Genomic DNA, 113,941 nt, shown 5'->3' with positions numbered 1-113,941 from the left:
CTGTTTTTCTCCGGCGGCTTTGAGCTTACCCCGGGCACGATTCCGCCCCTGCTCTACGTCGCCATCTTCCCGGGCATCCTGGCTTACGCCTTCTGGAATAACGGCGTGCATCGGATCGGGCCCGCCAAAGCGGCGGTTTTCATGTACCTGACGCCGGTATACGGTTCCGTGCTTGCCGGCCTGTTCCTGGGTGAGCGCCTCAGCCTGTTCCACCTGGCCGGCGGCGCGCTTATCCTCATTGGTCTGCTGATGACCACCCGACCGGCGTCTGCCGGTAAGGCAGTGATCTCCTAGACACCGTGGGCCAGGGCGTGTCGGCGTACCAGTTCGGTGATGCGCTCGGGTCGTTCCCGCTGGGCCCAGTGGTTGGCATCGACAGGTATGCGTACCAGATCACGGACGTACTTCTCAAGGCCATCGAATACCTGAGGCCGGACAAAGGCATCCCGTTCCAGCACCAGCAGCTGGCTGGGCCGTTCATTTAACGGATCCATTGGCTATAACGACCCGTAAATGTGCGTGACACCAGAGACCGGAACAAGCGCCGCAGGTGCCAATAACAGCGCATCAGGGGCCAGGTTGTTATGGCCCACAGCTTTGTGCCATGTTGCCGGGACCCTATCCATCATCAAGTATCGAGGAAAACACATGACCACCATTACCCGAAGAGGCGCTGAACTTCATACCACAGGCACACTCCCGGCCCCTGGCCAGACTGCGCCGCAGGCCCGGTTCACCCGGTCTGACCTGAGCGAGCTGTCGCTTGCGGACCTCAAGGTCAGCAATGTGATCCTCAATATCTTCCCCAGCATTGATACCCCCACCTGCGCGAAATCCGTACGCCGTTTCAACGAACTGGCGTCCTCGCTGGACAACACCCAGGTACTCTGTGTGTCTGCGGACCTGCCTTTCGCCCAGGCCAGATTCTGCGGCGCCGAGGGGCTGGACCGGGTGATCAATGTTTCAACTTTCCGTAATCCTGAATTCGGCCAAGACTACGGCGTAGCCATGATCGACGGGCCGCTCAAGGGGCTCTTGTCCCGGGCTGTGGTGGTCATCAACAGCGAGGGCCGAGTCATTCACAGCGAGCAGGTACCGGAAATCGGTCAGGAACCGGACTACGACCAGGCCCTTGCCAGCCTCTGAGGCCGCCATAGGCCCTGGACCCCTAGCTTCCCCCCACTCGCCTGCCTCCTCTGCCGCTCGCTGCCAGACCCGTGTTTATCGGGTCTGGCCGAACGTCTAGTCATCGTCGGCTTGACAGTATGAGCAACCACCGACTTAACTGAAGCCGGCGACAGGTGATTTGTGCACCCTTGTCTCCGAATAACAATAAAAGGCCGAGACGCGTAGAAGCGCAGTGCCCAAACAGACCGGAGTGTCTTTTTGTGAATGACCAGAGTCCGTCGAATGACCCGAGTCAGAACGCCCGTACCATTCTGGAAACCCGGGGCTTAACCAAGGATTTCAAGGGATTTACCGCGATCAAGGACATCAACCTGGCGGTCAAGCAAGGCAGCATTCATGCCCTGATCGGTCCCAATGGCGCAGGCAAGACCACCTTCTTCAATCTGTTGACCAAGTTCCTGACCCCAACTTCAGGGTCCATCATTTTTGAAGACCAGGACATAACCCATCGCAAGCCGGCGGATATTGCCCAGAACGGCATCATCCGATCGTTCCAGATTTCTTCGGTATTTCCCCACTTAAGCGCCCGCAACAATGTGCGTATTGCGTTGCAACGCAAGCTCGGGGTGTCCTACCACTTCTGGCGCCCCCTGAAGATTCTGACCCAGCTCGACGACCAGGCCCAGGCTTTGCTGGAACAGGTGGGGCTGGCTGAATTCGGCGACACGCCTGCCGTTGAACTGGCCTATGGCCGGAAACGCGCCCTCGAAATTGCCACCACCGTTGCCCTGGAACCCAGACTGATGCTGCTGGACGAGCCGACCCAGGGCATGAGTGCCGAGGACGTTGGGACGGTAACGGAACTGATCAAACGGGTGGTGGAAGGCCGGACCATCATCATGGTCGAACACAACCTGAGCGTGGTGGCCTCAGTAGCGGACACCATCACGGTGCTTAACCGTGGCGAGATCCTGGCGGAAGGGGATTACCAGACCGTATCCAACAATCCATTGGTGATGGAAGCATACATGGGGACCGTCGATGCCGAATGAGGAATTACTGCGTATCGAGAACCTGCACGCATGGTATGGCGAGTCTCACATCCTTCATGGCATGGAGCTGACGGTCAGGGAGGGGGAAGTGATTACCCTGCTGGGCCGTAACGGTTCCGGCCGTACCACCACCCTCAAGGCCATTCTGGGGCTGGTAGGCCGACGCACTGGATCAATACGCCTGCATGGCACCGAAGTGATCGACATGCCAACCCACCGCATCGCCCACGTGGGGCGTCTGGGTTATTGCCCGGAAGAGCGGGGAATCTTCGCCAGCCTCAACGTAGACGAGAATCTTGAGCTGCCGCCGGTGCTCGCCAAGGGTGGTATGTCTGTCGACGAGATCTACCGGATGTTTCCCAACCTCAAGGAGCGTCGCGCCAGCCAGGGCTCGAAGCTGTCGGGGGGCGAGCAGCAGATGCTGGCCATCGCCCGCATATTGAGAACCGGGGCTACCCTGCTGTTGCTGGATGAGATCACCGAAGGGCTGGCCCCCGTTATCCTGAAATCCCTGGGCAAGGTGATCCATGACCTCAGGGAACAGGGTTTTACCATCGTGCTGGTGGAGCAGAACTTTCGTTTTGCGGCGCCGCTAGCCGACCGGCATTACGTGATCGAGCACGGCCGTGTTGTGGAGTGCATAGAAGCGGCAGAACTCGAAGCCAAGCAAGAGCAGTTAAACAGACACCTGAGTGTCTGACCGGACTCGAAACCAATAACAACAGAGGTAAGGATTATGCTTAACAAATGGACGAAGGGGATCGCAGGCGCTGTCGGGCTGGCCAGTCTGGCATTGCCGTTGACCTCAGCTGCCGAGTTGTCTGACGACAAGGTCAAGATTGGTGTACTGAGCGATATGTCGGGGGTCTACAAGTCACTGGAAGGCCCGGGTGCTGTCATTGCCGCTGAAATGGCGATCGAGGATTTTGGCGGCACGGTGCTCGGCAAGGAAATCGAAATCATCTCCGCCGATCACCAGAACAAGCCGGACATAGGCGCGAGCACGGCCCGGGAATGGATTGACGCCGAAGACGTGGACATGATCACGGCGCTGGACAACTCGTCCGTCGCGCTGGCGGTACAGGGCCTGGCGAACGACAAGAAAATCATCACCATGAATACCGGGGCGGGCACCACAGCCCTGACAGAAGAGCAGTGCACGCCTTACGGTATCCACTATGTCTACGATACCCATGCCCTGCCTGTGGGCACCGCAACTGCCATAGTGCAGAACGGCGGCAAGAAGTGGTTCTTCATTACCGCGGATTATGCCTTTGGCCACTCACTGACAGATAACACCTCCGAGGTGGTCAAAAACCTCGGTGGCGAAGTGGTCGGCAACGTCAACGCGCCGCTGGGCACCAACGATTTCTCCTCCTATCTGATTCAGGCCCAGTCGTCGGGAGCAGATGTTATCGGCCTGTCGAACGCGGGTCAGGACACCGTGAACGCCATCAAGCAGGCGAACCAGTTCCGGATCGTACAGAGCGGTCAGAAGCTGGCCGGCATGCTCGTGTTTATCACAGACATCCAGAGCATGGGCCTGGAAACCGCCCAGGGGCTTCAGTTCACCAGTGCCTTCGTGTGGAACCAGGACGAAGAAGCCGAAGCCTGGTCCCGCAAGTTTTATGACCGCCACGGCGCCATGCCCACCATGGTCCACGCCGGTGTCTATTCGGCCGTCACCCACTACCTCGAAGCGGTCAAGGCCGTAGAGAGCGACGACAGTGACAAGGTGCGCGAGAAGCTGGGTGAAATGACCCTCAACGACTTTTTCGTAAAAGACGGCACCATCGCCCCTAACGGTTCCATGCTGCACGACATGTACCTGGTGGAAGTGAAAAAGCCGGACGAATCCACCGAAGAGTGGGACCTGCTGAAAGTGGTATCAACGATTCCCGCAGAAGAAGCCTACATCACCATGGAAGAGACCAAGTGCGCGCTGGTTAACTGAGGACCGGCTGTTTAGATCAGCAAGCTGACTACCCGGGGACCCGGCTCACGCCGGGCCCCGGCAACAACCTTCTGAACTGCCACCAATCCGGTGAGGAGTCATTCACGTGTCAATGACGGTCGTGCTCTCCCAGGCTCTGCTGGGTCTGAATGTCGGGGTGTTCTATGCCATGTTGAGCCTGGGCCTGGCCGTTATCTTCGGCCTGCTCAACATCATCAACTTCGCCCATGGCGCCATGTATATGCTGGGTGCCTTTATTGCTCTGATCGGTTACTCGTTCATCGAACGCTGGTTCGGCATCAGTATGGAAATCGGTTTCTGGCCGTCGCTGATCCTGGCGCCCCTTCTTGTGGGCGCCCTTGGTATTCTGATCGAACGAACCATGCTCCAACGCCTGTACAAGCTGGACCATATTTATGGGCTGTTGCTGACGTTCGGCATCACCCTGATTCTCCAGGGCCTGTTCGCCAACTATTTCAATGTTTCCGGTACCCCCTACCCCGGCCAGCCTGAAAGCCTGAGTGGCGTGGTCAACCTGGGCTTCATGTATTTCCCCACCTACCGGCTGTTCGCCATCGTGTTCTCGCTGGTGGTGTGCTTTGCCACCTGGTACTTCATCGAGCACACCAAGCTCGGGTCCCGCCTGCGGGCCGGAGTCGAGAACCCGGAACTGACCCAGGCCTTCGGGCTCAACGTACCGCTGATGATCACCCTCACCTTCGGGTTTGGCTGTGGTCTGGCGGGCCTTGCCGGGGTTCTGGCAGCGCCCATCTACTCGGTCAGCCCGCTTATGGGTGCCGACCTGATCATCGTTGTGTTCGCGGTGGTGGTGATTGGCGGCATGGGCTCCATCATGGGCGCCATCCTGTCGGGCCTTGCCCTGGGCCTTGTGGAAGGCCTGACCAAGGTAATCTACCCACCGGCCGCCAGCACGGTCATTTTTTTCCTGATGGTCCTGGTGCTTCTGTTCCGCCCCGCCGGCCTGTTTGGCAAGGAGAAGTGAGCCAGCCATGATGAACCGTATCCTTTTCGCCCTTATGCTGATCGCAGGCCTCACTGCGCCTTTCTATGCCTATCCCGTCTTTGTCATGGACCTGCTGTGCTTTGCCCTGTTTGCCTGTGCCTTCAACCTGCTGCTGGGTTATGTTGGTCTGCTGTCGTTCGGCCACGCGGCCTTCTTTGGCGGCGGCGCCTATATTGCGGGCTACGCCATCAAGGCCTGGGGCTTTCCGCCCCTGGTGGGCATTCTGACCGGCACCGGTTTCGCCCTGATACTGGGCATCGGCTTCGGCTACCTGGCCATCCGCCGCCAGGGCATCTACTTCGCCATGGTCACCCTGGCCCTGGCCCAGATCATCTATTTCATGGCGCTCCAGCTGCCGTTCACCGGCGGTGAGAACGGCCTCCAGGGCGTACCCCGGGGCATGCTGTTCGGCTTTATTGATCTGAACAGCTCGCTGGCCATGTACTATTTCGTCTTCACCATCTTCCTGGTGGGCTTCGGCATTATCTACCGCACCATTCATTCGCCCTTCGGCGAAGTGCTCCAGGCCATTCGTGAGAATGAGGACCGGGCCCTGTCCCTGGGTTACGACGTCAATCGGTTCAAACTCTTCGCCTTTGTCATCTCAGCCACCCTCGCGGGGCTTGCCGGGGCCACCAAAGCCGTGGTGTTCCAGTTTGCGTCACTGACCAGTGCCCACTGGCAAACCTCCGGCGAGGTCATCCTGATGACCCTGGTTGGCGGCCTGGGTACCGTCTTCGGGCCTGTACTCGGGGCACTGACCGTCGGTGCGCTCAGTCACGAACTGAGTTCGTACGGTTCCTGGGTGCAGGTGATTCTTGGCACTATTTTCGTCATCTGCGTAATGGTATTCCGCCGGGGCATTATCGGAGAGCTGGAGCGCCAGTTCCAAAAACGCAGATAGTTGCCCGACCAACAAAACGGGAGCCTGTTCATGCAAGTCATCTCAGCCCGGGAAGTGGCCGAATCCCTGCCCTGGCAGGCGTTGATCGAGCGTCTCGCCGAGACCTTTCGCCAGGGCGTGGAAGCTCCGCCCCGCCATCACCACGCCATGCACCGGCCGGACGGCGAAGCGACCCTGCTGTTAATGCCGGCCTGGGAAAAAGCCGGTTACATCGGCATGAAAATGGTCAACGTTTTCCCCCAGAATGCCGACCATGGACTGCCCGCAATTTCAGGCGTGTATCTGCTCTGCGAAGGCCAGCACGGTCGGCCCCTGGCCTGCATCGATGGCAGCGAGCTCACCCGGCGACGGACCGCAGCCGCCTCCGCTCTGGCAGCCCGCGAGCTTGCCCGGCAAGACGCCAGCTCCCTGCTGGTGGTGGGCACCGGCAAACTGGCCCCCATGCTGGTGGAGGCCCATGCTGCCGTGCGACCCATAACCCGCCTGCGCATCTGGGGTCGCAACCCGGGCAAGGCTGCCGAGCTGGCGCGCACCTTTGCTGACCGTTTCGACTCGGCAGCCGTCGGGGATCTGGATGAAGCCGTGTCCGAAGCGGACATCATCAGCTGTGCCACCCTTTCAACCGAAGCCCTGGTGCACGGCCGGGCGCTGAAACCCGGGAGCCATCTGGACCTGGTGGGTGCCTTTCGACCGACCATGCGCGAAAGCGACAGTGACTGTTTTGCCAACGCTGAGGTGTACGTAGATACCTACGCCGGCGCCCTGGGCGAAGGCGGCGACATACTCCAGGCAATCCAGGAAGGCGTTTTCAGGGAGCAGGACATCCGGGCGGAACTGGCTGAGTTGCTACGGGGTGAGGGTAAAGGCCGGACCGATGATAACGCCATTACCCTGTTCAAGTCCGTCGGCGCATCCCTGGAAGACCTGGCCGCCGCCATTGAGGTCTGGGAACGGGTAGGAGTGGCCAGCACCTGACCAGAATGCGATGATCTGACACGATCATCCGCTGCCCCAGGTCCGGACTTCCTATGACCACTGATACCACTGGCGAGCGCAAACAGACGCTGGCCATGATCCTGCATTTCCTCAGTCCCTACCGCCGGTATGTGGTGGGCGCCCTGCTGGCCCTGGTCTTCACTGCCGGCATCACCCTGTCGTTGGGTCAGGGAATCCGGCTGCTGGTGGACCAGGGCTTCGTTACCCGGTCGCCGGAACTGCTGAACCAGTCGGTCATGCTTTTTTTCGTGCTGATTCTAGGGCTGGCTATCGGCACCTTCGCCCGCTTCTACCTGGTGTCCTGGATCGGTGAGCGGGTCGTGGCAGACATCCGCAAGCAGGTATTCAACCATCTGATCGAACTGCATCCCGGCTTTTTCGAAACCAATCGTGGCATCGAGATCCAGTCCCGGCTGACCACTGACACCACGGTCCTGCAGTCGGTCATCGGCTCAACCGTGTCCGTGGCCCTGCGCAACATCGTCATGCTGGTGGGTGGCATTGTTCTGCTGTTCATCACCAACGTCAAACTCACCATGATTGTGCTGCTGGCGGTTCCCCTGGTGGTGGCACCGATCCTGATTTTCGGCCGCCGCGTGCGGCGTCTGTCCCGGCTGAGCCAGGACCGCATTGCCGATGTGGGCAGCTATGTGGGCGAGATCCTCGGTCAGATCAAGACCGTGCAGGCCTATAACCACCAGCCCGAGGATGAGGCCCGTTTCTCCGGCGTGGTGGAGCAGGCCTTCGGGGTGGCACGGCAGCGCATCCGCCAGCGGGCCTGGCTGATTGCCGTGGTGATCCTGCTGATCCTGGGCGCGGTGGGGGTGATGCTCTGGGTGGGCGGACTGGACGTGATCGCCGGTCGGATTACCGGGGGCGAACTGGCCGCCTTCGTGTTCTACAGCCTGATTGTGGGTTCATCCGTGGGTTCGCTGAGCGAGGTTATCGGCGAACTCCAGCGGGCCGCAGGAGCCGCCGCCCGGATTGTCGAGCTGCTCCGTACCGAGAGCGAAATCCGGGCACCCAAGGAGGGCCTGCAACATCTGCCAGCCAAGGTGAAAGGTGCGATCAGCTTCGACAAGGTGCGGTTCACCTACCCCGGCCGTCCGGACGTGACCGTGATTCATGACTTCAGTCTTGAGGTAAACGCGGGGGAAAGCCTGGCCCTGGTGGGCCCTTCAGGGGCGGGCAAGTCCACCCTGTTTGATCTTCTGTTGCGGTTTTTCGATCCGCAACAAGGCACGCTTCGAATTGATGGTATCGACATCCGGCAGCTCGATCCGGCGGAACTGAGGCGTTGCTTCGCGTTCGTGTCCCAGGAGCCGGCCCTGTTCTACGGCACCATCGCTGACAACATCCGCTACGGCAGGCTGGACGCCAGTCAGGCCCAGATTGAAGAGGCGGCCCGGGTAGCCCATGCCGACGAGTTCATTCGTCAGATGCCGGACGGCTACCAGACCCGCCTGGGCGACGCCGGCCAGGGCCTGTCAGGAGGCCAGAAACAGCGCCTGGCGATTGCCCGGGCCCTGCTGGTGGATGCACCGATCCTGCTATTGGACGAGGCCACCAGTGCCCTGGATGCCCAGAGTGAGCACCTGATACAGGAAGCCATGCCCCGGCTGATGGCCGGCCGCACAACCCTGGTGATCGCCCACCGGCTGGCAACGGTGAAACATGCGGATCGCATCGCGGTCATTGATCAGGGGCGGCTACAGGGCCTCGGCCCCCACAACGAACTGGTGAAGACCGACGCCCTCTATGCCCGACTGGCAGACCTGCAGTTCCGAACGCCGGCCGAGGCCTGAGGCTCTTCTGGAAGTGCTCGAGAAACCAGTCCGACGCAAGTTCGGACACTGTCTCCAGTTTGCCCGGCTCCTCGAACAGGTGGGTGGCGCCAGGGACAACCTCGGTCCTGACCTGGCACTGCATCTGGGAGGCCGCGTCCCGGTTCATACCGATCACTGGCGTATCGTTACCGCCCACAATCAGCAGGGTCGGCGCCCGGACCCGGACCAGGGCTTCCCCGGCCAGATCAGGACGTCCGCCACGGGACACAACAGCCGCCACCCTGGCCGGCCTTTCCGCGGCTGCAATCAGGGCTGCACCTGCGCCAGTGCTGGCGCCGAAGAGCCCGGCAGGGAGGCCGGCCAGTTCGCCATTCTCCGCCATCCAGTCCAGGGCCCCCACGAGCCGGCCTGCAAGCATGGGAATGTCAAAGCGAAACTCGCGGGTAACCACGTCTTCCCGCTCTTCCTCTTCGGTAAGCAAATCCAGCATCAGGGTTGCCATGCCCCGGCTGACCAGGGAACTGGCCACCTGCCGGTTACGGCTGCTGAAGCGACTGCTGCCGCTGCCGTGGGCGAACAGGACAAGGCCCTGGGGATCACCTTCTGGCAGGGTGAGGTCGGCGTTCAGCTGGTTGCTGCCTTCGCCGATAACCACTGGGCGGGCATCATTCATACGTCCGGCTTTGCTGGTCATAAGGCACCTCGCTTCGTCCATGAGTTGTGAGCGCTGAACCTTCAGCGCCCCTGTCCCACAGCAAAAGAGACGTGCCTTACAACTAACATGATGAATCAGCCAACTTCAATCGGCGGCGGGCTGTGTTGGTGGGCAGTCGCCGCTGGTATCCGGAAACCTTCTAGAGGTAACCCTGACTGCGCAGGTAATCGTCGTAGCTACCGCTGAAATCGATAACGCCATCCGGTCGCATTTCCACGATGCGGGTGGCCAGGGAGGACACAAATTCCCGGTCGTGGCTGACGAAAATCAGGGTACCGGGGTAGTTCTCCAGCGCCAGGTTCAGGGACTCTATGGATTCCATGTCCAGGTGGTTGGTGGGCTCATCCATCAGCAGCACGTTGGGCTTCTGCAGGATGAGCTTGCCGAACAGCATACGCCCCTGTTCGCCACCGGAAATCACCCGCACCGACTTGGCGATGTCATCTCCCGAGAACAGCATGCGTCCGAGGGTGCCGCGGATGAGCTGCTCGCCGCCCTGGGTCCACTGGGCCATCCAGTCGCTGAGATTATCGTCCTGGGCAAAGTCTTCCGTATGATCCTGGGCGAAGTAGCCCACCTCGGCGCTGTCGGTCCATTTCACCTCGCCCTTCTCCGGCGTCAGCTTGCCCGCCATACACTGCAGCAGGGTGGTCTTGCCGATACCGTTGGGGCCGATGATGGCAATACGTTCGCCCGCCTCCACCTGAAGGTCGAAGCCACAGAGCACCTGCTCGTCACCAAAGCCCTTATGCAGATTCTTCAGGGTCACTGCCTGGCGATGGATCTTCTTGTTCTGCTCGAAGCGGATAAACGGGCTCACCCGGCTGGAGGGTTTCACCTCGTCCAGCTGGATCTTGTCGATCTGGCGGGCCCGGGAGGTCGCCTGCTTGGCCTTTGAGGCGTTGGCAGAGAAGCGGCTGACAAACTGCTGAAGCTCGGCAATCTGGGCCTTTTTCTTGGCATTCTCCGACAACATGCGCTCGCGGGCCTGGGTGGCGGCGGTCATGTACTCATCATAGTTGCCGGGGAACAGCCGCAGCTCTCCGTAGTCCAGGTCGGCCATGTGGGTGCAGACGCTGTTGAGGAAGTGGCGGTCGTGGGAAATGATCACCATGGTGCTGTTACGGGCAATGAGGATGTTTTCCAGCCAGCGGATGGTGTTGATGTCCAGGTGGTTGGTGGGCTCGTCCAGCAGCAAAACGTCCGGGTCCGAAAACAGGGCCTGGGCCAGCAGGACGCGGAGCTTCCAGCCCGGCGCCAAGGCGCTCATGGGGCCTTCGTGCTGCTCCAGCGGAATTTCCAGTCCCAGCAACAGCTCGCCGGCCCGGGATTCAGCGGTGTAGCCGTCCATTTCAGCGAACTGGACCTCCAGGTCTGCCACCGCCATGCCGTCTTCTTCAGACATCTCGGCCAGGGAGTAGATACGGTCCCGCTCGGCTTTTACCCGGGCCAGCTCTTCGTGGCCCATGATAACGGTATCAATGACGCTGTGGCTTTCGAACGCGAACTGGTCCTGGCGCAACTTGCCCAGACGGATGTTGGGCTCCAGCATTACGTGGCCACTGGACGGCTCCAGATCACTCCCGAGGATTTTCATGAAGGTGGACTTGCCGCAACCGTTGGCGCCGATCAGACCGTAACGGTTGCCATTGCCGAACTTGACGGAAACGTTTTCAAACAGGGGCTTGGCCCCGAACTGCATGGTGATATTGGCTGTGGAGATCAAAGATAAACCTGTAGACGTCGGGCGCCGGCGTGGTACCGGCGCGGAAAAGACGCAATTGTACAGATTTCCGACAGTCAGTGTCAGTCCGGCAACAAGAATCCGGATAGGGAAAAACCGTGCTGTCCTAGCGGCGGCGCACGGTGGTTCCTGCCTCACCGACCAGAATACGGGCGGCGTCCTCCAGCCGGCCGATGCCCGCCATACCGCCGGTGCGGCTGGCGAAGTCGCAGGCTGAGGTCACCTTGGGGCCCATGGAACCGGCGGCAAAATCCATGGTGGCAAGCTGATCCGGGTCGGCATGGGAAATAGCGTGCTGGTCCGGGCCGCCCCAGTCGGCGAAGACTGCCTCCACATCCGTCAGCATCAGGAAGGCATCCGCTTTCAGGTTTTCTGCCAACAGACCGGCGGCCCGGTCCTTGTCGATCACCGCTTCAACGCCTTCAAACTGGCCGTCGGCCCTGCGTATGACCGGAATGCCCCCGCCGCCGGCGCACACAACCACGACGCCCGCCTCAACCAGCTGCTGTAACACATCAAGCTGAAGAATGGCACGGGGCAAGGGCGATGGAACGGTCCTGCGCCACTGGCCAGCTGCCTCTTCCACAAAGCTCCAGCCTCGCTCGTCTCCAAGCCGACTCCTGGCCTCTTCGCCATACACCGGACCGATCGGCTTGCTGGGGCTGGCAAAGGCCGGATCATTGCCATCCACCTGAATCTGGGTCAGCAGAGTCGCGCAACGCGCGCCTTCAGGCAGTGCATTCATCAGCTCCTGCTCAATCACATAGCCGATCATGCCTTCAGTTTCAGCGCCCAGGATATCCAGCGGGTACGCAGCGACTTCAGTGTAGGCCAGGGCCTGCAGCGCCAGCAGGCCCACCTGGGGACCATTGCCATGGGTGACAATGATCTGATGATCTACGGCCAGCTCTGCCAGCGCCTTTGCCGCGACTCGGACATTCCGGCGCTGGTTTTCCGCGCTCAGGGGCTCACCCCGGCGCAACAGGGCATTACCCCCTAGTGCCACGACAATACGCATGTGTCAGCCTCCCAGGGTGGCGACCAGAACGGCCTTGATGGTGTGCATGCGGTTTTCAGCCTGATCGAATACCACCGACGCCGGCGACTCGAAGACTTCCTCTGTCACTTCCATGCACTCCAATCCGAACTGCTCATAGATTCGCTGCCCGACCTTGGTGTCGCGGTTATGGAAGGCCGGCAGGCAGTGCATGAACTTGGTGTGGGGATTGCCGGTGGCGGCCATGACTTCCGAAGTCACCCGATAGGGCTCAAGCAGTTTGATACGACTGGCCCAGACCTCGTCCGGTTCACCCATGGACACCCAGACATCGGTATAAATGAAGTCGCAGCCCTGAACCGCATCCGCAACGCTTTCGGTCAGGGTTATCCGCCTGCCTGTACGAGCAGCAATGGCGCGGCAGGTGTCCACCAGCTCAGGGTCCGGCCAGCACGCCTTTGGGGCGCAGAGTCGGATATCCATACCGATCAGCGCGGCGCCGGTCATCAGGGAGTCGCCCATATTGTTCCTTGCGTCGCCCATGAAGCAGAAGCGGATCTCCGACAGGTGCTTGTGGGTGAACTCCCGCATGGTCATGAAGTCGGCCAGGATCTGGGTGGGGTGAAACTTGTCGGTCAGGCCGTTGTATACCGGCACTCCGGCGTAGCTGGCCAGTTCCTCGACTTTTTCATGCTCGAAGCCCCGGTACTCGATGCCATCGTAGAGACGGCCCAGAACCCGGGCGGTGTCTTTCATGGTTTCCTTGGAGCCGAGCTGGCTGCCGGAAGGGCCCAGGTAGGTGACGTGGGCGCCCTGGTCATGAGCCGCCACCTCAAAGGCGGCGCGGGTCCGGGTAGAGTCTTTTTCAAAGATCAGGGCAATGTTCTTGCCCTTGAGTCGGGGCTCCTCAAAGCCGCCGTACTTGGCAGTCTTGAGAGAGGCAGCCAGCTTGAGCAGGAAGCGAATCTCCAGAGGCGTGAAATCGAGCAGTTTGAGCAGGCTACGGCCGTGAATATTGACAGGCATGACAGACCTCAGAATTAGGAAGTTGAATCAGAGCCGGTAGCAGCTCAGACCGGATCACGTACCAGTGGGCAAGTCATGCAATGACCACCGCCCCGGCCCCGGCCCAGTTCCGAGCCCGGTATGGTAATCACCTCGACACCGGCTTTGCGCAGCATGGTATTAGTGTGGGTATTGCGGTCGTAGGCCACTACCACCCCGGGCTCGAGGGCAATCACGTTATTGCCGTCGTCCCATTGTTCCCGCTGGCTTTCATAGGCATCGCCACCGGTAGGAATGACCCTCAGCTGTTTAACGCCGATAGCCTCAGCGACCACCTCCAGGAAGTGTCGTGACTCTGCAGTACACTCGAGACTGTCGGGCCGGTCGCCGGGGCGGATGGAATAGGCTTCTATCCGGTTGACCACCTCTGAGAAGACCGTCACCAGGTCCCGGTCACAGAAAGTGAACACCGTATCCAGGTGCATGTAGGAACGCTCCCGGGGCAGCTTGCAGGCGATCACGCGCTCGGCAGCGCCCTGGGCGAACAGGGCCCGGGCGATCTGGCTCACGGCCTGGGGTGTGGTCCGCTCCCCCATGCCGATCAGCACCACACCATTACCCACGGGCATGACATCACCACCCTCACAGTACGCAAGGCCATGGTCGGCATCCGGATCGCCCCACCATTCAGTAAAACCGGCGTCCCGGAAGTCCGGATGGAAGCGGTAGATGGCCGTGACGTTCAGGGTTTCCAGTCGCCGGGCATTCCAGCGCATGGGATTAAGCAGCACGCCACCGAAGACCCAGCAGCTGGTGTCACGGGTGAACAGGTGGTTGGGCAGAGGTGACAGCACGAAATCCTCTGGCAATAGCGACGGGGCAAATACCCCCGTGGCCGCCACTGGCAGCTCAGCCCGGCTCATACCACCCACCAGAATGGACGACAGCGGCTTGGCGTCCATTTCCATCAGGCAGGCATGAAGGTCGTCTGACAGCCCCACACCGACGGTATTGTCGGAGATCCGGCGATCCAGTAACCAGCGCTTGGCCTCCTGATCGTTCAGTGTCTGCTCCAGCAGTTCCCGCAGGTAAACCACCTCGGCACCCCGGTAGCGCATGGCATCAGTAAACGCCATATGCTCGATACGCGCCTGCTTGACCCAGACCAGGTCGTCGAACAGCAAGTCCTGGTGGTTGGCCGGGGTCAGGCGGGTAAGTGCAAGCCCGGGTCTGTGTACCAGCACCCGGCGCAGCTTGCCGATTTCCGAATGAACTCCATACTGTATAGTCACATTTCGCTCCTTGATCAGGCCAACAGGGCCGCGACGCTGAGGCAGACCGAGATGATCACCGTCAGTATCAGCAACAGGGGCCCCATGAATTTAAGCCAGCGCTCATAGGGAATGCGCCCGATGGCAAGCGCTCCCATGACCACTGCAAAGGTGGGGTTGATCAGATTGACCAGGCCATTGGCCGACTGATAGGCGGTCACTACCAGTTCCCGGCCGACACCGGCGAAGTCTGCCATGGGTGCCATGATCGGCATGGTCAGAACCGCAAGGCCGGAAGACGATGGCACGAAAAAGGACAGCATGACCTGGAGCCAGTACATCACATTGATAAAGACCACGGTGGAGAAGCCGGTCACCATCTCTTCCGACCAGTGCAGGATAGTATCGGTGATCATCCCCGCATCCATGATGACCACGATGCCACGGGCAAGGCCAATGATCAGGGCCACCCCCAGAAGGTCCCGTGCGCCGTCCACGAAGCTTGTCACCAGCCGGCTTTCACCCAGCCGCGCCACAAGCCCCACCACAATACTGGCGGCCAGGAACAGGGCGGTCATCTCGCCCATCCACCAGCCCCCCATCAGCACACCCCAAACCATTACGGCAAACGTCAGGCCGAAAAGCACAAGCACCAGCTTGTGGATACCGGTGAAAGTCTCGACTTCCTCCAGGGGGCGGGAGGTGGCGAACTTCTGCTTGTCCTCTTCCCGATGGTCGTACACGATTGATTTTGAAGGATCCTTGCGAACCTTCTCTGCGTAACGCATGACATAGGCGACGCAGGCAATAAAACAGAGCACAAGAATGACCAGCCGCAGCACCATACCTTCGGTAAACGGGATGCCCGCAGCGTCCGAAGCAATAACCGTGGCAAAGGCGTTGACTGTGGAGCCCAGCACCCCGACACCGGCACCGAGGAGTATGATCGCCACTGCGGTCACGGCGTCATACCCAGCGGCGATAATGATCGGAATGAGCAGCATGTAGAACGCCAGCGTCTCCTCGGCCATGCCATAGGTGGTGCCGCCGAGCGCAAACAGACCCATCAAGATGGGAATCATCCATTTCTCGTGGCCGGTCATGCGTTTCATGGCCCGGGTAATGCCCGCGTCAATGGCCCCGGTGGCGGTTACAACACCGATAAACCCCCCGATAACCAGCACAAATAGGGCAATATCAATGGCATTGGCTTCGTAGGTGTCCGGGCTGTACAGACCGGCAATAGGTGCCATCAGCACATCAAACAGACCCTGGGGATTCGCTTCGACTTCCTGGTAGGTGCCCGGCACCGGCACATCCCGACCAAGCTCATCGCTTGCCACGCGCTCGTATTGACCGGCAGGCACAATCCACGTCATGGCAGCGACCACGACAATCAGCAAGAAAAGAATGGTAAAGGCCGACGGAAAGCGGAATCGGCTCGGTTTTTCTTCAGAGGACGTGGCCATGACGGGTTCCTTGACGGCAATGGCAGGGTGGAGCTCACGCTATCACTGCCCGCAGAGGCACCGGTTGATGCAGGTCAATCACATAACCGTGATCAGGGAAACTGCCTATGATCACTGCGGTGAATATTTAACACTTGTTTAAAGTTGAAGTGTTCCAATACTGGCGTGGCTCAACGTGGCCAGTGTGGCCATGTATTTGGTTGCCAACCATGCACTTGGCCGAGGCCCCAACCGGGTAGATGTGGATGAAACACTCATGCCAGCAGCCCCGGCCCTGTAACCCTCCCGGGCACTACCTCAGGACTGGAATGTCGTTGGCAGCACCCGGCCGAGCTTATCGCGGCCCAGGCGCTCGTCGAACCGGTCGCCGGTCCAGACCGGCTGGCCCGCAATCATGACCAGAGGCACAACGCCGTCGGACCGGTTCACCAGTTGCTCATGCTGGAACTCGTCCCGATAGATGCGTCGGGCACTGGTGTCGGGGTCGAAGCGCTGGAGCTGTTCCGGGTCCACCAGAATGATGTCGGCCACATCGCCTGTTTCAATGGTGCCGCCCTTGACTCCGAATACCTCGGCCGGGTCTCGGGTCAGCCGCCGAACCATATAGGCCACATCCGCATCTCCGCCTTCGGAAGCTAACCGCAGGGCCCGGAGATTGCCGTCATAAAATGCCATATTGGTCAGGTGTGCCCCGCTGTCATTGAACCCGGGCAAAAGCTGGGGGTCCATCAGCAGGCGGCGGGTCATCTGCGGGTTGCGATTGGCGGAGACCGTGTACCACTTTACGTCAAGATCAAAGGCCCGCAACATGGCCAGAACGAAGTCTGCCTCGTCCTTTACGTCGCTGAAGTAGTCCTGAACGATCTGTTTCTCGTGTTCATCCTTGAAGGTGGCGCCGCCTGAGTTCAGGGCCTTCACCCGATCAAAGATCGCGGCGAAGGTCCAGCCCTGCCAGAGCTCCAGCGGACAGACCTCGACGGTCATGTCTTCCATTGTCCGGTTGAAGGCGTAGTCCTCCAGCCTGAGCAGGCGCTTAAGGCGCGCCATGCCATAGCCCTGCTTGCCGGTCATCCACATGGCCTTGAACTGGGCAATGTAGACCGGGTCATCCAGCAGGGCGCGGCGCCCGTCCCGGTCTTCGAGTTCTTTTTCGTTGAGGGCGCGCAACTCGGCTATTTCTTCCGCCAGAGGTGTGATCGCCCCGTCCGACCAGGTCTTGAACGGCGCCGCCAGGGCCTGAAGATGGAAATTGCCCTGCAGTGCCCGGGAGTTCAGCACCCGGGCCAACAGGCGGGCAAGCCGGACGATCTTGCGGTTACTGTGCACATCCAGCGCTGCCACCACGGTGGTTTTCAGGGGCTTACCATGCAGGCGGCCACTGGTGAGCAGGAAGGTGCGAATGGTACCGATCGTGCTGTCCTTGGGCGGCGTTGCCTGCCAGGTGGCACCTTTGCGCCGGACCACCTCGGTCAGGCGACGGATTTCCTGATAGCCGGCAAACTGGGTGGGAATGGTCTTGCCGGTGTTGGGCTGGTTGGCCAGGTAATGGAACGGCAGGGCATCGGTGGAAAACCCGGCATAGCCCTCATCCAGGGCATCGGCGAGCATGGACTCCATTGCCGCCAACTCCGCTTCGGTGGGGTCCCGGGAAATGCTCTCTTCAAACCCCATGACTTCAATGCGCAACATGGAGTGGGGCACCAGAGTAACAAGGTTGGGCCCCAAGGTCAGGCGATTGAGGTGTTCGATGTACTGCCGGGGCGTTTCCCAATCGACTTTGTCGGCTGTAGCCCTGAGCACCGACTTTGGAATGTTCTCGACTCGGGCGTAGCAGTCCACGATAGGATCCGCCCCGGCTTTACGCTGGGACCCGAACGCCAGCCCGAGACTGCAGTTGGCGATCACCACCGTCGTGGTGCCATGGCGCACAGACTCCGGCAGGCCCGGGGCTACTTCCAGTTCGAGGTCATAGTGGGTATGAATGTCAAACAGGCCCGGCATTGCCCAACGGTTTTGGCCATCAATGACTTTTTTGGCCTTGCTGGCATCCAGGAGCCTGCCGCGGGCGGCAATTTTGCCATCGGCAATCGCGATGTCTTCAACAGCGGCGTTGGCGTTACCGGAGCCGTCAAATACCTTGGCGCCCTGAATCAGAAAGTCCCACTGATGATCACTCATTGCCTATCTTCTCCTGGCCGGAACTCGACCTTACTCTTTGGGTTGGTGCTGCCAGCTTCAGGAAGCTGGCAGACTACCGTCAATTGATATTCCAGGGATCGCTCCTAGACTTGAAGCCGAGTTCACAGTTTAGCTCACAATCTCACAATCGCTGACTTACCGGTAACGCCTCCCACAAAGGAGCTTTTATGACTCCCGATCAATGGTTCAGTAAAGGTCAGCTACACGATGTCGAGCAATATCGACTGTTTGTCATTGATGACGGCGAACCCGGGCAGGAAACCGTCCTGCTTATTCATGGTTTCCCAACCTCGAGTTGGGACTGGCACGGGATCTGGCCGGCCCTCCGGGCGCACTACCGGGTGGTGGCAATGGACATGCTGGGGTTCGGATTTTCCGATAAACCGACCAGACACCGTTATTCCATCCACGAGCAGGCGGATCTGGTCGAGGCTGTGGTTCGCAGGCTGGGCCTGGAGCGCTTTCATGTACTGGCCCACGACTACGGTGACACCGTCGCCCAGGAATTGCTGGCGAGACAGAACAGAAACATGGGTGCCGGTGACTGGGCAACGGTGGCCTTCCTGAACGGCGGCCTGTTTCCGGAAACCCATCGGGCCCTGCTGACCCAGAAGTTGCTGCTAAGCCCACTGGGGCCTCTATTCAACCGGCTTTCGAACAGGAAGAAGTTCGACAGCGCCATGAGCCGGGTATTCGGCCCCAACACCAAACCGGATACCCAGACCCTGGCGTATTTCTGGCAACTGGTGTGCCATAACAACGGCCGCCATATCTTCCATAACCTGATCACCTACATGAACGATCGCAAGAAGCACCGCGAGCGCTGGGTCGACGCCATCCGCCAGGCGCGGGTGCCGGTCTGCCTGATCAATGGCTCGGCCGACCCGGTATCCGGTGCCCATATGGTGGCACGCTTCCAGGAGCTGGCTCTGCCTCTGGACTATCTGGCGGAACTGTCAGGAATCGGTCACTACCCACAGGTAGAAGCGCCCGGGTCCGTTACCCGGCACTATCTCCAGTTTTTACGGCAAGCCCCGGACTCCTGAACCCGGGACTGCGATTCCTTTCCATGAGGTGACGATTTTTTAATGACAGTTGTCCACTACAACCTGGGGAAAAACAGCTATATGTAGGACTAAGGGTATTTTTTTGCGGTCCTATCGACGGTTCAGCCCGGGTATACCTGAGCAGGAGTTCATCTCCGCAGTCATCGGGTTGTTATAGTTCTGCGTAAGCCCGACGACGTGTTCAGGCTTTGAGTCCTGTTTTTCGTTGCCAGCCGGACGCTGGTAAGAACTCGGAGATTCATTTTCGGGTTGAACGGTCCCTGAACCAGACCACCATAAAAAGGAGTCTATTTATGAAGCCACATCAATACTTGGGACGCACCGCCATAGTCCTGGGTCTTTCCGCAACGATCGCGGCCTGTGCCGGGCCGGGCCCCAAACCTGATAGTGAGCTCCAGGCTGCCCAGTCCGCTGTAGACCGCGCGGAAGCGTCGGATGCCAGAGAGTACAACCCGGTTCTTCTCAACGACGCCCGCAACAAGGTGGCCGATGCCGAGGAGTTGATGGAGGACGAGGAATATAAGGAAGCCCGACGCCTGCTGGAACAGGCCGAGCTTGATGCCCGCCTGGCAGGCGCCCGGTCCGAGACCGATAAGGCCAGGCAGGCAGTGGAAGAGGTAAACGACAGCATTAATAAGCTGCGCCAGCGCCTCAACTCTGAGCAACAGTAAAGCCCGGGATAAGGAGAGCATTATGTTTAATCGGAAACCGCTTATAGGGATCTCAGTGGGGCTGTCTGTTTTGATGGTAGGTTGCGCAGGTACCCCGGAAGATAACGAACGGCTTGTGGAGGCCCGCTCACTCTACGGTCAGATAGAAAACGATACCAACGTTGTCCGCAGCGGCCCCGCTCAGCTGCGGAGTGCCAAGACGCGTATCAATGAAGCGGAAGAACTCCAGGAAGAAGACGCCACCGACGACAAGATCGAGCATGTTTCTTACCTTGCCCTTCGTCACACCCAGATTGCTCACGAGCAGGGCAAGCAGGCCAAACTGCAGGAAGAGATAAACTCCGCAGAGCAGCGTCGCGAGGAAATGATGCTGCAGATGCGCACTGACGAAGCCCAGCAGGCCCGTCAGGAAGCCCAGCAGCTGCGTCGGGAAATGGAACGTCTCCAGGCCGAGCAGACTGATCGCGGCATGGTACTGACGTTGGGCGACGTATTGTTTGGTGTTAACGAAGCATCACTCAAGCAATCCGGCGAGCAGACCGTCCAGCGCCTGGCTGAATTCATGAGAGAGTATGAGGACCGCCGTGTCCGTGTTGAAGGCTATACCGACAGCACCGGCGATGCGGCCTATAACCAGGAGCTCTCCGAGCGCCGCGCATGGTCAGTCAAGGAAGAACTGACAGAACGGGGCATCGACGGTGATCGCATTGAGGTCCAGGGCTTCGGCGAAGCGCATCCGGTCGCCAGCAACGACACCGCTTCGGGTCGTCAACAGAATCGCCGGGTTGAGATTGTCATCTCCGATCAGGACGGCAACATCCAGTCCCGTTAACCGCAGTCGGGCACACCCTGGCGCAGGCTATAGTCGTGCGCCACACTTTGTCTCACCTGGGCCAGTCTGACTGGCCCTTTTTTGTTCCAGCTCAACTGCGGCCCGACCAATCAGCTTGCATCTGTGCCGGGATTGATTGATGGTTAATTTTGATTTTTGTCTCAATTTGAAAGGGAGGTCATTCAATGAGCGTACTCTTGCTGTTGCTGAGTGCACTGGTTCTGCTCTACCTGGGAAAGGGCGGCCTGGTTGCCGCGGTTGTGCTGACCCTGGCTACTGTTCTGGGGTTCTGGATTGATGGCTGGCATCCGGTCAGCATTATATTTGGCGGCGCACTGCTGATTGTCAGTCTGCTACTGATCTTCCCAAGCAAAATCCGCCGGGATAGGTTAAGCACGCCCTTGCTGGGCTGGGTCCGCAGCCGCTTGCCGACGCTGTCCGATACCGAGCAGGAGGCCCTGAACTCCGGCAGCGTGGATTGGGATGGCGAGCTTTTTTCCGGCCAGCCCGACTGGTCCACTCTGTTGGGCTACAGGCCGGCAAGACTGACCGACGAGGAACAGGCGTTCATTGATGGCCCTGTGGACACTCTCTGTAGCATGCTGGACGACTGGTCAATCACCCATGAGCAGTTCGACCTGCCCGAAGAAGTCTGGGCCTACATCAAGGAACAGGGCTTTTTCGGCATGGTGATCCCCAAGGAGCACGGGGGCAAGGGCTTCACCGCCACCGCCCACTCCGAGATCGTCATGAAGGTTTCCACCCGGAGTGTCTCGGCCGCGGTTACGGTCATGGTGCCCAACTCCCTCGGCCCGGGGGAGCTGCTGATGCATTACGGCACCGAAAAGCAGAAATCCTGGTACCTGCCGCGCCTGAGCAAAGGCGAGGAGATTCCCTGTTTCGCCCTTACCTCGCCCGTTGCCGGTTCTGACGCGGGCGCCATACCTGACCGGGGCATCGTCTGTGAAGGCGAATGGAACGGCGAGAAGGTGCTTGGCCTGAAAGTTACCTGGAACAAGCGCTACATTACCCTCGCCCCTGTGGCCACCCTGATCGGCCTGGCTATCAAGGTTTACGATCCGGATCATCTGATCGGCGACGCCGACAACGTGGGCGTTACCTGCGTCCTGGTGCCCCACGATACCGAAGGGGCCAACGCCGGGCCACGTCACCTGCCCATGAATACCGTCTTCATGAACGGGCCGACCTGGGGCGAAGATGTGTTTATCCCCATGGACCAGGTCATCGGCGGCCAGGCCATGGTCGGTAATGGCTGGAAGATGCTGCTGGAATGCCTGTCCATCGGGCGCTCGATCTCACTGCCCGCCCTGGGTACCGGCGCCGGCAAGCTGGCCTGCCTCACCACTGGCTCCTATGCCATGGTCCGGGAACAGTTCGGCCGTTCCATCAGCAATTTCGAAGGCGTCCAGGAAGCCCTTGAGCCCATTGCCGGCTACACCTACATGATGGACGCCGCCCGCAAGCTGACCTCCGGCATGCTGGACCGTGGCGTTCGGCCGTCGGTGCCTTCGGCGCTGCTCAAGTACCGTAACACCGACATCATGCGCAACGTGATCAACCACGCCATGGATGTGGTTGCCGGTCGCGGGGTTATCACCGGGCCACGGAACTTCCTGGCCAGGGCCTACCAGGCAGTGCCTATTGCGATCACCGTGGAAGGGGCCAACATCCTGACCCGCAGTCTCATGGTCTTCGGCCAGGGTGCCATCCGCTGCCATCCCTTTATTGTGGATGAGATCCAGGCCGCCAACATGGACGACAAGAAGAAGGCGACCCGGCAGTTCGACGGCGTCTTCTACCGGCACATCGCCCATACCACCCGAAACGGCCTCAAGACCTTTGTGCTGGGCCTTACCAATGGCCTGGTGGAGCCGGTGCCGGACAAGGGCAACATCAAGCCCTACTATCGTCAGCTTGCCCGTTTCTCGGCCGCCTTTGCCCTGATGACAGACGTCACCCTGCTGACCGTGGGCGGCGGCCTGAAAGCCCGCCAGCGTCTGTCCGGTCGCATGGCCGATTGTCTGGTTCACCTCTATTACGCTAGCGCTGTCATCAAGCAGTGGCATGACGAGGGCTACCCGGACGATCAGCGTTTATTGGTGGAATGGTGCCTGCAGATTTCCCTGTTTGACTTTCAGACCCAGATGAAACGGGCCATCGAGAACTTCCCCGTTCCCGCGCTACGCATACCCATGAAAATGCTGGTTTTCCCGTTGGGTAGCGGCCGGCTGAAGGCACCGGATGATCGCCTGGGGGCCAAAGTCGCCAACCTGATCGTCAAGGACGAGCCGATCCGCCAGCGTATCTCAAGGGGCGTGTACTTCAATGAGAGCCCGGATGATGCGGTGGGCCGGGTGCTGAACGCCTACCGACTTGCCAATGAGACCAATGACGCCCGCCAGCGCCTGCAGGATGCCATCCGCAAGCGCGACCCGGAAGAGCTGGGCCGCATCGACATGCTCATGGGCCATGAGCGCAAGCAGCTGGTTGACTGGGCAGTGGAGCAGGATATCGTCAAGGAAAGCGAGAGCGAACACCTGCTGGAAGCCATGACAGCCCTTTACGATGTGATCCGTGTGGATGCCTTCGACGCCGAGGGGATCAAGGAGTTGTCTAAGTGTGCCACCGGCAAGCGTCGGCTGGTGGAACGGGAAACACCCCTGGCAGATGGAGGCTGACCTCCATCAGAACCGGTTGAGCAAGACTCTCCGGTAAAACCACCCTGAGCCCCGCCGCTGCCCGTCAGCGCCGGGGCTTTTTCCTGTAGCGGGCAAGGGTGCTCCTGACGGACCCCAGATAGCCGCCGCCAAACAGATTGAGATGGTTGAGCAGGTGGTAGAGATTGTAAATATCCGCCCGGGACGCCCACTCGGGATCACACTGGCTGGCTCCCTTATACGACTCGTAGAAAGCCTGGGGAAAACCGCCAAACAGCAAGGTCATGGCCAGCTCGGCTTCATGCCAGCCGAAGTGTGCTGCCGGGTCAACCAGCACCGGTTCCCCACGGGGACCACAGTGGGCGTTACCACTCCAGAGATCGCCATGAAGCAGGCTCGCCGGCTGGGCCGGAACCCAGTCCTCAAGGTGATCCGCAACATAGGCCAGCGCTTCAAAATCGTGCTGATCCAGCAGTCCTGCTGCCAGTGCCAGCCGGCCCTGATACAGCAGGCGGGCCTCCCGGAAGTACCGGAAGCCATCCGCAACCTGGGGGTTGGGCTGGGGCGTCAGACCACAGTAGTTGTCACCGGCAAAACCGAAGGCCTCAGCGGTATGCCGGTGTAAACCTGCAAGCTGCTCCCCGAACCTGGGCCAGTAATCCCTCGCCCTGGCACCATCAAGCCATTCCATCGCCAGGTAGTTCGATGCCACTGCCAGAGGCTGCGGCGTCCTGATTGCCCCTGTCCTGGCCAGAGCACTGAGGCCCTGGGCCTCGGCCTCGAAGAAGCCCGGCGGGGGCGAGCCGTGACTTTTAACAAACACTTTGCGGCCATCCGCGAAATTCAGCTGCCAGGCCTCACTGATACTGCCGCCGGCCACTGGGGAGACACTGTCTGGCTGACCGTAATCAATTGCCACGAGGGCATCGGATATAGAGGTGGGAAGGACCATCGGTGGTTTTCCTCCTGTCCGGGTCAGAGCAAGGCCCTGATAACCGAGCCCACGCTGATAACCATGACCAGCAGGGCAACCATTCCGATCACGCCGTCCCTGGCGATGATAGCCAGGCCAAAGGTCACGAACGCCAGGCCCGCGCCGTTGGCACTGAAGGGAATCAGCTCGAAGGCCGGCATTGCCAGGGCAATGATGATGCAGCATGTCACCATGACGTAGAGCCCGGGCCCGGTCACCAGGTAGGTCAGCCGTGGCCGGGCGAGCCGGTCGATAAAGCGGGCTGGCTTGCGCAGCCATTCCGTACCCCGTACCAGCTTGTCCCGGGACATGTGACGCCGGGCCAGCCAGGATGGCAGCCAGATGTGATCACGCTGCACCGCTATCTGGCCCACAGTAAGCAGCACCAGCAGGGCTATCAGCGTCGGCACCCCGGGTATGTCCCCGATCAGCGGGGCCAGAACAATCAGTCCGGCCAGGATCAGGATCGGGCCAAAAGACCGGGGTCCCACCGATTCCATGACCCCTTCCACTGTTACAGTCACGTCATCCCTGGATCTGTCCCGGATCCGGTCAAGCAGCTGTTCAAGGGTGGTTGGGTCTTCCGATGTGGTCATCCTGAATCTTCCTCCTGTCGCAGTCCTGTGCGAATGGCCTCCTCAATCAACCAGCGTCGCAATAGCTGGATGCCGGGCTCCTTCCGGCGGCTGGTTTTAAAGGCGAAATAGAATATATCGCCGGTCACCAGAGAATGACAGGGCACCCGGACAAAATCATCCGAGTCGCTGCGGTTGCTGAGCATGTAGTCGTTTGTCAGGGCGATACCCTGGTGGAAGCGCGCGGCTTCCAGGGCCAGCAGCATATGGCTGAAGTGCTGGATCCGGGTCGACGCCGGTATGGGCTCGCCCACCGCCTTGAACCATTCCTGCCAGTCGCCGGCGTGGCGGCCGTATATGCTATGGGTGGAAAGCAGAGGGTACCGGGAAATCTCACCCGGGGTAAGGCTCGCCCTGCCCTCCTCTGCCTGACGCTCCGGCAGAGCCAGTTCCCGGCTCAGGGTCTGCCAGTACTGCTGGCTGCAGACCGGAAACAGCTGCTCCCGATAGAGCAGGTCGTAGCTGAACGCCGGGGACCGGGTATGAATGGTGATGAAGCAGTCCGCCACCCGATCAGACAGGGCCGGGGATTCACTGGTCATCTCCAGCACCAGATCCAGTTGCGAGTGCCGGCGCTGCAGGTCCGGCAGGCGGGGCACCAGCCACCGGACAGCAAAGGAACTGAACGCCGACAGTCTCAGGCGTGCCTCTTCATGCCCCAGCAATTGCAGGGTGGAACGCTCGATCTGCATCAATGCCGAACTGACGGTTTCCAGGTACTGGCCGCCTTCAGGGGTCAGGGTCAGATAACGACCGGTGCGAACAAAGAGTTTCTCCCCCAGCCAGGTTTCCAGACTCTTGATCTGATGACTGACTGCGCTCTGGCTGACATTCAGCTCCTGCGCCGCCCGGGAGAAACTGTTGAGCCGGGCAACGGCCTCGAAAACCGGCAGGGCATTCAGCGGGGGCAGTTTCATTATCTATTTTTCTCATGCCAGAAGCGTAAATATCATTTTATCGGATAGTTATTGTTTTCTAAACTCCCGCCATTGAACCACGCAGCAATCAATCAACAACCAGCAGAAGGGAGGCCACATGTCAGGAAAAACCGTCAACAGCGCGATTCTATTACTTGTCCTTGGCAACGCCCTGGCGCTGGTCTCTGATGTGTTCATCAAGTTGCTGGAGCCGGGGGCGCCGATTTTCCAGTTTGCTTTTGTGCGCAGCCTGCTGACCCTGGTTCTTCTTCTGCCCCTGTGGCACATGGTCGACACCAGCCGCCTGTTCCAGGGCTTCGGTGTGCACCTGCTGAGGGCCCATATCCACCTGGTGGGGATCATCTGCATGGTGGTCGCCCTGATTACCCTGCCTTTGGCAACGGCCAATGCTCTATTTTATGCCGCGCCGATTCTGGTCATGGTATTTTCCGTAGTGTTTTTCCGGGAACGGCTGACACCGCTGAGCATATTGGCGGTTGTGAGCGGATTTGCCGGCATTATCGTGATCCTGCGGCCGGTGGAGTTGGGCTGGGGCGCCCTGAGTGCTCTGGCGGCGGCTGCCACCCTGGCCCTGAATGCGGTGCTGGTGCGCAAATTGCCCCGCACCCAATCCACGGTCCACAAACTGATTCTCAATTACTTGCTGATTCTTCCAGCGGGCCTTGCCCTGATGCTCTGGGAAGGCGCTGCCTGGGATGGCGAAATCCTTTTCAGCGCAGCCGGCTCCGCCCTGTTCATTCTGGGCTACAACGTCACGGTTTTGCTGGCCTACCAGCAGGTCGAAGCTAACCAGGTCACCAGCGCCGAATATACCGGGCTGATCTGGGCGGTCTTCTTTGGCTGGATAGGATTCGGTGAAATGCCCGACCTGTGGTTCCTGGTAGGCAGTACCATGATTGTGGTGCCATTGGTTCTGTTGGGCCTGCGCCGGCGCAAGTCCGTGCCAGCGCGGCCGTTCAGCGCGATCCCTGCCACGGAAACGCCCTGATGGGGCCCGTCAGGAGCCTAACCGGTCCGGACACTAGCTGCCCAGGCCGGTACTGCGGATAAAGCCCGCAATACCGGTCAGCATGATCTCAGCCGCCATGGCGGAGAGGATCAGGCCGCTGATCTTGGACATGATGTTGAGGCCGGTCTTGCCCATGACCCGCTCCAGATAGCCTGACAGGTATAACAACCACGCCATCATTGCCAATCCGGTCACCAGTCCCAGCAGCCCCCCCGTCACCTCGGAAAAGCTTTTGAGTTCAGCGCCGTAGACCAGTATGGCACCAATGGTGGCCGGGCCGATCATGACCGGAATCGCCAGCGGCACCACGGCGATGTCATCCCTGTCTTCATCCGGCAGGCCGGTGGCATGGCTGCGGGTGCCGCTGGTGACCAGGCTGATAGCGGTCAGAAACAGCAGGGCACCGGCACCGATCCGGAACGAATCCAGGGTAATGCCGATAGCGTTGAACAGGATGGGCCCTGCGAAGAACAGCACCACTCCCAGGATCAGGGCAGAAATACAGGCCCGCTTGATAATGGCCGCTTTTTCCATAGCCGACTGGCCACGGGTGAGCGCCAGGAACATGGTGACCACGAAAAACGGTGCCAGCAGGAACAGAAAGCGGATGGTACTGCTCAGATAGGTACTGAAGAAGACTGAAAGCATGTCAGGTCCGGAATCAGAAAGGTTGAGCCGCCCATCATAGCCACCCATTCTGATCTGCGTTATGGTCAGTTACCGATACGGATATCCGGAAATGAACCTGTACAAGGAGCCAGTCATGCACCTAAGTGAACCCCTTTCCCTCCAGACCAAACGCGGCCTGTTCACCTACCGTGAAGGCGGCGACCCCGCCGGCATACCCCTAGTCATGATCCACGGCTGGCCGGAAAGCTCCTATTGCTGGGAGCAGGTCGCCCATCACCTGGCGCCAGGGCTTCGCATTATCGCACCGGACCTCAGGGGCCTGGGCGACAGCGAACGCACGCCGGATCTGGGGCACTATCACAAACATGAGCTGGCCCAGGATGTCATCGCACTGCTGGATGGCCTGAAGATCAACCAGTTCAATCTGGTCGGCCACGACTGGGGCGGCGTTGTGGCCCAGGAAATGGCGCTGGCTGAACCCGGACGGGTCGAGCGCCTGGTGATCATGAACATTGCCGTGATCAATAATCTCAAGGGCAACCAGGAAGTCATCGAAAAAGTTCGCAGTAGCAGCGGTAACCCCTACTGGTACCAGCATTTCCTGCAGACGCCCGACTTACCGGAAGCCATGATCCCCGGTGCCGAAGAAGCCTGGCTCGGGCACTTCCTCAAGACCTGGAATGGCGAACCCTTCCCACAGGATGCCCTGGATGAGTACGTGCGTACCTTCCTGACCCCGGGCACTCCAGGCACAAGTGCCAACTACTACCGCACCTTTGGCGCCGATGCCAAGCGCTGGGCCACCCTGGCAAGCCACGTATGGCCCATGCCCTCACTGTACCTATACGGCAACAAAGACCGCATCATTATTCCTGAATACCTGAACCACATCGACGACTGCTTCGAAGACCTGCGGATAGAGCAGATCGAGGCCGGGCATTTTCTGCAGGAGGAGCAGCCGGCTCTGGTGGCAGACTATCTTAACGACTTTCTGGATGTCAGCTAAGGCCTGATTGCCGCGGCCTCAGCGCTGGCGACGATAGACCCAGTTGGTGGCGATATCATCGCAGACGATGAGGCCCCTGCCCGCCTCCGCACAGGCATTCAGGTCCTGGGGCAGCTTATCGGTGTAATGATCCTGCACCCCAAGGGTCTGCTTGTCTTTCTTAAGCAGTTGAAAGGTCTCTTCCATACGGCCGGCAAAATCCACCCGCTCTTCCTGCATCCGGTAAAACGCACGATGGAAGCGGGTAAAACTCATGGTATTGGCACCCAGGCCAATACTGAGCATGCCGGCGATATAACGGTCATAGGCCCCGGAAAGATAGGCCCGCACTTCGGCATCGTCGCCCGGACCACCCTCGAAACCCGGCAGGTCCAGTCTGTTGGCGAGGGCCAGGGCACCGTCCGCAAGTTCTCGGTTCTGCTGGTTTGCCACAAGTTTGTAAGTCTTGCCATGGCAGGAGATGGTGGCGCCTTTGAGCTGGCACCGGGCCAGGGGATCGCCCCCACTTGTGCCCGAGCCGACAGAGCGGTCCCGATCATGGGAGGGCAACGGCCGGGTGGCTTCGGCAGTTGGCCCAGAAGGGGGTTTCGGGGACTCTGACTGGTCTGCCAACACAATACCCAGGGCCGCTGCCGGCCTTTTAAGCAATAACAACTGGACCTGGGGATCATTGCGACGGAAATCCACCAGCGAAGGCAGGCTCTGGCCAGCACCCTGGCTCACCACCTGACAATATACCCGCTCGTTCGGGGACTGTGCCGATGCAAGGCAGGATTCGTCTTCGCTAGCCTGGCCGGGAGGCGTACTAAGCAGAACCAGCAACAGGGCTGACCAGTAACCTGTGGCCGGCGCCTGGTGTAGTAAGGGAAACCTTTTATCAGACATGCAGAACCCCGACACAGGACAACCTGACAATGTGTGGTAGAACAGTATGGTGAAACAGTTTGGTAAAACAGTGTTCGGAAACGTGTGCTCTGAAAACGAACGGGGGCAGTGGAACGCTTAGTGACAGTCCCGTCGAAACAGGCACTATGCTGCCACACACGGGGGCCCGATGAACAATACCGAGTTCTAATAAAAGCAGGTACAGCCGGCCCGGCCTCCGGTCAGGTCAGGTCAGGTTCAAATAGAGTGTCAGCGGGGCCACGACCGTTACGGCCCAGCCAAACAGGGCCAGCACGCCGTCCCGTGAAATGATGGCCAGCCCAAAGGCCATCAGTGCAACCCCGGCGATACTGGAACTGAAAGGCACCACTTCCGTGGCCGGCATGAATATGGCGATGACCATACACACCACAGCGGTGACATAGAGCCCGGGCCCTTTTACCAGCAGGGTTGCACGGGGCCGCAGAAGACGGTCGATCCGGCGCGCCGTCGGCCGCAGTAATTCCAGACCACGCACAAGCTTGTCCCTTGGCACCTCGCGCCTGACCAGCAGGGCGGGCAGCCAGAAGTGCTTCCGACCAGCCAGAATCTGGCCCAGAGTCAGAAGCACCAGCAGACCCATCAGCGTTGGCATGCCGGGCATGCCACTGAGCGGCGTGACCAGGATAAGCCCCACCAGTAGCAGCACCGGCCCGAAAGAGCGCCGACCCACCGCGTCCAGCATCTCGCCAATGGAAATATGTTTGTCGCCAGGTGCCTTGCTTTCAATGCGATCCAGCATCTGTTCAAGGTTGGCAGGTTCGTATTTTTCAACCACGGCGCCGGTTCCTTCGGGGCTCAGGTTTGGAGTCTGCTTCCAGTCAACCACAATCCTTCTCCGCCTAGAAGTGCGGGGCATGAAATCCCCTTCATCTCTGGCCCAGAACCACCCGTGCCATCAGGTCTTCAATGCGACGGATAGCCTCTTCGTCACCTTTCTTGCCGGTGAGCACCACCTGTGAGCCGATGGTTGCGACATACAGCAGCAGGGACAGATCCCGTACCCGCTCCGGATCTTTGGTCAGACGCTCGAACAGGGTGCAGTTCTGGTTGATCCGGGCAGCGTCCACCTCCGTCACCAGCTCGGCGGCGTAGTCATTGCGACGGGCATAATCCCGCACTGCCAGTTCCACCTGCAGACGTCGGATATTCCTTGAGGCGTCGGTCAGCAGCAGCTCAAGAATCTGGCGCAGCTCGGCCTCAACCTCGCCACCGCGGGGCTTCCAGTACTGGAGCTCATGAAGACGCCGGTCCCGCCAGCGATTGAGAAAACTCACCACCAGGTCTTCATGATCCTTGAAGTGCCAATAGAAACTGCCCCGGGTCACGCCCAGCTTCTTTGCCAGGGTCAGTACCCGAAGCTGGCCAAAGCCCCCTGCCGCCACTTCCCCTGCTGCGGCGTCCAGCCAGTCATCCCGGGTGAGCTGGGGCTTGTCCGATACAGTTCGGCTGCGTCGGGCAGGAGCTTGGGGATCAGTCATATACAGCTTCCTGGGGTCTCGGAGTAGACGATGTTGAATGATCATACTGAGCGGGGCCGGATTCTACCTGAAGCGTTGACCAGCCTGACAACATACATTAGTGTATGGGCACACAATACACCAGTGTATGGGAACAGTCACCCACGGATTCCCGGCACAGAGTCTGAGACCAGGCGGGGCCGAAGCCATCCGGCTTGCCACCTCCGCCCTGCCCACAAGGAGCTGCACATGAGTACCGCGCATTACGACGTCAACGGTGATATCGCCGTTATCCGACTCGACAACCCGCCGGTCAACGGCCTGGGCCTTGCCCTGCGCCAGGGTATCGTTAATGGCCTCAAGAAAGCCGAAGACGATAACGCCATCAAGGCCGTGGTTATCATCGGTTCCGATCGTGCTTTCTCCGGCGGCGCCGACATCAGCGAATTCGGCACCTCAAAGATGCTGGCCGAGCCTATCCTGACAACCGTTATCCACTACCTGGAAACCTCCAGCAAGCCGGTTATTGCCGCGATCAGTGGGGCCTGCATGGGCGGCGGGCTTGAACTGGCCCTCGGTTGCCATTACCGGGTTGCCAAGCCGGACGCCCAGATTTCCCTGCCGGAAGTGAAGCTGGGCCTCCTGCCCGGCGCCGGCGGCACCCAGCGGCTGCCCCGGCTGATCGGTGCTGAGCATGCCCTCAACATGATTGTCTCCGGTGCTGCCATGCCAGCCAAACAGTTCCAGGGCAGCCCTTTGTTCGACGAGATTGTCGAAGGGGACCTGATGGAGGGCGCAACGGCCCTGGCCCGCAAGATTATCGACGACAACCTGCCCCTCAAGCGGGTGCGGGACCTGAAAGCAAAGCACGCAAACCCGGAAGGCTTCTTCATGTTTGCCCGCAATACCGTGGGTGCAGTGGCGAAGAATTACCCCGCGCCCCTAAAGTGCGTTGATGCGGTAGCGGCCGCGGTCACCAAGCCTTTTGATGCCGGCATGCAGGTCGAGCGCGATGCCTTCTCCCATCTGGTCCAGACCCCTGAATCCCGGGCTTTGCGCCATGCTTTTTTTGCTGAGCGCCTGACCAGCAAGGTCGCCGACGTGCCTTCCGATACCCCAACCCGGGAAATCAATAAGGTCGGTGTCATTGGCGCCGGCACCATGGGTACCGGGATTTCCATCAATTTCCTGATGGCCGGCATTCCCGTCACCATCGTCGAAATGAAGCAGGAAGGCCTGGACCGGGGCATCGCCCATATCCAGAAGGTCTTTGAAGGCCGGGTCAAGAAAGGCAAGATGAAGGAAGACAAGGCCAGGGCCTGCCTGGACCTGCTGACCACCTCCCTCGACTATGAGCCACTGGCTGATGTGGACCTGGTGATCGAAGCCGTATTCGAGGAGATGAGCGTCAAGCAGTCGGTGTTCGAGACCCTGGACAAAACCTGCAAGCCCGGCGCCATCCTGGCGTCCAACACCTCCACTCTGGACCTGAACCAGATCGCCAGCTTCACCAGACGCCCGGAAGATGTGATCGGTCTGCACTTCTTCAGCCCTGCCAACATCATGAAGCTCCTGGAAGTGGTCCGCGGCGACAAGACGGCGAAGGACGTGCTGGCCACCGCCATGAAACTTGCCAAGACCATCAAGAAAACCGCTGTGGTTTCCGGTGTCTGTGATGGCTTTATCGGCAACCGCATGATCAACCAGTACCAGCGCGAAGCTCTGCTGATGCTGCAGGAAGGCGCCAGCGTCCAGCAGATCGACAAGGCCATCGAGAAATTCGGCTTTGCCATGGGACCCTTGCGCATGGCGGACCTGGCCGGTGGCGACATTGGCTGGGCCATCCGCAAGCGCCAATACGCTGAAAAGCCCGGCATGAAAAAGATGGTGGTGGCCGACCGGCTGTGCGAAATGGGCCGCTACGGCCAGAAGACCGGCTCAGGCTTCTATCGCTACGAGCCCGGCAACCGCAACGCCCTGCACGACCCGGAAGTGGACAGGGTAGTGGACGAGGTCCGCGCTGAGCTGGGCATTACGCCGCGCAAGATTTCCAACCAGGAAATCGTTCAGCGCTGTGTCTACGCCCTGGTAAATGAAGGGGCCCGGCTGCTGGAGGAAGGCATTGCCCAGCGTGCGTCCGACATCGACATGGTGTACCTCACCGGCTACGGCTTCCCTGTCTTCCCTGGCGGCCCCATGCATTACGCTGAAGAAGTGGGCCTGGCCAACGTGGTTCGTGACATGGAGCCCTTTGCCGACAACCCCCACACCGAGCCCGGCTTCTGGGAGCCCGCGCCGCTGCTGGCCCGCTGCGCCGCCGAAGGCAAGCGTTTCGACGACAAGGCCAAGTAGGCGCCCCGACTAATTTTCCGGCTGCGCCAGGAGCGTAGCCGGTATCAGGAGAACTGTTATGTCCAATGATGTCGTTATTGTATCCACTGCCCGTACGCCACTGGGTAAATCCTGGCGCGGCGGTCTTAACATGACCCATGGCGCCACCCTGGCCGGCCATGCGATTCAGCATGCCGTGGAACGTTCAAAGGTCGACCCCAACGAAATTGAAGACGTGCTGATGGGCTGTGCCCTGCCTGAAGGCTCCACCGGTAACGATGTGGCCCGCATGGGCGCCATCCGTGCCGGCCTGCCGGTGTCGGTCGCCGGTGCAACCATCAACCGCTTCTGTTCGTCCGGCCTGCAGGCCATCGCCATGGCGGCGCACCACATTGCCGTGGACCGGGTACCTGTCATGGTTGCTGGCGGCGTGGAGTCCATCTCCACCGTGCAGGCCAGCGTTAACCAGAACTACTTCATGGAACCCTGGCTGGCCAAGAACAAGCCCGAGCTTTACTGGTCGATGTTGGATACTGCGGAGACCGTCGCCAAGCGCTACGACATCAAGAAAGAAGACATGGACGAGTACGGCGTACGCAGCCAGCAGCTGTCCGCCAAAGCCCGGAAAGATGGCAAGTTCGACGATGAAATCGTACCCATCACCACCACTATGGGTGTTGCCGACAAGGCCACCGGCCAGCTCAGCACTCAGGAAGTGACTGTGAGTCAGGACGAGGGCATACGCCCGGACACCAACCTTGAAGGCGTCAGCAAGATCCGCTCAGCAAAGGCAGGCGGTGTGGTAACCGCCGGCAACGCCAGCCAGTTCTCCGACGGTGCTTCTGCCTGTGTACTGATGGACAGCAAGATTGCCGAACAGCGCGGTGTCGCGCCCCTGGGCATTTTCCGGGGCTTCGCAGTTGCGGGCTGTGAGCCGGACGAAATGGGTATCGGTCCTGTATTCGCCGTGCCCAAGCTACTCAAGCGCGCTGGCCTGACGGTTGATGACATCGGCCTATGGGAGCTCAACGAGGCCTTTGCGGTTCAGGTGCTCTACTGCCAGCGCAAACTGGGTATTCCCATGGAGCGCTTGAACGTCAACGGTGGCGCCATTGCGGTTGGTCACCCCTACGGAACCACCGGTTCACGTCTGGTTGGCCATGCCCTGATCGAAGGCAAACGTCGTGGCGTTAAATACGTTGTGGTTACCATGTGTGTTGGTACGGGCATGGGTGCTGCCGGGTTGTTCGAAGTCGCCTGATAGATGGCCTAAATCGTCCGGTGCATGGCGGCTCGCGGGCAGTGGTGTCCGAAACACGCTGTAAACACGTCCGTGTGCGCTTGGGCTCCGCCATCCCTGGCTCCGCACAGTTTCGGACACCACTGCCCGCCAGCCTCCTTGAGCTTGGCAGCAAAAGTAGACACGCTTTGGGCCTGGTCACTGTGAGCTTAACACCCTGAGCCAAGAGCAGTTTCAGGCAAGTATTAACTCGAAGCGTTGGGCGGGTATCCCCTTTCAAAACTGTGCGGAGCCAGGGATGGCGGAGCCCAAGCGCCCCATGGATGGGCCGAAGGAGCGTGTTTTGAAAGGGGATACCCGCCCGGCGCAACAGCCCAAGTTTCAGGCAAGGTTTAAAGAAACTCACGCAGCTCCAACAGTCACAACCATTTACCTCAGCCAACAGAAAGAGGTGCTCCATGGACCTGAACTACACCCCCGAACAGGACCAGTTCCGCGAGGAAGTTCGCAAGTTCCTCGCAGACAACCTGCCCGATGACATCCGCCAGCGCGTCAAGCAGCGCCTGCGACCCACCAAGGAAATGACCCAGCGCTGGCAGCAGATCCTGTTCAAGCGCGGCTGGGCTGCCTCCGCCTGGCCCCAGCAGTTCGGTGGCCCGGGCTGGGACGCTATCGAGCAGTTGATATTCGAGGAAGAATGCGCGGTGGCCGGCGCTCCGAGGCAGCTCGATTTCGGCCTGCGCATGGTGGCGCCGGTGATCATGACCTTTGGCAACGAAGAACAGAAAGAGCGCTTCCTGCCCGGCATCCTGTCCGGCGAAGACTGGTGGTGCCAGGGCTATTCCGAACCCGGCGCCGGCTCCGACCTGGCCTCCCTGCGCACTACGGCCAAGCACGAAGGCGATCATTATGTGGTCAATGGCCAGAAAACCTGGACCACTCTCGGCCAGCACGCCGACTGGATCTTCTGCCTGGTGAGAACCAGCTCCGAGGGCAAACCCCAGCAGGGCATCTCCTTCTTGCTGATCGACATGAAGACCCCGGGCATCAGCGTTCGCCCCATCATCATGCTGGATGGCGAGCACGAGATTAACGAAGTCTACTTCGACAACGTAAAAGTGCCGGTAGAAAACCTGGTGGGTGAAGAGAACAAGGGCTGGACCTACGCCAAGTTCCTGCTCGGCCATGAACGCACCGGTCTGGCCAACGTCGGCCAGTGGAAAGCGCTGATGAACCGACTGAAAGAACTGGCCCGGGAAAGTCGCGACGGCCAGCGTCCGTTGATCGAGAATGTCCGCTTCCGGGACCGCCTGGCACAGCTGGACATGGAACTGCGCGCGCTGGAGCTGACCGTGCTCAGGGTGCTGACCAACGAATCCGGCCCCGGGCCGCAGGCCTCCATACTCAAGATCCGCGGTACCGAAGTAGGCCAGGCCCTGTTCGAGCTGTTGATGGAAGCCATGGGACCGGATGCCATCGCCCACATCCCTGATGCCCTCGACCTTGGCTATGAAGGTCCACGGGTGGGCGCGGCGGACGCGGCACCGGCTGCCGGTGACTATTTCAACATGCGCAAGCTGTCGATCTTTGGCGGGTCCAACGAGATCCAGCGCAACATCATCGCCCAGATGGTTCTGGGCCTGTAAGGAGCGCGTTATGAACTTCAATCTGACAGAAGAACAGCAGATGCTTCAGGATTCGTTGCGGCGCTTCCTCAGCAACGAGTACACCTTTGAGAAACGCGGCCAGATCATCCACTCCGGCAAGGGTGTGGACGAAACCACCTGGCGGGCCTTCGCGGATATGGGCCTGCTGGGGTTCACCTTTCCGGAAGAGAACGACGGCCTCGGGGGCAACGCCATCGACACCATGCTGGTGATGGACAGCTTTGGCCGTGCCCTGGTGGTGGAACCCTACTTGTCGACCGTAGTTCTGTGCGGCGGCCTGATCCGGGATGCCGGCAGTGACAGCCAGAAAGCGGCCATTCTGCCCGCCATTGCAGCCGGCGAGCACCTGATGGCCTTCGCCCACAGCGAGCCCGGCAGTCGATACAATCTTTCCCAGGTAGTCACGACCGCTGAAAAAACCGGTGATGGTTATGTGCTTAACGGACGCAAAACCGCCGTGTTACACGGTAGCCAGGCGAACCAGCTGATCGTATCCGCCAGATCCCACGGCGATATTGCCGATCCAGAGGGCGTTTCCCTGTTCCTGGTGGATCGCAACGCAAACGGCCTTACGGTTCGTGATTTTGCCACCCACGATGGCCACCGTACCGCCGAGCTCACCCTGGACAATGTCCAGCTCAACCACGATGCTTTGATAGGCGAGCAGGAGAAGGCACTACCCCTGATTGAGAAAGCAACGGATCTGGCCATCGCCGCCCTGTGTTCAGAAGCCGTGGGGGCCATGGAAGCGCTCAACGAAGCGACTCTTGAGTACCTCAAGACCCGTAAGCAGTTCGGCGTGCCCATCGGCAAGTTCCAGGTTCTGCAACATCGCATGGCGGATATGTTCATCGCCACCGAGGAAGCCAAGTCCATGGCCATTCTGGCAGCCAGCGAAGCGGATTCCGACGATCGGGAGGAGCGGCGCCGCGCCCTTTCCATGGCCAAGGCCCTGGTGGGCCAGTCAGCCCGCAAGGTGGGGCAAGATGCAGTGCAGCTGCACGGCGGCATGGGCGTAACCGACGAAATGCTCGCCGCCCATCTCTTCAAGCGGCTTACTTTAATCAATCTACTGTTTGGCGATGCTGACTACCATCTCGGTCAGGTCAGCGACCAACTGCTGGCCGCCACGGCCTGAACCAAGGAGCAAACATGAGTGTCAAGCAACTGTTCGATCTGACCGGCAAGGTCGCGCTGATTACCGGCGGCTCCCGTGGCCTGGGGCTCCAGATGGCGGAAGCCCTGGGGGAAATGGGTGCCCGGGTTGCCATTACCGCCCGCAAGCAGCACGAGCTGGATGAGGCCGAGAGCCACCTCAAGGGCCTGGGCATTGATGTCGTGACCCTGTCGGCGGACCTCTCCAATCTGGAAGGCATTCCCGATGTAGTGGAGAAGATCGTCGCCGGGCTGGGGGATATCGACATTCTCGTCAACAATGCCGGCGCAACCTGGGGCGCACCGGCAGAAGACTACCCACCGGAAGGCTGGATGAAGGTCATGAACCTGAACGTCAACGCCACCTTTTTCCTGACCCAGACCGTGGCCAAGCGCTGCATGATTCCCCGCAAGTCCGGCAAGGTGATCAACATCGCCTCCATCGCCGGGCTTTCCGGTAACCCGGAAGCCATGAAGACCATCGCCTACAATACCAGCAAGGGTGCGGTGGTGAATTTCACCCGGGCGCTGGCGTCGGAGTGGGGTCACCACAACATCAACGTTAACGCCCTGTGCCCCGGTTTCTTTCCCTCCAAGATGTCCCAGGGTCTGCTTGAAAGCCAGGGTGACTCCATGCTGGAGCGCATACCCCTCAATCGCTTCGGCGGCGAGGAAGACCTCAAGGGCGCAGCTGTGTTGATGGCCTCCGAAGCCGGTCGGCACATCACAGGCCAGTGCCTGGCCGTGGACGGTGGAACTCTCGTCAGCTGATCAGGTGCGCTGCCCTACCCAGGCAGCCAGAGACGGGCCCCTTGGGCCCGCTTTTCTATACCCGTCGTCAGGCCGGAACGGTGGCTTTGCCCTGTTCTGAGCCAGCTGCCATGATGCCGGTCGAAGCCTTCGCTCTGTCATGCCCAGGCATGCATCGATACACGGCGGCATCAAATGACCGGGTCTGCTGGCGGAACTGCCAGGTAAAACCCGGCCACAGAGTGGTGTTCCTGCCATTCTCATTGACGTACCAGCTCTTGCAGCCGCCGGTCTGCCATACCGAATCCCCCAGCCTCGCATGGACCGAGGCGTTGTAACGGCTCTGGGCCTCGGCCTTGACCTCAACGCTCTGCCAGCCTTTGCGCTTCATTTTGCGGATGGCATCCAGCACGTACTGAACCTGGGACTCAATCATGTAAACCATGGAACTGTGGCCGAGACCTGTGTTCGGCCCCATGAGCATGAAGAAATTGGGAAAACCTGACACCGTGGTGCCCTTGTAGGCCTCCGCTCCGTCTTTCCAGGCATCCAGCAGATCAAGGCCCTTGCGACCGTAAACGACACCACGGGGGATGGGGTCCTGGGCCTTGAAGCCGGTGCCGTAGATGATGCAGTCCACTTCCCGTTCCACGCCCTTGCTATCGACGATGATATTGCCACGCACTTCCTGCACGCCGTCGGTGAGCACGTTCACATTGTCCTGGGTCAGCGCCGGGTAATAATTGTTGGAAATCAGTACCCGCTTACAGCCGAAGTCGAAATCCGGTGTCACCTTGCGGCGCAGCTCCGGGTCGCGGATCTGGCTGCGAATATGCCTGCGAGCCTGCAATTCACCCAGTTTTAGGATACGTGGATTGATGACAAAGCCCAGCACACGAGCCTCCAGCATCCAGTAAATGCTGTTGCGAAGCACATTCAGCGTCTGGGGCACGCGGCGGAACAGGGCACGTTCAACGGGCGTGATAGACCGGTCCGGCTTCGGCATGATCCAGGGAGGCGTGCGCTGGTACAGGTCCAGCCTGACAGCGCCTTTTGCCACTTCCGGTACAAACTGAATGGCACTGGCGCCGGTTCCTATCACGGCCACCCGCTTGCCCTTCAGGTCATAGTCGTGGTCCCAGTCCTGGGAATGGAAGCTCTTCCCGGTGAAGGTCTCAAGCCCTTTGATATTGGGATAGGCCGGGGTGCTCAGGCCACCCATACCGGAGACCACTATCGATGATTCAAACTGCTGGAATTCCGGCAGCTCGGTATCGCTACGGTCCAGCTGGTCTCCGGGGTTGAGGCCTCTCTTCTTCATGTACTGCCACAGACTTGGGCCGTCGACGGTCTCGATCGTCCAACTCTGGCCAGCTTCATTGAACCGGGCGCCGGCAACGTGGGTATTGAGCCTGATGTGGGCCATCAGTCCGTACTTTTCAGCGCAGGCCTTGAGGTAGGCCTTGATCTCTTTCTGCTGGGCAAACATCCGCGACCAGTTCGGGTTCTGCTCGAAAGAAAATGAGTAAAGGGCCGACTGGACGTCACAGGCGCACCCGGGGTAGTGGTTTTCATGCCAGGTGCCGCCCACATCATCGCTCTGCTCCAGTATGACGAAGTCAGTAAAGCCGGCCTCTTTGAGCTTGATGCCCATACCGAGGCCGGAAAAACCGGTGCCGATAATGGCGATCGGGGTCTGAGCGGGAATTGTCTTGGTCATACTCACCTCATTCTCCGTAATGCTCGTACTGAGCAGGTGTCTGTTGTTCTGTTCGCCAGCTCATAGGGGTTCCTGCTGGCGGTAGACAAATGTATACACCTGAAGTAGACGACTGTATACTTTTAGGGTCCCGAAGCCGGCCTTTTGGCCCTCCATGACAACAAGGCGTCCCAATGAGCGTGATAACAGGCGGCAAACTGAAACTGGTACAGGCGGCCCTGAGGCTGATTACCGAAAGCCGCAGCCTGACCTCTCTGGGCCTGCGGGAACTGGCCCGGGAAGCCGGCCTGAATCCCAACACCTTCTACAGGCATTTCAGGAACCTGGACGAATTCGGGCTGTTCGTGCTGGGCTATATCGCAGAAGACATGAAGCGAGGCGTGCGGGAGCTGCGCCAGATGGCGGAAAGCTCAGACCAGGCTGCCCACGAGACGGTGCAGTACGTGTACCGTTACTTCCTGGCCAACCCCGCGGCGACCACAGTCGCGGTGAGGGAGCTTCACGGCGCATCGCCCCTGCTGCGACGGGCCCTTGAAACCCAGCTGAGCGCCAGCGCCCGGGAGATGGCGGAAGATATTATCGACCGGAACCTGGTGTCCGGGCTGTCAGAAGCGGTGATCCACGAAATCTCGGGCATGACCATCCGCTATATCCTGTTCCGTGCCATGGATTACATTGAAAAGCCCCAGCAGCGGGATCAGATACAGCAAGAAACCGAACGCTTCATCAATCGCCAGTTCAAGGGTGCGTTCGTGGAGCAGCTGGAACCACAGGACATTGCCCGTGCCATGCAGATGTTGTCATTGAGGTAAGCTGGAACAATGGGGCAGAAATGCCCCCCAGATCCGGTCCTGAGCTCAGCCGTCAGGACCGGCCCAGGTCATTCGGTGGTGTTGTAGACGTAGGATGAAACTGTGCCGTCCTCGTTGAAGCGCACCACAAGATCAGTGGTTTCGGCATCGCCAAAGGCGGACCAGCGGTATTTGCCATAGGTCCAGGTGCGCTTGCCATCTTCCAGGCCGGTGCGCCAGGGCTCACCAAACATCTGTTCGATGTCTGCCCGGGTGGTTTCACCGATCTTTATCTGGTCAATATCGCGGGTCGGGAATTCATTGCCCACGTTGGCACAGCCTGATACAAACAGGGCAAACGTTAGCAGCACAACGGTAAAAGCAGACGTCACTGATCTCATGGTGTTTCCTTCTCGTCGGTCAATCTGGTGGGCCAATTCGGTCCGCGTCTGGGCGTCCTCAGGACTCTGGATAGTGCACGGCTTCGATACAGGATACAAATACCGGACAGTAAGGAAAACTACGGGTCTCAGGTAGCGCTCCGTAGACCGACGCCAGCGTTTCCGGCCCCCCGGCGCTGGCATAAAAAAAGGCCGCGGAGCATACGCCCGGCGGCCAACTTCAACCTGTGTACTTACCGCTCTTTCACTGCTCTTTCACGCCTGTCTTCAAGCTTGTGCAGCTGGCAATCGGGCTATGGCCGGTTGCTTCGCCAGGTACTGGCTCAATAGAGCTTGGTCAGGGACTTTTTGGCGAATGGCTCGATGGCATCGGCCCGGCCGTCCTTGAGTTTTACCAGCCACTCCGGATCCTGCAGCAGGGCACGACCGACAGCCACCAGATCAAATTCCCGGTTATTCATGCGTTCCACCAGCTCGTCAATGCCGGACTGCTGGACGGCTTCCTGCTTGCTTGCGAAGGTGCCGCTGATGAAGTCCTCGGTCAGGCCCACGCTGCCCACAGACATGGTGGGTTTGCCGGACAGCTTCTGGGTCCAGCCCGCCAGGTTCAGGTTCGAGCCCTCGAACTCGGGCTCCCAGAACCGTCGGGTAGACGCATGGAAGATATCCACACCTGCTTCCACCAGCGGCAGCAGGAACTGCTCGAGCTCTTCCGGAGTAGTCGCCAGACGCGCATCATAGTCCTGCATCTTCCATTGGGAGAAGCGCAACATGATCGGGTACTCCGGGCCGACCCGATAACGGATGGCTTCAATGATCTCAATAGCGAAGCGCTGGCGGTTGGCCATGGAGCCGCCGTACTCGTCGTCGCGCTGATTGGTGGCTTGCCAGAAGAACTGGTCGATCAGGTAACCGTGGGCGCCATGAATCTCGACGCCGTCAAAACCCAAGGCCTTGGCGTCCTGGGCGGCATCAGCGAAGGCATTGACCACATCCTGGATGTCTTCCTTACTCATGGCCTTGCCATTGGCCTTGCCCGGTGCATAGAAGCCGGACGGGCTGTAACCGGGCACACTGGCGTCCGGTTCCGTGCCCGCCTTACGTACCGCGCCCACATGCCACAGCTGAGGGAAAATAGCACCGCCCGCCTCATGGACAGCGTCCACCACCTTCTTCCAGCCAGCCAGAGCCTCAAGCCCATGAAAAGCCGGGACATCGGGATAACCATTGGCGGCGGCATGATTAACGGTGGTGCCTTCGGTAATCAACAGGCCAACGCCACCTTCCGCCCGGCGCCGGTAATAGTCCACGACGTTTTCACCTGGCACGTTGCCGGGAGAGAAGTTGCGGGTCATGGGTGCCATCGCGACCCGGTTACGCAGCTTGAGCGATTTGTCTTCAAAGGGTTCGAACAAGGGACCAAGATTCAGGGACATGGCAAAGCCTCCAGTACATCGGCGTCTTTCTCACGAACCAGAATTCAGGTCTGGGGACGGCCGATTTTGGTGAGTAGTTTACTCATTAATTTGGTTTCGTAATGCAACCCTATTGAATCTGGTTTTAAAATGCAACCCTATTCGGTACACTCGAAACCATGGCCAGAAAACGTTTTGATGACTCAAACTGCTCCGTCGCACGCGCCCTCAATGAAGTTGGGGACTGGTGGTCGCTGCTGATTGTCCTACAGGCAATGTATGGCGTTCGCCGGTTTGTGGATTTCCAGCAGGAGCTGGGCATTGCCCGCAACATTCTCTGCGACCGGCTCGCTCGTCTTGTGGACAATGAAGTATTGCAGAAAGTCGAAGTGGGCGAGCACGGCTCAAGGCAGGAATACCGGCTCACCGATAAAGGCCGGGACCTGTTTCCGGTAGTTATTGCCTTGCGTCAGTGGGGCGACAAATGGAATCCGTCACCGGACGGCGCGCCCCTGAACTTGAGAGACCGAGAAAACGGCCAACCCATCCGTGCCATGGCGGTCCAGAGCATGGACGGTCGGGAGCTCACGGTGCGGGATGTGTACGTGCCTGAGGAAGATGTTCCAGAGACCGGCTCGCAAAATGCCGGGAGTGTTGGCTAAGCCACTGGTGTTGCAGCTATTTCCGGTTCAGTTGAGCCAGGTCAAGTTCCCGTCGCATCTCAGCCCGAGTCCAACCACAGTCTTGCGCTATATCAAGTCCTGACCCTCACGAAACCTTAACCTGAGCACATCCATTCTCTGGTTAAGGAAACCAACATGACTTCACCTGGTATTCGTCTGCTTCCTCTGGTTGCCACCGCTATGCTGGCTTCGCCCCTGGTCCACGCCTACGATGCCGGCGACCTGATCCTGCGCGCCGGCGTGGCCGTAGTTGACCCCCAGGATTCCAGCGGCAATGTCCGGGTAGGCGCTACCGAACTGGACGGCTGGGAAGTGAACGTGGACTCCAATCGCCAGCTGGGCCTGACGGCCAGCTACCTTGTCAGCGATCACTTCGGGGTCGGTCTGCTTGCCGCGACCCCCTTCAAGCACAACATCAGCGGTGATGGCGCAGCACTGAATGGCGCCGGCAAACTGGCCGAGACCAAGCACCTGCCGCCGACTCTGACCCTGCAGTATTTCCCCCTGGCCAGCGGCAGTACCGTGCAGCCCTATCTGGGGATCGGGGTGAACTACACCAACTTCTTCGAGGAAGAAACGACACCAACCCTGACCGGTGCACTCGGCGCCGACCGTTCCACCATCGAACTGGACGACAGCATCGGCCTGGCTGCAGAGCTTGGGGTGGACATTGCCCTCGATGAGCGCTTTGGCTTCAACGCTGCCATCTGGTGGGCTGACATCGACACCGAAGCGACCATCAAGGGCTATGACAGTGCCGGCAACCTGAAGGCCACCGGCAAAGTGGATGTGGATATTGATCCGCTGGTATATATGCTCGGTTTCACCTACCGGTTCTGATACCGCCCGAGGCAAGCCCGAAAGCAGCCACAAAAAAACCGCCGTCATTGCTGAGGGCGGTTTTTTCATTGTCCCGAGCCGAAACCGCTGGTTCCGGCTCAGGTTCGGGTCAGGCGGTTTCGCGCCTGGCCGACGGGCGCCGCGACTGGGGGTTATTGCTGTTACCAGCCCCCCGAGCACCGCCGGCACCGGCGCTGCGGCCACGGTTCTGAACGCCGCCATTGCCACCATTGCCACCCCGTCCACTGTTGGAGCGTTGAGCTGGCTTGGGTGCTGCGGACATTCTGCCGCTGGGCTCGAAGCCTTCAACGATCTTGCGGGGCAGCTCTTTCTTGATCAGCCGCTCGATGCCCGCCAGCATCTTGCCTTCATCCGCGCTCACCAGAGAAAGCGCATGGCCGCTTTCGCCTGCCCGGCCAGTTCGACCGATACGGTGAACATAGTCTTCCGGCACATTGGGCAGCTCGAAGTTGACTACCTGGGGCAACTGCTTGATATCGAGACCGCGGGCCGCGATATCCGTAGCTACCAGAACCCGCACGGTGCCCTGCTTGAACTCGTGCAGAGCACGGGTTCGGGCGCCCTGGGACTTGTTGCCGTGAATGGCTGCCGCCGTGATGCCGTCTTTCTCCAGTTTCTGGGTCAAACGATTGGCACCATGCTTGGTACGGGTAAACACCAGCACCTGCTGCCAGTTGTTGTGCGTCACCAGTTGACTCAAAAGCGCCGACTTCTGGCTCTGGTCAACCGGGTACACGGTCTGCTCGACCTTGTCCGCGGTGGCGTTACGCACCGCAACCTCGATCAGAACCGGGTTGTTCAGCATGCCTTCGGCAAGCTTGCGGATCTCGCCCGAGAAAGTAGCCGAGAACATCAGGTTCTGGCGCTTGGCCGGCAACAGCGCAAGAATCTTTCGAATGTCGCGGATAAAGCCCATGTCCAGCATGCGATCGGCTTCGTCCAGTACCAGGGTCTCGACCGCGTCGAAACGGACAGCGCCCTGCTGGTGCAGATCCATAAGACGACCTGGTGTTGCCACCAGAACATCAACGCCACGGCGAAGCTTGGCGATCTGGGGGTTGATTTTCACCCCCCCGAACACAACCGCTGACGAGGTGGGCATGTACTTGCTGTAGAGCTCTACGCTGGCTGCCACCTGGGCCGCCAACTCTCGGGTCGGCGTCAGGATCAGGGCACGGATGCCCTTGCCCTGGCGCTGGGTTTCGTTCAGACGTTGCAGCAGCGGCAGGGTAAAACCGGCGGTTTTGCCTGTCCCTGTCTGGGCTGCTGCCATGACGTCCTTACCGGATAACACGGCAGGGATAGCCTGGGCCTGAATGGGTGATGGGGTATCGTAACCCTGGTCCGCAGTTGCACGTACCAGCTTCTCGGACAAACCGAGTGAAGAAAAATCCATAAATTAAATCTCTTGCGGTTCCTGCCCGCTTACAGGGGGAGGACCGTGAACAAGTCATCGAATATAAAACGACTGCGGTCGCGCGATCTTACTGGCGCCGCCCTCTGAAAGGTCGTATCGGATGGGGTCGTACTGCCGGTTTTGCCGCCAGTAACGAAATCCTTCGAGGTAGGAACAAGGGCACCTTAACAGAGTGCCCGGCAAATAACGACTATTGTTGGTACTTTTGCTGACAAAGCATTTCTCCGCCCGGTGAGCCCTGTCACAGCAGCCTTACCCCATCAGCATGGTCATACCTGCTGCCGCCAGCCCAACCAGCAGGAGCGTAAAGACGGACAGCATCCTGTTCCAGTGCAGTGCTGCGTGCCAGGCACTATAGCCGGATAACCGCTCCATTAGCAGTGACGTCGCCGAATAGGGTGTACCAGAAGCGGTAATACCCCAGCTCACCACCATGACCAGCCCCAGAGCCAGTACCGATTCAGCCGGCCACATGGGGCCCAGCACGCCGCCCACCAGGGTACCGGTAATGATCGGATTAACACCGATCATGCCGGCCAGGAAGTAGGCCCAGGGCACCAGCATGGCTGCTACCGGGTAGGCCCAGGGCGCCAACTGCTGGCCGTCACTGATGTACGCCAGGGCCAGGGTGCTGATCAGTGAGCCCAGAAAGGCTGAACCGCCGACGATCACAAGCTCATTACTGACGGGGGCGAGCGAAGGCAGTCCCACCTTTTCCCGGATTAACAGCCGGTACAGCGCGGCCAGAATCACGGCGGCCAGGCAACTGAGGGTGACCGCCCGGGAGTAGCTCACACCCATGCTGGCGCTGAGAGCCAGAGTGGCCGCACAAATACTGCCTATGGTCAGGGCAAACCTGAGCCAGGGCGCCCATTCGATAGCGCCGGCAAGCGCAGGTTCTCTGGTTGATACCTCCGGCTCCCTATACCGGGCACTCAGCAGCAGAAAGACCAGGGCAATGGGCAGGCTCAGGCTGAGCAGTTCAACACTGTGAAGCCCCGGCACCAGGGTCAGCGTCAGGGCTACAGAAATGGAAAGCGGCGAGCACATGGGGGCGGTGCCAAAGCCCCGAAGCAGGCTGCGTGTCACGTTGCGGGTCTTGGCCGAGTCCCCTCCTTCCCGGACCTCCTCGCCCACCAGCGTGGAAACCACGGCCACAGCACCGAAGTTAAGCGGAAGGGAGAGAAAGGCGGTGCCAAAACCAACCCGGTAATAGCGACCAAGGGCGCGGCCACCGAAGAGGCTGCGTGAAATGGCACGGATATCGGGAGACTGGCTGAGAATGGCCGAGAGCAACATTACACTGATGATCAAGGCGGCCAGCCTGGTCATATTGCCGGTGGCCAGAACCAGAGCCCCAGGCTCCGTCGCCAATGCCAGGGCAAAGCCTATGGCAACCAGAACCGAAAGCATTCGGGTGATACGCCGCAGATCGCCCCAGCCCATGATCACGGCCACACTGACCGCCAGCGCCCCAGTCACACCCATGCCGGGAATGAACGCGACCGTGCCGGCGGCCAGAGCGAGGTACGCAAGCAGGGACCGAACCCGTAGGCGGGTCAGGATGGGTCGAGTCAATGACAAGAGGCGCTACCAGGCCAGCCAGATGACATGTCGGGCGCCCTTGCCTGGGCGATGAGCACGAACGGTCACTGCCTCCACAACCAGTCCAACCTTCCGAAGACGCTCGGTGAACTCGGGATCCGCTCCGGCCGACCAGTAAGCAAGAATGCCATCGGGGCGAAGGGCGGATTGGGCCGCGGTTATACCCGCAGTGGAGTAGATCCAGTTGTTTTCCTTCCGGGTAAGGCCTTCCGGCCCGTTGTCCACATCCAGCAGGATGGCGTCGTAGGCGCCTACCTCCCGCTTTAACAGCTTGCCTACATCGCCCAGGTGGACCCGGGTACGGGGATCCTTCAGCGGATAACCGGCAGCCGAACCCAGGGGGCCCTGATTCCACTCCTCCACCTCCGGCACCAATTCGGCCACCACCACTTCTGCGTCAGCGGCAAGCCCTTTCAAGGCAGCTGCCAGGGTAAACCCCATGCCCAGCCCGCCAATAAGCACCCGTGCACCCTCGCGGCCGGCAATACGCTCGCAGGCAAGGTCTGCCAGAGCGTCTTCCGAGCCGTGGAGCCGACTGTTCATGAGCTCGCCTGTGGTGCCGGCGATCTTGATGGAAAATTCGTCATTTCGTTGCAACAAGCGTAGTTCGCTCCCCTGCCCGGGAATGGTTGCAGTGCCGATAAGTTCATAGCGGGCCATGGGTCTGCTCATGTGAAGGGATGGACGGCGAATCTTAGCGTGGCAGGCCTGGGCTGTACCAGTATGCTGATCCCGAGGAAGCCAGGCTGCGTATCTTTCCATAGGGGCATGGGCAGCCTAAAATCTGTCCGGCAGGCTCCGTAATCTTCCGGAGCAAGGCTCCCTGGCATGCCGGCGAAAGCCACGGTAGCCCGTGAGAATGTTAGACTGCGCCCGCATTCCCTTCCTCTGCAATTAATTCATCAAGAGATGTCCAATGAGAGCCGCACCATGAGAGTCATAATCCAATATTTTTTCCGCACCCTGCGCCTGGTACTCACTCCCCTTGTGCTGCTCAACGAAAAACTGAGCACACCCGCCCAAGGGGTCCAGCGCTCACCCCAGGCACAGGCCGAAGCTGACCAGGCTTGCTCTGACCTGGCCCTCTACCAGTTCAAGGCTTGCCCATTCTGCATCAAGGTCCGCAAGGAGATCGCCCGCCTGGGATTGGACATCGAAACCAGGGACGCCCAGCACGACCAGAGCCATCGGGCGGCACTGGAAGCCGGTGGCGGACGCGTCAAGGTGCCGTGCCTGTTGATCAGACACCAGCAAGGCAAGGAAGAATGGCTCTACGAATCCGACGCCATTAAAACCTGGCTTCAGAACCGGTTCGAGCCAGCCCGTGCCTAGCGCGGGCCGGGCTACCAGACCTCCTCGGTAGGCTTGTCTTTCTTGAACTCTTCCGGGGTCACCTCGCCGTCGCCGTCTTTGTCGTACAGGTTGAGGACCCGCTCGCCCCGGTCCCGTTCGTGCGCGTCCACATGGGGGTTCTGGCTGCCCTCGTCTCCAGCGGCCGGTGCCCCGAAAGCGCTAAGCTCATGCTCATCCAGAACGCCGTCATCGTTCTGATCAAGGCGCTCGAAGGTGATGTTATCACCTGAGTCAGCGCCCTGGTCCCCACCCTGATTGCCTGCCTGGGGCTCTGCTAGGGTCGGGGCCGTCAGGCCGCCGAGAACAATAACCATAAAAGTCGCGACAGTGACTTTGTGCATGGATTTTTCCTCTTTTTTGCTTATGAGGTCCGTATTCCAGACGCAAAAAAAGGGAGGTCGGCGCTTCTTCGTCAAGAAGAAGGCCTCACTCCCGACTATCTAACTAGACATCTCTGACTAACTAGAGGTCTTTGACCAGTTACTGGGTTTGCTGGCCCTTACCCATCTTGTCATGACCACTTTCATATTCCTCTTTGGAAACGTCGCCACTTTCATCTGCATCAAGACGGTTCATCATGCGCTCACCACGCTTGTCAGCCTTGGCTGGATCGTCAGCCTCTGTGCCACCCTGGCCAGCGGCAGTCGCGCCGAGCTCATTGAGCTCCTCTTCGTCCAGAACCCCATCTTTGTTCCGGTCAAGGTCATCAAAGCCCATCTCGTTTTCGTTAACGGCGGCGGTGCGGTCGTTGATCTGCTCGTTCTCTGGCTGCGCCTCAAGCTTGGTAGCGCCTTCTTGACCTGTCTGTTGGCCAGTAGTCACCTGATCCGTCATGGATTTGTCTTTATCCATATCCTCGCCTGCCCATACCGGGGTGATAGCGAGAGCTGAAGAAATCGCGGTAGTAAGGATTAGCTTCTTAAACATGGCATCTTCCTTTATGTCCTAGTGAGTTGGTTTCACGGCGTTGACTGGATCAGCGCTTTCGACCATGCACTGCGCTTCCATTTCGACTGAGTGTGTCGGCAGTGCACAAGTACCCCAGCAAGGGTCATGCCAGGATGCAGAGAAAGCGATTGAGTAAGCTCGGAAAATGCTTTATTCCAACCACTTACGTATCGATGAGCTACGTATGCCGAACAGACTCGCGCCAGCAGGAAGCACTCGAACTCCGGAAATATTTACTGCTATTTTGTAAAACCAGCAAAAAGTGCAGGTAGATTATGTCTTAGGCAATCACATCCATTCCCGAACATGCTTTCAGGGCAGAACCTCCGGATAGCGCTGCTTCATCCGGGCCAGGCGATGGATGGTGATCAGGTTGGTCAACAGCACCAGCCCCTCGGCAAGCGTCCCGCCCACAGACCCGATTACAATGTTGTTGAGCATCCACGCAAACGCCGCTCCAGCCAGGACAATGCGCATGGGAATGCCCCGTAGCATGAACATGCCCACCGTCCCCAGCACCGCTGCCGCCAATGGAAATACATCCGTCAGATCACGCCAGGTGAGCGCCGCCACAACCAGGCAGGCCAGTAAAACCAGAAGCATCACCCCGACCTTGCCTTTGTAACGCCGGGCCAGACTTATCCTGACTATGACCAGGAGCGTAAGGGCAGCAGCAGTCCAGCTTCCGAACAGGGCAAACTGCAGCGCAAACGCCACATTGGCCGAGATCAGCAGCACCATGAGCCGGTCGTCCTGCTTGCTGGCAAATCCCGCGACGCAGAACCCGAGCGCAACCAGACTGACAGCCTGACCGGCTATTTCGGCATAGGTCATGTTCTCCAGTACTCCGGGCAGCATAATCCTCCCAAGTCCGAGGCCAGAACACATCTGTTCATAACGGTGAAAAAGAACGCAGGGCAGTCTATGCTAGGAAGCTAACCACCTAAAACTCCAGAGCGGATCGAGATCCTTGGCAGCCATCAATCTTCAGCTTCTTTTTGCCTTTGTGCCTACCTTCTTCGTGGTATCGATTACGCCGGGCATGTGCATGACCCTGGCATTGTCTCTTGGTATCACCATCGGTGTGCGACGGGCAATGTGGATGATGGCCGGGGAACTGATCGGGGTTGGCCTGGTGGCTACGTCCGCTGCCGTGGGTGTCGCGGCCTTCATGTTGAACTACCCCACCGCCTTTACCCTGTTCAAGTATGCCGGCGGCCTTTACCTGGGCTGGCTGGGGGTTCAGTTGTGGCGCTCACGGGGCAAAATGGCAATGCCGGAGGACCCCCAGGCTGCCCCTGAAACCTCCCGGCTTCAGCTTGCCGCCCAGGGGTTCATCACGGCCATCGCCAACCCCAAGGGCTGGGCCTTTTTTGTCGCCCTGCTACCCCCGTTTATTGATCAGAGCCTGCCCATGGCTCCGCAGCTTGCCCTGCTCGTCCTCATCATTCTTGCCCTTGAGTTCCTCTGCCTCCAGCTCTATGCCCACGGCGGACGCCAGCTGCGCCAGGCCATGCGCCAGGGTTCGGGCGTCCGGACACTTAACCGTATTGCCGGCACCCTGATGATCCTGGTCGGCGCATGGCTGGCGTTCGGTTGAGACCCCTGGGGAAATTCAATGACCGCAGACGTTTGGAGCCAGATGCTATTGCAGTTCCCACGCTAACCCCTTAAAAATAGGGCATGACTACAACAACAAAGGAGCCGACTTTCAATGTCGATCGATCCCGCAAAGAAAACCTCACTGCACTGCCTGTACTACTGGGCCAAGCATACTCCGGATAAAGTCTACCTCACCCAGCCGTTTACTGACGGACGGGTCGAGGAAATCACCTGGGGCCAGGCCGCTGACCAGGTGTCCAGGATGGCAGCCCACATCGGCTCCCTGGACCTGCCGGAGCGTAGCAATGTTGCGATCCTGGGCAAGAACAGCGCTCACTGGATACTGTCGGACCTCGCCATCTGGGCATCAGGACACGTTTCGGTTCCCCTTTACCCCACCCTTAACGGTGAAACCGCCGCCTACGTGCTGGAGCACAGTGAAGCCCGCTTGCTGTTCCTGGGCAAGATGGATGGCAAGGCTGACGGCTGGAACGACATCAAGGGTGTCATACCCTCTGATCTCCCCATCATCTCGCTGCCCCTGTCGCCCCGTGACGATACCCCTAAGTGGGCCGAGCTCGTCGCCAAGACCGAGGCTGCCAAGCCCCGCATGCCAGACCCGGATGACCTGGCGACCATCGTCTATACCTCAGGCAGTACCGGGCGTCCCAAGGGCGTCATGCACAGCTTCCGGACCATGATTTCGGTAGCGGACGGGCTACAGCAACTGTTTCCGGTCGGGCCCGACGAGCGGATGCTGTCGTACCTTCCCCTAGCCCATGTGGCTGAGCGGGCAGCGGTTGAGACCCAGTCGCTTTACTACGGTTTCCACCTGTATTTCGCCACTTCGCTCGATACCTTCCAGGAAGATCTTCAGCGGGCGCGGCCCACCCTGTTCTTCTCGGTGCCGCGCCTTTGGATGAAGTTCTACCTGGCTATCAATAACAAGCTGCCGCCCAAGAAGCAGAAAATTCTGTTCAACATCCCGATCCTGAATAGGATCGTCAAGAAGAAGGTGCTCAAACAGCTGGGCCTTGATCACTGCCGGGCGGCCCTGACCGGAGCTGCGCCATTGGCGCCTGAAATCATAGCCTGGTATCGCAACCTGGGGCTGGAACTGCTTGAAGTCTATGGCATGTCTGAAAACTTCGGTTACTCCCACTGTAATCGCCCGGGCCAGGCCAAGGTGGGCACAGTCGGCGTACCCAACCCCGGCGTCGAGCAGCGCATCGGCGAAGGCGATGAAGTCGAAGTCAAGAGCCCCGGCCAGATGCTCGGTTACTACAAGAACGAAGAAAAAACCCGCGAGGATGTAACAGAGGACGGCTTCCTCAAGACCGGGGACATGGGTGAAGTGGACTCAAACGGCTTCCTCCGCATCACCGGCCGCGTCAAGGACCTGTTCAAAACCACCAAGGGCAAGTACGTGGTGCCGGTCCCCATCGAAAACCGCTTCAACCACCCCAAAGCGGAAGTGATCTGTGTGGTAGGGGCCAACCAGCCCCAACCGGCGGCTCTGGTGTTACTGTCCGATGAAGCCCGGGAAGAGCTGGACAAAGGCGGAGACCGTGAAGCCCTGGAAAAGGAACTGGCAGAAGAGCTCGACGACGTCAACGCCAGAAGCGAGGGCCATGAAAAACTGGCGTTTGTGGTGGTGGTCCGAGAACCCTGGACCATGGAAAACGGCATGCTGACGCCCACCATGAAAATCAAACGCAATGTGATAGAAAACCAATACGCCGACAAGATGGACAGCTGGTATGCCCAGGGCAAGAAGGTTATCTGGGAATAGGCTTCAATCGCGACACCAGGACTAGCGGAAAATAAGAGAACCGAGGAGAAGGGTTGTCTCAATGACGGGCAACCCTTTTTTATCGGCCAGGCCCATGGCCTCCCCCTGGTCTTCTGTCAGGTTCAGCAGATAACGTTGTTTATCTGATAAACGAGGCGCTTATCAGATAGCACCGTCGCCCGGATCCGCTTTACTGCCATCGAACTCTTCTTCGGCTTCCCGCCAGGCTTCAGTAAACTCACGGTAGGCTTCATCAAAGCCATCCTTCATCGATTCCCAGGTGAAGGTCGAGCTCGCCTGCATGCGCTCGTACCAGTCCCCCACCTCAGCACGCTGCCGGCGCAAGGTCGCCAGGGTAGACTTGAGCTCGGCACGGGTGATGTCACTCATTTCCTGCCACTCGGTCTCCACTTTCCGGTCCAGCTCAGCGATTCTCGCATCCAACGCTTCCAGTGTGCGATTAATTCGTTCACCGGCCTGCTCGCGCTGCTCTGCACTGTATTCCTCAAGCTTCTGGCTGAGCTCCTTGACGTCGGCTTGCAGATCATCAAGGGTCATTCCGCCCCCCTCTTTCGGCTCGGCGCTGGCAATGGGCGCGGCGCAAACCAATGCAACCAGCGTCCATGCCCGGCCCATGGTCATGAGTTTCCTATTCATAGCTTCTTCCCTCTGTTTGGCCCTATGGGGCCACTACTACATGTGGTCCGCGCGCTCGACGCGACATTCATAAGATCCCATTTCGAATTCGCGACACACCCAGGGCCGACGTTCGTAGATGGAGCACAGCATGGTATTGCGATCCAGGGCTGCACACCAGCCGTCCTCAAGTCGTGACATGACCGTCACGCCATGGGATTCAATCTCGGTAAATCTTTCGGGCACGCCGGTCTCCGTGATCAACATGACCTCGAGGCGACAACAGCAGGCCCGGCAGTTGGCGCAGGAAACCTCGTCTTCCGACACGTTCGTTACGTTTATGATCATTGATCAGACTGATCCCTGCGGCGATAGTCCGGATCAATCCAGCACTGGGGCAAAGGCTCGCCAGACGGAAAGGCCAGATCTTCTTTAAGAAACTGCTCAGGATCCTGGGCCTCCTCGCCATAGTGAAGGCTACCTTTAACTGTTTTCTCAAGGGGATCGTAAAGCCCATGCTGATCCAGCACTTCGATCACATGGCCGGTGGCTTTCTTTGCGAGCAACATGTTTGTCCTCCTGAACTGTGAAGCGTGGCTGTACACAGCCTACCAAGCTACCGTTAACTCAGGAACACCTGATTCCGTTACAGAGCAGTTATACACCGCTCACACCGCCCCGGGACCACTATAAGCCGCAATAATCCTCAACCATCATCAAAACTAATTCGCCGTAATAGGGCAGCCTATCCATACTCAACCTGACTCAGGAATGCGGCCAGGGATTCCGCCGGATCTGGCCGTTGTATCAGCGTCAAAGCCAATAACAAGAGTGAGCTTACGATGTCCGAACGTAGAGAACTGCCGGGCTGGAAATGGGGGCCCATCACTTTCCGTGTGCCTTTCTACCACACCCGCCTATGCTGGTCGGAACTGCTTCAGGGTCTGTTTGTATCCGCTGCCACCGGGCTGGCCCTGGTACCGGTGATGACCGGTTTCTTCGGACTCAGTTTCGAAGAGGCAATTGCCCTGTCCATGGTTCACGCGGCGCTGATTGCGTCGGCGGTGATTGTTTTCGGCGAACCCTACGCCGGCGGCTGGATTACCCCGGCCCTGCCGCTTATTCTTGCCTTCGTGATCGGCGGCTACGACGACCCGGTGCTCCGGTTCCAGGCGATGACCGCGCTCACCCTGGACTTTGCCTTCCTGGTGCTGATACTGGGGGTCACCGGCCTTGGCCAACGTTTTGTGATCTGGCTGCCTGATACGCTCAAGGCGGGCATCATCCTAGGTGCCGCCATAGCCGCCCTCAAGCGGGTTTTCATCGACGACGCCGACCGCTTCCTGCTGGAGCAGCCCATTGCTACCACAGTCGCCGTTACCATCTGTCTGGTTTTCACCTTTTCCATACCCATGCAGAGTCTGAAAACCCGCAACCGATTTTTCGGCATGCTGGGCTCCCTGGGGCTACTGCCGGGCTTTCTGGCGGCGGCCATCGTAGGGCCCCTGGTAGGCGAAGTGGTCTACGACATCCAGTGGGGATTCCTGGTACCGCCCCTTGACGTAGCCTTTGCCAAGGCTTCGCCCCTGGTCAACGGCTGGCCATCCGTTGAGATGTTTTTGCAGGGCATACCGCTGGCGCTGATTGCCTACATCATCCTGTTCGGCGATCTGGTCACCGGCAACGAAGTCCTCCGCGAAGGCCTGCAGGCCCGCAAGGACGAGCATATCGACATCAACCTGAACCGGACTCACTTCTCCCTGGCGATCCGCAACGCCATTATGGGCCTGGTGGCGCCATTTTTCCCCACCCAGGGCGCGGTCTGGACCGGCGTCCATGTCATCGTGGTCCAGCGCTGGAAGCTGGGGCCCAAAGCCATGAACAGTCTGCACAGCGGCATGGCCTCCTATTACCTGATGGGGCTGCCGTTCATCTACTTCCTGCTACCGCTGATGACCGGGCTCAAACCGCTGCTGGGCATTGCGCTGTCGCTGACCCTGATCCTGACCGGGTTTGCCTGCGCCTATATCGCCATGGGAATCCCCAGGAACAATACGTCGCGGGGCACGGTGGTATTAATTGGCGCCTGCCTGGCCTTCTTCGAGCCCTGGATAGGCCTGCTGATCGGCATATTTGCCACGCTCGCCCTGGTAGGCTGGGACCGAAGCCCGGACCCCATTCCCCACGACGAGTAGTTCCCACTCAAGGCAGAGTCAGGGTTATCATGGCAGGCAGCCAGTCATTACCAAGGTCAGCAATGCGCACAACCCTGACACTGCTTTTCATCGCCCTGGCCTGGGCGCCCTTTGGGGCCCAGGCCGAGTACGAACTTACCCCCTTCGCCGGCTTTCGGGCCGGTGGAGATATCGATGTCGAGACCCGGGACAATGATTCCCGGAGCGAGCTGGAATTCGACGACGGTGAAAGCTTTGGCCTGCTGTTCAACATTGATCTGGCCGAGGCCGGAAAGCAGGCAGAGCTCTATTTCGCCCGCCAGGACAGCCGCGTGTCCTCATCCGAGGCGCTGTTTGCCCCGGCTGCCTCTTCAGTGGAGCTGGTTATCTACCAGCTCCAGTTCGGCGGCCTGTATTTTCCCGGCGGACAAACCACCGGCGGCTTTGTCTCGGGCGTGGCGGGTGTGACCCGGCTCGAACCTGAGCCCAGCGGCTTCAAGGACCACCACCGCGCCTCGATTTCCCTGGGCGCCGGCTACAAGATGCCCCTGCACCGCAACCTGTTGCTCAGGCTGGATCTCCGGGGAGTCTATACCGTACTCGACAGTGGCGGATCGGCCTTCTGTTCCGGCGGCTGCAACCTGCGTTTCGAGAGCAATGGCTACTTGCAGTTCGAGGCCGGCGTCGGCCTGGCAGTACGGTTCTGATCAATCCGCATGAACATCGAATCGCCTTATATTGGTAAGCTCCTGGAATGATGTCCGCGCCACGGTGTCGAGAAATGCCTGCATGAAGGGCTGGTCCCTGTCCTCCACTCTAACCGCAGCATACAGGTCAGACCAGAGACCCTCGCCCAGTGGTCGCCCCTTGAGCAGACCTGCGGTTTCATACTCCTGCAGGGCCCAGGTGGGCAGGGCCGCAACGCCGCGCTGGCTGGCCACCAACTGGGCGATCATCATGGTCATTTCGGCGGTACGCACGGCCTGGGGACGCACCCCGGCCGGCGTCATGAAGTGCCGGAAGATGTCCAGCCGGTGTTCTGCCACCGGATAGATCAACAGGGTCTGGTCCGCCAGCTGGTGGGGCTCAATCCGGGCACAGTCTGCCAGCGGGTGCTGTGGTGCCACAGCCAGCTGGATCTCGAAGCGAAACAGTGGCACGTACACCAGTCCGGGCATTTCGACCGGATCAGACGTCACCACCAGATCTAGCTCACCCTGCGCAAGCGCCGGCAGGGGCTCGAAATTGAGATGCCCGATAAAGTCCAGTTCCACATCACTCCACTGGGCGCGATAGGCGTTCACCGAAGGGATCAGCCAGAGGTAGCAGCTGTGGCACTCGATCGCCATGCGCAGGCGGCCCTGCTTGCCACGACCGAGTTTCAGCAGGGTATTTTCCACGTCCCTGACCTCGGGAAGAAGGTTATGGGCCAGGTCAAGCAGGGCCTGACCTGCCGGTGTCAGGCGCAAAGGCCGACTCTTGCGGTGGTACATGGTGACGCCGAAAAACCCTTCTAGGTCCCGCAACTGATGAGACAGGGCTGACTGCGTGACATGAAGGCTGTCGGCGGCCCGGGTCAGGCTTCCGCATTCTGCCAGAGCTTGCACTGTTTTCAGATGTCTGATTTCAAGCATGGGGCTGTCCGTTCGGCTGAATTAACATGAGTAATACTCATGACTAAAGTGATTACATTGATTTTGTCTCATGAACAGACCCCGCCACAATGGCTTCCTGATATTAATGCGCTGAGGCGCTACTAAAAGACACACAGGGAGCAAACGCCATGGCCAAGTTACACCTCTTGGGACTGCCACGAATCGGGCCGGACAGGGAATTGAAGTGGGCGCTGGAAAAGCACTGGCGCGGAGATCTCGATCAGACCGGCCTTCAGGCCGTGGCGGCACAACTGCGCCAAAGCGCCTGGCAGCAACAGGCCGAACGGGACCTGGACCTCATCACCGTGGGCGACTTCAGTCTTTATGACCAGGTGCTGGACCACAGCCTCATGTTCAACCTGATCCCGAAGCGCTTCCGTGGCACGCCTGGACTCACCGGTCTTGACCGGTACTTTGCCCTGGCGAGGGGCTGGCAGGGGGGCGAACACAAACTGGGCCCCAGCCCGATGCTGAAATGGTTCGACACCAACTACCATTATCTGGCGCCGGAACTGGACCAGGGCACCCAGCCTGAGCTGGACGCCACCGCCTTACTGGCGCAGGTAAGCCAGGCCCAGGCCCTGGGCAAGCCATTGAAGGTCACCCTGATCGGCCCGATTACCCTGCTCTGGCTCAGTCAGGCCGACACAGAGGAAGGTTTCCAGCGTCTGGATCTTCTGGAACCACTGCTCCAGTGCTACCTCAGCCTCAGTCAGCAACTCAACAATGTCGGCATAACGTGGCTGCAACTGGACGAGCCTGCCCTTTGCGTTGATTTGCCGGCTGACTGGCGGGCTGCCTGCGAGCGTGCTTACAACCGCCTAGCCGCAAGCCAGCTGGACATCCTCCTGGCCACTTACTTCGAGGGTTTGAGGGAAAACCTGAGCCTCGCTTTCCAGTTACCGGTTGCAGCGGTCCATATTGACGTTGTTCGGGCGCCGGACCAGCTTGTCGGTGCACTCGACAGGCTCGGCCCCAACAAGCAGCTGTCCCTGGGGGTTATCGATGGCCGCAATATCTGGCGCACGGATCTTGAATCCGCGCTGGAAAGGCTCCGACCGGTTCAAGAACGGTTGGGGGACCGGCTCTGGCTGTCAACCAGCTGTTCCCTGCTGCACGCACCCTACAGTGCGGCCCGGGAAGCCCATCTTCCCGAGGCCCTTCATCGCGGCCTGGCTTTTGCGGAGGAGAAGCAGGCTGAACTGGAGCTGCTCAAGGCAGCGCTCAATGAGCCGGACAGCACCAGGGTCACGCAGCAGCTTGACGACGCGTCCAGCGCCCTCGCAGCTCTGGCGTCGCTACCCGGGCGCAGTAACGACCGGGTCAGGCAACGCCAGGACCAGGTTACGGAGGCGGACCGCAGGCGCGGCCAAAATGCAGCGGCACGTAAGAAAATCCAGCAGCAGACCCTGAACCTGCCTTTGCTGCCGACCACCACCATCGGCTCCTTTCCCCAGGATCAGGCCATTCGCGAAACCCGCAAGGCCTTCCGTCAAGGCAGCCTGGATGAGGCGGGCTATCAGGCCCGGATGGCCGCTGCCATCGAAAAAACCGTTCGCCTGCAGGAGGACCTGGGACTGGATGTGCTGGTCCACGGCGAACCCGAGCGCAACGATATGGTCGAGTACTTCGGTGACCGTCTGGAAGGGTTTGCAACCACCCGTTTCGGCTGGGTGCAGAGTTATGGTTCCCGCTGCGTCAAGCCGCCGGTCATCTTCGGCGACTGCCAGCGCCGGACAGGGCTGACCCTGGACTGGATGGCCATTGCCCGCAAGGCCACAGCCAAGCCTTTGAAAGGCATGCTGACCGGTCCTGTCACCATCATTGCGTGGTCTTTTGTGCGGGATGATCTGCCCCTAGCCCGGGTTGCTGACCAGTTGGCCCTGTGCCTGCGCGACGAGGTGCGTGACCTGGAGGCTCTGGGCATAGATATTGTCCAGGTGGATGAGCCCGCCCTCAGGGAACTGCTGCCTCTGCGAAAGACAGACCGGCCAGCCTATCTGGCCTGGGCCGTGGATGCCTTCAGGCTTGCCACTTCAGGCGCCAGCTCCGGCACCCAGATTCACACACACATGTGTTATTCCCAGTTCGGTGACATCATGGCCAATATCAGGGCTCTTGACGCCGACGTTATAACCATCGAAGCGGCCCGGGGTGAGCTGGTTCTGGTCAGAGACCTACATGAGGCGGGTTACTCTGCCGATGTTGGGCCAGGGGTCTATGACATCCACTCTCCCCTCGTGCCCTCTGCGGAGGAGATGCAGAAACGCCTGGGGCAGATCCTATTACACCTTCCTGCCGGGCAGGTGTGGGTAAACCCCGACTGTGGCCTGAAAACCCGCAACTGGGATCAGGTTGAAACGGCCCTGACCGCCATGGTGGAGGCCGCCCGCCAGCAACGTAAACTGCTAGCTCGCGAGCTTGTGGCCGCGCCCTGACTCGATCGCCCCGACCACTGCCTTGGCAGAGCGCACCGCTGATTCCAGCAGGGGCACGCCTTCGTGGGCCCAGGAACCGCAGAAAAAGACCTTGCGCCCGGGCTCGCTGTGCCACTGCTCGAGATGCTCATGGACACGCTGGGTACCCGAGTGAACCACAGCGCGCTGCAACGGCACCCGGGCCAGCACCTGCCCGGGATCCGGTTCGAACAGGGGGTTCCAGGTCTGGAACAGGGGAGCCGTACCTGTCAGGGTGGGCTCCACTTCGTTCATCCAGACCGTGAACATGGGCTTCTGCAACTGCTTGTCCATCTGGAAGTTCAGGGCCGTCCAGTCCCGTCTGTTGCCGGGCATGAACCGCTGATCCCGGTGCACCCAGAGGGTGCCCGAGTCAAAATGGATGTTACCCAGGATCTGACGCTCCTGGGCAAAGCGTTCGTCTTCCAGGAATCCCAGCTGATTCGCCTGGGTCGCAACGATGACGCGATCGAAAACCCCGCCTTCGCCACGCCCATTGTAGACTTCCATGGCCTCGCCCCCTGGCTGCTCCTCCACCCGGGCGACCGGACTGCCGGCGTAAAGCGGCAGGTCTTCGGCGAGCCGGTTAACCAGGGCGGACGTGCCACCTTTGAGGCGATGCAGGGATGAGCTGCGGGCAATGCTGTCCAGTATCTCCAGCAACTGGATGGCAGGCCAGGCCAGCAGGTGCTCTTCATCACAGGTACAGATGGTAGTCAGAATGGGCAGCACCAGGCCCCGCCAGAATACCGGATCGAACGGATACTCCTCCAGAACCTGATCCAGGGTGGCCCGGCTTTGGGTTCTCTGCAGAGTCTGCTTGACCCGGACGAGTTGCCAGAAGCCCTGGGCAATAACCAGGGCGCGCTTGTTCAGGTAGCGCCAGGAGCCGAGGAATGGCCAGTCGAGTACCGGCAGATGGCCACTGCGCAGCCAGGTTTCCTGGTCAAGCCAACTGCACGAGATGTCCACCTTCACATCGAAGGTGTCGACCCCTACGTCCCTTGCCAGCGCCAGCATGTTGGGCCATGAGGCCGAGCTCATGACCCTGAGGGGAACGTCCACGATACCGCCGTCAACATTCATGGAGTGGGCATCCATGCCGTGGCTGTCCTGGGCTTCAAACACGGTGACAGTATGGCCATTCTGACGGCACCCATGGGCCGCCGCCAGACCCGCCATGCCGCTGCCGATCACTGCAATGGCGTAGGGCATATTGTCTCCTTATGGGGCTTGTCCGCCAGGTTACCCGCTTCCGAGGTACCGACGCCTTCCAGGCTGGAGGCACCGGACGGCGACCCGGTCTGGCCAGAGATCACGCTGAAGGACCCGTCGGTTTCAAGCACCACCGCTTCCACCTGGTCCAGGGAAGCCTGCCCCGACGAGCGAACGGCGGCCCGCACCTCATTCACAGAAACGCGCTGCTTGCGCAAAGCGCCATGGAGCAGCGCACCCTGATACAGGAGCAGGGTGGGGTCGCCAGTCACCGCCCGTCTGAGCCAGGGTATGCGGACGCTGGACCAGGTCACCGCAAACTGCATGGCAATAAGAAGTGCCAGAGCCAGGGCGCCCTGGGCCAGGGCCACGTCCTTGCTCAGCAGGATGGTCGCCAGGGTCGAACCCAACGCCACGGTGACCACCCAATCGAAGGCGTTCATTTTGGCCAGAGTACGCTTGCCGGAAATCCGCAGGAAAACGACCAGAAACCAGTACGCCATGAACCCGACAATCACGGTACGGATCAGACTGTTCCAGCCATCGAAAAACACAGGTTCCATGTGCAGCTCCTTTGCTGTCCTTGCCGACCCTTATCATGTCACGGAGGACGGGCTCAGCCCAAACCGGAGGCAGGTCAACAGGCAGGCGAATGCCCTTGGCGCAAGAATCAATAACCTGAAGCTGGCAGCCTTAGAGCCAGCGCCGGACTGAAGCCTTGTAGTTCAGGAACGCCTGGCCGAACTTCTTTTTCAGGGCCCGCTCTTCGGGGCGGATCTGGTAGCGGTTCATGTAGACCACATAGGCGGGCAGAAGCACAAAGGCAAGAATGTGGGACAACATCACGGCCCAGGCCGCCAGCACTAGGAGAAACCCGAGGTACATGGGGTTGCGGCTATAACGATAAATGCCGGTGGTGACAATAGAGGAGGCCAGATCCGGCGCGACCGGGTTCACCGTAGTGCTGGCCCGCCGGAAGCTTACAACCGCCGCCAGGATAACCACAAATCCACTGATCAGCAGGCAGCCCGCGATAATCAGTCTGGCCTTGAAGGCGAAGTTCAGCTGCGCCAGAAGCAAAGAAGCAGCCCACATCAGGCTGCCCACCAGAAGAACCAGCAGAAGAGGAGGTACTTTGAGTTCGAGAGCCTTCATGGAGAACGTCTACCGGTCTGGGTTTGGCTGGACAACAGGAAATGCTTCCATTACATGAGCGCATTCTCAGCAACTTTTCTGTCGCATTTGATAAATATCATAGCCAAATCAGCGGCGTGTTCAATTACCTAAGTTAAGCTTTTGCAATGTCTGGCCCGAAAAACACCCGCATGATGGGAGGGTTTTTCCATTTAACGCATATTTTTTTCGCATATGTGCCAGGAGTGCTGCGAAGCGCAGCCGCCGTATCTCAGTGGTCACGCTTGCGGGATTCGGAGATCCAGTCTGTGATGGCAAAGAACACACCCGACAGAACAAAGGTAAAATGGATGCCCACTTTCCAGGCCAGCTGTTCATTGGTGTATTGACTGCTTACCAGGAACGCCTTGAGCAATTCAACCGCGGATATAGCCACGATGGCGCCAATCAGTTTCAGCTTGAGATCGGCAAAGCCAACCTTGCCCATCCAGGCCGGCCGGTCTTCATGGACGCCAACGCCGATCTTGGAGACAAAGTTCTCATAACCACTGAACACGATAATAAGCAGAAGACTGGCGATAAGCGCTGTATCCACCAGGGTCAGTATGGAAATCACTGAATCGAATTCACCGGCGCCTGCAGTCCAGACATTGGTTATCAACTCGAACAGCTCTTTCATGAACTTGGCCAGCAAGACCAGAATGGCCAGAATAAGGCCGACAAAGAAAGGGGCCAGCAGCCAGCGACTGGCAAATATGCCCGCTTCCAGGGTTTTTTCAAAAGACCGCACTTACACTCTCCCAGATCAAGAACGACATAACCGCCAAGGGTGCTACCGGCGCATAGTTAGCCTGACTCAGGCTTTGCGCAAGTAGGTACTAACCCGCTGCCGGTTCACCAAAAAATTCATCCTTCGGTATCAGAGCCCCAGGTGCGGGCCATGATCAGGTAGCTGAAAGACGCCGACCAGGTGATCATCATGAAGCCCACCAGCGCTTCGGTGCCCGCCAGGAACCGCACATCCCCGGTTGCCGCCAGATCGCCCCAACCCGCGGTGCTGTAGTTAGCGGCCGAAAAGTAGACGCTGTCCAGCAGGTTCACCTGGGCATAGCCGGCGATCGCGCCATAGTCCTCGTGGCTTAGCAGTAACCAGAAGGTGGCCCCGAAGAGCCAGACCTCAGCTACGTGTGCAAACAGAAGCACGAACATCGTGGTCAGGACGGTGGGGCGTGTCCGGAACTCTTCCTGAAGCCGATGCTGTCTGTGCCGGCACCAAAGGTCGAGCAACCGGATCACCTCATAGTGAAAGACAATCACCGCCGCCACCACCAGTACGGTTGCGACTGTGACTACCACCTTCGATTCAGTCAGCATGATGTAAACCTGTCAGGGACCGGGCATCAGCAGCGCCGTATGCCGCCTATGTTTGAACCTCCGTATCGACGCCCCGCCTCAATGGGCAGTCACATGCTCGGCCAGGCCTTTAAGGGCGTCCGCTACCTTATCGAACGCCGGGCAGTCCTTTACGTTGTGCCGTTCGGCAAGGAAGCGCGGGTCGTTGTAGCCAAGCCAGACCTGACCTTCGGCATCCTCCCACACCAGGGCCTTCAGGGGCAGGTCGATGCCCACTGTCTGCTCGCACTCCATCAGAGGCGTGCCGCCTTTCGGATTGCCAAAGATCAGAACCTCCGTGGGGCGCAGTTCGCTGCCCACCTTGGCCGCTCCGGCGGCATGGTCGATACGGGCGAATACGTTCAGGCCGCGCTCCTCCGCCTGCATCTCCAGCTTATCCATGGTTGCCTTCACGCTGTGAGGACTTTTCACTGTGACCAGGCCTTCTGCCGCCTGTGCAAACGACAGAAAGGTAGACAGCACAGCCACCACGATGAGTCGTATCGGCTTCATCAGCATTCCCCTTGCGTAGAGTGATGATCGCCTCAAGGCGACACTACCTGCTAAACCTAGCACTATTAAGCAGACTTTGACTCGAAAGACGTCAGACTACCCCCGGATCGGTCGGGGTCTGGTGCTCATCGGAGCTTATTGAGCCTGGACCAGTAGCCCTGGCCCGGACTCAGCGGCCATCGCCCTTCACCCCTAGCCGGTCAAGATAGACATGGAGTTCGGTCTCGCTCAGGTTGACGTACTCAAGCACACGTCCGTAGAGCATTACCGTCGGTACATTGCGACCGTTGAGTTCGCGCTGGCTCTGGTCGAGCACATAAAGAATGATGCGTTCCGTGCGGGTGAGCCCGTCACGGACATCCGGGATGGTTTCCAGCATGGTCTCGAATTCCTGCTGGCTCAGGTTTTCTCCTGTCTTTTCCACGTCCTCGCCCTTATCAGCTACCCGCTAATTTCTTCTGCATTCGCCTGGTAAGGCCTCTGTCGCCCTGCCCCCTGGGAACTGTCCGGAACTGTTTACAGTGTCCTGATTTTCGCACAGATTCGTTAGCGCCCTCTGATGGCCTGCGTTCCCGGTAATAGTACCCCTCTAAAACACGGCTCTTCTGTCCCGAATGTCCGGAATTCTGGATAGATCCAGACAGCCTTTAGCCTGAATTTTTTAAACCTCTTGATTTAATTATATTTTACGAGTTGGCACAAGAGCCGCATGGCAAAGTTCGCAGGCGCCGTAAAGATCGGCTCCAGGCTGGCAGACGGACCCTGCGACAAACAATAACAATGACCGGAAGGAAGCCAACATGACGATTCGAGCTACACTCGTGGCATCGACGGGCGCGCTGTTTGCCCTCACCCTCACTGCGTGCAAGGAATTACCCCCACCGGCGTTTGTGGACGGCGAGATCCATCACGCCCGCTATGCGGATAACAATGACCTGCTTACTGCAGGCCTCGGAGCCAGTGGCCTGGCCAGTGCCACAGCGCCCGCCTTTGCTGACGCCCTGAACCCCACAGCCGAGGAGCTACGCACTCTCACCATTTACAATAACTACCGCGCTCTGGTGGATACTGCGCCCGGCGGCGGCTACGGTACTTTCTTCGGGCCCCAGGTAAATGCGGGCCAACCGGGTGGCCTGGTGCCAGGCGATGAATATCTGGCCTTTGTGAAGGCTGGCCCCAACAACCTGCCTGTGACGGTTATGGTCCAGATACCCGATGCCTTTGACCGCGAGAATGCCTGCATGGTCACGGCACCTTCCTCGGGCTCCCGAGGGGTCTATGGTGCTATTGGCACCGCCGGCGAATGGGGCCTCAAGAAAGGCTGCGCGGTAGTCTATACTGATAAAGGGACCGGCACCGGCTCCAACAACCTCGAAACCAATACGGCCCAGCTTATCGACGGCCGCCTGACCGATGACCCGAACGCTGCCGTGCAGTTTCGGGCCGACCTGAGCGAGGCGGAGCGGGCTGCCTTCACCGGCCAGTTTCCCGACCGCTTTGCGTTCAAGCACGCTCACTCCCGCGCTAATCCGGAAGCGGATTGGGGCGAGCATGTGCTGCAATCCATCGAGTTCGGTTTCTATATCCTGAACCGCCATTTTGCCGAGCAGCGCAAGGGCAAGGGCCGGGCCTTCCCCATACTGCCAGCCAATACTCTGGTTATAGCGTCCAGTGTCTCCAATGGTGGTGGTGCCTCGGTTCGGGCAGCCGAGCAGGACAAGCGCCACCTGATCGATGGCGTGGCCGTGTCCGAGCCCAATGTGAATCCGGTGGTCGACACCAGTTTCACCATCCGTCAGGGCGACGGACCGGTCATCACCGAACACAGCCGTAGCCTGCTGGACTACACCACCGCGCTGGCAGTCTACCAGGGCTGCGCCAACCGGGCCCCGGATGTGCGCGGTGTGCTGTTCTTCAATGATTTCTTCAACAATCAGGCCGTTAACGAGAATGCCTGCGACGCTCTGGCGGTCAAAGGGCTGGTCAACGGGGCGGATCTTGATGCCCGGGCGGCCGACGCCCAGCGCATACTGAACGAGGAGTTCGGTGTGCAGCCGGAACAGAACCTGATCGCGCCGACCCATTTTGGTCTGGCTGTGGCCCAGAGCATCAGCATGACTTACGCCAATGCCTATGGCGAATTCGGGGTGGAAGACCGGGTTTGCGGGCTCAGCCTGGCAGCCAGCGGCGCTGGCGGTGAAGTGGCGCCTCTGCCCGAGACCCAGGAAGCGGCGCTGTTCGCCACCAGTAACGGCATTCCGCCCACCGGGGGCGTCAATCTCATTTACGACGAGGCCTCCGGCGTCGCCACCAACCTGGCGGTAAGCGTGTCGCCCTCCAGCGGCCTGCAGGATTACGGCCTGGACGCCCTGCTTTGCCTGCGGTCACTGGCCCAGGGTAGCGATGCGGTGACCGGAGAACCGCTGGACTCCGAGGCTGCGGAAAAGGCCGATCGGGTCGCGCAGGGCATTGAAGAGATAAGAGCCAATGGTGATCTGAACCGCAAGCCGACAGTCTTTGTGACCGGGCGAAGCGACGCCATCCTGCCCATAAACCACACCTCCCGGCCCTACTTCGGCCTGAACCAAACGGTGGAGGGCAAGCGCAGCAGCCTGCATTACTATGAAGTGCTCAATGCCCACCATCTGGACACACTCAACGGCCTGGCCGGATACAACGAGCGCTTCGTGCCGCTGCATCACTATTTCTTCCAGGCCCTGGACCTGGTCTATGACAACCTGCGCAATGGCACGGAGCTGCCACCAAGTCAGGTGGTTCGCACAACGCCTCGGGGCGCGGGAGCACCGGCGCTGACGGCGGCCAATATCCCGGATATCAGTGCCGTCCCAGCAGTTGAAGATCAGATCCTGTTTGAGAATAACCAGGTCCGCATACCGGACTGATTACCAGTTTGGGCTGCCCGCCAGCCCTGGCCTTGTCACATACCTTACCCGGCCCAGGCGCCGGGTCTTTTTTGCAGCCCTTTTTAGCAGAGCCCTAGAGTCCCTGAGCTCCCCGGCGCAGCCAGTCATGGACAAACGCCAGTTTGCCGCGGGCAAAGTCCGACAGCACAAAGGGGTAAAGATCCGATAACCCCATGGAGCGGTTAACGTGGTTGATTCCCACCGTTATGGAAGCTGCGGCCTGAATCAGCCGCATGGCATCCGGTTCCGTGTAGGGGTCCCAGCCCGGCTCCGGCAACTGGGGCGAGCCGAGGCCGGTGGCCACGAAGCTGTCGGCGATGTCGGTCAGATGCAGCAGGTGAGCGGCGGTTTCAGCCCAGTCCTCATGGGGATGGGCCGAAGCGTAGCTGGTCAGGTAATACTGCTTCCAGTTGCTGGGGGGACCGTTCTCGTAGTGGTGCTGGAGGGCACCGGGGTAACTGATCCTTTCGTCGCCGAACATGGCCCGGAAAGCATCCAGAAAATCCTCCCGCAGGCTCAGCCGCCACCAGAGCATATGAGCGATTTCATGCCGCATATGGCCGATCATGGTGCGGTAGGGCTCGTCCAGTGCCTGCCTGCGGGTCGTGCTCAAAACCGGATCGGCCTCAGCCACGCTAATGGTCACCACACCCTGGGCGTGGCCCATGGGCACCGGGGTCGGACCTTCCGCCAGAAGATGGAATACCGGACGCGCACCCGGGTCCTCAGGCCGGAACCAGTGCCACCGCCCAAGGTTGTCCAGGGCCCAGCGTTTGGCCATTTCGGTTTTTGCCCAGTTCGTCATGGCATCAGGGATCGAGGGATCCGGTGCCAGCGCGGTCATCGCGCAGGAACGGCAGAAAGCGCCCTGCTCCGGGGCGATCCAGTTGCAACCGATTACCTCCCGGTTGGCACAGAAAGGCGGCATGGGTAAAAAAGCCCGTGCCTGGGGATCGTAGGCCACCGGTGTGCCGCCGGCGGTGGCGAGGTTATCGAACCAAAGCTGACCGGAACCCACAGGATTGGCAAAAACTCGCATTAGAGGTTACTCCTGGAATTATTCAGGGCCAGAAAATCTGGTACACGGATGTAAATTTTTAAGAAGAGGGTACTGCGGCTCTATTGACTACCCTACGCCGGCCAGATGGAAGTTACGAGCCTCAGGGCTGCTGAGGCTGCATTAAAGTTCAGTTACGAGGCTCACTCATCCGCTGGATTGTCCGCCGCAAAGGCGCCTTTGTGGAACTCGATCGCGGTATCAACCTCAGCAATACCGCACGCCTGGGGTTCCGTGAGCCCGCCACCGGCCATTACCTCCAGCACAGCATGTACCCCGCGGGACAGGGACTCGGTGTTGTAACCGCCTTCCAGCACCATGGCCAGACGGCCCTTGCAGTGCTTGTCGGCGATCTGCTGGACAACGCCGGTCATGGCCGCGAAGCCTTCGTAGGACACATTGAGTGCCATGTCCAGCCAGTGGGCATCGAAGCCGGCAGATACCAGCACCAGGTCCGGCTTGAAATAGTCCGCCGCGGGCACCAGGATTTCGCGCAGAGCTTTCAAGTAGGCCACGTCGCCCGCGCCGCCGGGCATCGGAACGTTGATGGTCGCCCCTTCTCCCAGGCCTGCCCCAACATCTATAAGACTGCCGCTCCCGGGGTAGAACGGGGAGGCCCGGTGCATGTCGAAAAACATGGTGTCCGGGTCGGCCCAGAAAATGTCCTGGGTGCCGTTGCCATGGTGGGCGTCCCAATCAACGATCAGCACCCGCTCGCAGCCCAGGACCGTCTGGGCATGGGCTGCGGCCACAGCCACGTTATTGAACAGGCAGAAGCCCCGTGCCCGCACGGGCTCGGCATGATGGCCCGGCGGTCTGACCACTGCAAAGGCGCTGCCAGTGCGGCCTTCTACCACCGCTTCAACCGCCGCGATCGCGGTGCCCGCAGCGACTTCAGCCGCTTCAATGCTGCCGGGGGATACCGCCGTTGTATCCATATCGAGCCAGGCGCTTTCGTTGCGCAGGGAAAAAATATGCTCAAGGAAAGAGGTGGCATGGACCCGGCCCAGCTGCTCTCTGGTGGCGGCCTTGCCGGGTTCAATCCGCACGCCGGGAATGGGTTCCCGGGCGAGCAGCTCCATGATGGCGGTAATCCGGCCGGGGTGTTCGGGGTACTTCCATTGCACGGTGAGCCCCGAAAGAATGGAGCGAACCCGCTTGTCCAGTCGCCCGGGCAGAAACTCTTCATTGGTATCCGGGTGGTGGGCAAGTACCCGTTCATCATAAAAGACGGTGACGTCCCGTTGCTGTGCCAAGGCTATGTCCTCCATGAGGCCGACAATACGGCAGGCTCCGGCTCTAAAAATTTGCCGGGCTCCCAAACAATCATAGTCTTATCGGAGTAAATCACAACGCGGTCACGGTTGAGCGGGATTCGGCGACCTCATATTTATAGCCCAGCCCGGGCAAGTGCCTGGTAGAAACTACTGTCGGCTTCCAATGCCTTTTTAGCCAGCTCACACCGCTCGCGAACCTTTACCTTGCCTGTGCGGGCTATACAAAGTTTCTCATTCAGTACGCCATGAACGGGCACTTCGTAACGCGTCGACAGATAATACTTGTCGGCAGCGTAGGCATCAGGAAGATCCAGCTCAACCAGCTTCGCCACCGCCATATGCATCAGCATCTTGCGCTGTTCGGCAGCCAACACATTATACTGATCCAGATACTGGGTCGCTGCGCTCAGCGCGCTGAACGTTGTATCGGGTCGACGTATAAAAGCCTCAGCCAGTTTTGTCGCCTGCGGGTGTGCGCCACGAACTATCAGCCCGCGGAAACTAATCAGTAGCAGATGGAGATTTTCGGGCTCACTGGCCAGCGCCCTGTCAATCAACGCCTGGTACGAGGTCGGCGTCGACTCAAGTTCATGAATAGACTTCAATGTTATCACCGGGCTCAACTCGTCCAGATCGAGTTCAAGCGACGAGAAGGATCGGGCCAGAGTGGCGCCCTCTAGACCATAGATCACCGCGCGCACAATCTGGCGCCGTTCCTGGGGAGAAAGATAGTCTCCCCCGGCCAGATCACTGGAAACCGTACTCAGCCATTTCTGGACCTGATTGTCGCTTATTTCTGTGTCTTCTTTCTTGAGCTTTTTCGCGGTCGCCTTGGCCATTTCATCGTAAGCGCTGGCATCAACCGACGCCTCTCCCTGACCTTTGTTCAGTTTGGTGAGAAGCGCAATCATAGCCATCGGACTGTAACGGGACTTCTCCAGTATTTTCGCTGCCAGTAAATCCGCTTCTGTCTCCTGGGTACGGTTCCATTGCGTAAAGCCTGCCGCAGCTACCAGGGCATCGGTTGAGCCACCCATTCTGAGCGTCGTTTCCCGGGCCTTGGCATCGTTACCTAACATGGCAACGGCCTGGGCAAAGTCGGCCACGCCTTTTGCAGCGGATTGAAGCTCGTTCTTGTCATGGTGATCCAGCCATAAATGGGCAAGTTCATGGGCCAGAAGCGCAGCAAGCTCATCCTGGGTATCAAGGTGCTCAAGGGTGCCAGCCTGGATCACAATGGTTCCGTTTGGGTAAGTGAAACCACCAAAGCCGAACTGGGGTCCCACTCTTACCTGACAGTTGCACGGTTTTCCCATCCAGCTGTTCGACAATTCGTCTGCAATTGACTGAAGCTCACCAGTCACTGACACAGCGGCCAGAGGTGCCACACTATCACTACGCAACAGAACCAGGTCCTTCGCTGGGTCAAGGCTGCTGGGCTCATGCGCGGCAGCTGTTGATAGGAGTTCGTCCAGGTGCTTTTGCCGCAACTCGGTATCTGTCACCCATTTTTCGGACTGATACGGGGACGAACCGCACCCGATCAGCAGCACAGAGGCGCAGACCACCGAAAAGACAGCTTGGCAAGCGTTCATTGCTCACACCCCCCGCCTACACCGCGGGCACTCGCTATGCGGTAATCATTAGCAAAGACCGCCGACGAACGATCACATGAAACGGTAAGTTCCCTGGAATCGCTGGTAACCACTTCAGGGACGTAGACTCGATAGTGCTGCCCTTCTGGCCCTTCGAACAGGTATTGACCGTTCTCCCGGCCAACGATTTCGAAAGGCGGCACCAATCCCAGCTCCCGGACAGGAACAAACGCACCGTCAGGGCCTACGACAAAGGCGTGGTCCTGATCATGGAACTTTTCGATGTACTGGGCCTCTGCCCAGGCCAGGCTGCTCTGGAGCAAAAGCAGAAAAATCCAGTGGTAGACTCTCATTATTCATCTCCTTTCGTTCGTTTCGGATGGCGATCAACAGCAAGGGTGTGAAGGCGATCAGGTCCGCCAGGAACCCCGGGGTCCGCTGAAAAGACAGCGCCAGCAGATATATGAGACACAGTGCTATCAGCACCAGGGCCACTTCAACGACCTCCATAGCCAGCTCCGGCCAGTGCGCACGTCTCTGGTTTTTATGCCGCCAGTAAAGAAGCTTGCGCGACAACGCGACAACGCCCCAAAGCAGCAACGGCCAGGCCAACAGCAAATCAACCGGTACAGGCCAGTTAGGCAAGCCGAACATACTGAGGCTCGGCTGGAGTCCAACGGGCTGGAAGTAATTCGAGCCGTAATGCAGAAGATTTCGCAGGGCTTCGGCATGCAGATACACACCTGGCAATTGGCCTGGGCCGGGGGGATCAAACAGGTCTCTGACCGACGGGAGGGAGACGCCAACCATGGCTATCCTCTTTTCAGTCTGGCCTTGCTGAATGAATGGGTAGCAGTCTGGACCCGAGCAGAACACATCACTGAGGGTTGCGGTTGGAAGTGGCGGGCAGACTTGGGAGTGTCGGGAACTGACGTCCTCGGCCCCAAATAGACTTCGCCTGCTGATATGAAACAGCTCACTCCAGGAAGAACCTGCCTCAGGCCCGACACAGTTCAGCGATGGCGTCATAGAACGCGCAGGCATGCCCCAGCTCATATGCATGCCCCCGGGTTCGGGTACCAGCCAGGTGCTATCTGCTTTGGAGAGGTCATCACACCCCTGCCAGCCGGTGACCTGGCAGTAAGCCTGGTAGGCTGCAGCAGCGAGAGTCAAAACTTCCACACCTTCCATGTGGATGCTTAGCGGATAATGCTCACCGTAGCCCACCCAGCCGGTCATACCCAGTCCCGACGCAGCATTCACAAGGGGTTCTATGGAGGATTCAAGCTCAGCCGGGTCATCTCCGGAACTAAGAATGACGGCCATTTCAGCGTTATTGCGAAAGTGCTCCATGCGGGTGACCAGATTGGCAAAGCTGGGGTCCAGGTTACGGGCCCGATAAAAGGTGATGTCGAGAATCACCGTGCCATAGCCACGACGCCTTAGCGCATCAATCAAAACGCCGTGATCACTGTAAGCCAGGGGCCAGTCATTGGCTCTCAGGTAGCCATTGTTTTCGTCAGACAGGGCGCGTATGGACGGGTCGTCAATGAGAATAACGTCAACAAGGTTGGCGGAACCCGAGTCTCCGCCGGCAGCGAGAGAAGCCGAATAGAATGGAGAGAACAGGCGATCAAAGGCCCCTGTAATGGCCTTGCTGGTGGTGGAACTGATACCGAACGGGTCCACCAGCGCAAGCACATAGCCCACGACCAGGATCAGCCAGTGCCGCCGCAGAGTTCCAAAAAACGATTTGCTCGTGATCGCGCTTTGCACTCGAGCCTCCCTGTTGGGATCAACCCAACAGCCCGCACTGCGGAAGCGAGCATCGACACAGGAATTAACTTAAGGCAACATTCAAGCCTATGGTTAAAGTTTAACCAGATTTTGAGGTGTTAGGGAGAGGCTCTAGTACAGTTTATTTTAAAAATGTAAAGAATGTCGACGCTATTTGAGCAGAGGCATTAAAACTCGACCTTTTCCGAGATGCCGAGTTGGTCTAAGCCGGTTCGTGGAAGCAGGGCTCGCACATGTCAGTCCCACTATGCTCTATGGGCTACTGGGCTGTCTGATTGTCGTCGGATTCCCTCTGCCCGGGAGCCCGCAGCTTTTGCAGGGCTTTGGTGGCGTTGACCGTACATGCCTGGGTATTGCCGGACTTGTGGGCATCCCGGGCTTTTTCGATGTGTTCCTTGACCTGACTTCTGGCAGGTTCTTCAAGCTTGGAGGGCTTAACGTTCTCAAGTTCCTTCACATACTCTTCACATGTGGTCTTTACTTCCGCGAATATAAGCGGGCTTGCAACCAGGGCCGCAGCGGCCAGAATAAAAGCTGCTTTCATGGTGGTGTCCTCCTTGTCATTTTCCTTATGCCAACCACCCGAAACGCCCAGTACAGATGATTTTGCCTGCAGATTCAAGTGAAGCTGGATTTCGACGAGCAGGCACCGATAGGCTGCCGATGGAGCCTCCCCTTGAAAAGGTCCACGTAACCATGAAGACCGTGTTTTCACCCCTGCACCACCGTCGTAACGCCGCCACCGAGCTGGAGGGTGGTGTTCTGACCGAGCCCCACGAAAAACCGTCACGGGCTGAAACGATTCTGAAATGGGTGGTACAGGACGAACTCGGGGAAGTCGTGTCACCCCGGGATTTTGGCCTCGAGCCGGTCATGCGTGTGCACACTGCGGATTATGTTGCCTTCCTCCGGTCCTGCTGGACTGACTGGGCCGCCGAAGGCAAGCCCGGTGAAGCCATCCCTGCAGTCTGGCCCGGGCGAGGTATGCGCCAGCGGGTACCGAAAGATATCGATGGCCGCCTGGGCTATTACAGCTTTGCCGCCGAAACCTCTATCACCGAGGGCACCTGGGACGCCGCCTGTGCCTCTGTCAATGTGGCATTGACCGCCCAGGCCCTGGTTGCAGACGGCGAAGCAGCGGCCTTTGCCCTTTGTCGTCCCCCCGGGCACCACGCCCATGCCGACCTGTTCGGGGGCTACTGCTTCTTCAACAACGCCGCTATTTCCGCGCAGGCCTTCCTGGACAAGGGTGCCAGCCGGGTGGCGGTTCTGGATCTGGATTTCCATCACGGCAACGGTACCCAGAGTATCTTCTATCACCGCAACGATGTTCTGACCATCAGCCTGCACGGTAATCCTGACCTGGTATTTCCCCACTTCCTTGGATTTGAGGATGAAACCGGTGAAGGCACCGGCGCGGGATTTAACCTCAACATGGTCTACCCACCCGGGACGCCCTTCAGCGTATGGCGGCAGGGTCTGGAAAAAGCCTGTTCCCGGCTGACGGAGTTCCAGCCAGACGCCCTCGTAGTCGCCCTGGGCGTCGACACCTTCGAAGATGACCCGATTTCGTTCTTCAAGCTGACCTCAGCGGACTACCTGCTGATGGGGGAAAGGCTGGGCAAGCTGAACCTGCCTGCTCTGTTTACCATGGAGGGGGGTTATGACGTGGACGCCATCGGGGTGAATGTGGTGAATGTGCTGAGAGGTTTCGAGCGCGCCCGGCTTCAGACCGGGCGGGCATGAACTTCTGGGGACGGGCAGAACTAGCTCGCCAGCTCAATCTTCATGAAGTCGAGCTTATTCTCTCTGGGCGAGCCACTGATAGCCATCACCTCGCTACGCCGTTTCACGACGATAAAAACAAAACAACTGAAGTAGAGCGCGATCACCAGCGCCCCTACCCATTGAATACGCAGAAAATCTAGCTGGAACAAAAGTGTAAGTGCACACATGACGACCAGGTTGCCGAAGTAATACTTGCCCAGCCCGATCCGCTTTGCGGTCAGATTCAGGTTATCGGTATAAAGCCGGATCAATGAATCCAGTGAGTTGATAACCATCAGAATACCCACTGTAATCATGGCAAGGTTGATAAACGCGGCAATATTCAGAGCCTCGGTATGGTAGTGATACAGCACCGAGAACCAGGTACCGATGGCCATGGACGGAAACACCAGCATGGCAATCATCAGCTGCCAGGTACGCAGGCCGCTGACGAAGCGGGCGGTGAACTGGCCGATCATGATGCTCCAGGAGAACCACCAGAACAGATAGAACTCGTGATAGTCGTTCAGCGGCAGCATGAAGCGGTGCAGATTGGTGAAGTACTCGCCAATCAGCCCAGCGGTGCCAAAGAAGTCCCCCACACTGCCATTGTCAGTCAGGAAGGCCCGGCCCCACATGACGGCTATCAGCGCAATAAAAAGCCAGCTAGAACCCAGGCTGAGTATGCGTACATATTTGATGTTACTGCTGGAGTACACCGCTGCTGCGATGGCCACAAAAACAATCAGATAAAAGATCGGCACGACGCTTTCACCATCCCCGATCTCCGGCAGATACCAGGGCAGGTTTACCAATAGCAGGAACGCGGTAAAGGCACAGGTACCGATGATCACCATGTTATTGATCACCTTCACCAGCGGGATATCGAAGAACTTCACCCTCGGCTCGATAACACAGAAATAGAAGCAGGTCAGAAAGTAAAAGCCCCAGATCAGGAACGCCCAGAACCCAAACTCAATAGCCAGTGGGTTGGCGAATCCGTACTAGGGGCTTGCGGCAAGGTCGCCGTAGCCTGCGAATTCGGTCAGTGGGAACATGATCAGACCCACATCCAGGCCCGAGGTAAACAGAATGGCGATAAACGTAAAAGTGGGTACCGGCGTGACACCGATCACTTTCAGGTCCCACCATTTGAAGAGGACCAGCGCGATTACTGCGAAGGTAAAGATCAGACCTGCCGATAGCAAGAGCGTCATACAAGCCTCCGGTAGCAGGACACAGTTACTCTAATCATATTAAACATGGGTGTTGCTCCTTGTAACTTCGAAACACAGGACAAAGGGTCATTCGAAACCGGACCGCAAACCCCCGCGTTGACGGGCCAACACTTAACTATCGCGCGCTCAGAACAGGGCGTCGGCCACAATCCCGGCGGCGATAGGTAAATCCTGATGGTTTGCGTTGATGCCGGAAGGCATCGGTTTTACCTACAGATCAGACGACTTGCGTCGCGCCTCTGTCGGACGCTGGCGATCACGCCATTGCTCATCCATTACCACGGGGGCATCGGACGGACTCAATGGCTGTACGCCACGAATAAGATCAGCGGCCCGCTCGGCCACCATGATGGTGGGAGCGTTTAGATTACCGTTGGGAATGGTTGGGAATATGGACGAATCGACCACGCGCAAACCGGTGAGGCCATGAACCCGGGTATCCGGGGCCACAACGGCCTGATCGTCAACGCCCATCTTGCAGCTGCAGGACGGGTGGTAAGCGCTCTCGACCGACTGCCGGACAAAGGCGTCGATTTCGTCATCGCTCTGCACCTGTTCGCCAGGCTGGATTTCGGAGCCACGGTACAGATCCATGGCAGGCTGACTGATTATTTCACGGGTCAGGCGGACGCAGTCGCGGAAACCCTCACGGTCATCCTCATGCTCCAGGTAGTTGAACCTGATACGCGGAGGCTGGCGCGGGTCAGCGGACTGAACATAAACTGAGCCGCGGCTCTTGGGTTTGTTGTGGCCGATGTGGAGCTGGAAGCCATCACCCTTGAAAGCTTCCTTGCCATCGTAACGCATGGCAGCGGGTAGAAAGTGATACTGCAGGTCGGGCCACGCGACTCCGGCTTTGGAACGAATAAAGCCGCAGGACTCGAAATGATTGGTGGCCCCCAGGCCGTCTTTTTTAAGCAGCCAGCGGAGACCGATTTTCAGCTTGTTCCACCAGTCGAGCCTGCCATTGAGCGAGACCGGCTGTTTGCACCGGAACTGGAAGTAGAATTCGAGATGATCCTGCAGGTTCCCGCCTACGCCGGACAATTCATGATTGACCGGAATACCGGCCTGCTCCAGAACCTCACGGTTGCCAATCCCCGAAAGCTGAAGCAAGTGGGGAGAGCCGATCGACCCTGCGCTTAGGATCACTTCACCGGACGTTTTCACATCCACTGTTTTTCCATCTTTTTCATAGCGCACCCCGGTCACCTGCTTGCCGACCAGTAACACCTTGTGCACCAGCGCGTGGGTGACCACCGTCAGATTCTCCCGCGACATCGCGGGGCGAAGATAGGCATTTGCGGTGGACCAGCGACGGCCATTTTTTATGGTCATATGCATGGCGCCAAAACCTTCCTGGCGTTCGCCGTTGTAGTCATCCGTCGCGAAGTAGCCAGCCTCTACACCGGCGTCCACAAACGCCTGGTAGAGGGGGTTCTGCATGTTGTTGCCGTTGTTTATACCAAGAGGACCCTGGTCTCCGCGGTAGTCATCACCGCCGAAGGCCCAGGTTTCCGCTTTTTTGAAATAGGGTAGGCAGTGGCGATAGTCCCAGCCCTCGGCGCCCTGCTGGAACCATTCGTCAAAGTCCCGAGCGTGGCCACGTACATAGACCATGCCGTTTATGGAAGAGGACCCGCCCAGTACCTTGCCCCGGGGGCAGTGCATGCGGCGATTATCCAGGTAGGGCTCCGGTTCGCTCTCGAATTGCCAGGCGTATTTGCTGGAGTTCATGGGAATAGAGAGCGCTGTCGGCATCTGGATGAAAATGCTCTTGTCGCTACCCCCGGTTTCCAGCAGCAGCACCCGGTGGCGACTATTCTCGGTAAGCCGGTTCGCCAGCACACAACCGGCAGACCCGGCCCCGACAATGTTGTAATCGTAGATTGCTTCTTTCATAGGCATCTTCACCCCAGCCCCGCTTAAAACGGGCTATCAAGGTCCTCCATGCCGACATACACGGCCTTGACCTGAGTGTAGTGGTCGAGTGTGATTCGTCCGTTCTCGCGGCCGATTCCCGAGAGCTTGTATCCGCCTACCGGCATTTCAGCTGGCGATGCACCGAAACTATTGATCCAGCAGATACCTGCCTGGATACGGTGAATGACACGGTGGGCTCGGCGGATATCACGGGTGAATACGCCAGCAGCCAGCCCGGTGTCGGTGTCGTTGGCCCGGTTTATCACGTCTTCTTCTTCCGAAAACCGCAGCACGGACATTACCGGGCCGAAGATCTCCTCCCGGCAGATGGTCATGTCATCGATACAATCGGTGAAAATGGTGGGCTCCACGAAAAAGCCGTTCGGAGCTGATGCCGGGTGCGCTGCGTTGCCGCCATGGCTGAGAGTCGCGCCCTCGCTGATACCGGTCTGTATATAGTCCAGTACCAGTTGCTGATGCTGACGGGAAATAAGGGCGCCAAAATTGGTGGCCGGGTCGGTGGGGTCGCCCATGCGGATATTGTTCCTGGTACGCGCCAGCAATTGCTCCATGAATTGATCGTAGATGGCCTCGTGCACGAACACTCGGGTGCCGTTCGTACAGATTTCGCCCTGGGTATAGAAGTTGCCCATCATGGCGGCCGAGACGGCGTTATTGATGTCTGCGTCGTCAAAGATGATAAGCGGGGATTTACCGCCCAGCTCCATGGTGACGTCCTTCAGGGTAGAGGCTGCTGCGGTCATTACCTTTCGGCCCGTGCCCACTTCCCCGGTGAAGGACACCTTGGCGATGTCCGGGTTATGGGTAAGCCAGGCGCCCACATCGCCAGCACCCTGGACAATATTGAAAACGCCGGGCGGCAGCCCGGCTTCCAGGTAAATTTCAGCGAGTTTGAGGGCGCCCATCGGTGTTTCCTCGGACGGTTTGAATATCATGCTGTTGCCAGCAGCCAGCGCCGGTGCTGACTTCCAGCAGGCAATCTGTAACGGGTAGTTCCAGGCACCGATACCGACGCAGACCCCTAGAGGTTCACGGCGGGTGTAGTAAAAGTCACCGCCGAGGTCCTGTTGGCTTCCCTCAACGGAAGCTGCCAGGCCAGCAAAGTACTCAAGGGTATCGGAGCCGGTCGCGACATCGACTACCTGCGCTTCCTGCCACGGTTTGCCGGTGTCAGCCACCTCCAGTGCCGCCAGCTCATCGTTGCGCTCCCTCAGTAGAGCCACTGCACGCAGAAGAATCCGGCCACGCTGGGCCCCGGTCATGGCTGACCAGGTCCTGAAACCCGACCTGGCACTCTCCACGGCCTGGTTCAGAATGGACTCATCGGCAACTTCCATCTCGTACATCACCTGGCCCGTTGCCGGGTTTACCACCGGGAATACCTCGCCAGTCTGGTTTGCCATGGGCTGGCCATTGATAAAGTTCTGAAAACGGGGCAATGCATTCATAGTGTTCAAGCCTGAGATAGTGAGTTCATAGATGGGTTGAGGGCGTTCAAGGCGAATCGCTTGCAGAGCAATTCCGCGGCAGCAAAACCTTCTTCGGGATCTGCGCTGAGGGCACTTCGAAGCCAGAAGCCGTCAATCATTGCGGCCATCTGGCGAGCTGCCTCCGTCGCTGCCTGTTTCGGCAACCGTTGGGCGAAGGAATAGCGCAGATTGCTGTAGAGCCGGGCGTTATTGATCTGCTGCAAACGCTGCAACCCGGGCTCGTGCATGGAGCGCGCCCAGAAGCTTAACCAAGTCTTGGCTGCAAGGTCGGTGCGCTGGAACTCGGAAAAGTTTGCTTCGACGATGCATCGCAGGCGCTGTTCCGCAGAACCGTCGGTGCAAGCCATCCGTTCCCGCAGCTCCTTGCCAAGCTGGTCCAGCAGGTAACGCAGTGCTGCCTCGATCAGACCCTGCTTGCCGCCGAAATAATGACTAATGATGCCGGAGGACATGCCGGCTCTTCGACTGATCGAAATAATGGTGGTGTTCTGCAGACCCAGCTCAGCAATGGAGGCCATCGTAGCTTCAATCAGTTGCTGCCTGCGGGCATCTTTTACTCCAACAATCGGCATTGACTTCGGATCCACTTTTTCATTAATTGAACGTTCAATTAAAATAAAGTGTACAGAAAGCAATCGAAGTCGGCAACCTGGTAAGCCTTACACTACCAGCGGACATAAAAAAGCCCCGCTATCCGAACCGGGTAGCGGGGCTGAAAACACGCACTGTTTTAGGGGCAGACGTGTGTGAACCTGTTTCCAGACGCCGTTCAGGCTGCCTGTTCTTCGTCCTCGGACTCCTCCAGGGAGTTGCGGATCAGGAAATCGAAGGCGCTCAGAGCGGCCTTTGAGCCTTCGCCCATGGATATCACAATCTGCTTAAAAGGCACTGTGGTGGCATCACCGGCAGCGAATACACCCGGAATGGACGTTTCACCACGTTCGTTGATAATGATCTCGCCGTGCTGGCTCAGCTCAATGTCGCCTTTCAGCCACTCGGTGTTCGGTACCAGACCGATCTGAATGAACACGCCCTCCAACGATACATGATGGCTCTCACTGGTTTTGCGGTCGGTGTACTGCAGACCACTGACCTTGCCATTCTCACCGGTGATCTCGGTAGTCTGGCCCGAGGTGATGATTTCAACATTCTTCAGGCTGCGCAGCTTTTTCTGGAGCACTTCGTCAGCGCGCATCTGGTCACCAAACTCGATCAGGGTTACGTGCCCGACGATGCCGGCCAGGTCGATGGCTGCCTCGACACCGGAGTTGCCGCCGCCGATAACCGCCACCCGCTTGCCCTTGAACAGCGGACCATCACAGTGCGGGCAGTAGGCGACACCCTTATTACGGTATTCCTCTTCACCAGGCACACCGATCTGGCGCCAGCGGGCACCCGGGGAGAGCACCACCGAGCGGGCTTTCAGCGATACACCGTTGGCCAACTGGATCTCGTGATGCTGGCCGGGCTTGTCCGCAGGAATCAGCTTCTTGGCTCGCTGGAGGTCCATGATGTCGACCTCATACTCTTTTACGTGCTGCTCCATAGCAGCCACCAGCTTGGGGCCTTCGGTATAAGGTACGGAGATCAGGTTTTCGATACCCATGGTATCGGCAACCTGGCCACCGAAACGCTCCGCCACAATACCGGTCGCGATGCCTTTGCGGGCGGCGTAAATGGCGGCAGAGGAGCCAGCGGGGCCACCACCGATCACAAGCACCTCGAACGGCGCCTTGTGCTTGAGCTTCTCGGCTTCACGGGCCTCGGCACCGGTATCCACCTTGGCGATAATCTGCTCCAGGGTCATGCGGCCCTGACCAAAGGGCTTGCCGTTCAGGAAGAGACTGGGCACGGCCATAATTTCACGCTGTTCTACTTCATCCTGAAACAGCGCGCCGTCGATGGCGGTGTGCTTGATGTTCGGATTCAGAATACTCATCAGGTTCAGGGCCTGAACCACATCCGGACAGTTCTGGCAGGACAGGGAGAAATAGGTCTCAAACTGGAAATCTCCGTCCAGCTCCTTGATCTGCTCAATCACATCCTGGCTGGCTTTGGATGGGTGACCACCCACCTGCAGGAGCGCCAGCACCAGGGACGTGAACTCGTGACCCATGGGAATGCCGGCAAAGCGGACCCCGATGTCGGTGCCTATGCGGTTGATTGCGAACGAAGGACGACGAACATCCTGGGACTCCTCGGTACGCAGGCTGATCTTCTCTGACATCGGCTCGATTTCTACCAACAGCTCCCTGAGCTCCTGGGATTTCTTGCTGTCGTCGTATGCGGCAACCAGCTCGATCGGCTGCTGCAGCTTGTCCATGTAAGCTTTCAACTGCTCTTTGATCTTGGCATCCAACATGTGTCTTTCCCCTCTGGATAACGTGAAACCTGATGCGTGGACTCAATCTGAGTCGTGCTTTATCTATGCAAAAAGGATATCGCCCGGTCAAAGAAAGCTCAAATTAATTGACCAAAAGTATTTGATAGCCATTCGCTATTATTAGCGAAAAATCAATCGAGTAGAAACGAAGAAGGCCCGCAAAGCGGGCCTTACTGCAAGTTTCTCGGAGGAAACTTTAGATCTTGCCAACCAGGTCCAGAGACGGTGACAGAGTCGCTTCGCCTTCTTTCCACTTGGCTGGGCATACTTCGCCAGGATGGTTGCGAACATACTGGGCCGCCTTGACCTTGCGCAGCAGATCGTCCGCATCACGACCGATGCCTTCAGCGGTGATTTCCATAACCTGAATGATGCCGTCCGGATCCACCAGGAAGGTCGCACGGTCTGCCAGGCCCTGGCCTTCACGCATCACACCAAAGTTGTTAGTGATGGTGCCGGTCTGGTCGCCAACCATGTAGTAGTTGATCTTGCCGATAGTCTCGGAGCTGTCGTGCCAGGCCTTGTGGGTAAAGTGGGTGTCGGTGGATACTGAGTAAACTTCCACACCCAGCTTCTGGAGCTCTTCGTATTTGTCAGCAACGTCACCCAGTTCGGTCGGGCAAACGAAGGTGAAGTCTGCCGGGTAGAAGTAAAATACCGCCCAGTTACCTCTTACATCGGCGTCAGAAACTTCGACGAATTCGCCCTGCTTGAAAGCAGTAGCTTTGAACGGCTTAATTTCGCTGTTAATCATACCCATAAGATATAAATCTCCTTGTTGATCGGTTTATCCGTCGGCTAACGAGTGCACACAGTATTAGTTTGCGCAGAAGCATACAAATTGATTGTTTTTGGCCGGGCAATAGCCATCAACTATAGCTGCTCAAAAAGAACGTAAAAAGATTAATCCAGCTTTCGTCCGGCATCAACCATTGCCCAGCGCGAACTGCACAGCCTGCTCTGCGTGCAGCTCAGTCGTATCGTAGAGTTTGACGCTGGTGTCGGCCTCCTGGACGAGAAGACCTATCTCCGTACAGCCCAGAATCACCCCTTGTGCTCCCCGTTCACCCAGGCTGGTGATCACATCCAGGTAGGCGGCTTTGGAATCAGGCCGGATCAGGCCCCGGCACAGCTCTTCATAAATGACCGAGTGAACCACCTCCCGCTGGGCCGCATCGGGCAACAGCACTTCGATGCCCCGGGCCTCAAGCCGCTCGCGATAGAACGCCTGTTCCATCGTAAACCGGGTTCCAAGCAGACCCACCGACGTCACACCGTCGTTGATCAGATCATTCGCTGTCGCGTCTGCAATATGAAGAAGAGGCACCGATGCCGCCTGCTCAATCTCGGAGGCAACCTTGTGCATGGTGTTGGTGCAAAGAACCAGAAAGTCCGCTCCGGCACGCACAAGTGCCTGGCCGGCAGTGCCGAGAATGTCCGCAGTAGCATCCCAGTCGCCCTGGTGCTGGAGAGTCTCGATCTCTGCGAAGTCTACGCTGTAGAGAACAAGCCGCGCGGAATGGAGCCCGCCCAGCTGGTCCCTGGTTTTCTGGTTGATCAGGCGATAATAGGTCTGAGTCGATTCCCAACTCATGCCGCCGATTAAACCGATGGTTTTCACCTTTCACCTCCGCGTCCTGTGGATTGAACAGTATAGCCAGGAAGTCTGCTATGGCCTTGTTTCAACCTTGTTAATCGTACCCTGGGCTGGTTAATCACCAACAGGACTCTAACCGGAGAGCAGACCCGGGTGTACTGTATTCCCGGTTGGTTTCTTGCAGAGTACGAGTGCCTGGCGGGACGCGACTGTATGGAAAAGTCGCAGTGGTAGGAAAAGCCGGCCAGAGCCTGACCCTGGCCGGCAGTACTGATTCAGAGGTCCTTGATAGCGGCAGAAGTCGCCTACAGAACATCCTTGGCGTCGCCTTTGATCATCAGGCTGTTGTCACGGATGAACAGGCTGTTGGGAATACCCGCAAAGCCCGGTGACAGGCTGCGCTTCACGACTACCACGGTCTTGGCCTTGTGGACGTTGAGTATGGGCATGCCATAGATGGGCGACGAGGGCTCCTCGGACGCCGCCGGGTTGACCACGTCGTTGGCGCCCAGAACGATAACCACGTCTGCCTGGGGCAGCTCGGGGTTCATGCTGTCCATGTCTTTGAGCTGGTCGTAGGGGATCTCCGCCTCGGCCAGCAGTACGTTCATGTGCCCTGGCATCCGGCCGGCTACCGGGTGGATGGCATAGCGTACCTGCGCCCCCCGGGCTTCGAGCTGGCTTGCCAGTTCCTTGACCGCATGCTGTGCCTGGGCAACGGCCAGGCCATAGCCCGGCACCATGACCACCTTGCGTGCGCTATCCAGCAGCAGCGCAAGGTCATCCGGTGTTGCATACTTCACCTTGCCGGCATAGAAGTCATCCTCAGCAACGCCCTGGGCACTGGCGGGCTGCTTGAACGCACCCCCGAACAGCACGGTCGGCAAGGAACGGTTCATGGCCTTGCACATGATCGCAGTCAGGATCAGGCCTGACGCTCCGACAAGCGAGCCGGTAATGATCAGACCCTGGTTCTCAAGCACAAAGCCGGTTGCGGCGCCCGCCAGCCCGGAATAGGCATTCAGCAGGGCCACCACTACAGGCATGTCTGCGCCGCCCACCGGCTGGACCAGGCCAATGCCCAGGATCAGACACAGGCCAACCAGGGCAAATAGCGTCACCGGACTGACACTGACGCCACTGACGAACATGAAGCCGCCCCCGATTACCGCCAGCAAGGTGACCAGTGTCAATATCTGCCAGAGCCGGGGCTTGCCGGTTTCACCAATGGTGCCCCGTAATTTGAGAACCGCAATGATGGAGCCGGTAAGGGTTACCGAACCGATGATAACCGAGGCCAGGATAGCCGCTGTCCAGCCGGCATTGCCGGTGGTGCCTGCGCCTGATGCCTGCAACCAGGTGCTCAGGGCCACGGTAACCGAGGCTGCGCCACCAATACCGTTGAGGCTGGCAATGAGCTCGGGCATTTCGGTCATGGCGGTTCTTCTGGCCAGCCAGACGCCGATGCTGCCGCCCAGGATCATGCCCGCAATAATGGTGGCGTAGCTGATGATCTGCTGGTGCATCAGGGCAGCCACGACCGCGATGAGCATGCCCACTGCCGCCAGCTGGTTACCACGGACCGCTGTCGCCGGCTTGGTCATGCCCTTGATACCGAGAATGAAGAAGACGGCGGCCGTCAGGTATGAAAAGTTGATGAGTGCAAACATGGTTAGGCTTTCCGCTTGAACATATTGAGCATGCGATCGGTCACCAGAAAACCGGCCACGATGTTAATACTGGCGAGGGTAACCGCGATGAAACCGAGCACACTGGCTACACCGGGCGAAAGACCGCCACTGCCGGCGCTGATAATGGCACCCACAATGACAACGCCGGAAATGGCATTGGTCCCGCTCATCAGCGGCGTGTGCAGCGTCGGCGGTACTTTGTTGATCAGTTCCACACCCACGAACAGGGCCAGAACAAAAATGGTAAAGCTGAGGATGAACAGATCCATCAGACTGTGTCCTTTTCCTTGATATTGATATCGGGTTCGTTGTTTTCTTGCGTTGAAGCCACGCCAGCAGAGGGTTTCGGGTCATCGTCAAAGAAGATCCTGCCCTCACTGGTAATCAGGGTTGCGGCGACGATGTCATCGTCCCGGTCAGGCACTAGCTGGCCCTCTTTGGTCATGTTCAGCAGAAATCCGGTAATGTTGCGAGTCAGCAGCTGAGAGGCATGAACCGGCACCCGGGCGGGGTGATTCACGTGCCCCACGAGGGTGACGCCATCCACGTCCACTTTCCTGTTCAGGACTGTGCCTTCAACGTTGCCACCCCGGTCCGCCGCAAGATCGACAATCACCGAGCCGCGCTTCATTCGATGGATGGTTTCCTGGTCGATCAGCTTCGGAGCCGGCTTGCCAGGCACCGCGGCCGTGGTGATAACAAGGTCGGCCCGGGCAACACAGTCAGACAGGTGCTGGCGCTGGGCGGCGTAGAAGGCATCGCTCTGAGCCTTGGCATAGCCGCTGCTTCCCGTGGCGTCGGTTTCCGGTACCGGGATATCAATGAAATCAGCGCCCAGGCTTTCCACCTGCTCCCGAACCTCCGGTCGCAGGTCGTAGGCCTCAACCACTGCCCCAAGGCGGCGAGCCGTGGCGATGGCCATCAGGCCGGCAACCCCGGCGCCAATCACCAGTACCCGGGCAGGGTGAATGGTGCCAGCTGCGGTCATCAGCATGGGAAAGTAACGGGGCAAGGCCATGGCTCCGCTCAGGACTGCCCGATAGCCGCTGATGCCGGCCATGGCACTGAGCACGTCCATGCTCTGGGCCCGGCTGGTGCGCGGCACCAGGTCAAGGGCAAAGGTCCGGACCGAGCGCTCGGCAAGCTGCCTGACCAGGTCCCGCTTGTTCCAGGGCTCGAGTATGCAGATCAGCGTCGACTCCGGCTGTATCAGGCCGGCCTCTTCGGCATCCGGCGCCCGCACTTTGAGAATGACGTTGGTCTGCCGGTAGAGTGACTCGGCATCATCAGCAATGATCGCGCCGCAGCTGCGGTATTCCTCATCAGAGAAGTGGGCAGCCATGCCGGCACCACTTTCGACGATCACTTCGTACCCGGCCTCAAGCAGTTCCGGTACTCCGGAAGGTATGATCGCGACCCGATTCTCCCCGTCCGCTCTCTCCCGTGGTATACCAATCAACATGACTAACTCTCCGTCCCGAGGTGGGTTGTGAGGGCTTCTCTTCAAGCCCGAGTGTATTGAGGGTGAACTTCCGAACGTTGTGCAGCAGCTCTGAATCCGTCACCAGGGACTGGCCGTAGCTCGGAATCAGTGCCTGTAAGGCATGAAGCCGGGGGCCGCTGACAAGCTCCGGCAGGCAGCGTTCAATGACTTCAAGCATGGCCGACACGCAGACCGAGGCCCCCGGCGAGGCCCCGAGCAGGGCCGCAAGCGAACCATCGGACGTGCTCAGCACTTCCGTGCCGAATTCCAGGGTGCCCCGGTTATGCTGGTTGGCCTTGATGATCTGCACCCGTTGGCCGGCCCGGCGAAGCTGCCACTGGTCCGGCCTGGCTTCGGGCAGGAAGGAGGCAAGCTGCCCGAGCCGGGCTTCCCGGGGGCTCATGGCTTCGTTGATCAAGTAACGGGTCAAGGGCCAGTTCCCAACGGCCACATCCAGCAGGTTGCGGAGGTTGTGGCCCCGCACCGAGGTCAGCAGATCGGTCCAGCTGCCCTGCTTCAGGAAGCGGGTGGTGAAGCCGGCGAAGGGCCCGAAAAGAAGGGCCGGCTTGCCCCCGATAAAGCGGGTATCGAGATGAGGCACCGACATGGGCGGCGCGCCAACCGGGGCCTGACTGTAGACCTTGGCGTTATGGGCCAGGGCCAGTTGCTCATCGTCACAGGCAAGCCAAAGACCGGACACCGGAAAAGCGCCGTAACCTTTGGCCTCGGGCACGCCGGCCTTCTGCAGCAGAGGCAGGGCCGCGCCACCTGCGCCGATGAACACAAAACCTGCGTCCACCTCGGTTATTTCACCAGTACCGGTTTCCAGCAGCGACACCTGCCACCGGTCACCGCGGCGTTTCAGGTTGGTCACGCGGGTGCCTGTTCGTATGTCGGCCTGGCCTTCATCACTGAGGGACTGGCCAAGGGCCCGGGTCAGGGCGCCGAAATTGACGTCGCTGCCATGCCCGACGCGGGTAGCAGCCTGGGGTTCGGAAGACTCCCTGCCCCTGGTGACAAGAGGCAGCCATTGCGCCAGGGTGTCGGGGCTATCGCTAAATTCCATGCCCACAAACAGCGGCTGAGAGGCGAGCGACTGGTGGCGCTCTCGAAGGAATTCGCAGTCCTTTGAACCCCTTACCCAGCTAAGGTGAGGCACCCGGCGGATGAAGGTCCCGGCTTCCGGCAGCAGGCCCTTTGCCACCAGTGAGCTCCAGAACTGCAGGGAGACTTCAAACCGGGCGTTGATTTCCAGGGCCCGCTCGCTAAAGACTGATCCGTCGGCACTTCGGGGCGTGTAGTTCAGCTCGCAATAACCAGCATGGCCTGTGCCCGCGTTATTCCAGGCATCGGAGCTTTCGCTGCCGAGCTCGGCTGACTGTTCCACCAGCATGACCGAACGCGAGGCGTCCAGTTGGGAAACCAGCGAGGCAAGAGTCACGCTCATCACGCCACCGCCGACCAGCAACAGGTCTGTTTTCTGAACCGCCATATCAGAGCCCCCTCATGGATAGCAAAAGAGCCCAAGACTTTAGTCGAACATCGGAACGTAAAAAATCTGCAAAAATAGAAATTATTGATCGGTTTTATCGAGGAATGGGGGCGGCCTGTTACAGCTATTCGGAAGGGGGATTCTGCTGCAGAGTAAGGTTTTTCAGAGGCAGAAGCGCGGACATGGCTATTTTTCGCTGAGAATACCAATCACCAGGCGGCCAGCCAGACCCACCAGTACTGCGCCAAAAACTCGCTCGAACCAGATGGCTTTGTCACGCAGCAGGGAAAGCCAGCGCGGGTTCGAAAACAGCCAGGTGACGAACAGGTACCAGCCGCCGTCAATGACCATCGCGGTGGCGGCATAGCCGAACTTGGCGAGCAGGCTGGTGTCGGTGCCGACCACCTGACTGAACAGCGCCAGGAAAAATACCGCGATTTTCGGGTTCAGAAGCACAACCAGGAATCCGTCCCTCGCGGCGCTTGCCGTGGTGGGAGCCTCCGGCAACGAGTCTTCGCTCCGGGGCTTTGCCATCAGTCCCTTGACCCCCAGCCATGCCAGATAGGCGGCGCCGCCCCATTGCAAAAACGAAAAGGCCACCGGGGAGGCGGTAATGATGGCTGCCAGGCCAAGAATGCTCAGAAATGCATAAACCCCAACGCCGAGACCGTGAGTCACCGCCGTTATCATGCCGTTCCGGCGACCGCCGGTGAGCGTCTGCTTGAGCACAATGGCCAGCGAGGGCCCCGGCGACATGGCGCCGAATACGCAGATGGTCACAACCGTGAGCCAGGTGGCCAGATTCATCGGGAAGCGGGCCCCATGCTGGAGCCAGTAGGGTGAGCGTCAACAGGCATCTGCTGACCTACTGATTGCCTGCTGCAGGGATTCGAAGTTCTCCGGTCCAGCCTCCAACCGTAAGCAGCCATCCGAGTCCCGCTCCCAGGAGGCCGATGACGACAGATGAAGGTGAACCGCAACCTCCGCTGTCAATTCGCCTTGCAGCAACCCCGCAGGCACCCACATCAGCTCCGACCCCCTCAGTTGATTGGGAACCGGGCTGCCACAGGCTGAGCAGAAGTCACTGCGATACCCGGACGGCTTCTGGAATGAAGTGATCAGGATTTCGCCAGTAACCCAGCGGAAATTTTCCCGATCAACAAAGGTCGCCGCGTTAGCCGCGGCACCCGTAGCCTTGCGGCACAGGGAACAGTGACACTGGTAGAGATTGGGCAGCGCCCCGTCAATCTCGAATTGGATCTGCCCGCAAAGACACTCGCCTTTCACCATGATCTCCCGCAAGTCACTGCCCTGTATGGGCCGGGCCATGTGCCCTAAATTTTTTGCAGCTCTTCGTGCAACATCTGTTTTGATTCCAGATCAAGCTCGGGATGCTTTGCACGGGCACCGTTGGCACTGCCAGCCGGATGGATCATCGGGAGAACCACCGCATCCTTCCAGTTAAGCCTGCGGCCAACCAGGTCCGGAATCCGTAAATCCTGAGGCCTGTGTTTGCCGAATACAGCCATGCAATAACCCGGCTCTTCCCGCTCACGAATAGCAGCATAGGCTTCCCAGGCCAGACTGCCGAGAATCAGGATCAGCCTGGGCTTCAGCAACTGCATCTGGCTGACCAGAAAGGGCGAGCAGTTCCGGACCTCCAGGGCACTGGGTCTCCTGTCGGTGCTTGAGCTGGCCCTTCGGCCCGGGAAACACTTGGCCACGGATGTCTGGTAGACCTTGGCATCGAAATCGGCCAGACCACAGCTCTCAAACAGCGCCCGAAGAGACTGCCCGGCCGCCCCCTGGAAGGGCGCATTGTTGCGGTATTCAGTGATTCCCGGGGCCTGACCGATAATAACCACCGGGTAATCCTGGGCTCCCCGGAAGATCGGTCGCGGCTCGACACCGAAACTGGCCAACACAGCCTCGCACTTCCGACAGCTACGGATGTCCCTGGCCAGCTCATCCAGGCTTTTGGTTGGCTCAACAACGTCTTCCTGCATCATTCCCCGCCGATCAGCTCTTTGCGCTCGCGTTCATACTCTTCGTAGGATTTGTCCGTTCGCTCGATGCATTCCTCGTACTGGGGCGGAGGAACACGGTTGCAGTCGGTACGATTGTTGAGCTGGACGTTGTCATAGACAGCCTTGCTGCTACACCCGGCGAGAACAGACAAACTAACCATGATTAATAGCCTGACCATTGATTCACCTTCTTTGACGAGGCATCACTTGAGGTCACTGTAAAAACGGTAGGTATTGCGACCTTCGCTTTTGGCCTGGTACATGGCCACATCAGCATGATGCATCAGTTTACGAAAGCTGTCGCCATGGGCCGGGTAAACCGCAATACCCATGCTGAAGGAGACGGTGAGCATCTCTCCCTCGAGCTCGAACGGTGGTGAGAAGACCTGCAGTACTTTATCAGCAAGAATCCCGGCATCCCCCGGAGCCTCGATTTCATCCAGCAGTATCACGAACTCATCGCCGCCCAGGCGGGCCACGGCGTCGCTGTGGCGGACGAGGTTCTGCAGCCGCTCGGCTACGCCCTGAAGCATCTTGTCCCCCGCCCGGTGACCCAGGGTGTCATTGATCTTCTTGAAGCCGTCCAGATCCAGGAACAGCAGCGCCATGCTCTGGTTATGGCGCAGGGCGCGGGCCAGACTGAGCTCAACCCTGTCCTCGAGCAGCCGGCGGTTCGGCAGGCCTGTCAACGTATCGGTCTGCGCAAGTTTCTGTAAGCGACGGTTGGCATCAATGAGACTGGTGTTCAGCTGGTCGATCTCCCGGCTGAACAGAACCAGGGCCAGATCCTCCCCCAGATCCAGGGCGGCAAGGCGTTCCACCTCAAGCCAGGGTTCACTCATATCTTCTACGGTTTCAGTCCAGGCAGAGAATGAGTGTCTCGGGGTCAGGAATAACTTACCCTGCGGATCCCGCTCGGCGTTATCCTCCGGACGCCCGGCCCAGGTTCGGGTCTGCTTCTGTCCGGGCCTGAAGAAAAGCAGCCATCCGATCCGGTTCCTGGTGACCGGCAGTCTTACCGCAAGCAGGCCACAGGGGTCGCCCTGCTCGTACCAGCCGGCAAGCTCACTATTGGCCAGGGAATGGGTATACCAGGGCTGCTGCCCCTGCTGGCAGGCGAAGTAAGCGGTGAGCCTGTCGAGCTTGTCGGCGGCCGGTGTCGCCCCGAAGCAGAATCGCCTGTCACCATTGAGAAGTACCAGCCCGCTCGCCTCGAACAGAGCCAACCAGTTTGCTCCGTACCATCGTATGAGGTCGTCGAGGGTTGGGATGATTCCGGTATCGCGGATCAGCATCAGTTCGCGGCTCTGCCGTATACGCTGGCGGTAACGGGCTTCACTGTTCGCCTGAAGCAGCATCAGGCGGGACGCCGCCACCTGAACCAGCACGCTGACGTCATCGAGCATCGACGGCGACAGTGGCCGTGGCACCAGCCCGTGACAGGCAAGCAGCCCCCACAGTCTGTCCTCGTCGTGGATCGCAATCGACAGCGAGGCGCCGACGCCCATATTCTGCAGGTAGCTCTGGTGAATGGGAGAGACCGCACGCAGGTTGCCGGGGGAAAGGTCCAGCGGCGCAGGGTCATCCGGGTCCACTTCGGGCACCAGCGGCACTGATTCTGCAGTCGCGTCGGGGATGGAGCGCACCGGATTGATGCTGTACAGATGCCTGACCTGGGCCGGTATATCGCTGGCAGGGAAATGGTGGCCCAGGTAGCTGTCTGCTTCCGGCGCGCGGGATTCCGCGACAACGCTGCCGTGATCATCTTCGTCAAACCGGTAGACCATGACCCGGTCGAAGCCCGACAGCTGTCTTACGATCCGCACCAGGCTTTCAAGCACCTGTTCCGGAGAGCCAGCGGTGCTGACCGGCTGCAGCCAGGCACTGCGGCTGGGCAGTTGACCATCATCCGGTTCGGCCTGCTGTAACTCCAGCTCGACAACAGCCCGTTGCCCGCTGCGATAGTGCCGGACAGAGAAACGGTGTTCAACACTCCCAACCGGCAGGCGAACCACCTCGCCGATGGCGGGAGAGACGATCTCGTCAACTGCTCTGGAGCGCAATCGATGTACAAGCTGCGGCCCAAGAAGCTGGATGGCATCCCCCGCCAGGGCGTCAGCGGGGCTGATGCCAAGGATGTCTTCAAGGTTGGCGCTGACCTGGAACAGTCTGTCTATGGCCAGATCCGTACTGAGCAGGCATCCGTTGGGCTGGATGGCGCCGGGTCGATGGACAGGTTCCCGGGCACAGTCCTTCAGGGCTTCATTGAGCTCGTTACGGGTGTAGTCTGGCATGGGTCAGGCCTCTTCCTTAATGCTCCAGGCGTCCAGGTGTGTCCTCAGATGCTCGAAGGCCGCCAACGCGCCTTCAATAACCAATGGCTGCTGGAACGCTGCCTGGCACTGTTCCATAAGAGTCAGGAATAACCGCCACTGGTTAAGAGTGTATAGGTGGAAATAGCGCGCACCAAAGGTTTCATCGACTCCCAATGCCCGGGACACGTTCGGTCCGATAACCTTGCCGCCCTGGGTGGCTCCTTCCAGTACGTAGAGCCAACCCAGGATGTTCTCCGGGGTCCGTTGCACGGCAAAGCCCGCCGTTCCGGAGTAAACCTGCGATCGCCCGCCTGTTTCGCCCAAGTCCTGCAGGTCATCTGCCAGTAGCTGCGCCCGTGGCTGGTACTGGTACTGTAATGACTGGCACGCTGCTTTGGCTGCTCGCCCGTTGTCCAGCCCCGGTTCATACGCCAGGTAAAAGCTGCGGAATGCCTGCAGCACCCGGCAATAGGCAGCCCGATCGAGATCCGGTCGCAGTAGAGAGGCGAGCAGCGGATGCCGCTCGGTATCAAGGTGTGCCTGTTGCGTGGCCTGCCTTAGCCGGAGATGAAGCGAGCCAGGGGTCTGCGGAGCTGGTTTCATTGAAGCCTATCAAGAGCTGATCTACAGTCCAGATGGTACCCGCTCTTACCTCCCCTGGCCATCCGGCCCGTTGTTCCGTTGATGGGGCCCGGCTTAATGGCTGAGGCCCGGTCCGAGGTCTGTTATCGCGGGAAAGGCCCGGAACCGGGGCCAGGCCTTCCTTAGGTCATCAATCCACAAAAACCGACTGGCTGGCAATCAATGGCGACAGTTTGAGTCCCCAGTGTTTCATGCCACTTGAGCTATAGACGTAGTGGCCGCTCAGGGATTTGATCTGGGGAATATGGCTGGGCTTTACCCCGTTCAGTATCAGGTAAGCGAGGCGCGCTGCCGTAACCCCTTCCTGGTAGGCGGAAATGGTAAATCCGCCAATACTTTGGTCCTTGCCGATAAAAATGTCCCAGAACGAGAATATCGGTACCTGGGTGTGGGCGAACGCCTGGCTCATAAGCTCTTGAGGGGGAATATAGTTCTCCGCCCTGTCACGTATGGTGTGGTGCGTGCCGACGATGACCGCATCGTACTGCTCATGGGCGCGGTAGGTGGCCTGCAGCCAGGTGTCCTTATCATTGGTCAGCACGATGTCCAGGTGTGAGCCATGGATCGTGGCCTGCCTTTTTTCGCCGAAATATTCGTTGACCGCATTACGCATGGTCGGCGAATCATCCATCAGCACCAGCAGGCGCTCGTTCTGACCGAGCACTTTCTTGAGATGGCGAATGCTCTCAGCGAAGAAGGGGCGCTCGAGTATGCCGGTGACCAGCGGGTGGTTAAGTGTAGGGTGTTGCTCGGGCCCACCATTAACACCCAGGAAAACAACGGGAATCTGTCGATCGACCAGGTGCCCGGCCATCAGCGTGATGGCGTTATCATCCCCGAGAATGGCAACGTCAGGTTCGATCTCGCCAATTGACTGTAGAAGCTCAGCCACTTTCCCGGGCCACTGGGCCTTTGGCAGGCGTTTGGTGTCCAGAGCGAGCACGTGTATATCATGGGCCTTGCCCAATACTGACTGAATCGCTTCGATATAATCCGCGTCCCATTTGTATTCCAGATGGTAGCTTTCAATAACGACAACGGTTTTTCCAAAACAGAGGGGACTTACCAGCAGAAAAGCCAGGATGAGAAGACGCATGGGTTATTCCTATTGTTATGACTGCGAAACAGCACTCGTAGATCCTGTCGGAGCAATACGGTTATTTTTATTTTGAACAGGCCTTTACAGATTCCATGCCAGCTTTCCAAAGGGCTGTTTTACAAGGGTTATTTGTAGCCAGAAGTGACATATACGACGTTTGCCAGGCTGTATGTCCTTTATCGGGGACAGTTCGGGTTTATTTGGCGCAAATACTGTGTGATCCGCAGGACAGGTGTGTTGTATTGAGGACGCCGGAGAACTTCCATCACTCTTAACCAAGCTGTCACCATGGCTGAGGATACTGACGGTGCGGTACCCACTCATTTAAGAAGGAACTTGTGATGAAGCTACGCACTCTGGTTGCAACCCTGCTGTGTTGCAGCGCTATGCTCGCTGGCAGCGCCGGGGTTTCGGCCCAAGGCTGGTTTGACTCGAAAGAAGATAAGGTTCCCCCGGGACTCGTTAAACTGCGGGAAAAACTGAAAGACCTGAAACAGGATATAAAGCAGAAGCACCGCAGTGTCGAGCTGGGGCCCCGGCCTTTGTGGCTGGTGGCTGACATGGACGAAGGCCCGTTGAAGGCAGAGCTGCAGTCCTGTCGTGCTGACCGGATGAAGCCCACTGACTTCTCCATCGGCCATCGCGGAGCGCCGCTCCAGTTCCCCGAGCACACCCGGGAGTCCTATATAGCGGCGGCGCAGATGGGCGCAGGTATTGTGGAGTGCGACGTCGCCTTTACCAGCGACCGTGAACTGGTCTGCCGCCATGCCCAGGACGACCTGCATACCACCACCAATATCGTTACCGTTCCGGAACTGAACGCCAAGTGCACCCAGCCCTTTGTGCCTGCGGACCCCGCAAGCGGAACCCCGGCACAGGTTGAATGCCGCACCAGCGATCTCACCCTGGCGGAGTTCAGGTCGCTGAAAGGCAAGATGGACGCCTTCAACCCCATGGCGACAACCCCCGAGGAGTACCTGGGCGGCACCGCCGACTGGCGTACGGATCTCTATGCCAGCCGCGGCACCCTGATGACCCACCGTGAGAGCATTGAACTGTTCAAGGCCCTGGGCGTGAAATTCACCCCGGAACTCAAGACACCCGTGGTCGACATGCCCTGGCAGGGCGATTATTCCCAGCAGGACTATGCCCGGCAGATGATCGAGGACTACGTCGAGGCGGGGGTTGATCCCGAGGACGTATGGCCACAGTCTTTCCTGCTGGAGGACGTGCTGTTCTGGGTCAACGAAATGCCCGGCTTCGGCCAGCAGGCGGTGTTTCTGGACCAGTCACCCCTGGCCCCGGAAACCAGTTCCCTGGCGTTCATGGAAGATCTGAAGGCACAGGGTGTGAACATCCTGGCGCCGGCGCTGTGGAAAATGCTGACCCTGGATGCCCATCAGGAGATTCTGCCTTCTGACTATGCCCAGAATGCCCGCACCGCCGGACTGGACCTGATCGCCTGGACCGTCGAGCGCAGCGGCCCCCTGGCCGATGGTGGTGGCTGGTATCACCAGACCATTGCGGACGCCATCGACAATGACGGCGACGTGTTTAACGTGATCGACGTATTGGCCCAGGACGTGGGTGTGATCGGCATATTCTCGGATTGGCCTGCAACCACGACCTTCTACGCCAACTGCATGGGGCTCAAGTAGTCCGCCACTGACAGGCGCCTGACTATGGGACGTCGGGAGGTCAGCATTGGCTGGCCTCCCTCCCATTCCAATAAGCGACCGGGCCTTATTTGCCGGATGCTGCAAGCAGGGCGCCAAACCCTATAAAAGCGCTACCACCGGCCCTATTGACCAGCCGGCCCCCTTTTTCAGTGCTTAGCCAGCCCTTTGCGAGACCTGCCGAGTGTGCATAGGCGATATGAATCACCGCCACAAGCACACTGTAGGTCGTTACCAGGAGCACGAACTGCTCCAAATAAGGTGAAGCCAGATCGACAAATTGCGGAAACACCGCCATGAAGAAGAAAACCGTCTTGGGGTTGGTGAGCTGTACGGTAAAACCCTCCAGGAACTGGGCACCCCGGCGCTTTGAAGAAGGCCCGGGCTGAGCCATGGTTGCTGGTGGTGAGAACCAGAGCCTCAGGCCAAGGTAGAGTAAGTACGCGGCCCCGACGAACTTTAGGATGGTGAAAGCCAGGGCAGACGTTGCCAGCAGTATACCCAGGCTGCTTGCGGCTACGCCGGCAACCAGGAAGGCCGCAGCGGCGATGCCAAGGATACCGGCAGTAGCACCGGACGCGCCGTAGCGGATCGAGTTGGTGAGGGTCAGAACAACGCCGGGGCCGGGACTCAGCACCGTCACGGCGGCCAGCATGAAGAACAGAATGTAGCTTTCCATCCACCCATCAACCTGTGTCTGTGTGTAGGAGGCAACCGCGGCAAAAAGCCGACTCTATGGCCCGTCGGGCTCGTCATGCTCCATAAGCTGGGCCCGCATGCGCGGCAGGCAGTCAGGATAGTGCTCCTGCACGAAACTCACCAGCCCTTCCCGCACCGCGCAGCGCAGGTCCCAGTTCTGGCTGGAGTCACCGGCACTCATCAGAAAGCGCACCTGGATGCCCCGCTCACCCGCTTCTATAACCTGCACGGTTTCGGTCTTGCCGTCCCACTGGGAAGAAGCTTTCAGCAGACGGGAAAATTCCTGCCGCAGGGGTTCAAGCGGTGTCGAATAATCCAGCCACAGATTGACCGCGCCCAGCAGGTCCGTGGTGTTTCTGGACCAGTTCTGGAAGGGATTCTCGATGAACCACTGCAAGGGCACCACCAGACGACGCAGGTCCCACACCCGCAGCACCACGTAGGTTGCCGTTACCTCCTCCACCCAGCACCACTCGCCCTGCACATGGAGCACATCGTCAATACGGAATGGCTGGGTCAGGGCTATCTGCATGCCCGCCAGCAGATTGCTCAGCACCGGGCGGGCGGCAAAACCCAGGATGATCCCGCCTATGCCGGCGGAGGCCAGCAGGCTGGCGCCCACCTGCTGGACAGGTTCGAACGTCATCAGGGCCACACCGAAACCAACAATCACCACGATGATGTTCAGCGCCCGGACCAGAAAGCGGGTCTGGGTCTCCACCTTGCGGGCGCGCTTCCACTTTCCTTCCAGCACCGGGTTCAGTTTGACGATGACATCGCCGATGGCCGAGGTACAGCGCACGGCGGCCCAGGTCAGGGCCAGGATAAGTAACAGGGTGGCCAGGTGCTGCAACTGGGATAGCCACGGGAGATCTGCCGGCGCCGCTTCAAGAACGCCGTTGAGCACCAGCAGGCAGAGGAATAAGCCAAGAGCTTTGGCGGCAGCATCCAGAAACAGCCGTGCCACGGAAGTGTCTTCGGAGAATTTTCTTACTGCCGCCAGTGCGAGCCTGTAGCCAAGCCAGGTTGCTGCTACAGCAATCAGCGCAGACAGGCCTGGTACCAGCCAGGCTTCAAGGCCGTTTCTCATGGCTTCGAGCATCATGAGCTCCCCTCGGCCCTCCTCAAAACTCCTTTGCCCAGCTGCCGCGACCAAGCTCGATCACCCGCTCCACATCAGCGGCCAGAATCGCGTTCATGTCGCCGACCTCCAGGGTGTCGTAGTGGAAAACGAAGAGCCTGGACGCAAACTCCGCAAACGGCAGGGAAGCCTCGCCAAACCGCTCTCCGGTGCCCTGGATGGCGCAGTTGATGCCCTGGCCCCAGTCCTGGCCGCTGTCGTTGTTGGGGTTGTAGAAATAGACCCGCATGTCGCCTTCCGGATCCAGGGCTACCCGCCGTATCGCAATGGCATGGCGGCCCACCAGCCTCGCGGCACTGTCTGTGACCGCAATGCCTGCCGGCTGGGGGTGGATCAAAGGCATGCCGCCGTTGTAATAGGGGTGATAACTGGCGTAGAAATTCCGAATGAAGCCATCGTAGTCAGTCACCATGCCCGTGTGGATGTCGGCAACCACCCGGAAGCCATGACTAACCCACCAGCCATAGAACTCGGGGTTGATCCAGCGGTGCAGGTCGTCGTCCCGGGTGCCGCACAGGCGTCCCATCTCGATATAGATGCGGTCCAGATGGGGCACCAGAACCAGGGAGACCGGGTCGACGTCGATGGGCGGGGTCTTGGCCAGCCCTGCTTCCAGGCCCCGGGAGGATACAGGCTGGCCTTCGAAGCGCATGAGAATCTCATCGTCCCGGGCGGCCCAGGCCACCAGTTGTAGAAGATAGTCGGCATCATTGAAGGCCCACATTGAGAGGCCGATGACTGACTGGCAGGTCGGGTTATTACCCTGGCCCACGCCCATGGGTAGCCCCAGCAGGGTCATAACCCCCGCCAGCAGAAAAACCCGGGGCGGGTGGGCATCACCGAACACGGTCGTCAGCCGTTCCGACGTATCGTCGGAGAGTTTCAGGGCGATCTGGCGCCACAGGCCGGAGGCCACCCCGGGCGTAAACAGCGTGCCCTGCTCAAGCATCATGGCCAGGCCGTAGACGGCACGGGGGGTATCGGGGAAGACAGCTTCATCGATCAGGGTATGAATCAGCTGGGTAAAACACTGGAGCACGTCGTTGCCGGTGATGCTGAGCCCAAGCGCAGGCGCGATCAGGTCGTTATGGCCATGACTGCGAAGATGCCTTACGAATACCGCATGGTAAGGCGACACCAGGCCGGTCTCGTGCATGGAGCGGGAGAAGGTCTCGGCTTCGTGCCGCAGCGCTTTCTCATCCATGGTGGTCAGCCGCTGGGCATAGACCTCGACTCCCGGATCCTCAGAGCAGGCCTCCGTGGGACCAAAGGTTGCGCTGACCAGCTTCTCTGCCCGGTGCATGCCCGAGGTTTCAATGTCCGGGTCCAGTAGGCACTTGGCGATCTGAACAATCATCTGCTTGATGCTGTCCGTTTGCACCGGTCGCTGAACGAGCTGGCGCTCCACTTCCCCCACCAGGCTGTCGAGAATGCTTTCGTAACCCAGCCTGTCAAGCAGGTAGTTGTAATGGGTCTGCACGATCGTGCCCAGGTTATGGGGACGCTCGCGGTCGGCTTCGGTCATCTGACCCGACAGCAGGTCCAGGTTCAGGGCCATTACCTGGGTAAGAAAGTTGCCGGCCTGCTCCGCCGAGATACCGGGATGAAAATAGTCACCGGACGCAACCGCCAGCAGACGGATCTCGCTCAGGACTTCGATCAACGTATAGACGGCTTCTCCTTCCCGGAGCGAGCGTTTGGCCAGGTCCGGCTGGAGTATGGCGGGCTGAGCCCAGTCGCTGTGGGCAAAAACCCCAGCCGACTCGATCGCCTTCACCCGCCGGTACAGCACATCCATGCCGCCCGGAATCGCCATCAGCGCCTTGGCCGCTGCAAGCACCTCGGTTTTGGTGGCCTGGGCTGCCGTCGGGGGGAGCAGTTGAGGCAGAATGTCCGGATCGCCGTAACCGGTTTTTGCGAAACGGGCCAGAATCTCGTCAAAGTGACTGGTCAACCGGTTCAGGCTTTGTGAGTCCTGCTGTGAGCTAATCACGTTCAGAATTCCTTGCAGTTTGGCAGTGGCATTGGTTAACCGATGGGCTGCGAAAAATCAGATTGCCATGGTCCAGGCTACTAACGTTAGACGAAGGGTGCGCCCTATGCACTATGTACGTGCATTAATCACACCTCACTCATACCGCACTACAATGAAGCTGACGCGGGAATGGCACATTCTGGGCAGTATCAAGAGTCTGAGGGCGAACTTCACGGCCCCAGGTGCCTTGGTTTCAGTTTTGTCGCCGCTTTCCTTCCGTACAGGGGTGGTAATCGCCTGGGTCGGGTTACGTCCGCCCACGGGCGGCTCAACCCAGCCGGGAAAAACCGAACAGTCCGGTTAACGGATGGGGGCGACCTTCAATCTGAGCGCGCAGCAAGCCGGCACCCAGCATGCTGTAGGTAATGCCGTTGCCACCAAAAGCCATCGCAAACAGGACACGGGGCCCGTACTGGGGGTGGCAGCCAAACAGAGGCAGGCCATCGCTGGTTTCAGCGAAGGTGCCGGCCCAGGCAAAGGCCGGTTGTGCATCAAGGTGGGGAAACAGGCGGGAGACCTTGCGCTGCAGGGTCGCAGCTTTGCGGTCGACCAACCGGTCCCGCCGCGCCGGTGTGTCACGGTCGTCGTCTTCACCACCGACCAGCAGTCGGCCATCACCGGTCGTACGCATGTAAAGATACGGACGCGCCGATTCCCACAGCATGGTGCTTGCCAACCAGCGCAACTCCCCACGATCGATAGGATCACTGATATAGGCGTAGCTGCTGCGATTCTTCGCAACACGCTGACTCAACCAGCTCTGGGACTCGTAGCCCGTGGCCACGATGACGTGCTTCGCCCGGATCGACATGCCAGCGGCGGTGGAAATCTGAACTGACTGGTCCGATGTGGTCAGCGAGTCCACCCGGGTTCGATCAAATACCTGTGTGCCCTGGCGTTGCATCCGACGGAGCAGTCTTGAACCCAGACGGTAAGGATCAACCCGGGCAGCTACCGAACTCAGGATAGCGGAGGGCGCGGTCAGCCCGTACTCGTCTTTGAGGGCGGTGCGGTCCAGCCAACGCACCGGAAAACCATAGCGCTTGCGCCAGGCGAATTCATCCTCCAGGCCGGGGTGGTCAGCGCGGTTGCTGGCGTAGTACAGGCTTTCGCAGTTGGCGAAGTCGACATCGCCGACCGAATGGGACAACTCTTCGAGCTGACTGATTGCGGTCAGACAGGACTCATAGGCCAGCAACGCTGAATCCTGGTCATAGCGCCTGGCGAGATCAATCCCATGGGTATCAATTTCATACTGCAGCAAGGCGGTGCTGGCCGAGGTGCTGCCCCAACAGATGTCCCGTTGATCAAGCACAACCACGTCATGGCCATGGCTGACCAACTCATCAGCAATCAGAGCGCCGGTAATGCCAGCGCCCACCACGGCCACATCACAGCTCACATCAGCGTCAAGCTTGGGAAAAGCATACATCAGGCCATTCTTGACCGCCCAGAATGGGTATCCACTTTTCAAATCCACCCGCGATCCCTCATGTTTTATATCTTACGATGGCCGGTTCAACAGCCGCCGCTGGCGAAACCGTGTCGCCTTGGCACCGGGTCAGACTAATTACCCTCCCGCCAGACACACAGCAGTTCTGTTTCGCTTTTACTATGAGTGATCGCTGCGGCCCCGTCGGTACGTTGGCACACGGAGCGGCACAATAAGGGGCCAGCGCCTCGAGGAGGCAGCCAGAAACCAGAAATTCCGACACAATCCCTCAGAAGTTTCATCCATTTCCGGTTTGTTTGTTAATCTGCGACGGTAATCCGGCCGTTTTTTGTACGAACGGGGAGACAGGGTGAAGTTCTGAACGCCGCTCAGACACAGGGCCGGCATCCTGGCAATCATGGAAATCATCCATTTCTCTACGGCCGACCAGCCGTCAACGTGGGATCACCGGAAGGGAGGCCGGACATGGAACTGACGAGCACGCTGAAGCTATTCAGCAGCTACAACCTCATGGTTGTGGTCATCGGTCTGGGCGTACTGGCTCTGGCGTCACTGCTCCACCGTTTCAAGGACTACCCCTTCTCCTTTCCTATGGTTGCACTGGCCCTGGGGTACATCGCCTTTGCCCTGCCACTGGGCCTCAGCCCACCCGATCCTCTCGTGCATAAAGCTGCCGCGGTTCATCTGACGGAAATTGGCGTCATCATTTCACTGATGGGCGTCGGCCTGAAGATCGACCGGATGCCTAACTGGCGCACCTGGAGCTCCACGTGGCGGCTGCTCGCCATCTGCATGCCCTTAACCATCGCCGGTGTCGCCTTTACGGGCTGGTGGGCGCTCGGGCTCACGCCGGCCGCAGCCTTGCTGCTTGGCGCGGCCCTTGCCCCCACCGATCCGGTACTGGCCTCAGATGTACAGGTGGGAGAGCCGGAGGATTCGGCCGCTGAGGATATCGATCCCGCCAAAAAAGAAGACGAGCTGCGTTTCACCCTGACATCCGAAGCGGGCCTGAACGATTCGCTGGCCTTCCCTTTCACCTACCTTGCCCTGCTTATGCTGGCCGAAGGAGCGGCGCCTTCCGACTGGCTGACCCAGTGGCTACTGGTCGACGTGGTTTACAAGATTGCTTTGGGCATCGGTGCTGGTGTTGCCCTTGGTTGGCTGATCTCACTCGTTCTGTTACGCCTGCCAATCGAAACGGAACAGCAGCGGATGAAAGCCGGCGTGGGCGCGCTGGCGGCCACGCTGCTGCTCTATGGGATCACGGAAGTATTTGGGGGCTACGGCTTTCTTGCGGTGTTCATCGGCGCCATGACCATCAAGCATCGGGAGAAGACCCACCAGGCGCACAAGTCCTTACACACCTTCGCCGAGCAGTCTGAGCAATTGCTGATGCTGGGCATAATGATCGCCCTTGGAGCTGCCATCGCCGGGGGCCTGTTTGACGCTCTTACCTGGAAGGCCGCTCTGCTCGGAGCCCTGCTGATATTTGTCATACGACCGCTGGCGGGCATGGTCGGCATGCTGGGCACCCCTTGGCTCTCGTTCAGGGATCGTCTGATTGCCAGCTTCTTTGGTATCCGCGGTATCGGTTGCCTGTTCTACCTGGCGTATGGGCTGAAGGAAGGGCAGTTTTTGCAGGCGGAATTACTATGGGCGACCTGCGCCTTTGCCGTGGTCCTTTCTGTTGTGGTCCATGGCGTTTTGGCCAGCCCCGTCATGCAGGCCCGGGAGCGACGGCTCGAGCAGGAGCAAAGCTGAGACCTGATAGGTACCGCTAGTCCTGCTCTGCAAAGGCCCTAGCCGCCTCAAGTTCCTCAGGTGCGTAGTGCTGCCGTAGCAGGGTCTCGCTCTGGCGGTCCTTTTCAGCCTGATCCAGGCCGGCATTGTCTATGATCTGTTTTTCCGCCCTGAATGCCCGGGATCGCTGCTCCCAGGCGCGCTCGATAGCCGCAAGCTCCGCCTGCTCTTCTGACCAGTCTGCTGGCGCCTCCTCCGTGCTGCCGACCTCGGACTGACCGCTTGCGGCATTTTCTCCGGAACCGGCTTCTTCGTCATCGCTGCCGGAGAACAGGGCTTCTGAGAGCTCCGGACCAAACCATTGCTCCCGTAACCGGGAGAGTTTTTCCCGGGCTTCCAGCTGGTCCGCCATGGTGGCAACCGGCCCAGCCTTATTCATGAGCCGTGCTTCCTCCCGCTCCAGCCGGTAAAGGTGGGTGATGATGAAGGCCAGGTTCTCCCCATCCGGTCCGGAAAATCGGGTGGTGATCATGGTGGATATGGTATCCACATCCTGGTCGCTCAGGTCTTCCGGCATGCTGGCAACAAAAACATCGATCGCTGATCGACCTTCGCGGTCCACCTGGAAGTCATGTTCGAAAGAGGGATACACGCTGTTCAGGAAGACCTCACCCAGGTGGTCGAGCTCCTCCTCCTGAAGATGTGAACCGGCGTGGTCGGCGGCGTCATCCGAGGCCCGGTGGTCTTCTGTGGGGTTCTGTTCCGGGGCGGTACCCGTAATCGCAGGTTCAGCATTCCCGGAACTCTGCCGGCTCTCAGACGGCACAGGTACGGTGTCCTGGGTACTGATAACACGTGCGGTATCGGCCGATGGCGCATTTTCAGCCCGAGTGCTGAAGAAATAGGCGAAAACCAGGGCCAGAAGAACCAGCCCTAGTAATACCCAACCGACCCGTTTTCCTTTCAGCCCCTTAGTTGCGGTCATTATCCTGTTATTTCTCGGGTAGGGTGATGAGCTGCTCATTGAAGACAATGGCTGCGCCCTCAGCGAGCTCCTCCAGCTTCTCGTCCAGTTTCTGGTGCACCAGCTCCGACCTGATCATCCCCCTTTCTTCTTCGTAACTCTGCTTCGCCATCACCTGCTTGTCGATGACCTGAACTACTTTCCAGAAGCCGTCCTGGAACACGGGGGCTTGCGCAAACTCATTGACGTCCAGCCGGCGCACGATCTCGTCCACCTCCGGTGCAATATCCACAGCCCGTAGCCAGGGCGTCTCGATGGGGGCCGGTTCATGGGCGTTTTCGCCTTTGCCGGTTTTCATCGAGTCGAGGATGGCCGTCGCTTTATCCTGGTCGGGCGTCTGCCAGATCATGAAGCGATACATGACCTGTTCCCGTTTCCGGTCATAGGCCTGTCGAATCCGGGATTCGTCGATCTCAATGGAGTCCATAAGTTTCCTGACATAGAGCTGCGCAAGCAGGGTTTTTTCGGCCATGGCCAGTTCGGCTTTCACCCGCTCGGAGTCCTTCATGCCAAGGCGTGCCGCCTCCTGTGCGAGCAACTCTGTCATGACCAGGTCCTTTGCTGTCTGCTGGCGATGCCTTTGCGCATCAAAGCCTTCGTCGTAGGCCTGACGTTCGCTGCTCTCCTGCTCTCTGGAACCCAGCAGGAAATGGTAGAGGTTCACGCTTAGCGCCGTGCCATTGACCGTGGCAAAAACCCCAGGCCCGCCGGTGTCTTCCTGAAGTGCGGAAGTTTCCTGTTCGTTGGCCTGACTGAGTCCGGTGAAAACCAGAAAGACGCCGACATTCAGTATCAGGATCAGGTTTTTCATTCAGTGTCTCGACGTGGTAATCGTTGCATATTCCCTGCACGAAAATGTGCAGGCCAGTTTTTCCGACCTGCTCATCCGGGCCCGGCCCATCAAGGCTTATTAGAGGAAGCGTCTCACATCATTATAGACACCCTTCCAGTGCATAAGGGTCAGGTGACCGACGCTTGAGGTCCGAAGGCTGTAGCCGCACTTGGCGTTGGTCTGCGGAATGATGATTTCGTCAAGGGCCGACCACAGGGACACATCACAGCCGCGTCCCGCCAGCGACTGCTGGAACGACGAGTTGTAACGCATTTCAAAGCACGCAGGGCTAAAACAGCCATAGGCCCAGGAAGTCCCTTTGTGCGGGGTACCCAGCGTGACCAGGCGGCTGGTGGCGGAGGAGCCGCCCTCGAACACCCGGTACCAGCGCGACACCAGGCCACCATTGGAGTGAGCGATGAGCTTGGCCCTGCGATAGTTGTGGTTGGGCCGGATGTTATTGACGAAGGACTTCAGTTCCCGGGCGCTGGTCTTATTGCTCTTGCCCAGGCTGTTATACCCGAACTTGTAGAGTGCACAGGCGGGGGTGCCGTCGTTCTTGAAGCGGTTGATCATGGTGTCAAACTGGGACTTCCAGCCGGAATACCCGTGAATGAAGACGATGGGGTCGGCATTACAGGCCGCATGAGCGGACCCTGCGAACAGCATGGATGCCAGCAACGCCAGCATGGACAACTTTTTGATCGGGTTGTTCATTGGGCTCATCCTTTATTGTATTTGTATTTGTTTTGGTTCCTCGTTCCTGAAGGTGAAGGACGCTCTGGCCAGACTGAAACCGCCCGTACGACCTCACTGCTCCTGATCAAAAATAGACCAGTTCCTACTTTTACAGCCATCACCCGTATGGGGGATAAGGCTGGGAGTGTGATGCCCATCACAAACATTGGCCTCGCGCACCTGTTCCAAGCATCCTGGAAGACGCGCCTGGAGCCCAACAGGTCGCCATGCCTTTGGCAATTGAAGCCCGCCTGGTTTCGGTTGAAATGGAAGAAGACGGCCTCACTGTTTTGTGGACAACGCCACCGATCACCCAGCCTGAGGGAGGTCCTTATGCAATCCAGCATCAACATCGTTGACCACAACATCAAACTCATCAACACCTGGCTCAGGGACATCTCTGACGAGCTTGACAGTATTGGCGAAGAAGAGGCCTGGAAGCGGTTGAGAGCGGTACTTCAAACCATGAGCAATCGTATTACCGTGGATGAGGCCGCCAATTTCGCCGCCCAGTTGCCGATCATTGTCCGAGGGTTGTATTTCGAAAGCTGGCGACCTGCAGAAACCCCGCACAAGTGGCGGGACCGTGCCGAATACATTGACGCCGTCAGCCGCAAGCTGGAAGGCGACATCGATGCCGAGCGGACATTCAAAGCCGTTCTACGTGTGATCGACCGTCACCTGGACAGCAACGAGCTGAACCGGATCAAGGAAATGCATCCCAAGGAATTGTGGGATCTCTGGCCGCAGTGACACCGTGACTTGTGGAGTACTGGCCAAGCGAGAATGCAGGATATCGCCTTATTCCGGGCTTCAGCCAGGGAATGCCGGAGTTGGCTTGGGCCAGCTGCCCTCCGCAACCGGTGGGACGCTGAGTGGCAGCCCGAAAAGCTTTAGGCCATTCGGGCTGAGCTCCCCCTTAAAGGGCGGTAGCCTTGTGGCTGGGATGATGGGCACTGACGTGCCGGAGAAACTCCATGGTCTCGTTCGGGGAAATCTTCGTATTCCCGGCTTTCCTGGTACCGCCGGCGCCGGTGAAAGAAACGATGTCCCCCAGGCTCAACATACCGCAGAGCTGGCTGTACTGATTCATAACCGGGAGGCGCCGTACTTCGTGCTCTTCCATCAGCTGAAGGGCTTCTTTGATACTGTCATCCGGCCCGCAGGAATACAGCTCCCGGTCGTTGGTAACTTCCTCTCCGCGAAGCTCCCACAGGGGTTTATTCCGCAATGCCGCCCCCATGCAGATGTCCCGGTCGGTAACAATGCCTACCGGATGCTCCTGCTCATCGACCAGAGGTATGGCGCCACAGTCGTTATTCCACATCAGCATGGCGATATCCTGCAACGAGGTTTGTGGCGAGCAGGACGCTACTTCAGTAACCATGATTTCACTGACTTTCATCTGGATGTCCTCCCTACGAGGGTTAGAGTTCGAATGTCTGCCGTCATCAAAACGCCCTTGCGACATCGGATTCTGCAAACCTCTTTGGGCTATCCTTCCTGAAGGCGGCGCCGTTTCCATTAATGGTCCGACGCCACTTCCACTCTATGCTTATATCGGGTAGCTGTCCTGATGCAGGTCAAAGAGGTGCCCGGAATCAGCCGCAGAGCAGTGAATTCCGATAGTGCGGGGACCTTTACCACTCACTTGTCCTCAAGCGCTGGCAAGCCGACGGGTTAGCCAGCGACCTTTCTATCTCTTCCGGTGCCGGCTCCGGGAACGCTGAGCATCAGCACAAAACCGATAACGAAAAACACCAGAACCGTGCTCATGCCCCAACGCTGACTTCCGGTGGCTGCGGTAACGGCTCCCACCAGCAGCGGTCCGGCAAAAGCCGTGGCCTTGCCCGAAAACGTGAACAGGCCGAACATCTGGTTGCGAAGGTGCTCGGGTGCGGCCCGGGCAAGGTGAGACCGGCTGGCTGCCTGAAGTGGACCGACAAAGACGCCAAGCGTCATGCCGAAGACCCAGAACCAGAGCACACTTTCGACCAGGAGTATTGCCGTGGCGCTGGCTCCGAGCCCTGCCAGGGACAGGAAAATTGTGTTTCGTCCGCCTATGGCATCGTCGACCCAGGCAAAAACGAGCGCGCCAAGGCCCGAGGTCACATTAAGGGCAATGCCAAACTGCAGCACTTCTGTCTGGCTCAGGTTGAAGGTGCCGGCGGCGTAGACGCCCCCGAATGTGAACACGGTGGCCAGGCCGTCCGTGTAAAACATGCGGGCCACGAGAAAGTGCAGGATATGGCTGTATTTACGGGCTTCGGCGAGGGAATGCAGTAGTTGGCCAAGGCCCGCCCTCAGCGCCTGGCGGGCGGACAGTCCGGAAGCCGGCTGGTCAGGGGTCAGCAAGAACAGGGGCAGCGCAAAAACCAGATACCAGATGGCCACCAGCACGAAGGTAGCCCTGACATGTTCGGCTTCCTCACGGTTCAGACCCAGGAACGTCGCCTCGGGCTCCACCAGTCCGAAAAGCGCGACCACAAGGCAGACCACACCGCCGACGTAACCCAGGCCCCAGCCCCAGCCGGACCAGCGACCTAGCCGCTCGGGGGCAGCCAGGTCCGGCAGCATGGTGTTGTAAAAGATAAATGCGAACTCGGCGCCCAGAATGCCAAGACTGACCCAGACCACCGCCCACCAGAAATCGTCCATTCCGGGACGGACGAACCAGAGCATGGCGCAGGCAAGGACACACAGGAGCGTAAAAACGGCCAGCCAGGGTTTGCGACGGCCGGACCGGTCCGCGATCGCGCCCAGAACCGGAGCTGAAAAAGCGATCACGACGCCGGTGATTCCGACGATGTTGCCCCAGTATTCGGTGCCCGCCACATCTTCACCCACCACGGACTGGCTGAAGTAGCGGGCAAAGACAAAGGTGAGAATGATGGTGAAGAAGGCGCTATTGGCCCAGTCATACAATGCCCAGGACCACAGTGCCGTTGTGCGAGCCCCTGAAGTGGCGCCCTCGACCTCCCGCTCTTTCTGCACATTCTGCATAAAGACAATCCGTTTACAGGACTGGCATGGATTGGCCGCATACGTCAGGCTGAAGCAGTCTAGCGGTGCTTCTTCATTATAACGGTCAGGGAATCGTAAGTCGGGAGGGACCATGGCGCAACCGGGCAATAAAACACGCATGGAAGAGGACATGGCAGACGCCGTCGCTGAAACCATGGCCGAGGCGATGCCGGACAGGGAGCAGCAACCGGACGTCACCATGAACAGCAGGCTCGACAGTGATCTGGGCCTCGACAGTCTGAGCCGTGCTGAACTGCTGGTAACGGTGGAAAGAAAATTCGGCGTCCAGCTGCCGGAACAGCTCCTCAGCGAGGCAGACACACCCGGTGATATTCTTGATGAGGTCATGCGAGTGACCGGTGAGAAACCGGCTGAGCAATCCGGACGTGGCCGGCAGGAAAGTGAAGAGACTGAAGCGGCTCTCGACCCTGGGGAGGAAAACCGTGAACATTTCACCGTGCCGGATTTTGAAACCCTGCAGGAAACACTAAACTGGCACGCAAGGGAGCACCCCGGCCGCACCTACCTCCACTGGGTAAAAAGCTACGACGACGTCAGATCCCTGACCTACGGGGATCTCCACGACGGCGCCCTGAGAGTCGCCAATGGTCTGTTCCAGCACGACATAGAGCAGCGGGATACGGTCGCCCTCATGCTACCCACCGGTCACGACTACTTTTATGGCTTTTTTGGCGCCCTCTACGCCAACGCCATACCGGTCCCCCTATACCCGCCCATGAGGGCCTCAGAGATTGAAGAGCACCTGAAAAGGCAGGCCTCGATTCTCAACAATGCAAGGGCCCGGGTCATGATCACCGTGCCCGAGGCCAAAAAGCTCGCCGCCGTGGTCAAGGGCATGGTGCCGTCCCTTGAGCATGTACTGACGCTTGATGAGCTCTGGGCGAACCCCCTATACCGGGCAGTAGCAGGAACCACAGGCGACGACGTTGCCTTTCTGCAGTACACCTCGGGCAGTACCGGTGACCCCAAAGGCGTATGTCTCAGCCATGCAAATCTTTTCGCCAATATAGGCGCCGGAAACGAAGTGCTCCAGGTGGATCAGGATGATGTGTTCGTAAGCTGGCTGCCCCTGTACCACGATATGGGCCTGATCGGCACCTGCCTGTCCAGCCTCCTGTACGGCATGCATCTGGTTATCATGTCACCGTTGCTTTTCCTCACCCGGCCCCAGTACTGGCTCTGGGCCATTGACCGGTTTGGCGCCACACTCTCGCCATCGCCCAACTTCGGTTACGAGCTCTGCCTGAAGCGAATCGATGATGAAGACATGGAAGGGCTGGACCTGAGTTCCTGGCGTGTGGCTTTCAACGGCGCCGAAGCGGTCAGCCCCGATACGGTGGAGCGTTTTATCGATCGCTTCAAAAAATGGGGGCTCAGGGCCGAGTCGATGGCGCCGGTCTACGGTCTGGCTGAGAACTGTGTCGCGCTGACCTTTCCCGAGGAGCCCCGGGAACCTCTCATCGACTACATTGACCGGGACAGGTTTCAGAAAAACGGCGAGGCGAAACCGGTTTCCCCGGACGACAGATCCGCCCTCAGGTTCGTGTCCTGCGGTAAGGTCATTCCGAACCACGATATCCGCATTGTCGACAACGAGGGCAACGAACTGGACGAACGGCACGAAGGCAGCCTCCAGTTCAACGGCCCTTCGGCAACCCGGGGGTATTACCGGAACGAAGACAAGACCGAGGAGCTCTTTGACGGCAAATGGCTGAATACCGGAGACCGGGGCTATATTGCCGACAGCGAACTCTACCTGAGCGGCCGCAACAAAGACCTGATTGTAAGGGCCGGACGCAATATCTATCCCGGCGAAATCGAAGAGGCCGTGGGCGAGCTCGACCTGGTCCGGGCCGGCTGCGTGGCGGCTTTCGCATCGGGAATGGGAGAAAGTGAGGGTGAAAGGCTGATCGTAGTCGCCGAAACCACCGAAAAAGACAAAAAGAAACTGGATGAGGTCAAAGCCAAAATCCATCGCATTGCCAGGGATGCTCTGGACATTGAGGTGGACGAGATCCTCATGGTCAGTCCCCGCACCGTGCCAAAGACCTCCAGCGGCAAACTGCGGCGCAATGAATGCCGCCTCCGGTATGAGCGGGGTGAACTTGAGCTCAAGAAAGAGCCCGTGTGGCGGCAGTTGGCCAGGCTGGCCGGTGGTACCTGGCGCCAGCAGGTACGGCGCGGCGGCAGGGGCGCCAGCCGCCGGCTCTACTCTGCCTGGGCCTGGGTGGTTCTGGGCGCGGTCTCGGTACCCGCCTGGCTTCTGGTCAACACCCTTCCGGGCCTCCCGCTGCGCTGGCAGGTCGTCCATTGGAGCGGCAGGGTACTGGCCCGACTCACCGGCACCCGGCTCGAAGTGGATTCCGCCGACAGACTCAGCAGGCTGCCAGAGGGCTGTGTCATCGTTTCCAACCACGCCAGTTACCTTGACGCTCTGGTGCTGGCCGCCGTCATTCCCGTGCCGGTAAGCTTCATTGCCAAAGCAGAGCTGATGAACGTACGTGGCCTGAAGCGTTTTCTGACGCGGCTTGGGATTGAACCGGTGGAGCGGGCCGACGCCCGCAACAGTGTCGGTGACTCACGAAGGATTGCCGAGCAGGCCGGGGGCCACCGGCTCCTGTTTTTCCCCGAGGGGAGCTTTGATGCAGCGCCGGGCCTGCGTCCGTTCCACATGGGCGCCTTCATGACCGCCGCTGTGCTGAACGAAAAAGTCATACCCCTTGCCATCAAGGGCACGCGGCGCAAACTTCCGGCCGATCGCTGGAATCCGAGACCCGGGCCGGTGAGCGTGGTCATTGGTGAGCCGATAGAACCCGCAGGCGATGACTGGAAATCAGCAGTGCAACTGCGGGACCGGGCACGGAAGACCATCCTTGAGCTCAGCGGCGAACCGGACCGTTTATCCCTCTAGCGGCCGCTTTCAGGACGCTGGTTCCGGTCTGATGATCAGAAGCTTGGCCGGATCACCGTTGTGCAGGACGATTGTCATATCCGAACTACCGGCGCTAACCTTCACAACCTGACCGGGCTCAAGATCAAGATTTACCCGGCAGGCATCACTACAGAGCAAGCTGATCGAGAGCTTTTCTGACGCGGTATTTTCAATGCTCGCGTTATCGCCAGCTCTGACTGTTTCATCGATATCGTTAGGATTTGTCATAGTCTATATCTTCCTTGGCTATGAAAATGGGTTGCTTTACGGCTGGTCCGCACGCCGGTTTGGCTACCGCATTGGGACACACCCAATCTAGCAAAAACGATGGACCAGGTCTGTGAAGATCACTACCAAGCGAACCGTTCGAAGGTGTCGGTATATACCCGAACTCCTCAAACACAGCCTTGCCGGTTACTAGTCTCGGCGACTCAACGAAGAATACCGCTTGATGGGTGGCAGCGATTCAGCGACCGTCGTGGGGAAAATGCCCGGGCTCTGACCAGACAGCATACTCATTCCCGTTTGGATCACTGAAATGGAAACGGCGGCCACCGGGAAACGGAAAAATCTTCCGAACAATCCGCCCACCGGCCAGGGTGACTTTCTCAAGCGTGCCTTCCAGGTCGGTACTGAAAAGAACCACCAGCACACTGCCAGTGCTGGTTCTGCAGACCTGGTCTGACTTGAAGAAGCCCCCGTCGAGGCCAGCGTTTTCGATTGCCACGTAGTCAGGGCCGTAGTCTACAAATGACCATCCAAAGGCTTCACCAAAAAACCGTTTGGTCGCCTCAAGGTCTTTCGAGGGCATTTCAAAGTAGTTGATTTTTCCAGTCTCTTTCACGGCTTGCCCGTCCTATTCCGCATATTGAGGCAGATCATCCGTAATATCGAACCAGGGAGCCTTAGTTCCCACGAAGACATGGCGCCCGGCTTTGACGCCCGGGTCGGTATCGAGCGTTCCGAGCGGGAACGCATAAACCCCGGGATTGGCATCGAATTTCGTGTAGAGGCTGGAGCCGCAAGTTGAGCAGAAAACCTTATGCTCACCCGGCGACGACTCATAGAACTTCAGCAACGCCTGGCCCTTAACGGTGCGCCAGCCCGAAGATTGCACCTTGGCGCGGGTTCTGAAAGCTGAGGCATGGAGCTTCCGACACATTGTGCAATGACAGTTCAGGACGTCGGTCAGCGGCCCGTTGATCTCGTATTGAACGCCTCCGCAGAGGCAGCTACCTGATTGCTTCATTACTGCACTTCCTTGTGTGATACGCCGTGGTTTTGCGGCTTGCCAGAGTACCAGCGTAGACAGGTCCGACAATAGCCATTGGTAAACGAGTCTCGCCGACTCAACGAGGAACACCGACTGGTGTACAAGGTCACGGATGATGCCTTGTTTATCGCCCAGCTTCGGTATCACTACTGATTTAACGCTGAAATAAGCGGCGGGGCGTCCGGTGGAGGCCGAAGGCCAGGAATTTGATGGCTGTGTTAGCTGCGAAAGAAAAACCGGCGATAACTTTCCAGCAGGCTTATTCATACAGCAATATAGGCGTTTGCGGCCTAACAAAGGACTGTTGAATGAGTGACATGGAAAGCAATCAGGATACCGCCTCCAAAAAGAACGCCAAGGAGGTTGCGGATGCTCAGGAGTCTCGCGCCAGGGCCCGGGATCGCGAGTCCAGAGAACAGACACCCACTTCGAGCGAAAAGTCGCTGACCCGGAAAGAGCGCGACACCGTTGCCGAACATGGCGGCCTGACGTCACTGACTCTTTACTCCATTGTCCATCGCGAGGGCGAAGCAGAGCTGCAGCGCCCGAAAACCTCGCTCTGGTGGTCCGGTGTGGCAGCGGGGATCGGCATTTCGACCTCGGTCCTCGTCGAGGGCATTATCCGCACCAACCTGGGCTCGAATCACCCCTACCTGATGCTGATTGAAAGCCTGGGCTACACGTTTGGGTTTGTCCTCGTGATTCTGTGCCGGCTTCAACTGTTCACCGAAAACACCATCACCGTCGTGCTGCCGGTTCTGGCCCAACCAACGCGCAACCGATTTTATTGCACCGGGCGCCTTTGGGGCATTGTGCTTGCGGCAAATCTATGTGGCACGTTTATTACCGCTGCCATCGGCGTCCACGGAGGCATCCTTCCCGCCGATACCCTCGCGGCGATCCTGGAGATATCCCATCACCTGGCATCGCTGACCCCAGCCGAAACACTTCTGCGCGGTATTCCGGCAGGTTTCTTCATCGCGGCCCTGGTTTGGATGCTGCCTTCGGCGAAGCGGTCCGAAGTGCTGGTTATAGTCATGTTCACCTGGCTGATCTCGGCGGGCGGATTCACCCATGTGATTGCCGGGTCAAACGAAATCTTCACGTTGGTACTCAGCGGGGAGATGAATATCTTTACCGCTCTGATCTACCATATTTTACCGGTGCTGATCGGCAATATTATTGGCGGTACAGGCTTGTTCGCGATGCTGGCCTATGGCCAGGTTCATGAGGAAATGTGATACCGCTTTCTAAACCGGGGAGAAAGTAGTTGAAGATTCACGAGGGCACTACCTCCCGTTCTTCTTCCACCTGATTTTCGCAATTATGGACGAGCGCTACATGCTCTGAACAAAACTTGTGGCGCTCCAAAACCGGAACAAAACTATTTTCGACTGATTGGCAGGTTATAAATAAGTCTGCCCCGGTTTTCCTTTTTGGACTCCGATAGAGCGAGCGCCATAAAGCTTTCGTGTGATGCCAATCTCTCTCCTACAGTTAACGCCAGCCATCACCGGTGACAGAACCGCAGCGAAGCGGAGGTTATGGCATCCGGTGCATG

109 protein-coding genes (1 of these 109 cut by a window edge) are annotated in these 113,941 nt (G+C 59.0%); 37 read left to right on the top strand and 72 right to left on the bottom strand.

Annotated elements, in window-relative coordinates:
• Nucleotides 1-294: the 3' end of a DMT family transporter gene (locus G7W63_RS09575; protein WP_166256686.1), read on the top strand. 633 nt of this gene lie to the left of the window's left edge; only the last 294 of its 927 coding nucleotides appear in the window; the start codon falls outside the window, past its left edge; the stop codon is at nt 292-294.
• Here G7W63_RS09575 and G7W63_RS09570 read toward each other — a convergent pair.
• Nucleotides 291-494 (bottom strand): hypothetical protein, encoded by a 204-nt coding sequence (locus G7W63_RS09570; protein ID WP_166256683.1) that lies wholly within the window; start codon nt 492-494, stop codon nt 291-293. The genes G7W63_RS09575 and G7W63_RS09570 overlap by 4 nt on opposite strands.
• Nucleotides 495-648: 154 nt before the next feature.
• Here G7W63_RS09570 and tpx point away from each other — a divergent pair, with 154 nt between their 5' ends.
• The 8 genes from tpx (at nt 649) to G7W63_RS09530 (ending at nt 8,863) form a co-directional block, all read left to right on the top strand.
• The gene (tpx, locus tag G7W63_RS09565; protein WP_166256680.1) at nt 649-1,146 is read left to right on the top strand and encodes a thiol peroxidase; all 498 of its coding nucleotides are present in this window, start codon (nt 649-651) and stop codon (nt 1,144-1,146) included.
• A gap of 242 nt (nt 1,147-1,388) precedes the next feature.
• Nucleotides 1,389-2,180 (top strand): ABC transporter ATP-binding protein, encoded by a 792-nt coding sequence (locus G7W63_RS09560; protein ID WP_166256677.1) that lies wholly within the window; start codon nt 1,389-1,391, stop codon nt 2,178-2,180.
• On the top strand, nt 2,170-2,880 hold the full coding sequence (locus tag G7W63_RS09555; RefSeq protein WP_166256674.1) for an ABC transporter ATP-binding protein: 711 nt from the start codon (nt 2,170-2,172) through the stop codon (nt 2,878-2,880). The genes G7W63_RS09560 and G7W63_RS09555 overlap by 11 nt, the downstream gene beginning before the upstream one ends.
• 36 nt (nt 2,881-2,916) lie before the next feature.
• Nucleotides 2,917-4,134: an ABC transporter substrate-binding protein gene (locus G7W63_RS09550; RefSeq protein ID WP_166256671.1), complete on the top strand. Its 1,218-nt coding sequence runs from the start codon at nt 2,917-2,919 to the stop codon at nt 4,132-4,134.
• A gap of 112 nt (nt 4,135-4,246) precedes the next feature.
• Complete coding sequence (locus G7W63_RS09545; protein WP_166258272.1) at nt 4,247-5,137, top strand: branched-chain amino acid ABC transporter permease; 891 nt, start codon at nt 4,247-4,249, stop codon at nt 5,135-5,137.
• A 7-nt stretch (nt 5,138-5,144) separates the two neighbouring features.
• Nucleotides 5,145-6,062, top strand: coding sequence for a branched-chain amino acid ABC transporter permease (locus G7W63_RS09540; RefSeq protein WP_166256668.1), 918 nt, complete (start codon nt 5,145-5,147; stop codon nt 6,060-6,062).
• Nucleotides 6,063-6,092: 30 nt separating this feature from the next.
• The gene (gene lhpI / locus G7W63_RS09535) at nt 6,093-7,037 is read left to right on the top strand and encodes a bifunctional Delta(1)-pyrroline-2-carboxylate/Delta(1)-piperideine-2-carboxylate reductase (protein WP_166256665.1); all 945 of its coding nucleotides are present in this window, start codon (nt 6,093-6,095) and stop codon (nt 7,035-7,037) included.
• Between the two features lie 53 nt (nt 7,038-7,090).
• Nucleotides 7,091-8,863 (top strand): ABC transporter transmembrane domain-containing protein, encoded by a 1,773-nt coding sequence (locus G7W63_RS09530; protein ID WP_166256662.1) that lies wholly within the window; start codon nt 7,091-7,093, stop codon nt 8,861-8,863.
• Here the strand turns inward: G7W63_RS09530 and G7W63_RS09525 are convergent.
• From G7W63_RS09525 to G7W63_RS09495, 7 genes are all read right to left on the bottom strand, one after another.
• Nucleotides 8,751-9,539, bottom strand: a complete 789-nt coding sequence (locus G7W63_RS09525; protein ID WP_166256659.1) for a dienelactone hydrolase family protein — start codon at nt 9,537-9,539, stop codon at nt 8,751-8,753. The two genes, G7W63_RS09530 and G7W63_RS09525, sit on opposite strands and share 113 nt — an antisense overlap.
• A 160-nt stretch (nt 9,540-9,699) precedes the next feature.
• Complete coding sequence (locus G7W63_RS09520; protein WP_166256656.1) at nt 9,700-11,286, bottom strand: ABC-F family ATPase; 1,587 nt, start codon at nt 11,284-11,286, stop codon at nt 9,700-9,702.
• Nucleotides 11,287-11,410: 124 nt separating this feature from the next.
• A complete protein-coding gene (arcC, locus tag G7W63_RS09515; RefSeq protein WP_166256653.1) occupies nt 11,411-12,322 on the bottom strand; it encodes a carbamate kinase in 912 nt (303 codons plus the stop codon).
• A gap of 3 nt (nt 12,323-12,325) precedes the next feature.
• Nucleotides 12,326-13,327 carry an ornithine carbamoyltransferase gene (gene argF / locus G7W63_RS09510; RefSeq protein ID WP_166256650.1) on the bottom strand — a complete coding sequence of 334 codons (1,002 nt, stop codon included), beginning with the start codon at nt 13,325-13,327 and terminating at the stop codon, nt 12,326-12,328.
• Nucleotides 13,328-13,371: 44 nt separating this feature from the next.
• Nucleotides 13,372-14,598 carry an arginine deiminase gene (locus tag G7W63_RS09505; RefSeq protein ID WP_166256647.1) on the bottom strand — a complete coding sequence of 409 codons (1,227 nt, stop codon included), beginning with the start codon at nt 14,596-14,598 and terminating at the stop codon, nt 13,372-13,374.
• Between the two features lie 14 nt (nt 14,599-14,612).
• Nucleotides 14,613-16,046 (bottom strand): YfcC family protein, encoded by a 1,434-nt coding sequence (locus G7W63_RS09500; protein ID WP_166256644.1) that lies wholly within the window; start codon nt 16,044-16,046, stop codon nt 14,613-14,615.
• Between the two features lie 297 nt (nt 16,047-16,343).
• Nucleotides 16,344-18,224 carry an N-acyl-D-amino-acid deacylase family protein gene (locus tag G7W63_RS09495; protein ID WP_166256641.1) on the bottom strand — a complete coding sequence of 627 codons (1,881 nt, stop codon included), beginning with the start codon at nt 18,222-18,224 and terminating at the stop codon, nt 16,344-16,346.
• A gap of 188 nt (nt 18,225-18,412) precedes the next feature.
• Between G7W63_RS09495 and G7W63_RS09490 the strand changes: the two genes are divergently transcribed.
• The 4 genes from G7W63_RS09490 (at nt 18,413) to G7W63_RS09475 (ending at nt 23,514) form a co-directional block, all read left to right on the top strand.
• A complete protein-coding gene (locus G7W63_RS09490; protein ID WP_166256638.1) occupies nt 18,413-19,291 on the top strand; it encodes an alpha/beta fold hydrolase in 879 nt (292 codons plus the stop codon).
• A 314-nt stretch (nt 19,292-19,605) separates the two neighbouring features.
• On the top strand, nt 19,606-19,983 hold the full coding sequence (locus G7W63_RS09485; protein WP_166256635.1) for a DUF4398 domain-containing protein: 378 nt from the start codon (nt 19,606-19,608) through the stop codon (nt 19,981-19,983).
• Between the two features lie 22 nt (nt 19,984-20,005).
• Nucleotides 20,006-20,815 (top strand): OmpA family protein, encoded by an 810-nt coding sequence (locus tag G7W63_RS09480; protein ID WP_166256632.1) that lies wholly within the window; start codon nt 20,006-20,008, stop codon nt 20,813-20,815.
• A 185-nt stretch (nt 20,816-21,000) separates the two neighbouring features.
• Nucleotides 21,001-23,514, top strand: a complete 2,514-nt coding sequence (locus tag G7W63_RS09475) for an acyl-CoA dehydrogenase (RefSeq protein ID WP_166256629.1) — start codon at nt 21,001-21,003, stop codon at nt 23,512-23,514.
• A gap of 64 nt (nt 23,515-23,578) precedes the next feature.
• Here the strand turns inward: G7W63_RS09475 and G7W63_RS09470 are convergent, their stop codons facing one another.
• From G7W63_RS09470 to G7W63_RS09460, 3 genes are read right to left on the bottom strand one after another with little or no spacing between them, the layout of a single operon-like run.
• Nucleotides 23,579-24,445, bottom strand: a complete 867-nt coding sequence (locus tag G7W63_RS09470) for a fructosamine kinase family protein (RefSeq protein ID WP_166256626.1) — start codon at nt 24,443-24,445, stop codon at nt 23,579-23,581.
• A gap of 23 nt (nt 24,446-24,468) precedes the next feature.
• The gene (locus G7W63_RS09465) at nt 24,469-25,062 is read right to left on the bottom strand and encodes an exopolysaccharide biosynthesis protein (RefSeq protein ID WP_166256623.1); all 594 of its coding nucleotides are present in this window, start codon (nt 25,060-25,062) and stop codon (nt 24,469-24,471) included.
• Entirely contained in the window at nt 25,059-26,018 is a 960-nt protein-coding gene (locus G7W63_RS09460; RefSeq protein ID WP_166256620.1) for a LysR family transcriptional regulator, read from the bottom strand. Before G7W63_RS09460 ends, G7W63_RS09465 begins: the two co-directional genes overlap by 4 nt.
• Before the next feature lie 118 nt (nt 26,019-26,136).
• On the opposite strand from G7W63_RS09460, the gene G7W63_RS09455 reads away from it, so the two are divergent.
• Nucleotides 26,137-27,027 carry a DMT family transporter gene (locus G7W63_RS09455; RefSeq protein ID WP_166256617.1) on the top strand — a complete coding sequence of 297 codons (891 nt, stop codon included), beginning with the start codon at nt 26,137-26,139 and terminating at the stop codon, nt 27,025-27,027.
• Between the two features lie 33 nt (nt 27,028-27,060).
• Here the strand turns inward: G7W63_RS09455 and G7W63_RS09450 are convergent, their stop codons facing one another.
• A complete protein-coding gene (locus tag G7W63_RS09450) occupies nt 27,061-27,696 on the bottom strand; it encodes a MarC family protein (RefSeq protein ID WP_166258269.1) in 636 nt (211 codons plus the stop codon).
• Between the two features lie 115 nt (nt 27,697-27,811).
• On the opposite strand from G7W63_RS09450, the gene G7W63_RS09445 reads away from it, so the two are divergent.
• Nucleotides 27,812-28,684 (top strand): alpha/beta fold hydrolase, encoded by an 873-nt coding sequence (locus G7W63_RS09445; protein ID WP_166256614.1) that lies wholly within the window; start codon nt 27,812-27,814, stop codon nt 28,682-28,684.
• An 18-nt stretch (nt 28,685-28,702) separates the two neighbouring features.
• On the opposite strand, the gene G7W63_RS09440 is transcribed toward G7W63_RS09445, so the two are convergent.
• The 3 genes from G7W63_RS09440 to G7W63_RS09430 form a co-directional block, all read right to left on the bottom strand.
• Nucleotides 28,703-29,569: a hypothetical protein gene (locus G7W63_RS09440; RefSeq protein WP_242634371.1), complete on the bottom strand. Its 867-nt coding sequence runs from the start codon at nt 29,567-29,569 to the stop codon at nt 28,703-28,705.
• 226 nt (nt 29,570-29,795) lie between these two features.
• Nucleotides 29,796-30,437, bottom strand: a complete 642-nt coding sequence (locus G7W63_RS09435) for an exopolysaccharide biosynthesis protein (protein WP_242634370.1) — start codon at nt 30,435-30,437, stop codon at nt 29,796-29,798.
• A 40-nt stretch (nt 30,438-30,477) separates the two neighbouring features.
• The gene (locus tag G7W63_RS09430) at nt 30,478-31,089 is read right to left on the bottom strand and encodes a TetR/AcrR family transcriptional regulator (RefSeq protein WP_166256611.1); all 612 of its coding nucleotides are present in this window, start codon (nt 31,087-31,089) and stop codon (nt 30,478-30,480) included.
• Between the two features lie 228 nt (nt 31,090-31,317).
• Between G7W63_RS09430 and G7W63_RS09425 the strand changes: the two genes are divergently transcribed.
• The 5 genes from G7W63_RS09425 to G7W63_RS09405 all read left to right on the top strand — a co-directional run bounded on the left by G7W63_RS09425 (nt 31,318) and on the right by G7W63_RS09405 (nt 38,232).
• Nucleotides 31,318-33,420, top strand: a complete 2,103-nt coding sequence (locus G7W63_RS09425; RefSeq protein WP_166256609.1) for a 3-hydroxyacyl-CoA dehydrogenase NAD-binding domain-containing protein — start codon at nt 31,318-31,320, stop codon at nt 33,418-33,420.
• Nucleotides 33,421-33,478: 58 nt separating this feature from the next.
• Entirely contained in the window at nt 33,479-34,660 is a 1,182-nt protein-coding gene (locus tag G7W63_RS09420; RefSeq protein ID WP_166256607.1) for an acetyl-CoA C-acyltransferase, read from the top strand.
• 437 nt (nt 34,661-35,097) lie between these two features.
• Nucleotides 35,098-36,285 carry an acyl-CoA dehydrogenase family protein gene (locus tag G7W63_RS09415; RefSeq protein ID WP_166256605.1) on the top strand — a complete coding sequence of 396 codons (1,188 nt, stop codon included), beginning with the start codon at nt 35,098-35,100 and terminating at the stop codon, nt 36,283-36,285.
• Between the two features lie 10 nt (nt 36,286-36,295).
• Complete coding sequence (locus tag G7W63_RS09410; RefSeq protein ID WP_166256603.1) at nt 36,296-37,444, top strand: acyl-CoA dehydrogenase family protein; 1,149 nt, start codon at nt 36,296-36,298, stop codon at nt 37,442-37,444.
• 14 nt (nt 37,445-37,458) lie between these two features.
• On the top strand, nt 37,459-38,232 hold the full coding sequence (locus G7W63_RS09405) for an SDR family oxidoreductase (protein ID WP_166256601.1): 774 nt from the start codon (nt 37,459-37,461) through the stop codon (nt 38,230-38,232).
• Between the two features lie 67 nt (nt 38,233-38,299).
• Here G7W63_RS09405 and G7W63_RS09400 read toward each other — a convergent pair whose 3' ends face one another.
• A complete protein-coding gene (locus tag G7W63_RS09400) occupies nt 38,300-39,931 on the bottom strand; it encodes a flavin-containing monooxygenase (RefSeq protein WP_166256599.1) in 1,632 nt (543 codons plus the stop codon).
• A 173-nt stretch (nt 39,932-40,104) separates the two neighbouring features.
• Between G7W63_RS09400 and G7W63_RS09395 the strand changes: the two genes are divergently transcribed.
• Entirely contained in the window at nt 40,105-40,743 is a 639-nt protein-coding gene (locus tag G7W63_RS09395) for a TetR family transcriptional regulator (RefSeq protein ID WP_166256597.1), read from the top strand.
• A gap of 68 nt (nt 40,744-40,811) precedes the next feature.
• On the opposite strand, the gene bamE is transcribed toward G7W63_RS09395, so the two are convergent.
• On the bottom strand, nt 40,812-41,123 hold the full coding sequence (gene bamE, locus G7W63_RS09390) for an outer membrane protein assembly factor BamE domain-containing protein (protein WP_166256595.1): 312 nt from the start codon (nt 41,121-41,123) through the stop codon (nt 40,812-40,814).
• Between the two features lie 323 nt (nt 41,124-41,446).
• On the bottom strand, nt 41,447-42,559 hold the full coding sequence (locus G7W63_RS09385) for an NADH:flavin oxidoreductase (protein WP_166256593.1): 1,113 nt from the start codon (nt 42,557-42,559) through the stop codon (nt 41,447-41,449).
• A gap of 158 nt (nt 42,560-42,717) precedes the next feature.
• Here G7W63_RS09385 and G7W63_RS09380 point away from each other — a divergent pair, with 158 nt between their 5' ends.
• Together G7W63_RS09380 and G7W63_RS09375 are read left to right on the top strand one after the other, a co-directional pair.
• Entirely contained in the window at nt 42,718-43,200 is a 483-nt protein-coding gene (locus G7W63_RS09380) for a winged helix-turn-helix transcriptional regulator (RefSeq protein WP_166256591.1), read from the top strand.
• A gap of 156 nt (nt 43,201-43,356) precedes the next feature.
• The gene (locus G7W63_RS09375; protein ID WP_166256589.1) at nt 43,357-44,061 is read left to right on the top strand and encodes an OmpW/AlkL family protein; all 705 of its coding nucleotides are present in this window, start codon (nt 43,357-43,359) and stop codon (nt 44,059-44,061) included.
• Nucleotides 44,062-44,170: 109 nt separating this feature from the next.
• On the opposite strand, the gene G7W63_RS09370 is transcribed toward G7W63_RS09375, so the two are convergent.
• The 3 genes from G7W63_RS09370 to G7W63_RS09360 form a co-directional block, all read right to left on the bottom strand.
• Nucleotides 44,171-45,478 carry a DEAD/DEAH box helicase gene (locus G7W63_RS09370; RefSeq protein WP_166256587.1) on the bottom strand — a complete coding sequence of 436 codons (1,308 nt, stop codon included), beginning with the start codon at nt 45,476-45,478 and terminating at the stop codon, nt 44,171-44,173.
• A gap of 273 nt (nt 45,479-45,751) precedes the next feature.
• The gene (locus tag G7W63_RS09365) at nt 45,752-47,083 is read right to left on the bottom strand and encodes a hypothetical protein (protein ID WP_242634369.1); all 1,332 of its coding nucleotides are present in this window, start codon (nt 47,081-47,083) and stop codon (nt 45,752-45,754) included.
• A 6-nt stretch (nt 47,084-47,089) separates the two neighbouring features.
• Nucleotides 47,090-47,764 (bottom strand): polyamine aminopropyltransferase, encoded by a 675-nt coding sequence (locus G7W63_RS09360; RefSeq protein WP_166256585.1) that lies wholly within the window; start codon nt 47,762-47,764, stop codon nt 47,090-47,092.
• Between the two features lie 270 nt (nt 47,765-48,034).
• Between G7W63_RS09360 and G7W63_RS09355 the strand changes: the two genes are divergently transcribed.
• Nucleotides 48,035-48,436 carry a glutaredoxin family protein gene (locus G7W63_RS09355; RefSeq protein WP_166256583.1) on the top strand — a complete coding sequence of 134 codons (402 nt, stop codon included), beginning with the start codon at nt 48,035-48,037 and terminating at the stop codon, nt 48,434-48,436.
• Nucleotides 48,437-48,447: 11 nt separating this feature from the next.
• Here G7W63_RS09355 and G7W63_RS09350 read toward each other — a convergent pair whose 3' ends face one another.
• The 3 genes from G7W63_RS09350 to G7W63_RS09340 form a co-directional block, all read right to left on the bottom strand.
• Complete coding sequence (locus tag G7W63_RS09350) at nt 48,448-48,798, bottom strand: EF-hand domain-containing protein (RefSeq protein WP_166258257.1); 351 nt, start codon at nt 48,796-48,798, stop codon at nt 48,448-48,450.
• A 139-nt stretch (nt 48,799-48,937) separates the two neighbouring features.
• Nucleotides 48,938-49,384 (bottom strand): EF-hand domain-containing protein, encoded by a 447-nt coding sequence (locus G7W63_RS09345; protein ID WP_166256581.1) that lies wholly within the window; start codon nt 49,382-49,384, stop codon nt 48,938-48,940.
• 333 nt (nt 49,385-49,717) lie between these two features.
• The gene (locus G7W63_RS09340) at nt 49,718-50,263 is read right to left on the bottom strand and encodes a YgjV family protein (RefSeq protein WP_242634368.1); all 546 of its coding nucleotides are present in this window, start codon (nt 50,261-50,263) and stop codon (nt 49,718-49,720) included.
• A gap of 112 nt (nt 50,264-50,375) precedes the next feature.
• Here G7W63_RS09340 and G7W63_RS09335 point away from each other — a divergent pair, with 112 nt between their 5' ends.
• Together G7W63_RS09335 and G7W63_RS09330 are read left to right on the top strand one after the other, a co-directional pair.
• A complete protein-coding gene (locus tag G7W63_RS09335) occupies nt 50,376-51,005 on the top strand; it encodes a LysE family translocator (RefSeq protein WP_166256579.1) in 630 nt (209 codons plus the stop codon).
• A 114-nt stretch (nt 51,006-51,119) separates the two neighbouring features.
• Nucleotides 51,120-52,799, top strand: coding sequence for an AMP-binding protein (locus G7W63_RS09330; RefSeq protein ID WP_166256577.1), 1,680 nt, complete (start codon nt 51,120-51,122; stop codon nt 52,797-52,799).
• A 162-nt stretch (nt 52,800-52,961) separates the two neighbouring features.
• Here the strand turns inward: G7W63_RS09330 and G7W63_RS09325 are convergent, their stop codons facing one another.
• From G7W63_RS09325 to G7W63_RS09315, 3 genes are read right to left on the bottom strand one after another with little or no spacing between them, the layout of a single operon-like run.
• Nucleotides 52,962-53,456: a sll1863 family stress response protein gene (locus G7W63_RS09325; protein WP_166256575.1), complete on the bottom strand. Its 495-nt coding sequence runs from the start codon at nt 53,454-53,456 to the stop codon at nt 52,962-52,964.
• Between the two features lie 36 nt (nt 53,457-53,492).
• A complete protein-coding gene (locus G7W63_RS09320; protein WP_166256573.1) occupies nt 53,493-53,783 on the bottom strand; it encodes a YkgJ family cysteine cluster protein in 291 nt (96 codons plus the stop codon).
• The gene (locus G7W63_RS09315) at nt 53,780-54,004 is read right to left on the bottom strand and encodes an acetyltransferase (protein WP_166256571.1); all 225 of its coding nucleotides are present in this window, start codon (nt 54,002-54,004) and stop codon (nt 53,780-53,782) included. The genes G7W63_RS09320 and G7W63_RS09315 overlap by 4 nt, the downstream gene beginning before the upstream one ends.
• Before the next feature lie 273 nt (nt 54,005-54,277).
• On the opposite strand from G7W63_RS09315, the gene G7W63_RS09310 reads away from it, so the two are divergent.
• Entirely contained in the window at nt 54,278-55,630 is a 1,353-nt protein-coding gene (locus G7W63_RS09310) for a hypothetical protein (protein WP_166256570.1), read from the top strand.
• Nucleotides 55,631-55,692: 62 nt separating this feature from the next.
• Nucleotides 55,693-56,316: a hypothetical protein gene (locus tag G7W63_RS09305; protein ID WP_166256569.1), complete on the top strand. Its 624-nt coding sequence runs from the start codon at nt 55,693-55,695 to the stop codon at nt 56,314-56,316.
• On the opposite strand, the gene G7W63_RS09300 is transcribed toward G7W63_RS09305, so the two are convergent.
• A complete protein-coding gene (locus G7W63_RS09300) occupies nt 56,317-57,243 on the bottom strand; it encodes a LysR substrate-binding domain-containing protein (protein ID WP_166256566.1) in 927 nt (308 codons plus the stop codon).
• A gap of 149 nt (nt 57,244-57,392) precedes the next feature.
• Between G7W63_RS09300 and metE the strand changes: the two genes are divergently transcribed.
• Nucleotides 57,393-59,702, top strand: coding sequence for a 5-methyltetrahydropteroyltriglutamate--homocysteine S-methyltransferase (gene metE, locus G7W63_RS09295; RefSeq protein WP_166256563.1), 2,310 nt, complete (start codon nt 57,393-57,395; stop codon nt 59,700-59,702).
• Here the strand turns inward: metE and G7W63_RS09290 are convergent.
• The 7 genes from G7W63_RS09290 to G7W63_RS09260 all read right to left on the bottom strand — a co-directional run bounded on the left by G7W63_RS09290 (nt 59,673) and on the right by G7W63_RS09260 (nt 64,353).
• Nucleotides 59,673-60,935, bottom strand: coding sequence for an FAD-dependent oxidoreductase (locus G7W63_RS09290; protein ID WP_166256560.1), 1,263 nt, complete (start codon nt 60,933-60,935; stop codon nt 59,673-59,675). The genes metE and G7W63_RS09290 overlap by 30 nt on opposite strands.
• Nucleotides 60,914-61,498 carry a DUF421 domain-containing protein gene (locus G7W63_RS09285; protein ID WP_166256557.1) on the bottom strand — a complete coding sequence of 195 codons (585 nt, stop codon included), beginning with the start codon at nt 61,496-61,498 and terminating at the stop codon, nt 60,914-60,916. The genes G7W63_RS09290 and G7W63_RS09285 overlap by 22 nt, the downstream gene beginning before the upstream one ends.
• Before the next feature lie 130 nt (nt 61,499-61,628).
• The gene (locus G7W63_RS09280) at nt 61,629-62,090 is read right to left on the bottom strand and encodes a methyltransferase family protein (RefSeq protein WP_166256554.1); all 462 of its coding nucleotides are present in this window, start codon (nt 62,088-62,090) and stop codon (nt 61,629-61,631) included.
• 250 nt (nt 62,091-62,340) lie between these two features.
• A complete protein-coding gene (locus G7W63_RS09275) occupies nt 62,341-62,859 on the bottom strand; it encodes a TIGR00645 family protein (RefSeq protein ID WP_166256551.1) in 519 nt (172 codons plus the stop codon).
• 116 nt (nt 62,860-62,975) lie between these two features.
• The gene (locus G7W63_RS09270) at nt 62,976-63,443 is read right to left on the bottom strand and encodes a two pore domain potassium channel family protein (protein WP_166256548.1); all 468 of its coding nucleotides are present in this window, start codon (nt 63,441-63,443) and stop codon (nt 62,976-62,978) included.
• A gap of 78 nt (nt 63,444-63,521) precedes the next feature.
• Entirely contained in the window at nt 63,522-63,974 is a 453-nt protein-coding gene (locus G7W63_RS09265; protein ID WP_166256545.1) for a DUF302 domain-containing protein, read from the bottom strand.
• A 169-nt stretch (nt 63,975-64,143) separates the two neighbouring features.
• Nucleotides 64,144-64,353, bottom strand: a complete 210-nt coding sequence (locus G7W63_RS09260; RefSeq protein ID WP_166258251.1) for a hypothetical protein — start codon at nt 64,351-64,353, stop codon at nt 64,144-64,146.
• A 421-nt stretch (nt 64,354-64,774) separates the two neighbouring features.
• Here G7W63_RS09260 and G7W63_RS09255 point away from each other — a divergent pair, with 421 nt between their 5' ends.
• Entirely contained in the window at nt 64,775-66,877 is a 2,103-nt protein-coding gene (locus tag G7W63_RS09255) for a 3-hydroxybutyrate oligomer hydrolase family protein (protein ID WP_166256542.1), read from the top strand.
• A gap of 94 nt (nt 66,878-66,971) precedes the next feature.
• Here the strand turns inward: G7W63_RS09255 and G7W63_RS09250 are convergent, their stop codons facing one another.
• The 6 genes from G7W63_RS09250 to G7W63_RS09225 form a co-directional block, all read right to left on the bottom strand.
• Nucleotides 66,972-67,937, bottom strand: coding sequence for a zinc-binding metallopeptidase family protein (locus G7W63_RS09250; RefSeq protein WP_166256539.1), 966 nt, complete (start codon nt 67,935-67,937; stop codon nt 66,972-66,974).
• Between the two features lie 161 nt (nt 67,938-68,098).
• Nucleotides 68,099-69,211: a histone deacetylase family protein gene (locus tag G7W63_RS09245; protein ID WP_207308930.1), complete on the bottom strand. Its 1,113-nt coding sequence runs from the start codon at nt 69,209-69,211 to the stop codon at nt 68,099-68,101.
• A 134-nt stretch (nt 69,212-69,345) separates the two neighbouring features.
• Nucleotides 69,346-70,827 carry a M48 family metalloprotease gene (locus G7W63_RS09240; protein WP_166256533.1) on the bottom strand — a complete coding sequence of 494 codons (1,482 nt, stop codon included), beginning with the start codon at nt 70,825-70,827 and terminating at the stop codon, nt 69,346-69,348.
• Nucleotides 70,824-71,180: a hypothetical protein gene (locus G7W63_RS09235; protein ID WP_166256530.1), complete on the bottom strand. Its 357-nt coding sequence runs from the start codon at nt 71,178-71,180 to the stop codon at nt 70,824-70,826. Before G7W63_RS09235 ends, G7W63_RS09240 begins: the two co-directional genes overlap by 4 nt.
• Nucleotides 71,095-72,603, bottom strand: a complete 1,509-nt coding sequence (locus G7W63_RS09230; RefSeq protein ID WP_166256527.1) for a CHASE2 domain-containing protein — start codon at nt 72,601-72,603, stop codon at nt 71,095-71,097. The genes G7W63_RS09235 and G7W63_RS09230 overlap by 86 nt, the downstream gene beginning before the upstream one ends.
• 280 nt (nt 72,604-72,883) lie before the next feature.
• Complete coding sequence (locus tag G7W63_RS09225) at nt 72,884-73,168, bottom strand: hypothetical protein (protein ID WP_166256524.1); 285 nt, start codon at nt 73,166-73,168, stop codon at nt 72,884-72,886.
• Nucleotides 73,169-73,320: 152 nt separating this feature from the next.
• Here G7W63_RS09225 and G7W63_RS09220 point away from each other — a divergent pair, with 152 nt between their 5' ends.
• Nucleotides 73,321-74,370: a histone deacetylase family protein gene (locus tag G7W63_RS09220; RefSeq protein ID WP_166256521.1), complete on the top strand. Its 1,050-nt coding sequence runs from the start codon at nt 73,321-73,323 to the stop codon at nt 74,368-74,370.
• Nucleotides 74,371-74,390: 20 nt separating this feature from the next.
• Here G7W63_RS09220 and G7W63_RS09215 read toward each other — a convergent pair whose 3' ends face one another.
• From G7W63_RS09215 to G7W63_RS09130, 19 genes are all read right to left on the bottom strand, one after another.
• Nucleotides 74,391-75,290: a BCCT family transporter gene (locus G7W63_RS09215; protein WP_242634367.1), complete on the bottom strand. Its 900-nt coding sequence runs from the start codon at nt 75,288-75,290 to the stop codon at nt 74,391-74,393.
• A gap of 105 nt (nt 75,291-75,395) precedes the next feature.
• Entirely contained in the window at nt 75,396-75,608 is a 213-nt protein-coding gene (locus G7W63_RS19970; protein ID WP_242634366.1) for a hypothetical protein, read from the bottom strand.
• Nucleotides 75,609-75,839: 231 nt separating this feature from the next.
• On the bottom strand, nt 75,840-77,531 hold the full coding sequence (betA, locus tag G7W63_RS09210) for a choline dehydrogenase (RefSeq protein ID WP_166256518.1): 1,692 nt from the start codon (nt 77,529-77,531) through the stop codon (nt 75,840-75,842).
• A 23-nt stretch (nt 77,532-77,554) separates the two neighbouring features.
• Complete coding sequence (betB, locus tag G7W63_RS09205; RefSeq protein ID WP_423202288.1) at nt 77,555-79,012, bottom strand: betaine-aldehyde dehydrogenase; 1,458 nt, start codon at nt 79,010-79,012, stop codon at nt 77,555-77,557.
• A gap of 14 nt (nt 79,013-79,026) precedes the next feature.
• Nucleotides 79,027-79,635 (bottom strand): transcriptional regulator BetI, encoded by a 609-nt coding sequence (betI, locus tag G7W63_RS09200; RefSeq protein WP_166258248.1) that lies wholly within the window; start codon nt 79,633-79,635, stop codon nt 79,027-79,029.
• Nucleotides 79,636-79,832: 197 nt separating this feature from the next.
• Nucleotides 79,833-81,425 carry an alkyl hydroperoxide reductase subunit F gene (ahpF, locus tag G7W63_RS09195; RefSeq protein ID WP_166256512.1) on the bottom strand — a complete coding sequence of 531 codons (1,593 nt, stop codon included), beginning with the start codon at nt 81,423-81,425 and terminating at the stop codon, nt 79,833-79,835.
• A 217-nt stretch (nt 81,426-81,642) separates the two neighbouring features.
• Nucleotides 81,643-82,206 carry an alkyl hydroperoxide reductase subunit C gene (gene ahpC / locus G7W63_RS09190; RefSeq protein ID WP_166256509.1) on the bottom strand — a complete coding sequence of 188 codons (564 nt, stop codon included), beginning with the start codon at nt 82,204-82,206 and terminating at the stop codon, nt 81,643-81,645.
• A gap of 165 nt (nt 82,207-82,371) precedes the next feature.
• Nucleotides 82,372-83,067: an aspartate/glutamate racemase family protein gene (locus G7W63_RS09185; RefSeq protein ID WP_166256506.1), complete on the bottom strand. Its 696-nt coding sequence runs from the start codon at nt 83,065-83,067 to the stop codon at nt 82,372-82,374.
• A gap of 281 nt (nt 83,068-83,348) precedes the next feature.
• The gene (locus G7W63_RS09180) at nt 83,349-84,713 is read right to left on the bottom strand and encodes an NAD(P)(+) transhydrogenase (Re/Si-specific) subunit beta (RefSeq protein WP_166256503.1); all 1,365 of its coding nucleotides are present in this window, start codon (nt 84,711-84,713) and stop codon (nt 83,349-83,351) included.
• A gap of 2 nt (nt 84,714-84,715) precedes the next feature.
• The gene (locus G7W63_RS09175; RefSeq protein ID WP_166256500.1) at nt 84,716-85,003 is read right to left on the bottom strand and encodes an NAD(P) transhydrogenase subunit alpha part 2; all 288 of its coding nucleotides are present in this window, start codon (nt 85,001-85,003) and stop codon (nt 84,716-84,718) included.
• Nucleotides 85,003-86,196 (bottom strand): Re/Si-specific NAD(P)(+) transhydrogenase subunit alpha, encoded by a 1,194-nt coding sequence (locus tag G7W63_RS09170; protein ID WP_166256497.1) that lies wholly within the window; start codon nt 86,194-86,196, stop codon nt 85,003-85,005. Before G7W63_RS09170 ends, G7W63_RS09175 begins: the two co-directional genes overlap by 1 nt.
• Complete coding sequence (mqo, locus tag G7W63_RS09165) at nt 86,114-87,709, bottom strand: malate dehydrogenase (quinone) (RefSeq protein WP_166256493.1); 1,596 nt, start codon at nt 87,707-87,709, stop codon at nt 86,114-86,116. Before mqo ends, G7W63_RS09170 begins: the two co-directional genes overlap by 83 nt.
• 186 nt (nt 87,710-87,895) lie before the next feature.
• Nucleotides 87,896-88,516 carry a LysE family translocator gene (locus G7W63_RS09160; protein WP_166256490.1) on the bottom strand — a complete coding sequence of 207 codons (621 nt, stop codon included), beginning with the start codon at nt 88,514-88,516 and terminating at the stop codon, nt 87,896-87,898.
• Nucleotides 88,517-88,555: 39 nt separating this feature from the next.
• Nucleotides 88,556-89,038: a GFA family protein gene (locus tag G7W63_RS09155; RefSeq protein ID WP_242634365.1), complete on the bottom strand. Its 483-nt coding sequence runs from the start codon at nt 89,036-89,038 to the stop codon at nt 88,556-88,558.
• 5 nt (nt 89,039-89,043) lie between these two features.
• Nucleotides 89,044-89,715, bottom strand: coding sequence for a uracil-DNA glycosylase (locus tag G7W63_RS09150; RefSeq protein ID WP_166256487.1), 672 nt, complete (start codon nt 89,713-89,715; stop codon nt 89,044-89,046).
• Nucleotides 89,715-89,897 (bottom strand): hypothetical protein, encoded by a 183-nt coding sequence (locus G7W63_RS09145; RefSeq protein ID WP_242634364.1) that lies wholly within the window; start codon nt 89,895-89,897, stop codon nt 89,715-89,717. Before G7W63_RS09145 ends, G7W63_RS09150 begins: the two co-directional genes overlap by 1 nt.
• A 42-nt stretch (nt 89,898-89,939) precedes the next feature.
• Nucleotides 89,940-92,030 (bottom strand): bifunctional diguanylate cyclase/phosphodiesterase, encoded by a 2,091-nt coding sequence (locus G7W63_RS09140; protein ID WP_166256481.1) that lies wholly within the window; start codon nt 92,028-92,030, stop codon nt 89,940-89,942.
• A gap of 3 nt (nt 92,031-92,033) precedes the next feature.
• Nucleotides 92,034-92,654 (bottom strand): biliverdin-producing heme oxygenase, encoded by a 621-nt coding sequence (locus G7W63_RS09135; RefSeq protein WP_166256478.1) that lies wholly within the window; start codon nt 92,652-92,654, stop codon nt 92,034-92,036.
• A 169-nt stretch (nt 92,655-92,823) separates the two neighbouring features.
• Nucleotides 92,824-93,789: an ABC transporter substrate-binding protein gene (locus G7W63_RS09130; protein ID WP_166256475.1), complete on the bottom strand. Its 966-nt coding sequence runs from the start codon at nt 93,787-93,789 to the stop codon at nt 92,824-92,826.
• A gap of 344 nt (nt 93,790-94,133) precedes the next feature.
• Here G7W63_RS09130 and G7W63_RS09125 point away from each other — a divergent pair, with 344 nt between their 5' ends.
• Nucleotides 94,134-95,450 (top strand): glycerophosphodiester phosphodiesterase family protein, encoded by a 1,317-nt coding sequence (locus G7W63_RS09125; RefSeq protein ID WP_166256472.1) that lies wholly within the window; start codon nt 94,134-94,136, stop codon nt 95,448-95,450.
• Nucleotides 95,451-95,535: 85 nt separating this feature from the next.
• On the opposite strand, the gene G7W63_RS09120 is transcribed toward G7W63_RS09125, so the two are convergent.
• The 4 genes from G7W63_RS09120 to G7W63_RS09105 all read right to left on the bottom strand — a co-directional run bounded on the left by G7W63_RS09120 (nt 95,536) and on the right by G7W63_RS09105 (nt 100,823).
• Nucleotides 95,536-96,147 carry a LysE family translocator gene (locus G7W63_RS09120; RefSeq protein ID WP_166256469.1) on the bottom strand — a complete coding sequence of 204 codons (612 nt, stop codon included), beginning with the start codon at nt 96,145-96,147 and terminating at the stop codon, nt 95,536-95,538.
• Nucleotides 96,148-96,201: 54 nt separating this feature from the next.
• Nucleotides 96,202-97,269, bottom strand: a complete 1,068-nt coding sequence (locus tag G7W63_RS09115; RefSeq protein ID WP_166258242.1) for a mechanosensitive ion channel family protein — start codon at nt 97,267-97,269, stop codon at nt 96,202-96,204.
• A 22-nt stretch (nt 97,270-97,291) separates the two neighbouring features.
• A complete protein-coding gene (locus G7W63_RS09110) occupies nt 97,292-99,301 on the bottom strand; it encodes a hypothetical protein (RefSeq protein ID WP_207308929.1) in 2,010 nt (669 codons plus the stop codon).
• A 310-nt stretch (nt 99,302-99,611) separates the two neighbouring features.
• On the bottom strand, nt 99,612-100,823 hold the full coding sequence (locus G7W63_RS09105; protein ID WP_166256464.1) for an NAD(P)/FAD-dependent oxidoreductase: 1,212 nt from the start codon (nt 100,821-100,823) through the stop codon (nt 99,612-99,614).
• Nucleotides 100,824-101,261: 438 nt separating this feature from the next.
• Between G7W63_RS09105 and G7W63_RS09100 the strand changes: the two genes are divergently transcribed.
• Nucleotides 101,262-102,557, top strand: a complete 1,296-nt coding sequence (locus G7W63_RS09100) for a cation:proton antiporter (protein WP_166256462.1) — start codon at nt 101,262-101,264, stop codon at nt 102,555-102,557.
• Between the two features lie 16 nt (nt 102,558-102,573).
• Here the strand turns inward: G7W63_RS09100 and G7W63_RS09095 are convergent, their stop codons facing one another.
• The 3 genes from G7W63_RS09095 to G7W63_RS09085 all read right to left on the bottom strand — a co-directional run bounded on the left by G7W63_RS09095 (nt 102,574) and on the right by G7W63_RS09085 (nt 105,109).
• On the bottom strand, nt 102,574-103,521 hold the full coding sequence (locus G7W63_RS09095; protein ID WP_166256460.1) for a lipase chaperone: 948 nt from the start codon (nt 103,519-103,521) through the stop codon (nt 102,574-102,576).
• Between the two features lie 7 nt (nt 103,522-103,528).
• Complete coding sequence (locus G7W63_RS09090; protein WP_166256458.1) at nt 103,529-104,371, bottom strand: peptidylprolyl isomerase; 843 nt, start codon at nt 104,369-104,371, stop codon at nt 103,529-103,531.
• Nucleotides 104,372-104,470: 99 nt separating this feature from the next.
• Complete coding sequence (locus G7W63_RS09085) at nt 104,471-105,109, bottom strand: esterase/lipase family protein (RefSeq protein ID WP_166256456.1); 639 nt, start codon at nt 105,107-105,109, stop codon at nt 104,471-104,473.
• Between the two features lie 354 nt (nt 105,110-105,463).
• On the opposite strand from G7W63_RS09085, the gene G7W63_RS09080 reads away from it, so the two are divergent.
• Complete coding sequence (locus G7W63_RS09080) at nt 105,464-105,883, top strand: DUF2267 domain-containing protein (protein WP_166256454.1); 420 nt, start codon at nt 105,464-105,466, stop codon at nt 105,881-105,883.
• A gap of 166 nt (nt 105,884-106,049) precedes the next feature.
• Here the strand turns inward: G7W63_RS09080 and G7W63_RS09075 are convergent, their stop codons facing one another.
• Nucleotides 106,050-106,535: a CBS domain-containing protein gene (locus G7W63_RS09075; RefSeq protein ID WP_166256452.1), complete on the bottom strand. Its 486-nt coding sequence runs from the start codon at nt 106,533-106,535 to the stop codon at nt 106,050-106,052.
• Between the two features lie 275 nt (nt 106,536-106,810).
• Nucleotides 106,811-108,133: an MFS transporter gene (locus G7W63_RS09070; RefSeq protein ID WP_166256450.1), complete on the bottom strand. Its 1,323-nt coding sequence runs from the start codon at nt 108,131-108,133 to the stop codon at nt 106,811-106,813.
• A gap of 112 nt (nt 108,134-108,245) precedes the next feature.
• Between G7W63_RS09070 and G7W63_RS09065 the strand changes: the two genes are divergently transcribed.
• Nucleotides 108,246-111,086 carry an AMP-binding protein gene (locus tag G7W63_RS09065; protein WP_166256448.1) on the top strand — a complete coding sequence of 947 codons (2,841 nt, stop codon included), beginning with the start codon at nt 108,246-108,248 and terminating at the stop codon, nt 111,084-111,086.
• A gap of 9 nt (nt 111,087-111,095) precedes the next feature.
• On the opposite strand, the gene G7W63_RS09060 is transcribed toward G7W63_RS09065, so the two are convergent.
• From G7W63_RS09060 to G7W63_RS09050, 3 genes are all read right to left on the bottom strand, one after another.
• Entirely contained in the window at nt 111,096-111,335 is a 240-nt protein-coding gene (locus G7W63_RS09060; protein ID WP_166256446.1) for a hypothetical protein, read from the bottom strand.
• Between the two features lie 238 nt (nt 111,336-111,573).
• Nucleotides 111,574-111,951, bottom strand: coding sequence for a VOC family protein (locus tag G7W63_RS09055; protein ID WP_166256444.1), 378 nt, complete (start codon nt 111,949-111,951; stop codon nt 111,574-111,576).
• Nucleotides 111,952-111,963: 12 nt separating this feature from the next.
• Nucleotides 111,964-112,356 (bottom strand): GFA family protein, encoded by a 393-nt coding sequence (locus G7W63_RS09050; protein ID WP_166256442.1) that lies wholly within the window; start codon nt 112,354-112,356, stop codon nt 111,964-111,966.
• A gap of 78 nt (nt 112,357-112,434) precedes the next feature.
• Here G7W63_RS09050 and G7W63_RS09045 point away from each other — a divergent pair, with 78 nt between their 5' ends.
• A complete protein-coding gene (locus G7W63_RS09045; protein WP_166256439.1) occupies nt 112,435-112,533 on the top strand; it encodes a type II toxin-antitoxin system YoeB family toxin in 99 nt (32 codons plus the stop codon).
• Nucleotides 112,534-112,688: 155 nt separating this feature from the next.
• On the top strand, nt 112,689-113,621 hold the full coding sequence (locus tag G7W63_RS09040) for a formate/nitrite transporter family protein (RefSeq protein ID WP_242634363.1): 933 nt from the start codon (nt 112,689-112,691) through the stop codon (nt 113,619-113,621).
• The last annotated feature ends 320 nt before the right edge of the window (nt 113,622-113,941 follow it).

It is taken from the genome of Marinobacter salicampi, from assembly GCF_011074795.1.
GTDB lineage: Bacteria > Pseudomonadota > Gammaproteobacteria > Pseudomonadales > Oleiphilaceae > Marinobacter > Marinobacter salicampi.
Note: the sequence above shows the minus strand (reverse complement) of the source record. Positions and strands in the feature narration are given on the sequence as shown.

Bases quoted from the DNA above. Each gene is read 5' to 3' on its own strand.
- G7W63_RS09220 (WP_166256521.1), top strand. From the start codon at position 73,321: ATGAAGACCGTGTTTTCACCCCTGCACCACCGTCGTAACGCCGCCACC.
- G7W63_RS09425 (WP_166256609.1), top strand. From the start codon at position 31,318: ATGAGTACCGCGCATTACGACGTCAACGGTGATATCGCCGTTATCCGA.
- G7W63_RS09140 (WP_166256481.1), bottom strand. From the start codon at position 92,030: ATGCCAGACTACACCCGTAACGAGCTCAATGAAGCCCTGAAGGACTGT.
- G7W63_RS09315 (WP_166256571.1), bottom strand. From the start codon at position 54,004: ATGTTGCTCGCAAAGAAAGCCACCGGCCATGTGATCGAAGTGCTGGAT.
- G7W63_RS09410 (WP_166256603.1), top strand. From the start codon at position 36,296: ATGAACTTCAATCTGACAGAAGAACAGCAGATGCTTCAGGATTCGTTG.
- G7W63_RS09180 (WP_166256503.1), bottom strand. From the start codon at position 84,713: ATGTTTGCACTCATCAACTTTTCATACCTGACGGCCGCCGTCTTCTTC.
- G7W63_RS09290 (WP_166256560.1), bottom strand. From the start codon at position 60,935: ATGCCCTACGCCATTGCAGTGATCGGCAGCGGCATGGCGGGTCTGGCG.
- G7W63_RS09485 (WP_166256635.1), top strand. From the start codon at position 19,606: ATGAAGCCACATCAATACTTGGGACGCACCGCCATAGTCCTGGGTCTT.
- G7W63_RS09280 (WP_166256554.1), bottom strand. From the start codon at position 62,090: ATGAAGGCTCTCGAACTCAAAGTACCTCCTCTTCTGCTGGTTCTTCTG.
- G7W63_RS09540 (WP_166256668.1), top strand. From the start codon at position 5,145: ATGATGAACCGTATCCTTTTCGCCCTTATGCTGATCGCAGGCCTCACT.
- G7W63_RS09440 (WP_242634371.1), bottom strand. From the start codon at position 29,569: ATGTCTGATAAAAGGTTTCCCTTACTACACCAGGCGCCGGCCACAGGT.
- G7W63_RS09385 (WP_166256593.1), bottom strand. From the start codon at position 42,559: ATGTCCCTGAATCTTGGTCCCTTGTTCGAACCCTTTGAAGACAAATCG.
- lhpI (WP_166256665.1), top strand. From the start codon at position 6,093: ATGCAAGTCATCTCAGCCCGGGAAGTGGCCGAATCCCTGCCCTGGCAG.
- G7W63_RS09235 (WP_166256530.1), bottom strand. From the start codon at position 71,180: ATGAGAGTCTACCACTGGATTTTTCTGCTTTTGCTCCAGAGCAGCCTG.
- G7W63_RS09265 (WP_166256545.1), bottom strand. From the start codon at position 63,974: ATGAAGCCGATACGACTCATCGTGGTGGCTGTGCTGTCTACCTTTCTG.
- G7W63_RS09420 (WP_166256607.1), top strand. From the start codon at position 33,479: ATGTCCAATGATGTCGTTATTGTATCCACTGCCCGTACGCCACTGGGT.
- G7W63_RS09125 (WP_166256472.1), top strand. From the start codon at position 94,134: ATGAAGCTACGCACTCTGGTTGCAACCCTGCTGTGTTGCAGCGCTATG.
- G7W63_RS09155 (WP_242634365.1), bottom strand. From the start codon at position 89,038: ATGGCCCGGCCCATACAGGGCAGTGACTTGCGGGAGATCATGGTGAAA.
- G7W63_RS09240 (WP_166256533.1), bottom strand. From the start codon at position 70,827: ATGAACGCTTGCCAAGCTGTCTTTTCGGTGGTCTGCGCCTCTGTGCTG.
- G7W63_RS09375 (WP_166256589.1), top strand. From the start codon at position 43,357: ATGACTTCACCTGGTATTCGTCTGCTTCCTCTGGTTGCCACCGCTATG.
- G7W63_RS09160 (WP_166256490.1), bottom strand. From the start codon at position 88,516: ATGAATCTGGCCACCTGGCTCACGGTTGTGACCATCTGCGTATTCGGC.
- G7W63_RS09340 (WP_242634368.1), bottom strand. From the start codon at position 50,263: ATGCTGCCCGGAGTACTGGAGAACATGACCTATGCCGAAATAGCCGGT.
- ahpC (WP_166256509.1), bottom strand. From the start codon at position 82,206: ATGGGTATGATTAACAGCGAAATTAAGCCGTTCAAAGCTACTGCTTTC.
- G7W63_RS09415 (WP_166256605.1), top strand. From the start codon at position 35,098: ATGGACCTGAACTACACCCCCGAACAGGACCAGTTCCGCGAGGAAGTT.
- G7W63_RS09405 (WP_166256601.1), top strand. From the start codon at position 37,459: ATGAGTGTCAAGCAACTGTTCGATCTGACCGGCAAGGTCGCGCTGATT.
- G7W63_RS09350 (WP_166258257.1), bottom strand. From the start codon at position 48,798: ATGCACAAAGTCACTGTCGCGACTTTTATGGTTATTGTTCTCGGCGGC.
- mqo (WP_166256493.1), bottom strand. From the start codon at position 87,709: ATGGCGGTTCAGAAAACAGACCTGTTGCTGGTCGGCGGTGGCGTGATG.
- G7W63_RS09455 (WP_166256617.1), top strand. From the start codon at position 26,137: ATGTCAGGAAAAACCGTCAACAGCGCGATTCTATTACTTGTCCTTGGC.
- G7W63_RS09465 (WP_166256623.1), bottom strand. From the start codon at position 25,062: ATGACCACATCGGAAGACCCAACCACCCTTGAACAGCTGCTTGACCGG.
- G7W63_RS09300 (WP_166256566.1), bottom strand. From the start codon at position 57,243: ATGCTTGAAATCAGACATCTGAAAACAGTGCAAGCTCTGGCAGAATGC.
- G7W63_RS09500 (WP_166256644.1), bottom strand. From the start codon at position 16,046: ATGGCCACGTCCTCTGAAGAAAAACCGAGCCGATTCCGCTTTCCGTCG.
- G7W63_RS09150 (WP_166256487.1), bottom strand. From the start codon at position 89,715: ATGCAGGAAGACGTTGTTGAGCCAACCAAAAGCCTGGATGAGCTGGCC.
- G7W63_RS09475 (WP_166256629.1), top strand. From the start codon at position 21,001: ATGAGCGTACTCTTGCTGTTGCTGAGTGCACTGGTTCTGCTCTACCTG.
- G7W63_RS09255 (WP_166256542.1), top strand. From the start codon at position 64,775: ATGACGATTCGAGCTACACTCGTGGCATCGACGGGCGCGCTGTTTGCC.
- G7W63_RS09070 (WP_166256450.1), bottom strand. From the start codon at position 108,133: ATGCAGAATGTGCAGAAAGAGCGGGAGGTCGAGGGCGCCACTTCAGGG.
- G7W63_RS09370 (WP_166256587.1), bottom strand. From the start codon at position 45,478: ATGGATTTTTCTTCACTCGGTTTGTCCGAGAAGCTGGTACGTGCAACT.
- G7W63_RS09145 (WP_242634364.1), bottom strand. From the start codon at position 89,897: ATGGTTAGTTTGTCTGTTCTCGCCGGGTGTAGCAGCAAGGCTGTCTAT.
- arcC (WP_166256653.1), bottom strand. From the start codon at position 12,322: ATGCGTATTGTCGTGGCACTAGGGGGTAATGCCCTGTTGCGCCGGGGT.
- G7W63_RS09090 (WP_166256458.1), bottom strand. From the start codon at position 104,371: ATGAAAAACCTGATCCTGATACTGAATGTCGGCGTCTTTCTGGTTTTC.
- G7W63_RS19970 (WP_242634366.1), bottom strand. From the start codon at position 75,608: ATGACGCTCTTGCTATCGGCAGGTCTGATCTTTACCTTCGCAGTAATC.
- metE (WP_166256563.1), top strand. From the start codon at position 57,393: ATGGCCAAGTTACACCTCTTGGGACTGCCACGAATCGGGCCGGACAGG.
- G7W63_RS09330 (WP_166256577.1), top strand. From the start codon at position 51,120: ATGTCGATCGATCCCGCAAAGAAAACCTCACTGCACTGCCTGTACTAC.
- G7W63_RS09470 (WP_166256626.1), bottom strand. From the start codon at position 24,445: ATGGTCCTTCCCACCTCTATATCCGATGCCCTCGTGGCAATTGATTAC.
- ahpF (WP_166256512.1), bottom strand. From the start codon at position 81,425: ATGTTGGATGCCAAGATCAAAGAGCAGTTGAAAGCTTACATGGACAAG.
- G7W63_RS09270 (WP_166256548.1), bottom strand. From the start codon at position 63,443: ATGCTGACTGAATCGAAGGTGGTAGTCACAGTCGCAACCGTACTGGTG.
- G7W63_RS09095 (WP_166256460.1), bottom strand. From the start codon at position 103,521: ATGACCGCAACTAAGGGGCTGAAAGGAAAACGGGTCGGTTGGGTATTA.
- G7W63_RS09130 (WP_166256475.1), bottom strand. From the start codon at position 93,789: ATGCGTCTTCTCATCCTGGCTTTTCTGCTGGTAAGTCCCCTCTGTTTT.
- G7W63_RS09530 (WP_166256662.1), top strand. From the start codon at position 7,091: ATGACCACTGATACCACTGGCGAGCGCAAACAGACGCTGGCCATGATC.
- G7W63_RS09085 (WP_166256456.1), bottom strand. From the start codon at position 105,109: ATGAACAACCCGATCAAAAAGTTGTCCATGCTGGCGTTGCTGGCATCC.
- G7W63_RS09450 (WP_166258269.1), bottom strand. From the start codon at position 27,696: ATGCTTTCAGTCTTCTTCAGTACCTATCTGAGCAGTACCATCCGCTTT.
- G7W63_RS09080 (WP_166256454.1), top strand. From the start codon at position 105,464: ATGCAATCCAGCATCAACATCGTTGACCACAACATCAAACTCATCAAC.
- G7W63_RS09285 (WP_166256557.1), bottom strand. From the start codon at position 61,498: ATGGAACCTGTGTTTTTCGATGGCTGGAACAGTCTGATCCGTACCGTG.
- G7W63_RS09320 (WP_166256573.1), bottom strand. From the start codon at position 53,783: ATGATCATAAACGTAACGAACGTGTCGGAAGACGAGGTTTCCTGCGCC.
- G7W63_RS09460 (WP_166256620.1), bottom strand. From the start codon at position 26,018: ATGAAACTGCCCCCGCTGAATGCCCTGCCGGTTTTCGAGGCCGTTGCC.
- G7W63_RS09345 (WP_166256581.1), bottom strand. From the start codon at position 49,384: ATGTTTAAGAAGCTAATCCTTACTACCGCGATTTCTTCAGCTCTCGCT.
- bamE (WP_166256595.1), bottom strand. From the start codon at position 41,123: ATGAGATCAGTGACGTCTGCTTTTACCGTTGTGCTGCTAACGTTTGCC.
- G7W63_RS09495 (WP_166256641.1), bottom strand. From the start codon at position 18,224: ATGAGTGATCATCAGTGGGACTTTCTGATTCAGGGCGCCAAGGTATTT.
- G7W63_RS09570 (WP_166256683.1), bottom strand. From the start codon at position 494: ATGGATCCGTTAAATGAACGGCCCAGCCAGCTGCTGGTGCTGGAACGG.
- G7W63_RS09525 (WP_166256659.1), bottom strand. From the start codon at position 9,539: ATGACCAGCAAAGCCGGACGTATGAATGATGCCCGCCCAGTGGTTATC.
- G7W63_RS09325 (WP_166256575.1), bottom strand. From the start codon at position 53,456: ATGAATAGGAAACTCATGACCATGGGCCGGGCATGGACGCTGGTTGCA.
- betI (WP_166258248.1), bottom strand. From the start codon at position 79,635: ATGCCGATTGTTGGAGTAAAAGATGCCCGCAGGCAGCAACTGATTGAA.
- G7W63_RS09490 (WP_166256638.1), top strand. From the start codon at position 18,413: ATGACTCCCGATCAATGGTTCAGTAAAGGTCAGCTACACGATGTCGAG.
- G7W63_RS09115 (WP_166258242.1), bottom strand. From the start codon at position 97,269: ATGCTCGAAGCCATGAGAAACGGCCTTGAAGCCTGGCTGGTACCAGGC.
- G7W63_RS09075 (WP_166256452.1), bottom strand. From the start codon at position 106,535: ATGAAAGTCAGTGAAATCATGGTTACTGAAGTAGCGTCCTGCTCGCCA.
- G7W63_RS09250 (WP_166256539.1), bottom strand. From the start codon at position 67,937: ATGCGAGTTTTTGCCAATCCTGTGGGTTCCGGTCAGCTTTGGTTCGAT.
- argF (WP_166256650.1), bottom strand. From the start codon at position 13,327: ATGCCTGTCAATATTCACGGCCGTAGCCTGCTCAAACTGCTCGATTTC.
- G7W63_RS09355 (WP_166256583.1), top strand. From the start codon at position 48,035: ATGAGAGTCATAATCCAATATTTTTTCCGCACCCTGCGCCTGGTACTC.
- G7W63_RS09400 (WP_166256599.1), bottom strand. From the start codon at position 39,931: ATGACCAAGACAATTCCCGCTCAGACCCCGATCGCCATTATCGGCACC.
- G7W63_RS09545 (WP_166258272.1), top strand. From the start codon at position 4,247: ATGACGGTCGTGCTCTCCCAGGCTCTGCTGGGTCTGAATGTCGGGGTG.
- G7W63_RS09480 (WP_166256632.1), top strand. From the start codon at position 20,006: ATGTTTAATCGGAAACCGCTTATAGGGATCTCAGTGGGGCTGTCTGTT.
- G7W63_RS09120 (WP_166256469.1), bottom strand. From the start codon at position 96,147: ATGGAAAGCTACATTCTGTTCTTCATGCTGGCCGCCGTGACGGTGCTG.
- G7W63_RS09135 (WP_166256478.1), bottom strand. From the start codon at position 92,654: ATGAAACCAGCTCCGCAGACCCCTGGCTCGCTTCATCTCCGGCTAAGG.
- G7W63_RS09555 (WP_166256674.1), top strand. From the start codon at position 2,170: ATGCCGAATGAGGAATTACTGCGTATCGAGAACCTGCACGCATGGTAT.
- G7W63_RS09360 (WP_166256585.1), bottom strand. From the start codon at position 47,764: ATGGCCCGCTATGAACTTATCGGCACTGCAACCATTCCCGGGCAGGGG.
- G7W63_RS09100 (WP_166256462.1), top strand. From the start codon at position 101,262: ATGGAACTGACGAGCACGCTGAAGCTATTCAGCAGCTACAACCTCATG.
- betA (WP_166256518.1), bottom strand. From the start codon at position 77,531: ATGAAAGAAGCAATCTACGATTACAACATTGTCGGGGCCGGGTCTGCC.
- G7W63_RS09430 (WP_166256611.1), bottom strand. From the start codon at position 31,089: ATGACTGATCCCCAAGCTCCTGCCCGACGCAGCCGAACTGTATCGGAC.
- G7W63_RS09260 (WP_166258251.1), bottom strand. From the start codon at position 64,353: ATGCTGGAAACCATCCCGGATGTCCGTGACGGGCTCACCCGCACGGAA.
- G7W63_RS09065 (WP_166256448.1), top strand. From the start codon at position 108,246: ATGGCGCAACCGGGCAATAAAACACGCATGGAAGAGGACATGGCAGAC.
- G7W63_RS09175 (WP_166256500.1), bottom strand. From the start codon at position 85,003: ATGGATCTGTTCATCCTCAGCTTTACCATTTTTGTTCTGGCCCTGTTC.
- G7W63_RS09395 (WP_166256597.1), top strand. From the start codon at position 40,105: ATGAGCGTGATAACAGGCGGCAAACTGAAACTGGTACAGGCGGCCCTG.
- G7W63_RS09225 (WP_166256524.1), bottom strand. From the start codon at position 73,168: ATGAAAGCAGCTTTTATTCTGGCCGCTGCGGCCCTGGTTGCAAGCCCG.
- G7W63_RS09060 (WP_166256446.1), bottom strand. From the start codon at position 111,335: ATGACAAATCCTAACGATATCGATGAAACAGTCAGAGCTGGCGATAAC.
- G7W63_RS09305 (WP_166256569.1), top strand. From the start codon at position 55,693: ATGCGCACAACCCTGACACTGCTTTTCATCGCCCTGGCCTGGGCGCCC.
- tpx (WP_166256680.1), top strand. From the start codon at position 649: ATGACCACCATTACCCGAAGAGGCGCTGAACTTCATACCACAGGCACA.
- G7W63_RS09310 (WP_166256570.1), top strand. From the start codon at position 54,278: ATGTCCGAACGTAGAGAACTGCCGGGCTGGAAATGGGGGCCCATCACT.
- G7W63_RS09170 (WP_166256497.1), bottom strand. From the start codon at position 86,196: ATGTTGATTGGTATACCACGGGAGAGAGCGGACGGGGAGAATCGGGTC.
- G7W63_RS09050 (WP_166256442.1), bottom strand. From the start codon at position 112,356: ATGAAGCAATCAGGTAGCTGCCTCTGCGGAGGCGTTCAATACGAGATC.
- G7W63_RS09380 (WP_166256591.1), top strand. From the start codon at position 42,718: ATGGCCAGAAAACGTTTTGATGACTCAAACTGCTCCGTCGCACGCGCC.
- G7W63_RS09550 (WP_166256671.1), top strand. From the start codon at position 2,917: ATGCTTAACAAATGGACGAAGGGGATCGCAGGCGCTGTCGGGCTGGCC.
- G7W63_RS09040 (WP_242634363.1), top strand. From the start codon at position 112,689: ATGAGTGACATGGAAAGCAATCAGGATACCGCCTCCAAAAAGAACGCC.
- G7W63_RS09445 (WP_166256614.1), top strand. From the start codon at position 27,812: ATGCACCTAAGTGAACCCCTTTCCCTCCAGACCAAACGCGGCCTGTTC.